This window comes from Castellaniella sp. FW104-7C03 (assembly GCF_040276085.1).
Classification (GTDB): Bacteria; Pseudomonadota; Gammaproteobacteria; order Burkholderiales; family Burkholderiaceae_B; genus Castellaniella.
The window spans coordinates 56,012-168,399 of record NZ_JBELOK010000004.1 but is presented as its reverse complement, the minus strand read 5'-3'; the positions used below and the strand labels follow the sequence as shown (position 1 = coordinate 168,399).

The following is a 112,388-nucleotide window of genomic DNA, read 5'->3' as shown; positions in this document are numbered from 1 at the left end:
TGCGGATGCAGTGGAGTACCTGTACGTGCTCAGTGGCAGCGTCGAAGTACTGCGTCATACGCAAGAGGGCCAGGAGCGTGTGTTCTCGATTTTTCGCGGTGGCCAGATGCTGGCCGAAACCGCGATGTTCATGAGTCATGGCCGCTATCCCATGGAGGCACGCTCACGCGAGGACGCCGTGGTGCTGCATCTGAAGCGTACCGGCCTGCAAGAGGTTGTCCGTTGTTGGCCCGAGCTGGCCTTGCGCCTGCTGGCGCGCCTGAGCGATCGGGTTTATCGAGGTGTGAACGAAGTAGAGTGGTATAGCGACAGCACGGCGGCCCAGCGCCTGGCGGATTACCTGTTGCGCCTGCCCACTGATCACGCCGGCACCGCCCATTTGCCGCTTACCCAGCGACAACTGTCAGCCCATCTGGGAGTGCGTCCCGAAACCCTCAGCCGCTTGCTGGCAGACTGGGTGGCACAAGGATATTTATCCGGCGCACGGCGCAACTGGGTCTTGTGCGACACCACGTTTTTGCAGTCGCTGGCGCAAGCCAGCCGTCGCCAGTTTTAAGGGGCCTTTGCCCAATACCCTTGTTGCGGGCTGCGCCGTGCTGCGCGTTCTTTTAACAAGCCGTACACTTTGAGATTGTTTGCCGAAATAACCCGTAAGGATCCGATCATGTCCAAGCCTTTGCGCTCATCCAATATCACCCAGGGAGTGGCCCGCGCACCAAACCGTTCGATGTACTACGCCCTGGGCTATACAGAAGACGACTTCAACAAGCCCATGATCGGCATTGCCAACGGGCAAAGCACCATTACCCCCTGTAATAGCGGCCTGCAGCCGCTGGCCGATGCCGCTGCGGCAGCTGTCAAAGAAGCCGGTGGCAATCCGCAGATGTTTGGTACGCCCACCATCTCCGATGGCATGGCCATGGGTACCGAAGGCATGAAATACTCGCTCGTGTCGCGCGAAGTCATTGCCGACTGTGTCGAAACCTGCGTGCAGGGCCAATGGATGGACGGCGTGCTGGTGATCGGTGGCTGCGACAAAAACATGCCGGGCGGCATGATGGGCATGCTGCGCGCCAATGTGCCCTCCATCTATGTGTATGGCGGCACCATTTTGCCGGGCACCTACAACGGCAAAGATCTCAATATCGTCAGTGTCTTCGAGGCCGTTGGCGAGCACGCCGCCGGGCGCATGTCCGAAGAAGACCTGCGCAACATCGAAACCCATGCCATCCCCTGCAGCGGTTCGTGCGGTGGCATGTATACCGCCAATACCATGAGCTCGGCCTTCGAAGTCATGGGCATGAGCCTGCCGTATTCGTCCACCATGGCCAACGTGCACAAAGAAAAGCTCGATTCAGCTGCCGAGTCTGCCCGGGTGTTGCTCAAGGCGGTAGAGCTGGATCTCAAACCGCGCGATATCGTCACCCGCAAATCCATCGAAAACGCCGTGGCGGTGATCATGGCCACGGGCGGCTCCACCAACGCGGTGCTGCATATTCTGGCTATTGCCCACGCCGCCGAAGTCGAATGGACCATCGACGACTTCGAACGCGTGCGCCGCCGCGTACCGGTGATCTGCGATCTCAAGCCCAGTGGCAAAGCCCTGGTGGTTGATTTCCACAAAGCCGGTGGCGTGCCGCAGGTCATGAAACTCCTGCTGAATGCCGGCTTGCTGCATGGCGATTGCATCACCATCACTGGCAAAACCATTGCCGAGACTCTGGCCGATATCCCTGATGTGCCTCGCGCAGATCAAGACGTCATCCATACCCTGGATAAAGCCTTGTATGCCGAAGGCCACCTGGCCATCCTTAAAGGCAATCTGGCCGAACTCGGTGCAGTGGCCAAGATCACCGGCCTTAAAAACCCGGCCATCACCGGCCCGGCCCGTGTTTTCGACGACGAACAATCCGCCATGGACGCCATCCTGGCAGGCAAGATCCATGCCGGCGACGTCATGATCCTGCGCTATCTGGGCCCCAAGGGCGGCCCGGGCATGCCCGAAATGCTGGCACCCACCAGTGCCCTGGTGGGCGAGGGCCTGGGAGATTCCGTTGGCCTCATTACCGACGGCCGGTTCTCGGGTGGTACCTGGGGCATGGTGGTGGGGCATGTGGCTCCCGAGGCTGCCGTGGGTGGCACCATTGCGCTGGTCGAAGAAAACGACTCCGTCACCATCGACGCACATAAACAGCTGTTGCAGGTTAACGTGTCCGACGAAGTCCTGGCCAAGCGTCGTGCTGCCTGGAAAGCACCAGCCCCCCGTTACACACGTGGGGTGCAGGCCAAGTTTGCTTTCAACTGCTCTGACGCCAGCACGGGTGCTGTGCTGGATCGCTTCGACGACCGCTAAGGCTACCCGCTAGGGCCCATGCCGCTGGGGTGGGCCATTTCGCTGTATCGTATGGGGCTGCATTTCCTTTGGGTGATGCAGCCCCATCTGTTTTTCTGGAGACTTGTCTTGTTAACCCCCGAACAACGTGCCCTGCAACTGCAGATTCGCCTGGGCCTGGGTATGCGCGAAGATTTTGACGCCGCCACCGAGATTGAGCTCAGGGTCGAGTTTTTGTCGCAACTTCTGCTTTCCGTGGGCGCCCATGCCCTGGTGCTGGGTATCAGTGGTGGGGTGGATTCCCTGACGGCTGGTTGTTTGTCCCAGCGTGCGGTGCAGCGTGCCCGCAAACAGGGCCTGGATGTACAGTTTGTGGCCATGCGTCTGCCCTACGGTACGCAACTTGACGAAGCCGATGCCCAGGTTGGTTTGCAGGTGATCCAGCCCGATGTCCAGCAAACCGTCGATGTCCGGCCGGCGGCCGATGCCATGCTGGCGGCTGTGCAAGCCGCAGGCCAGGGGTTTCGCGATGCCGCCCAGCAAGATTTTTTACACGGCAATATCAAGGCGCGCCAGCGCATGGTGGCCCAGTATGCGGTGGCCGGTGCGCGAGGCGGCCTGGTGGTGGGTACCGACCACGCCGCCGAGGCACTGATGGGGTTTTTTACCAAGTTTGGCGATGGCGCGGCCGATGTGACGCCCCTGGCGGGTTTGAACAAGCGCCGTGTGCGTGCGCTGGCCACTCAGATGGGCGCACCCCATGCCCTGGTGTACAAGGTGCCCACCGCCGACCTCGAGCAGCTCAGCCCCCTGAAGCCTGATGAAGAGGCCTTTGGCGTCAGCTACGATGAGATCGACGATTTCCTCGAAGGCAAAGACGTGCCTGCCCAGACGTTTGAGATCATTGTCTCGGCCTGGCGGCGCAGCGCGCATAAGCGTGCCTTGCCACTTACGCCATAAGCCCCGCCACAATTTCGTAGGCGCGCAGGCGCGCCGCGTGATCGTGCATATTGCAGGTAACCATCAACTCGTCGGCGCCGGTGCGGGCAATAAATGCAGCGGTTTGTGCGGCCACGGTGTCGGGCCCGCCCAGTGCTGCGCAAGACAGAACCTGTTGTAAAAGCTCGCGTGCCGCAAAAGGCAGATGATCAAAATAACCCTCTACCGGTGGTGGCAGGCGGCCTGGCCGCCCGGTGCGCAAATTGACAAACGATTGTTGCCACGAGCTGGCCAGATAGCGGGCGTCTTCATCCGTATCTGCCGCAAAGACATTGAACCCCAGCATCACATAAGGTTTGTCCAGATGCTCGGAGGGCTGGAAATGCTGGCGGTACACGCGGATGGCGTCCATCATCTGCGCTGGCGCAAAGTGCGAGGCAAACGCATAGGGCAGGCCCAGGGCCGCTGCCAGCTGTGCGCCAAACAGGCTGGAGCCCAGGATCCACACCGGGATCTCGCAGCCTTCGCCGGGAGTGGCCCGCACTGGGTTGGCCCCCTGAAAATATCCCATCAGCTCGACTACATCCTGTGGAAACGCATCCGACGAGGTATTGAGTGTCCGGCGCAGCGCGCGGGCCGTGGTTTGGTCCGACCCCGGGGCCCGGCCCAGGCCGAGGTCGATTCGCCCCGGATACAGCGTGGCCAGTGTGCCAAATTGCTCGGCAATGACCAGGGGTGAGTGGTTGGGCAGCATGATGCCGCCGGCACCCACCCGGATACGGCTGGTGGCGCCGGCCACGTGGCCGATCAGTACGGATGTGGCCGCGCTGGCAATGCCCGCCATGCCATGGTGTTCGGCCATCCAGTAGCGGTGATAGCCCCAGGTCTCGGCATGTTGGGCCAGATCCACGGTATGGGCAAAGGATTCAGCGGCGCTGCCGCCCTCGGTGATGGGTGCAAGATCAAGCACCGACAAAGGTACGGCAAGACTCATGGCTGGCGATCCGGGATGTTGATCATGGTTTGTTGCATCAGGGCCACCGGAGTTTTTTCTCCGGCATTCAGGGCAAACACATCCACCTGCACGATAGTGAGCGTGCGGCCTTTGCGGATGACCTTGCCGATGGCTTCAAGGGATTCTCCCTGGGCGGGCGCCAGCATATTGATCTTGAACTCTACCGACAGTGCCGTGTAGCCCTCGGGGGCTAGCGTCATGGCAGCAAAACCGCCCGCAGAGTCGGCAATGGCGGCGGTGGCACCCGCATGAAAAAATCCCATGTGCTGGGTGAGGCTTGGGGCGTACGGCAGGTGCACGTGCACCCTGCCTGGCGCTACGTCTCCCAGACGAGCCCCCAGGTGGTGCATCAGGCCGGCGCGATCAAACTGTGTCTGGATCCTTTGATGCAGCGCGCTGGCCGATGGGTTTGAAGGCGAAGAAGTCATGGAGGAGTGTCCTGTATAGTCATGGATCCGCAAATGTATGCTGAGGGGCAGGCTGCACCTGCCGCAAAGATTTTCAGTGTTCAACGATAAGCCATTTTTGCCCGCTCGCCAAAGTGCTTCAGTGAAGGCCCGCCATTCGTCTTCGGCCGCACCCGCTGTGCGCACATCACCGCGCCCATCAGCCGAAAATCCGCAGGCAAAAACCCAGGATAGCAAGCCTTCCCGCCCGACAGGCCATCTGTGGGCGGTATTGATGGCTGTGGTGTCCATCATCAGCGTACAACTGGGGGTATCCCTGTTTGTGCCGGTAATCGAAGTGTATGGGCCGCTGAGCTCTTCCAGCTTGCGCCTGGGTTGGGCGGCGCTGGCTTTGCTGGTGGTGGTGCGCCCGCCCTTGCACCGCATGACGGCCGTCCAATGGAAAGCGGCCGTGATCCTGGGGGCGGGCATGGCGGTGCTGACCCTGGCGTTTTTCATGGCCATCGAGCGCCTGCCCCAGCACCTGGCTGTGGCACTTGAGTTTTGCGGCCCACTGTTGGTTGCTGCCGTGGGTGCCCGTGGCCGGCGCGCCCTGGTGTGGCCTGTGTTGGCCGCCGCCGGCATCGTGCTGCTGGCCATTGGCGATGCCAGGCTGGGTGGCGTGGATGTGCTGGGCATTGGCTATGCACTGCTGGCCGCTACTGGTTGGGCTACTTACATTGTGATGATGAAGCGGGTAGGGCGCGTGTTTCCCGGCTTGCAAGGGTTGACGGTATCCCTGATGGTGGCCGCGCTGTTTTCACTGCCCTTTGCTGCGTCAGAAACTGGCAGCCTGGTGTTTCCGGCCCGGCAGCTACTGCTGACAGCCGGCCTGGCCATTCTGGTGCCGCTGGTGCCGTACATTCTTGAAATTCAGGCCTTGCGCCGCCTGTCGGCGGCCACCTTTGGCGTGCTGATGAGCCTGGAGCCCGCCATCGCCGCAGTGGCTGGTTGGCTTATTTTGGGGCAAAGCATGGATGGCCAGCAGATCCTGGGCGTGGGCCTGGTGGTGGCAGCCAGCATCGGTGTGGTGCGCGCTGCCAACGCGCCGCCTGCCTGATGCCTGGCTTGGTTGTGCCTTAGCACTCCACCACGTTGACCGCCAGCCCGCCGCGTGAGGTTTCTTTATATTGGGATTTCATGTCGGCGCCAGTTTGACGCATGGTTTCAATCACCATGTCCAGCGTCACATGGTGTGTACCGTTGCCATGCATGGCCAGCCGCGAAGCATTGATCGCCTTGTTGCCACCCATGGCATTGCGCTCGATGCAGGGGATCTGAACCAACCCGCCGACAGGATCGCAGGTAAGGCCCAGATTGTGCTCCATGCCGATCTCGGCAGCGTTTTCGATCTGGGCCACCGAACCCCCCATCACGGCGGTAAGCCCGCCTGCCGCCATCGAACACGCTACGCCCACCTCACCCTGGCAACCTACCTCGGCGCCCGAGATGGAAGCGTTTTCTTTGTACAAAAAGCCGATGGCGGCGGCAGTGAGTAAGAAATCCACCACGCCGTCTTCAGACCAGCCCGGGATAAATGTGCGGTAATAGCGCAACACGGCGGGCAGCAGGCCCGATGCCCCATTGGTGGGGGCCGTGACCACCCGGCCGCTGGCGGCGTTTTCCTCGTTGACAGCCATGGCATACAGATTGACCCAATCCATGGCAAACATCACATCGTCGGGATTGACTGGTGCGGGGGCACGCGTACTGCCCGGCTCGCGTGAGCGCGATTTGGACAGTAGTTCCTGATACAGCGCGGGTGCCCGGCGCTTTACCTTAAGCCCGCCCGGCAAAATGGCATCTGGCAGCGACCCCTGCAGCCCGCAGCCGCGGTCGATGGCATCGTCCATGACCCGCGCAATGCGCAGCACACCCGCCCGCACTTCGGTGGTGGGCCGCAAGGTGGCTTCGTTGGCCATCATCAGCTGTGCAATGGTGAGATTGTGCCGGGCACATTGCGCCATCAACTCATTGGCGTGCGCAAACGGGTAGGGCATGGGCTCGTGCTCGGGCACGGTTTCATCTGTTTCGATGCTGTCCAATGCGCGGATAAACCCGCCACCAATCGATACGTAGCGCTCATCCAGAAGCGGTGCCCCCTGTGCATCCAGAGCAATAAAACGCATCCCGTTGGGGTGCTCGGGCAGCGGCTGTACCCGCCCGGAGAACACGGTTTTAGGATCAAAGGCAATGCTGTGCTGATGCCAGAGCCTTAACTGCCCGGTTTGCGTAACCTGGTCCATCAGCCCGCTGATGGCGGCGGGATCCACGGTATCGGGAGCCTCACCCATCAAGCCCAGCATGATCCCCATGTCGGTGCGATGCCCCGCACCGGTTTCGGCCAGCGAGCCATACAAATGGATGGACAGCGTGGCCACCTGGCCCAAGACCTGGCGATCTTGCAGGTTGCGCGCAAAGTTGCGTGCGGCGCGCATCGGACCCACTGTATGCGAGCTGGACGGCCCGATGCCGATCTTGAAAATGTCAAACACAGATAAAGCCATGGTGCCCCCAAAAACCCTACAGTTGCCGGTGAGAAACGCCAGTTGATGGTATGTACACCTGAGAATAGGGATACCCACCCTGGCGCGGCTGGCTTGCAAATTGAGGCCATCTCGACACCCACCTTGGATGGCTTACGATTCTAGACATTTGTCATAATCTATCTTGCATAAATACGACATTTTCTATGTATAAATATTATCCTTAAGGGTAAATTTTAGTATCTAGGTAAATTTCATTTTGGTGTAGGTGATTTTATTTAGAATTATAACGACGCGGATTGGAATAAAATGAATAATAACGACATCAATAATGTGTTTGTCAATCCGACAGACAGCTCTCCCCCCATCTTGCTGCGAATGGGCTTTGTGTTGTTGCCGCAATTTGCCATGGGGGCACTGGCGGCTTTTGCAGATTTATTGGGGATGCTGGACTCCCAAACCGATGCCGATGGGCCCTGCGCCTGGGAAGTCGTGGCCGATACCCTGATCCCCGTGCGCTCCGCCAGTGGTGTGCAAGTAACACCCACCCATTTGCCCGGAGATCCAGCCCGTTTTGATTACATTGTGGTGGTGGGCGGCCCGCAGGCTCCTGCGGGTGGTTACTCGCCCGGCCTGATGTCCTGGTTGCGTCAGGCCGCCAAGGCGGGCTGCCATATTGTTGCCCTGGCCAACGGCGTGTTTGCCACGGCTCAGGCGGGCGTGATGGCGCAGCATCGCTTGTGTGTACCCGGCGGGCTATACCGGCAATTTTTGGCCGCCTATCCATCCTGGCCACTTGAGGCCCTGGTCACCGACAGACCCACGGTGTTCGACCGCCGCCGGATCAGCTGCGCGGGCGGCCCCGCCGTGGTGGACGTTGCCGCCCGCATTCTGGCGCGCCACCTGCCCACGGCGAATATTCAGCGTGCCTTGCGCGGCCTGCAGATCCAGACAGGAGAATCCCACAGCCAGGTACAGCCACCGCCTGCCGGGGTGCCCGCAGACAGCCCGCCCGCCGTGCGCCGCGCCATGCTGCTGATACAGCAATATGCCGGTCAGTCTCTTACGCTGGCCCAGCTGGCCAGCCACGTGGGTGTGTCGCCCCGCCAGCTGCAGCGCCTGTTTAGCCAGCACCTGCACACCAGCCCACAGGCGTGCGCCCGCGAGGCCCGCCTGCAGCAGGCCTGCTGGCTGCTGCGCGAAACCGACAAAAGCATTGCCACGGTTGCCTCCGATTGCGGGTTCTCGGACGCCGCCCACATGGGGCGCAGTTTCAAGGCCAGTTATGGTCGCAGCCCCGGTGCCTGGCGCCGCCAGGAGACAAAACCAAAAAACACCGTATAATGGCCATCCGTTTCCGGGTTGGCATTCAGCCATCCCGACCCTGCCCGGGTGGTGAAATTGGTAGACGCAGGGGACTCAAAATCCCCCGCCGCAAGGCGTGCCGGTTCGATTCCGGCCCCGGGCACCAGCTTAGGCTCTACCCCATAATCGGGGGATCAACATTCATCAGACGCGGTTAATCACACCGTTCGAGGCTGCGCAGCCCCCGGTTCTTGCGCCCCTCGGGGTCTTGACTCTGCCATAACTTCAGGAAGTGTTGGTTGACCATGCGCACCACATGAAAGCGGTCGGCTACGATCAGGGCGTTAGGAAAGTATTTGCGGGCGATGGCACGGTAGGTCTCGGACAGATCCATGACGATGACGCGCACGTTCTCCTTGCCTGGCAAGCGCTTGAGGTACCAGCGCGCTTTTCCGGATCGAAATGGAATGGCTTGTGATTACGTGCGGATGCTTCCCGTCCGCCTTGCACCATGCCACAGTCGACCAGAAAACGAGCGTTTGCTGTTTCCACTAGAAAACATGAGCCAGTGACCTTGCGTGCTGCACCCAGAAAACTCAACTTCATGAAATGCTCACTCTGGCTTATGTGATGAACAGGTGTTGCGACCCAACAGGCGATATCCTGGACAGTGGCCCGCCAAACCCGTAACCAAGGGCATGACACCAATCAGGCCCAGCCAGCGCCATGGTGTATCAAGCCAAAAAGGTAGGCTCAGCAGCACTAGGCCGATGAAGATACGTATTAGGCGATCGATATTTCCGATGTTAATTTGCATGGTTAATCTCCTTTTGTGTTTGGGCTGGGTTTTTGTAGATGCGGTAATGTTCTTCGGCCGAGAGCGGTGTTAAGGATGACTGTGCTGGTGCATCCCAACCACCGCCCAGTGCTTTGTACAGAGCGACCATTTGCACGGCTGCGTTCAGATGGGCGTGCGCCACTGTTTTTTCTGTTTCGTGATAAGTGCGCTGGACGACCAGCAGTTCGACCAGCGTCATGTCGCCCGCGGCGTAGCGCGCTCTGCTGCGTTCGTAGCTGGTACGCGATGCGTTCAACGCGGCAGTAAGACGCTCCAGGGTCGCAAGCCCTGCGTGGTAGTCGCTTAATGTCTGTTCGGCATCGCCCAAGGCAGCCAGTACGGCCTGCTCGTAGGCCAGTGCGGCTTGATGGGCAGCCGCCTCGCTGGCCCGGATCTCCGCGCGTACCCGACCGCCGTCGAACAGCCTCCAGGACACCAGTGGCAGGATGGAAAAGCGGGAACTGGATGCATCAAACCAGTTTCCTGTGCTAAGCGCCTGAAACCCGCCGCCGATGCCGATCGATAGCTTGGGGAACAATTCGGCTGTGGCAACACCGATATCGGCCGTGCTTGCCGCCAGGTGCCGCTCTGCAGCCAGAACGTCGGGACGTCGGCGCAGTATGTCGGCGCGCTCGCCTATAGGTAAGGTCCGCAACGTGAGTGAGCCCATTTGGCCCTTCAGTAGTGAAAGCTCGCGTTCTGGTGGAGAGCCCAGCAGTACGCCCAGGCCCAGCACGGCAGCGCGTTGACGCGCCTGGATGTCGGGCGTCAGTGCGTTGGCGGCGGCCCATTGTGCATAGGCGACGTCCACGTCAGCAAGCGGTGCATCCCCGTGGGCTTGTCGCAACCGGGTCAGTTCGAGTGTTTGCTGCAGCGTGTTCAGTGTGGATGCCTGCGCACGCAATTCGTGTTCAGTGCCAACTGCTGTAAACCAATCGCGTGCCACCTCGGCGACGATGCGTATGCGCACGCCCTGTGCCTCGGCTTGGGTGGCCTGCAGCCGTGCGTCCGCGCCTTCCAGAGCGCGTTGCCTGGCACCAAACAGATCAAGCTCCCAGGCTGCGTCAAAGCCTGCATCGTAAATAGTCTGCGTGGCGTCCACGCCGGGCATGGAGTCGATCGGCAGAGGTCCATTCTCGCTCTGCCGACGCCGGTTGATGCTGGCGCCGGCGCCGACAGCTGGTAGGCGCTCACCCGCAACCCGATCGCGCAGGGCGCGGGCTTCGTCGATCTTCGCTGCTGCCTGTTGCAGGTCTAAATTTTGTGCCAGGGCTGTGGCGATCAGACGATCCAGCACCGGATCGTTCAGCCCGGCCCACCAGTTGCTTAGATCTGCATGACTGGAGGCGTTCGCTAGCGGCAAGGACCATCCTTCACTACTATCAACCGACGGTGCCTGATAATCCGGGCCGACGGCAGCGCAGGCGGTCAGCAACAGGCAGCCTGCGGTCAGGGTGGCCAGGCGCAAGCGTCTCGGGATGCGATACGCAGCGATGTTATGTGCACGGTTGGTGGTCATAAAAGTCATTGCAAGCGTCCTCGGACGAATACGGTGGCCATCGTCAGAGTGACCAAGGCAATAAGTGCAAGCGGCCAAAGGCTTGCGAAGATATCTGCAGGCGGCATAGCCTTGAGAAAGCTGCCTTCAACAATGATGAGAAAGTGCGTCAAAGGAATGGCCTGAGCCAGCCATTGCAGAAACACCGGCATGTTCTCCACCGGCGTGGCAAATCCCGACATCAGCACCGCCGGGACACCGATGGCAAACGCGCCCAGGATCGCCTGCTGTTGAGTCATGCTGACCGCGGAAATCATCAGGCCGATGCCGACCACGGACAGGATGAACAGCACCAGGCTGATCAGCAGCAGAGCGAAGGAACCGGTAAAGGGAATGTCGAACAGGAACACGCCCGCGCTGATCATGAACAGGCCCAGTAGCGTGCCAATGGCCAGTGCCGGCAGCGACTTGGAGATGATGATTTCGGGTGTCGAGGTGGGTGACACCAGTAGCTGGTCGAAGGTGCCCAATTCGCGTTCGCGGGCAATCGACAGCGAAGTGATCATCAGCGCGCTGAACAGCGCCAGGATGCCGGTCAGACCTGGCACGATAAACCAGCAGTAGATCAGGTTCGGATTGAACCAGTGGCGTACCACCATCGGGGTCGGTGTTTGCGCGTCGGGCACGACCTGGGCGCCGACATCGGCTGCGATGGTGGACAGGTAGGCCACGGTGATCTGACCCGCGTTGCTGCGTCGGCCATCAACCAATACTTGTGCGATCCCGCTGTCGCCAGCCGCAATCCGGCGCGAAAAATCCACAGGGATGGCCAATGCTGCGATCACCTCGCCGCGATCGATCAGGGTATGCAGCTCTTGCCGATTATCGATGCAGTGCAGGCGGGTGATGAAGTCGGCGTTGTCCAGGCGTTGGATCAGTTCGTGCGACCATCGTCCCGAATCCTGGTTGTAGACCGCGATATCGACGTTTCGTACCTCCAGTGTGGCGGCAAAGGTGAAGATCAGCAATTGCAGAATGGGTGGCACGAACACCACCATGCGGCTACGCGGGTCTCGTAGCACGCTGAGCACTTCCTTGATGAACTGGGCGCGCAGGCGGGTGAATGAGAAGGCGGAGGTCAGCATGGCGTCACTCCAGATTCTTGTGTGTGACACGCTTGGCAAGCATGAAAAACACAATACCGATTGCTGCCATGGCAGCCAGGTTGGGAAGGAATACTGCCCAGATGTCTCCTGCCAGGAACACTGTTTTGAGCGAGTCGACGAAATATCGCGCTGGAACCAACAGTGTGATGGCTCGAATCCAGACGGGCATTGCGTCAATTTCGTACAGAAAACCGGACAACATAAAGGCCGGCAAGAACCCTGTGAACAGCGCGATCTGTGCTGCCAAGAATTGGTTGCGCGCCAACGATGAGATGAGCAGGCCCTGTCCCAGCGCCGGCACCATGAATACCGCCGATAACAGCAGTAATGCTGCCAGCGAACCGCGAAGCGGCACGTCGAAGATGAATACGGCAAGCGCAGTCGCGCCCAGTGTGGACAGCATGCCAAGCACGAAATAGGGCAGCAGTTTGCCGATCAGGATTTCGGCCACTGAGGCAGGTGTGGACAACACCGCTTCCATGGTGCCACGCTCCCACTCGCGGGCAACCACCAGCGCGGTGAGCATGGTGCCGATGATGGTCATCACGATGGCGATCGCGCCTGGTACCAGCGCGCGTCGGCTCTCCAGTTCTGGGTTGAACCAGTAGCGGGGTTCGAGTATGACAGCTTGAGGCGGTGCGCCGACATCGAGCCCGCTTCGCCAGGACTGCACGACGCCTCGTGAGTAGTTTTCGACATAATTGGCCGTGTTGGGGTACGAGCCATCGGTGATGATCTGTACGAGTGGTTCGCTGCCCATGAGAGTCAGGCGCTGTTCGAAGTCCTGAGGGATGACAACATAGCCGCGCAGTTCACCAGATACCAGCATGTCGGCCACTTCTCGGCGGTCATGAACGAAACGCGCATCGAGATAATCTGTAGCGGAAAACGCCGCTGCCAGCGCGTGGGCAGCGGCCCCTTCGGATTCCATCACCACACCGATGCGGACGTGTTTGGCGTCCAGGGATACCGCGTAGGCGAATAGCAAGAGCAGCACCACTGGCAACACAAAAGCAATCAGCAGTGTCGAAGGGTCGCGCAACGCCTGGAGGCTTTCTTTGTAGACCAAGGCTTGTAAGCGCTGGAGGTCGAATCGACGTACATTCGTTAATGGTTCCGAAGTTTTGTCTGTACGAGGTGTAACGCCACTCATGTGTTCACCTCATCGTTTTGTTCCGCAGTTTCTACCAGATGGATAAAGGCGTCTTCCATGGTCGGGTCTGGTTGGTCGGTGGTGGCGGCGCCTTGCTTGAGCGCATCGGGTGTATCCAGCGCAATCAAACGTGCGCGCGAGAGCATGGCGACGCGGTCACAGTATTCAGCTTCGTCCATGAAGTGGGTGGTGACCATGATGGTCACACCCTTGCGGGCCAGCCCGTTGATGTGGGTCCAGAACTCGCGGCGTGTGATCGGGTCGACTCCGGACGTGGGTTCGTCCAGAAACAGCACGGGAGGGTGGTGCATCAGTGAACAAGCCAGCGCCAATCGCTGCTTGAGCCCCAGGGGCAGGGCGTCGGGCGCGGTCGACAGCCAGTTGCCCAGATCGAAGGTGTCGATCATTTCTTCGATGCGTTCGCGTCGTGTCTGGCCTTCCAGTCCGTATACGCCGGCCGAGAATTCGAGGTTCTGGCGCACCGACAGTAAGCCGTAGAGAGAAAATTTTTGCGCCATATAACCAAGCTTGCTCTTGGCAGCTCCGGTGGCCCGGCGCAGGTCGTACCCCACTACCTGCGCTTCACCTTCAGTGGGTTTGAGCAGGCCGCACAGCATCTTGAATGTGGTGGATTTGCCCGCCCCGTTGGGACCCAGCAAGCCGAAGATTTCGCCTTTTTGCACCTCGAAGCTGACATTGTCGGTGGCAGTGAAGCTGCCAAAGCGTTTGGTCAGATGACGGCAAGAGACGGCAATGTCCGAACCCAGTTCAACAGGAGATAGACGCTCGGCCAGTGCCGATGTGCCGCCTGGCCCGCCACCCAGAAGATCGATGAAGGCATCCTCAAACCGGGCGGGTACGGGCGTCAATGGCGCCCGGATCTGATCGGCAAGAGTTTGAAGTTGTTCGGCTTGCGCGCCTGCACGCAATACTACGCGCACACCTGCCCCCTGGATGACGCCGTCGCTCACGCTGTCGAGATCAAGCGCCTTGGTCAGCACCGCCCGACGCTCGGTACCCACGTTCTCGAGACGAAAGCTGCGGCCTTCAAGCTGTGCGGTAAGTGTTTGTGGAGGGCCATCAAACAACAGCTGCCCTTGATTGAGCAACAGTACACTTTCGCAACGTTCGGCTTCGTCCAGATAGGCGGTGGACCAGACCACGGCCATGCCTTCGTCGGTCAGGGCCTGCACCATGCGCCATAAATCCTGGCGACTGACCGGATCGACGCCTACGCCGGGCTCGTCCAGCAGCAGCACCTTGGGCCGTGCCATGAGCGCACAGGCCAGCCCCAGCTTTTGTTTCATACCGCCGGATAGTTTGCCAGCCAGGCGCTCGGAGAACGGACCCAGCCGTGTGAAATCCAGCAGCTCGGCAAACAGTTTGGTGTTACGCTCGGCATCCATGCCGCGCAGCCGGGCGTACAGATGCATGTTTTCCATGACCGAGAGGTCTTCGTAAAGACCGAAACGTTGCGGCATATAGCCGCTGGCGACGTGAATGGCGTCGTTGTCTCGTACTACGTCGTATCCCGCTAGGGTGACCCGACCGGCGTTCGGTTCAAGCAGGCCGGTCAGGATACGCATCAAGGTCGTCTTGCCGGCACCATCGGGGCCGACCAGGCCGGTCAACCGTCCGTAGTGGATCGATGCGTTCAAGCGCTGCAGCGCCTGAATATTGCCGAAGTGCTTGTCGAGCCCTTCGATGATGACGGCGACGTCATCACTTTTCGATGTGGTTGTAGGGGCGGTGCCGGCTTGCATCTTATTTGCTTCCTATGCGCGCGTTAGTGTCGGCCTTGGTGTCCACCTCGATCGTCACGGGCATGCCTTGACGCAGTCCTTTATCGCTGTCGGCCGCATCGATGATGATGCGTAAGCGATACACCAGGTCAGTGCGCAGATCTGTGGTTTCCACCGTCTTGGGAGTGAACTCGGCGCGGGGCGAGATGAAACCGATCTGACCGCGATAAGTTTTGTCGGAGGAGTCACTGGTGACGCGCACCGTTGTGCCGGGCGCGATACGTCCGAGATCTGGTTCGGCGACGTAGGCGCGTACATAGACGGGTTTGTCCAGACTCAGGCTGTACACCGTGCTTTGGCTTGCCACCATGCTGCCGGTTTCGCGCACCCGTGCGATGATGGTGCCGTCGCTGGGCGCCACTAATTCGGTATCGGCCAAGGCGGTAGCGGCCTGATCACGAGCGGCTTGCGTGGCCGCCAGGTTTGCCTCGGCCGCAGCGATGTCTTCTGCACGAAAGCCTTCCGTGGCCAGCGACAGGGCCGCCGTAGCAGACGCGACGCCGGCGGCGGCCTGATCGCGCGCCGCTCGTGCGGCATCGACGATGCGTCGGCTACTGGCCCCCGATGCCACCAGGCTGCTTTGGCGTTTATAGTCGCGTTCGGCATTGACAGCAATGGCTTTAGCTTGTTTGAGTGCTTCTTGCGCCTGGGTGATTTCCTGGGGACGCAAACCGCTGCGCAGCTTGTCCAGCTCGGCCTGTGCGACCAGCACAGAAGCTTCCGCTGCCGCCAAGGCATCGCGATAAGGCTGATCGTCAAGCGTTGCAAGTCGTATCCCGTGGGTGACTGCATCGCCTTCATCAAACAGCATTTCGGCGATACGCCCGGGTTGACGGAATGCCAGTTGCACTTCGCGGATATCGACATTGCCGTATAAACGTAGCGGGCTTTCGTCTGTGTTGGTGCGCTGCAGCCATATAAAACCAGCTCCAAGTGCTATGGCCACGATGGCGAGCGCCATAATCGAAAGTTTGCCGGCCTTTTTCATTTGGTGTTTTCCATACGGCTGATGCCACGACGATAGATAGCGAACACATTGGGCGCGTCATGGCGGATGCGCGCAACGTCTCCCGCAATCAAAGACTGCATCACTAGTCCTTGGACGGTGCCAAGGAACAGGAGAGCGGCTGCCTTAACGTCCAACGCAGGGTCCAATTCGCCTTGAGCCTTGCCGGCTTCGAGCAGACGGCACAGCCGTTCTCCGTAATGTTGGCTCAGGGTTTGTGCCATCTGTTTTGGGAGGGTGTCTTCAGAACGCTGCAACTCACCAAAAAGCATCCTCGGTACCCCTGGATGCTTGGAGACGAAGTCAATGTGTGTCATGAATATGGCTTCAAGGGCTTCGATTGGGGACGAGGTGCTTTTCGCGGCTTTGTCGACACGTGCCAACAAGCGTTCCGTGACCCAAGACATGACCGCTTGCAGGATGGCATCTTTGTTGGGAAAGTGACGAAAAAGTGCGCCTTGGGTCAAGCCCATACGCTGTGCAATTGCCGTCGTAGTGATGTCGCTGGGGTTCTGTTTACCAGCCAGCTCCACCACTGCCTCTACCGTGGCAATACGGCGCTCATCGGCGGGAAGGTGTTTGGCGCGTTGATTCATTGCTTCCACTCAAAAGTAAGTAACCTATTACTATCCTAGCACGATGACGCTGCTTTGCAATAGGGGAAGTGTCAAAAGGAGATTGGATTTTGAATAGAGACGGCTTTTTTTCTATGGCTGTATCCTTTAAGCTTTTTCGGTCGCCCAAAGGATGATTAGCCGAGCATGCGTTATTGGTGGGTCAATCAGAATCAAACATACCGCCATGAAGTGCTAGGCGGTTATCTTTGGTCGCCCAAACGCAAAGCAAACCAAGCGCAGAACCCGTTCTATGACTTCATGCGTGAGGTCATGCCGGGCGATATCATCTTTTCTTTCAGCAGTACCAATATCCGCGCAATCGGGATTGCAGCTTCACATGCCTACGAAGCCCCGAAGCCCCTAGAGTTTGGCCAAGCTGGGGCTTACTGGGATAACATCGGTTGGCGTATTGATGTGAAATTCCATGAGCTTCGATTACCAACCAGGCCTGCTGATCACATGGCAGTGTTGGCACCGCTGCTGCCCAGGAAATACGCACCACTTCAACCCAACGGCGCCGGCCTGCAAAGCGTTTACCTGACACGCCTTCCAGAAACGTTTGCAGCAGTGCTTATCGATTTGCTAGGTGCTGAGGCACATAGTTTAGTGATGGGATATTCTCTTGCTGAAGAACAGCCAATGTATACGGCCACAGGAGTCGGGCTTGTGCAATGGGAGGAGCACGAACTAAGCCAGGTGCAGGCAGACGCGACACTGATTGAAACTGAGAGGGAAGCGATCGTTCTTGCGCGTCGCGGGCAAGGATTGTTCAAGCAGCGCGTCATGGCATTGGAGCATGCCTGCCGTATTACGGGTGTGGATCGTGAAGAGCACTTACGGGCCAGTCATTGCAAGCCCTGGCGTGACGCCAATAACGAAGAGCGACTGGACGGTGAAAATGGGTTGCTTTTGACGCCCAGCATGGACCATCTGTTTGACCGTGGATTTATTGGGTTTGACGGCAACGGTCAGACCATTGTGTCGCCTGTGGCCCATCAAGAGTCATTGGTTCGGATGGGATTGGATCCAAAGCACCTGCCCAATGTCGGATCTTTTTCCAGTGGGCAGCGCAAATATCTGGAATATCATCGCGAAAATGTACTGCTTGTGTCCAGGTTTCTGGATCATTTATAACAAATCCGACAGCACGCAAAACAGCGTCTTCTCACCGGGGTTGGCCCGGCGAGCGACCGCCACCCTGCGTCGGAGAAGAATGTTCAAGTTCGCTGCAGATTACGTCAGAAATAGGTCGCATGGTTGTTGAGTCCGTGCCACGGTTCCGAATGCAACCCGGGTGGTCGCCCTAGCAGCAGACATCCCCGCCGTCACCGCGACCGATATGGAATAGGCGTGTGTTCTGGTGGCAGTTCAAGAAAGAGAGGCGAATGCAATGAATCTTGTATCTAAACATCGGTCTGGGCCGGAGGCATTGGTGCTGGGCTTTATCGGCGCCGGCCGCTTGGCACGGGCTATGGCATTGGCCCTGCAGCAGGCTGGGCTGCCCGTGGCGCGGGTGGGCAGCCGCAGCGCGGAAGGTGCCCGAGCCACGGCCGCGATGCTGCAGGATTGCCTGCCTTGCGACCCGCAAGACGTGGCCGATCACTGCGATCTGGTCTTCATCACGACGCCGGATGCCGCAATCGCTCGGGTGGCCGAATCCCTGAGCTGGCACGCGGGCCAGGGGGTGGTGCATTGCAGCGGTGCGACGCCCGTGGCGGTGCTGCAGCCGGCCGCCGCCGCAGGCGCGTTGATCGGTGGTTTTCATCCCATGCAGGCCTTCGGTGCCGATCCGCAGGCGGCGGTGCGCAGCCTGCCGGGTTGCACTGTGGCAATCGAAGCGGCCGAACCGTTGCTAGATATCCGGCTGCATGAGCTGGCGCAGCGCTTGGGATGCGCAGACCTGACCTTGCCGCCGGGCGTGCGGGCGCGCTATCACGCTTCGGGCGGTTATGCCTCGCAGCATGTGCATGTGCTGCTGGCCGAGGCCGTGCGTCTGTGGCAGTCCTGGGGGGCGACGGAGCAGCAGGCGCTGGATGCCTTACTGCCTCTGCTGCGCGGGACGTTGGCGTCGCTGGCCCGCAGTGGGGTTGCGGACGGCATGCCGGGCCCGATCTCGCGCGGGGATGCCGGCACCGTGCGTCAGCACCGGCAGGCGCTGCAAGCGGTGGATCCGGATATGCTCGATCTGTATGACCGCCTGTGCGTGCGAGGTGTCGCCCTGGCCCGGACGACGGGCCGGCTGGACGCCGCCCAAGCCGAGCGGCTAGAACAGACGCTGGATGCGCCGCCCGATCAGAACGAATAACGGTTGCTCAATTTTCTGTCGGACGCGCGTTGCTTGTTGCTGTGGGCTTCGGAATCAACCTTGCAGCGTAATGACAAACCGCTGTGTCCTGGGATCTTGCGGATGCTTAAAGAGTTCCCGCGATGGGCCTGATTCGACAATAGTACCGTCTTCCAGAAACATGGTCTGGCGGGCGATCTGGGCGGCCAGCCGCAGATCATGGGTGGCCATCAGCATGGTCATGCCCTCTTCGGCGAGGTCGCCAAGCACGGCCACAACCTCGGCTGCGAGGCTTGGATCCAGGGCAGAGGTTGGTTCGTCGCATAGCAGCACGCGTGGCTCGGGTGCCAGGGCGCGGGCGATTGCCACGCGCTGTTGCTGGCCGCCCGACAGGCTGGCAGGCCAGGCGTCGGCCTTGTCGCGCAGGCCTACTTTGTTCAGCAGTTCGCAGGCGCGTGTATAGGCCTTTTCGCGCGGCCAGTGCTTGACGGTGATCAGGCCTTCCATCACGTTCTGGATGGCGGTCTGGTGGGGGAACAATTGAAAGTTCTGGAATACCATGCCGGTTTGCTGGCGGATGCGCTGCACAGCGGGCCGGTTGGGGTGCCGCCCTGCCTGGAATTCAATGCTTTCAGTGCCGATGGTGACCGTGCCTTCGTCGGGGGTCTCCAGCAGGTTCACACAGCGCAGCAGCGTGCTCTTGCCGCTGCCCGAGGGGCCGATTAGCGCCGTGACCTGACCTTCGTCGATCGTCACGCTGACGCCTTTTAAGACTTTGTGTCCGCCGAAGGATTTGCGGATGCCTTGCATCTGGATCATCGCTGGCCCTCGGAAAAAACCGCGTGCTGGCTGAAATGGCGTTCCAGCCTGGTTTGCGCACTGGACAGGAAAGAGCACAGCACCAGGTAGATCAGGGCGGCTTCCGTGTACAGGATCAGCGGTTCGTAGGTAACAGACGCAATGCGCTGTGCCGCCTGGAAGATTTCGGGCACGGTGATGACGGCTGCCAATGAGGTGTCCTTGACCAGCGAGATGAAGGAATTGGCCAGCGGCGGCACTGCCACCCGGGCTGCTTGCGGCAAGATCGTGCGCCGCAGTGCCTGGGCGCGGGTCATGCTCAGGGAATAAGCGGCATCCCATTGTCCACGGGGGATGGCCTCGATGGCCCCGCGGATGACTTCTGCGTTGTAGGCGCCGACGTTGAGCGAGAACCCGATCAGGGCGGCGGGCAGCGGATCGAGAACAAAACCGAGGCTGGGCAGACCATAGAAAATGACAAACAGCTGCACCAGCAGGGGCGTGCCCCGAATCAGCCAGATATAGAAACGCACCAGGGCCACCAGCGGTGGAGGCCCAAACAGGCGCACGATGGCGGCCAGAAAAGCCAATGCCAACCCTATCAGGAAAGACAGGATTGCCAGTGGTACTGTGAATTGAATCCCTCCGACCAGCAGCGGCCAGAGGGAGTTTGCCATCAGATGCAGCCAGTCTGGCACGGTCGGGTGCTCCTTGCAGATCGTGTCGCAGTATAAATCACCAAGCTTACTTCACCCGGGAGGACAGATCGGTGCCGAAGTAGCGTTCTGAGATGGTCTTGTAGGTGCCGTCTGCGCGGATGGCGTCCAGAGCCTTGTTGACAGCGGCTTTCAGGGCCGGCTGGTCCTTGCGCATCAGCACACCCGATTGGCTGAATTCGGCGCTGGTGTCCGTGGCCACAACCCGAACCTTGGCGGCTGGTTGCTGCTTCTTGAAGTCTAGAAAGGACAGCTCGTCATTGATGGTGGCGTCCACCCGTCCGGAGGTTAGCAGCGCGATAGCGTCGTTGAAGCCTTGCACCGGCACGACTTCAGCCCCGTATTTCTGTGCCAGCTTGCCGAAGTTGCTGGTGATGGTGTTGGCCGAGCGCTTGCCTTTCAGATCCTTGAAGTTGTGGATCGAGGTGTTGTCGTCGCGGACGATGAGTGCGGCGGCCGAGGAAATATACGGCTTGGAAAAATCGTACTTGGCCTGGCGTTCTGCCGTGATGCCCACCTGGTTGATGACAACATCGTAGCGGTTGACGTTCAGCCCGGCGATCAGGCCGTCCCATTTGCCTTCAACAAACTCTGCCTTGACGCCCAGTTGCTTGGCGATGGCACGACCGATGTCCACGTCGAAGCCCACCAGCGCGTTGTCTTTCTGATTGTGAAACGAAAACGGCGCGTAGGTGCCTTCGGTGCCGATGCGGATAACGCCGGCCTTTTGGATGGCGGCCAGATCATTGGTGGCAGCCTGGGTGGTGGGCGCCATTGTCAGCAAGGGCAGGGCGGCAGCCAGGATAAGCACGGAAAGTTTTTTCATGAGCAGGCCTTTGTAGTAGAAACCCCGCCGCCCGGAAGGGAGAGCCCAGGCGGTGGGGTTTAGTTGGTACCGTTATATCAACAGCATTTATTATGGTTTTTAATTCTATCCAGACTGTGTGGCAGCTGCAAAGTTTTTCAGATCTTAAGCATATGGCAAGCGGTTATTTGATCTTATGATTTCGCGCGCGCCAGGATGTACTGCAGCACCATTTTGTCGCGTTGCGCGGCAAGATCCTGGTTGCTGGTGTTTGCAAGTACTTGCTTCATCCCGGCTTCAAGCGTGTCGACGGCTGCGGGTGTCAGGTCTGGTGAGCCGAGGTCGTTCCACCAATCTTCTACGTGGCTGCCCAGGTGGTCGCAGAATGCACGGATCCCGCCCGCACCGCCACCCAGGTGAAACAGGGTTGTCGGGCCAAACGCCGCCCATCTCAGGCCTGGGCCAAAGGCAACTGCCTTGTCAATATCTTCGACGCTGGCAACACCCTCTTGTGCAAGGTGGATTGCCTCGCGCCAGATGGCCGCCTGGAGCCGGTTGGCAATGTGGCCGGGTACCTCTTTGTGCAACTGCACGCAGACTTTTCCGATGGATTGGTAGAAATCGACAGCGCGCTGCAGTACGCCCGTGTCCGTTTGAGTGTTCTCCATCACCTCCACCAGCGGTATCAGGTGGGGAGGGTTAAATGGATGCGCCAGAATAAGCCGGCCGGGATGCTGGAAACCAGTTTGTAATTCGCTTAAGCGAAGTCCGGAGGTTGACGTCCCGATAATGACATCTGGTTTCAGTCTGGGTTCGATGGCTGCATAGAGAGCATGCTTGAGCGCCAGCCGTTCGGGGATGCTTTCCTGGATAAAATCAGCGTCCCTGACCGCTTCTGCTGGATCCGCGACCAGCGTTATCCGCGACATATCACCCGCGTGGTGCCAGCCCAATGCAGTCAGTGTCGTCGAGGCGCCCTCGACGAACTTTGAAAGCCTCTGAGGTGTGTCAGGAGAGGGATCATAAACACTCACGTTTCGGCCCGTTGCTGCAAAAAGCGCCGCCCAGCTCAGGCCGATGGTGCCTGCACCCAGTATCGTGATGTTCGGATAGTTCATGATGTCATTGTCCCTGTACAGTCCTTTGTATACGGCAATGGTACTTTACGCCGGTCTTGGCTCAAGGCCCTGAACGTAACGAAGATCACTCCACGCGATCAGGCCTTGCTGACCGCAGTGTCGGAAGGAAGGGTAGGCTTCCTCTACACAATGCCATTGAGCGATTACTGTGCCGCCTTGATGTTTTTGCTGCACCGAATGGCTGTGTTTTCATGACAAATCTGTCATCAGAATGTCACTCTGCGGACAGAAGGCGAATCCTAAGATGCAAAGGCATGACGCACCAGTGATACCGCTGGATCCGTCGCGCCAACTATCTTCAGGAGTTTCAATGAAATTGAACAATCAACAGCATGCCTCATCTGTCCGTTTTCGTTGGTTCCCTTATCACTTGGGCCTTGCCATTGCACTCTCCACGACGGTTGCGTGCGTGCAGGCGGCGACGTCCTCTGAGTTTTTTCCACAGCCTGTTTACACCACGCTCACCAAAGCCAACGGTGTCGAAGAAATGGCAACCTCAAAAACCATCGAGGGCCTGCCCACTGCCCACTACGATGCCATTTTGGCCGATGGCAAATGGCTGATGGTGAGCAGCAAAGATCAGCCAGAAGCCTATTTATTGGACGCGCAGAGCGGCAAGAAGCTTGCCACTTATAAAATCGGCAAAGTACCCCAAGGTGTCGCCATCAGTCCTGACGGGCGTTGGGGCATGGCTGTCGCTGCCGGCGAGGGGACCGTCTCGATTATCGATCTGAAAACCAGGAAGCTGGTCAGGACGATCATCGTGGGCAAAACACCTCATAACATCCGGTTCACTCGCGATAGCCGGATTGCGTATGTCACCTTGCAAGGTGGAAGCGGCGTGGCGGTCGTGGATATGGCTTCACTGAAGAAAATCGGTGAAATCGCCGTGCCGGGCATTAAAGGGCCTCACAATCTCGACCTTTCAGCAGACGAGAAAACACTGTGGGTGCGTGATTTTGTCGGTAAAGTTGCTGCGGTGGATATCGCCTCACGCAAAGTAGAAGCGGTGATTCCGGTGGGGTTGGGCCATGGTGGCATCGACGTCACGCCAGATGGCAGGTATGTCGTCGCGGGTGCAATCGCAGACCACGTCGTCGATGTCATCGATCCCAAGACCAAGAAGGTCATCAAGCGTATTGATGTGGGGCAGGGGCCGCATGGTGTTCGGGCCAGCGCAGACGGGCGCTGGATCTACGCATCGGTTACTGGTACCAACAGGATTGCCGTTATCGATGTCGGCACGCTGACGGTTGCCAAGCAAGCAGCCATTACGGGCCAAGTACCGTTCTGGATCTCCGTTGTGGGCAACGACTAATCATTTTGAATCGTAGGGCGACGGTGCCTTGTAACGCAGCCCCGTCACTGAAACGGGATCCTTATGCGAAACACACCTCCTCGTATCATTCCACGCCGTCAGGCACTCCACAAACTGGCGTTGGCCACGGGCACGGCCGCAGCGCTTCCGCTGACGGCGCTATTGGGTAATTCCCGCTCATTTGCAGCAGAGGTCTCGGGAAAAGCCAGTAAAACTGTGGTCAGGTATCAGGATTATCCTGACGGTGCGTCTTTCTGTGCAAACTGTGCCAACTTCATCCCCGGGCCAACGGGCGACTCGCCCGGCACCTGCCTGGTCGTCGCAGGTGCTATCAGCCCAAAGGGATGGTGTCTTGCATATGCCGCTGGCTAGAGAGTACGGCCTGGATCCACAAACCTGGGCTTATGGGCCTGGGCTTATAAAATAGCGCTTTCTCGATAGAGACTTGCTTATGGCCATCCTCGTGATTGAAGACGATATGAAAACGGGCAATTATCTGCAAAAAGGCCTGACCGAGGCAGGTCACCATGTGGATCTGGCTCGTAACGGCATCGATGGCCTGCACCTCGTCCGCGAGCAGTATTACGAACTTCTGATCCTCGATGTGATGCTGCTGGGGAAAGACGGTTGGCAGGTCATGGAGGAGGTGCGGCAGTCTTCGGACGTGCCTGTGATCTTCCTCACGGCACGCGACCTGGTCGAGGATCGCATCCATGGATTGAGGCTTGGTGCGGATGACTACCTGGTGAAGCCGTTTTCGTTTACCGAGTTGGTTCTACGCGTACAGACACTGCTTCGTCGTCGTGTGAACCGTGAACCCGACACCTTGAAGCTGGCCGACCTGGAGCTGGATCCGGTTCGGCGTAAAGTTGTTCGAGGGGGCATCACGATTGCACTGACGAACAAAGAATTCATGCTTCTGCACCTGCTTTTGTGCCGACAGGGAGAAGCCCTGCCACGCACGATCATTGCTTCCCAGGTTTGGGATATGAATTTCGACAGCGACACCAATGTGGTGGATGTTGCGATCAAGCGCCTGCGTGCCAAAGTGGATGCGCCCTTCGAGCAAAAACTGATACAGACGGTTCGCAGCATCGGCTATATGCTTGCCGAGCATCCATGAAGTGTCGTGCACCACAATCTCTGACGGCACGCGCGGCCATTGGTTTTGCGATCATCTCTTGCATTGTTGTCTCCGCACTTGGCTTTTATTTGTACGCATCGGCAAAGCAGGCGTTGGAAACACGGGCAGATTACAGCCTGATCGGCAGGATCGAGCGCTTTCGTACCCTGCTGCAGGATCTATATAACGTACGGCAGATGGAAGAACGTCCTGAGCTTTTCGAGAGCATGTTGGGCAACGAGCAGGATGTGCGCATCTTTCAGCGCGTGGGGGAGAAGCCGTTCATCTACGTCAATCCCGACCACATGGCCGTGCCTCCCCTGGTGCCCGTTCCCGTGGATCAGAACGTAGGCATTGAGGCGTTGCACGTCGGGATACGTGCTGACGGGGTTGGTGTACGTTGGGTTTCGGCGCTTGCCGAAGTTGGGGGCCGGGCGGGCACTGTCAAAATCACGGCCGCCTATGTATTGACTCAAGAATCACGCATGCTGGCAGCCTACAGGCTGCGTGTGATGGGGGCCATCGTACTTACCGCGCTATTTACTTCTTTGCTTGGGTTTTTACTGTTGAGGCGTGGCTTAAGCCCACTGCGAGTGATGACGAATCGTGCGCGGCAGGTGTCACCCACCAACCTCACCGTACGCTTGCCGGAAGAAAACATCCCTTCCGAGCTTCGCCAGCTTGCACATTCGTACAACGCCATGCTGGATCGTGTGCAAGCGGGCTATGAGCACCTCTCCCAGTTTTCGTCCGACCTCGCCCATGAGATACGTACTCCGGTGAATACCTTGATGGGGCAAACCCAGGTGGCGCTGGCGCAACCCCGGGGCGTCGCCGACTACGAAGCATTGCTCATATCCAACCTTGAAGAGCTGACGCGCATCGCGCACATTGTGGAAAATATCCTTTTCCTCTCGCGCGCGGATCACACCGCCGTCACGTCTCGCTGTCGGCCCATCGTGCTTTCCCAAGAGCTGGAAAAAATCGCCGAATATTTTGAAGGTCTGGCTGATGAGCGGAGTATGTCATTCCTGATCGAGGCCAGCGGCATTGGCCATGCAGATCCTGTGATGTTCCAGCGTGCTGTCAACAACCTTGTCATCAATGCCATCCGCTATGGAGTGGCTGGCACCCTCATCAGCTTGACGGCACGCTCCGGCCCGGAAGGATTTTCAGTCGCGGTCGAGAATCATTGTTCTCCTGTCAGCCAGGAGGAAGCTGACCGCATGTTCAGGCGCTTTTATCGCGGGGATGCCTCTCGCAGCCTTCCGGCAGAATCCAACGGCCTGGGCCTTGCCATCGTTGTCGCCATCATGGACATCCATGGCGGCCGCGCGCGAGCTGAAGCGCACGGCGACGGAAGCATCACATTTCGTCTGGATTTTCCGGTGAAAGGAGTGGAATGACGGGTGGACGGTAGGGGTGTGCGAGATCTCGCGGAGATAACCTCGCCCGGATTCACCTCTGCCAAGTTCTCCATTTTCGTGGAAGCCTGGATGATATGTGGCCTCTCAGGCTTTAAATACGTATCACAAACTTGAACTTGTGTTCAATCAATATCTTGCACGCGTTCATACAATCAGTCACCAATCCAAGTCTGTCGGGCCGACACCCCTAAACGGCCACGCAAACGGACGGTCGACGGAGACAGACCTCACCCCACGCCTTCCCCGCCATCTTTCCGATGCTTCGGCCGGCCTACGGCTGCCCGCTCGACTTGGCAAAGAACCCTTTGTAAAGACGGAGAGGATCATCGTGACTGTTCAAAATGTTGTTTGGCCGTTAGCGCTGCTGGGCATTGCCGCCGTAGCGCTAATTTTTATTTTTGTCATCAGCCAGGCCCGCAGGGTGGCCAATGCACAAGAAACCCGGCAGGCCGCCCATACGGCCCACGTGATCCAGGCCTGGTTCTTTGGCACTCTGGTGGTGGGGTTTGTTTTAGGCACTTGGCTTACCTTGCGGCATTTTCCCATCCCGCAACAACATCAGGCCCTGCAGGCAGATCAAGTCGTCGATGTAGAGGGCTTCATGTGGGGATGGACTATGCAGCCCACCAAAGTGCAGATCGGCCAGGTGGTCGAGTTTCGTGTCACCAGCAAAGATGTCAATCATGATTTCGCCATTTATGGCCCCGATGGCAACATCGTGGCGCAAACCCAGGCGATGCCGGGGTTTACCAACAAGCTTCTGTACCAGTTTGAGAAGGCAGGTGCATATACAGTGCAGTGCCTTGAGTATTGCGGTGTCGGACACGGCTTCATGAAAACCACGATTACCGTCGATGCGGCAGGAGAACACTGATCATGGCAACGCTTACCTTGTATCCAACCGATGAAACGCTCGATACACCCTCGCGCCTGAGCTTCAACCTGTACATGATCACGTCGATCATCGCTATTTTGTTGTTCATGCTGCTGGGGCTGACCATGCGCCTCAATGAAGCGCAGTGGATCAGTCTCTCTGCGCCGCTGTTTTACCAACTGCTGTCCATGCATGGCACCGGCATGATAGGCATTGCATCCCTGGCCACCACTGCGGTGATGTGGTATTTCCTACGTAAGTATGTCACCTTGCATTTGTGGGTGTTCTTCACCAACTACGCCCTCTTTGTGGCGGGTGCCCTATGCATCGTGCTATCCATTTTTGTTGGTGGCTACGGCGCACTCTGGACCTTCCTTTACCCACTGCCCGCCAAAAGCATGGGCCTGTGGTCAAGCGGTGCGTCCGAGCTTTATGTGGTGGGTTATATCCTCATCGGCTTTGGCTCTCTGTTGTTTTACCTTGATGCTGCGGCAGGCATCGTGCACCATTACGGAGGGCTGGGCAAGGCGATGGGCTGGCAATGGCTGTTTGGTGGCACCGTCGACCCCAACCATCCTAAAGCGGTGATTGCCAGCGCAGGTGTCATTATCGCCAACTCATTGGGCATCATCGCAGGTGAAGTTGCCCTGTTCATGACATTGGTCAACCTGATTTACCCGGATGTGGTGCTCAATGCCTTGTTGGCTAAAAACCTGATCTATTGGTTTGGCCATATGTATGCCAATGCCACCATCTATATGGGCGTCATTGCTGTTTACGAGCTTCTGCCACGCTACACCGGCAAGCCTTATGTGGTGTCGCGCCCCTTTATCTGGGCATGGCTGGTGACGGCGCTATACGTCATTGTCGTGTTCCCGCACCATCTGTTCATGGATTTTGCACAGCCGCGCTGGGTGGCTGTCATGGGGCAGATTGCCTCGTGGGTTGGCGGGTTTCCGGTGTTTGTCATCACCGTGTATGGCGCGTTGGTTAACTTGTACCGCTCCAATATCCGCTGGAGCATGCCCTCGATGCTGCTGATTCTGGCCATGTTTGGCTGGGCGGCCGGTGTGGTGCCCGCCATCATGGACGGTACGATCCGCGTCAATGCCGTGATGCACAACACTTTGTGGGTACCTGGGCACTTTCATTTCTACATGTTGCTTGGCATGCTGCCCATGGTGTTGGCACTCATGTATCACGAGATTGGCCGCCTTGGGCAGGCGCCTGTCCGGTCTGCGGCCGATCAACTCGGCTTTCCGCTCTTTTTCGTGGGCGCCCTGATCTTTGTGCTGGCTTTTCTGTATGGCGGGCAATCGGGCGTTGCCCGGCGGATGGCCGAACACTGGGCCAGCTGGACAGCCAGCGACGGAGTGGGTGCCATCGGGGCCAGCCTGGTTGTGATATCGATTCTCTACTTCGCGAGCCGTATCACTCTGGGTTTGCTCAGGAAACCAACCGCCTGATGGGGGCGTCATGTCTGTCCTGAGAACCTGTGGGGCCAGTGTAGCGATCATCGCATTGGGGGTGGGTCTGCTGGCCACCACCACCCATGGGTTTCAAACCTATACCACCGAGAGTGCGCTCCGCCTGAGCGTGGGTCAGGCCCCGCGCCCGGTACCTGGTGTCCGCTTGCAGGCTGCCAACCACGAGACGCTCGGTCTGACAGATTTTCGTGGTGCGTGGCTGGTGGTGGGGTTCATGTACACACGCTGCACAACAGTATGTTCGGTGCAGGGGAGTGGCTTTGCCCTGCTGCACACGTTGCTGCAACGTCGTATCGAGTCCCGCCAGGTGCGTCTGCTTAGTATCAGCTTCGACCCACAACGCGACTCCCCGGAGGCCCTGAGGCACTACCAGCAGCGCTATGGTGGCGCTCTGGATGGCTGGTTTGCTGCACGGCCGTCCAACGCCACCGATTTGCAAACCTTGTTGCAAACCTTTGGCGTCCAGGCAATCCCCAACGGCCTTGGTGGTTACGAGCACAATGCGGCCTTCAACCTGGTCAACCCTCAGGGGCAGCTGGTTGCCATCCTGAACTGGGATGACCCCCAAGCGGTCGCCCGCTATGTTCAGGCTCATGTGCCGCCTGTGCAGTCTTAGGAGAGGCCGGGATATGCCGCTGCTGCATGACAGATACCCGTGCGTTGCTTCTTGCGTGCTCATGATGGCAGGGCACAAGAAAGCGGGGCGCCTGCTGCTTGGCCTTGTGGTCTGGATCGGCCTTGGGGTGCCGGCCTGCCGTCGCTGGCTTGAGGCCGACATGGCCTTGCATATGCTGGTGCAACTGCCTTTGCTGGCCTGGGTGGGCTGGCAACTGGGCCAGGCGCTTCCGGGCAAGGTCAGCCGCTGCCTGGCACCCTGGAACTTCCAAGGCATCAGCGGCCTGCTGCTGGCCAGCCTGATGATGACTGTCTGGATGTTGCCTGTTGCGCTTGATGCCGCCATTAACCAGCCATTGGGTATCCTGGCCAAATTTCTTGGTGTGCCCTTGCTGCTGGGCCTGCCGTGTGCGCTCAGCTGGCCACAGGCAGGGTTCATCGTGCGGGGGGTGTTTCTGGTGGAGTGGATTGCCACCCTATTTCGTACCGGCTGGTTGTATCTGGCCGCGCCTGTGCGCCTATGCACCAGCTATCTTCTGGATGCACAACAAATCACCGGCCAGGGGCTGTTGGCGGGTGCAAGCCTGATATTGGTTTTGCTTGTCTTGCGCCTGATTGCCGGCCCGCTCAGGACGCCGACAGGTTCTGGTACGCGCGCAGGCCTGGTTCGTCGAGAACCGTAAAATCGCGCCCCTGCACCGAAATCAGTTCGCGTTCGATGAGGTCGTGCAAGATACGCGAAAAATGCTGGGGTGTGAGGTTGAGCCTGGACGCCACAACCCCCTTTGGGACAGATAATCGAAACGAAGTGCCCTGGTGCGCTTGGGCTTCGCGCAGCAAGTAGCCGATGAGGCGTTGGTGCCCGGTATGCACGGTATAGGCGCTGACGTCACCCATCAGCATGTAGTAGTGCTGCGCCAGGCTGCGCACCAGTTGCTCGGCCAGTGCTGCGCTGGCCGCCATTTGTGTCATCAGGACGTGTGCCGGCACATAGAGCAAGTCGGTATCGCATAAAGCTTCTGCCGACACCACGTAGGGGCGTCCCAGCGTCGCCAGCGCTTCGCCAAAGCTGTCGTCGGCACCAACAATACGCATGACGCGTTCGAGCCCCGACGCAGACTCGCAGCACAGTTTGACGCGGCCTAGCACCACAATATGTACACCATTGCACGGCTCGCCACGACGCACGATCACGGCATCGCGTTTTGCATGTACGACATGTGCGTGCTGCGCCACACTCTGCTGCACGGCCGCCGGCACATCACGAAAATAAGGGATGTGGGAAACGATATCGCTGACAGACGCGTGAGGGCTGGTGTAATCGTGGGTCATGGCAGAACATTAGCACGCCGCACACACGCTCAGGGCTTTTCCGTTTTGCTCGCGGGTGTGTTCTACCAGATATTCCAGGAACACCCGCGAACGTTGTGGGATGAACTTGCGACTGGGTAGGGCGGCATACATGGCCAGCCGGCCGGTCACCCACGGATTCAAGACCCGGACCAGGGTGCCGTTGGTTAGGTAGGGGGCTGCGATATCCAGTGCGATCGACGTGATGCCTGCCCCGTCGACTGCGGCGCGAAGCAATGTATCGGTGTGGTTTGCGATAAGCACCGGATCGATATTGGGCTCGATGACTTGATCAGGGCTTGATTCCTGCCACATGCGCCAGGCACGCAGTGGCCCGTCGATACGCTTGAGACGCAGGCAATCGTGGTTTACCAGGTCCTTGGGGGTTGCCGGCATCCCCTTGCGCGCCACATAGGTCGGTGAGGCGACCAGGATGACATCGGACGCAATGATTTTTCGAGCGACGATATCCGCATCAAAATTGACATCGGTTCCCAGCAAGGTGATGTCGTAGTCTTCGATGGACGGGGCTCTGTGCGTCTCTACTTCCACATCAACCACGATATCAGGGTAACGCTGGTGAAATGCCGACAGCAGAGGGGCAATCACATAGCTGGCCAGTACAGGTTGTGCGTGTACGCGCAATCGGCCTGGCAGCTTGTTGGTGTGCTCGCTGGCAAGAGCGTCGGCCTCGTCGATATCTTGCAAAATATGCCGTACGCGGGCCAGATACGCCTGGCCGGCTTCTGTCAGGGATACCTGCCTGGTGGTGCGCTGGAAAAGACGCGTGCCAAGGTGCGTTTCAAGCTCGGCCACCATACGCGTTACCGCTGGCGGCGAGATGTCCATCGCGCGGGCTGCTGCTGCAAAGCCACCCTCGTCGGCCACCTTTTCAAAAACCCGCATGGAAATCAAATGGTCCATAGTGTTCTCCCTTATATGGGCAACCTTATTATTGCTTAATTCAGAATAGTTAATTCTGAATTTTTGTATTTATTCATTTATCAGGAAGTTTTAAAGTTACCACATCGACGAGCTAACGCAATAAATCACTTGCCGAAGCCATTCAAAGGTATTTCGTTTGATACACATAACTTATTGATGTAGAGGAACTTATCATGACACGCACTCAAATTTCTGCAATTGCCCTTGCCTTCTCGACCGTGTTTGCCGGCCAAGCCATGGCTGCCGACAACGCTCCCGTCACCCGCGACCAGGTCAAGGCCGAACTGGCACAGGCCATCAGCACCGGTAACTATGCAGTGGGTGAAGGCGCATACAAGCTGAATGAACTTTACCCCGATAATTACCCCGCACAACATGTTGCTGAAAAGACCCGCGCACAAGTTGAAGCTGAACTTGCAGAAGCCATCCGCACCGGCAATATTATGGTTGGTCAAAGTGGCGAACGCTTGAACCAGCTGTTCCCGGAAAACTATCCTGCACAACATGTTGCCAGCAAGAGCCGCACGCAAGTTCAGGCAGAACTCTCCGAAGCGATTCGTACCGGTAACATTATGGTTGGTCAAAGTGGCCAACGCCTGAACCAACTCTTCCCGGATAACTATCCTGCGTAAGGCGGCAGGCGAACACCGGAAGCAGCCCTGTGCTGGATGAATCAAAGCCGCCATTGGCGGTCAGCACAGCAGCGACTTCCAGGCATCAGATGCATCAAAAGAGGCGCCCTCGCGGCGCCTCACTCATAAGGGGCTGACATGGGACTTCTCGTAGACGGAAAATGGCATGACCAGTGGTACGACACCGCCAGTACAGGCGGGCGTTTCGTACGCAGTGATGCACAGTTTCGCAACTGGGTGACGCCTGATGGCAGCGCTGGCCCGACTGGCACGGGTGGCTTCAGGGCTGAACCCGGCCGTTATCATTTATATGTGTCGCTGGCGTGCCCCTGGGCGCATCGCACTTTGATTTTTCGTGCGCTTAAAGGCTTGCAGAAAATGATTGGCGTGTCGGTTGTCAATCCGTACATGGGAGACCACGGCTGGACGTTTGAGCCCGCTCCGGGTGTCGTGGCTGATCCCGTGGGGCAAGCACACTACTTATATGAGGTTTATCAGCGCGCCCAGGAGGGTTACAGTGGGAGGGTGACTGTCCCGGTGTTGTGGGATTTGCAGCGCAACACCATCGTCAATAACGAATCCTCTGAAATTATTCGCATGTTCAATTCTGCGTTTGATGGTGTCTGTGCCACCGAAGGCGATTACGCCCCGGCAGAGTTGCTGCCGCAAATCGATGCTATCAATGCGCACATCTATGATGCCGTCAACAATGGCGTCTACAAGGTGGGTTTTGCGACAGACCAGAAGGTGTACGAGCAGGAAGTCCAAAAGCTGTTTGCTTGCCTGGATGAGCTTGAAACCAGGTTGGGGCAGCAGCGCTATCTGGTGGGTGATCGCGTCACCGAGGCTGACTGGCGCCTGTTTACCACGCTGATTCGCTTTGACTCGGTGTACCACGGCCACTTCAAGTGCAACCTGAAGCGCCTGTCTGATTACGAAAATCTATGGCGCTACACCCGGATGCTCTACCAGTGGGCAGGTGTGGCCGGGACGGTTGATTTCGATCACATCAAGCAGCACTACTACCGTAGCCATCCCACCATCAACCCTAATGGCATCGTGCCTAGCGGCCCCATTCTGGATCTGGATCGCGTACCGGATCGCTGCTGATTGCTACCCTGGCCAGCGGCAAACTGCGCCTGGCTGATCTGGCCGAATTCAACCCGCGATATGATCAGGATAGTCGGGGGGCGCGCGTCGCTGCCCGTCTGGCTTGGCAGCTCTTGCTGCCTCCTCAGAACCCCAGTCCAATTGCAATCCCTGCAGCCAGCACGCCAAAGCCCACTACGCTGGCCATCAATGCAGCCAGCTCTTTGGGTTTGAACGCCTTGGCCACCATCGCCAGCGAGGGCAGGCTGACGGGCGGTAGAGTCATCAGCAGGGCTGCGGCGGGGCCGGCGGCCACGCCCAGGGACAGCATGGCTTGCACCATGGGTACTTCGCCTGCGGTGGGGATCACAAACAGCATGCCGACAACGGCCGCGCCCACGATCCACAAGAGGCTGTTGTCCACGCTGATGTCGATCACCGGAAACAGCCAGGCGCGGGCGGCGCCCAGCAGCAGCACCAGAATCAGGTACTCGGGCAGCAGACGCAGTGCCATGCCGGTAAACAACCGTACCCAGCGTTGCAGAATGGCTCCGGCGCGCATCGATGGTTCGGGCTCGTCTGGCGCAACAGCCAGGGCGTCTTCCATCTGTGGCCGATCCGCCCCTTGGTTGATGCGGTTAAGCAGCCATCCAAGGCCCAGTACCATGGCCAGCCCCAGTACCAGGCGTAAGCCGGCCCAATGCCAGCCCAGCACAAAACCCATGAATACCAGGGTAGCGGGGTTCAGCATGGTGTTGCCCAACCACCAGGCAACCGTGCTGCCAGGGCCTGCCTGGCAACGGCGCATCCCAGCCACCACAGGGGCCGAGCAGCAGGTGCACATCATGCTGGGGATGGCCAGCAGGCCACCGGCCACAACACTGCCCATGCCCAGGCCACCCAGGCAGCGGCGTATCCACTGCGAGGGCAACAGGGCTTGCAGGGCTGACCCCAACAACAAGCCCAGCAACATGGCTTGCCAGATGGCTTTGCCGTAGCGGATGGCGTAGTCCAGGGCCGCTTGCCAAGAGGCCGCGGGCACAGCGCCATCAGCACCTGCCAGGATGGAGGCGCCGATCGAATGGGTTTCGGCTGCGACAAAGCTGCGGTCGTAGTAGGGCGACCACTTCACAAAATATAAGCCGATCACGGCGATCAGGATAAAAACAACAACGCCCCAGGCGGGGTGTGGGGCGCGCAGAAAGGAAGTGTGGGTATGGCTCATGATGGGGCAGCATTTTACACCGCTAGTCCCAGGCTGTATGCGAGCCGATACGCCAGACACCATGGCCTGGGTGTCTGGTGTTTGTGTGTGCCGGCTTACAGCAGGTAAGTGCGTACAAGCATGTATATGCCCACGGTAAAAAGCAAACCGGCAAAAATCTGGTGCAGTACGCCACGCCGGCTGGCCAGCCGGCCAGCCACGCTGGCGCCGGCCCAGCCGCCGGCAATGCCGCCGGCAATAAACAGACCCGCCACCGACCAGTCGATCAGGCCTGACCAAGCGTAGTGAAGCCCGGTGGTCAGGCCAAAGCTGCCCACACCAAATAAGGAAGTACCGATGGCATCGATCATGGGCATGCGTGCCGAAAAAATGAGGCCGGGCACGACCAGAAAGCCGCCGCCCACGCCAAAGAAGCCTGCCACAGCGCCGGTGCCCAAGCCTGTGCCCGATAACCGCAGGGCCATCCAGCGCCCTGGTGGCTCGGTGTCTCCAGCGGCCCCTTGGACACGTGGCTTAAACATCATCATTGCTACAATCAGCACCAGTACGGCAAACAAGCCCACCAGTTGCTGGCCATTGACCATCTGACCGATCTCGGCCCCTACTGAAGCCCCTACAATGCCCAGCGCCGAAAAAATAATGGCGGGTTTCCAGCGCACGTGGCCGGCTCGGGCGTACGGGATCAAGTTGGCGTAGGCGTTAAGCGACACCGCCAGTGCGCTCGTGCCAATGGCCAGATGCACATCCCCCATTCCCACCACATACAGCAGAAGGGGGACGGCCAGGGTAGAGCCTCCTCCGCCAGTGAGTGCCAGCGAAAATCCCACCAGCCCTCCGCAGGCGATGGACAAGGCCAGGGTGAGCCATTCCATGGTGAACCTAAGCAGGTCGCCCGCAGACCAGGTTGGCGGGTACGGCAATGTCCATCATTTTTGGGTTAGGCAGGTTGAGGCTGTTCATGATTTTGATGTATTCATCACGTGTTTTGTTGGCCACGCGTGGGTTGTAGCGCTTTTCTTCGCCAATCGACGAGGCGGTCCAGCCTTTGTAATCGTGGGCAGGGTACACGGTGGTGTGGTCGGGCAGGGCAAACAGCTTTTGGGTGATCGAATCCCACGAGGCGCCAGGGTCGCCGTTCTGGAAATCAGTGCGGCCGCTGCCGCGAATCAGCAGGACATCGCCCGTAAACACGGCACGGGGGGTGTCGGGGTCAAGAACAAAGCTGAAGGATTCGTTGGTATGGCCCGGGGTGTACAGCGCCTTAAGCTTGACGCCATCAATGTCCAGCAGATCACCGTCTTTGACGTGCGCGGAAACACATTCGGCTTTTGTAAATTCGCCCATCAACGTGACGCATCCCGTGAGTTCGCGCAGATCGCCAAGGCCTGTGATGTGATCGGCATGGGTATGGGTATCGATGGCCTTCACCAGGCGCAAATTGAGCTGCTGGATGGCAAGGATGTATTGCTCGGTTTGTTCTTTGACGGGGTCGATGAGGACAGCTTCACGCCCGGCGGCGCTGGCCAGAAGATAGGTATATGTGCCGGACGTGACGTCGAAAAATTGACGGAACAGCATAATTACGCACTCCTATATTACGCGAAGATATAAATATATTTCTTATATAAATATAGTATCGCATCGGAGCAAAACCCGCTACGCAGTTTGTGCTGCCATGCCTGCACTTGGGTCTGAGGCCGGAGTGGTGATTTCCTGCTGAATATCGAAGAATTAAGATCGTTTTATGCTGTTGTTACAGTTTGGTGAGACTACGTCGCAACTGGTAGCCATCATAAAAGGCGTCACGGGTAACATGTAAGCACACTTCAAGGAGCTAAAAACCATGAGAATCACTCGCGCTTTGATGGTCGCTGCCTTTTCGGCTGCATCGGCTGTGATGCTGGCAGGTTGTTCGGTTGCGAACAATCAGGAAACAATGGGAGAGTATATCGATGGGTCTGCGGTAACTGCGCAGGTTAAGGCCAAGCTGGCCGAAGATCCCATGACTTCCGCTACGGCTATTAGCGTCAAAACCATGGACGGCGGTGTTGTTCAGCTGTCTGGCTTTGTCAAAGACCAGAACGAAAAAGATCGTGCGGGAGCGATTGCCAGTAGAGTCAAAGGCGTCACTTCAGTGCATAATAACCTCATCGTGAAGCCCTGATCTTCCGCCTGCTTTTGGGGCGCAAAAGATTATTGCGCCGCTGCCTGTGACGCCTTTGCGGGCGTCACTGTTTTTTTGGAGCTCCTATGTCCGTTCGTCTTGCGATTATTTATTACTCTACGTATGGCACCAATTACCAGATGGCGTCGATTGCAGCCGAAGCAGCGCGTGCAGCAGGCGCGGAGGTCCGCTTGATAAAAGCACCCGAAACCGCACCTGCTGCGGTAGTGGCCGGCCAAGAAGCCTGGAAAGCCCAGGCCGACAAAACCGCCGATGTGCCCGCCGCCACGGCTGCCGATATGGAATGGGCCAATGCATATCTGTTTTCGTGCCCCACGCGTTTTGGTGTGATGGCCAGCCAGATGCGTGCCTTTATTGATACCCTTGGTGGTCTATGGGCCAAAGGCGGCCTGGCCAATAAGGCCATATCGGCAATGTCCTCGGCGCAAAACGATCACGGTGGCCAGGAGGCTACTATTTTGTCGTTTTACGCCACTGTTTGCCATTGGGGCAGTATTGTCGTGGCCCCCGGGTTTACAGACCCCTCTATTTTCAAGGTAGGCGGTAACCCTTACGGCTATAGCCACACACAGGGCAAGCCGTTTACTGATGACGTCAAGGCGGCCATTGGCCACCAGGCGCGCCGTCTCGTGCAGTTTGCAGAAAAGCTGGCTTGATACAGCCGGCTTGTAAATAAAACAAGGGCCTCTTGCGAGGCCCTTGTTTTTACTGCTGTTACCAGAAACTTTACTTGGCGGCGCTATCGTCTTCGATCTTGGCGTCTTTCATCAGGCCTTTCTGATAACCGGACAGCGCTTGTTGGCGCATCATTTCTTCGAGCTGGGGCTTGGCTTCTTCAAATGAGGGGAAGGCCACCGGACGGACATCCTCTACCTGGATGATATGCCAGCCAAACTGGGTTTTCACCGGTTCACTGCTGATGTCGCCTTTTTTCATGCTTTCAACTGCTTGGGCAAACTCGGGAACATAGTTGCTGGTGGGCCCCCAGCCAAGTTCGCCGCCGTTTTTACCACTGCCCGTGTCGATCGAATCCTTTTTGGCCGCAGCTTCAAAGGTAACCTTTTTAGCTTTGATGGATTTGATGAGGGCCTTGGCCTGGGCTTCTTCTTTTACCAGGATGTGGCGCAGCTTGTACTCTTTGTGGTCCGCTTGTTCGGCCTTGATGCTGTCGTACTCTTTTTGCAGATCAGCTTCGGTTACCGGATTGTCTTTCAGGTACTTGGCCATCAGGGCACGGACCAAAATGCTTTGGCTGGCCAGTTCAGTTTCCTGCTTCACGGCGGGGTCTTTATCCAGACCAGCCTTTTTGGCGGCTTGCACGGCCACCAGGCGGTTGATCATCTCTTGTTTTACCTGATCACGCAGTTGGGGTGAATCCTTGGCGCCTTGAGTAACCAGCAGGCTCACAAATTGGTCAAATTTTTCTTGAGAGATCCCCTGCCCGTTGACGGTGACGAGGTCTTTGGCATAGACGGGTAAAGCCAGCGAGCAAGCCAGCGCGACAACAGCGATACGTTTCATGAAAGTCCTTCTTTGGGGGTGGTGCCGGCCTCGATGGCCAGCGCATGAATCGGATGAGGCATCAGATCCCGCACGCAATCATACACAAGCCGATGGCGCGCAAGGGTTCCGAGCCCCTCAAATTGTTTGGACATGATTTGCACGCGAAAGTGCCGTGCGCCGTTTTTGGCGCCCGCGTGGCCCGCATGCAGATGGGATTCGTCGGTCAGATTCAGCACCTGTGGTGCTAATGCCTGCAGCCGCTGATGCAGTAGCTGCGGGAGATCTGTGTCTGCCGCAGGTAGAGGCAGGGTGGGGCTCATGTGGGGTCGTTGCTGTTGGTCGGGGCCTGGGCGTTACCCGAGGCGTGATCGGCCTGAATGTGGCGGCCCAGCCAGACAGACTGCACCACCACAAACAGCAGCAGCAGGATCATCAGGCCAAACACCTTGAAATTGACCCACTGTGCTTCGGTAAAACGGCCCGAGAACGCCACGTATAGATTAAGCGCGCCCGAAGCAATGAAGAATACAGCCCAGCTGTCGTTCAGGCGGCTCCAGGCAGCCTCGGGCAGGGCAACTTTATCGCCCATCAAACGGCGCATCAGATTGCGTCCCATAAACAGGCGTGCACCCAGCAAAATACCGGCAAACAGCCAATACAGCACCGTGGGTTTCCATTTGATGAAGGTGTCGTCGTGAAACAGCAGCGTGGCGCCGCCAAAGATGACGATCACCGACAGATTGATCCAGTGTGTGGGTTCGATGGCGCGGTGTGTGAGCCGCAGCCATAGGATCTGGCCGATGGCTGCGGCCATGGCGGCCCCGGTGGCCACGTAGATGTCGGCAAACTTGAATGCGACAAAAAACAGGATCAGCGGGAAAAGGTCGAAGAGAAATTTTTTCATTCGGCCGGGATGAACTTGAGAGAAAGAGAGTTGATGCAATAACGCCGGCCTGTGGGCGGCGGGCCGTCCGGAAACACGTGCCCCAAGTGTGCACCGCAGTTGGCGCACAAAGTTTCAGTGCGCACCATGCCGTGGCTGGTGTCGCGTTCTTCGAGGATGCAGTCGGGGCTGACGGGCTCGAAATAGCTGGGCCAGCCGCAGCCTGCGTCGAATTTGGTGTCGGACACAAACAGTGGGGTGTTGCAGCACACGCACACATAGGTGCCGGCTTGTTGGTTGTCCCAGTAGCGGCCGGTAAAGGGGCGTTCAGTGTGCTTGAGGCGGGTGACGGCAAACTCATCTGCCGAGAGCTGCTGGCGCCAATGGGCGTCGGTGTGTGTATCTTTATCCACAAAAACAGCCATGTACGTTTAAACCTGTAAGCTGCTTATAGTAAACGAGTTTTTCAAGCTTGTCCCCCGCAGTCACGCCAGGTTGCATTTTGATTGTCAGGGTTTGCATGGGCTGTATTGAGCAGCAAATTGCGGCAGCCTGCGATAATATGACCGCCGATCATAATTCATGCCGAAATTGGCCGGTTTTGTAATCTTCAATTGCACGGCAACAAAAAATTACCGGGGCAGTATGCCGCTTGTGTCGGACGCCGCCCAACTTCCACGGAGACAAGCATGACATTTGCACGTTCCTTTCGCCTCACCCTGGGCGCAGCGGCCCTGCTGGCAGCCTTGCCACTGGCCGTGTCAGCACAAATCAAGGTAGGGGTTACCGTGTCGGCCACCGGGCCGGCGGCGTCCTTGGGCATCCCCGAGCGAGACACAGTGGCGTTACTGCCTACCAAAATTGGTGGCGAGTCTGTGGAATACATCGTGCTGGACGACGCCACGGATACCACCCAGGCGGTGAAAAACATCCGCAAGTTCACGGCTGAGGACCACGTGGATGTGGTGCTGGGCACCTCCGTGACACCTGCTTCCCTGGCCATGTCGGATGTGGCTGCCGAAACCGGTACGCCCATGATCAGCGTGGCCGCCAACGCCAAGCTGGTACAGCCCGTAGACGGCCCGCGCAAATGGGTCTTCAAGACGCCCCAAAACGATGCCCTGATGGCGGGGGCCCTGGCCGATGCCATGGTCAAGCAAAACATCAAAACCCTTGGCTTCATCGGCTTTAGCGATGCCTACGGTGATGGCTGGCTGCAGGAAATGAAAGTCGCCGCGCAAGCCAAGGGCATCAAAGTGGTGGCTGCCGAGCGTTTCGCCCGGCCCGATACCAGTGTCACAGGGCAGGTGCTCAAATTGTTGTCGGCCAAGCCTGATGGCATCCTGATTGCCGCGTCCGGCACGCCGGTGGCACTACCCCAGCGCGAGCTGGTCGAGCGTGGCTACAAGGGCCAGATCTATCAAACACACGGTGCGGCCAATAACGATGTGTTGCGCGTGTGCGCCAAGGCCTGCGAAGGCATGATCCTGCCGGCCGGCCCCCTGCTGGTGGCGGCCCAGTTGCCTGACAGCAATCCGGTCAAGAAAAGCGCACTGGTGTATGTCAAAGCCTACGAGGCCAAATACGGTGTGGGGTCTACCAACACCTTTGGCGGACATATGTGGGATGCGGGCCAGTTGATTCAGGATGCGATCCCGCGTGCCCTGAAAACCGGTGCCAAGCCCGGGACGCCAGAGTTCCGTTCAGCGTTGCGTGACGCCCTCGAGCAAGTCAAAGAGCTGCCGGCGTCTCAGGGGATTTTCACCATGAGCCCCACCGAACATGCTGGCCTGGATGCGCGTGGCCGGGTGATGGTCAAGGTGGTTGATGGCAAGTGGACATACCAGCCGAATCTCTAAACCTGTCATGGATTTAACCATTGCCCTGATTCTCCTGCAGGACGGCATCCTGAACGGCGCCATTTATGCCCTTTTGGGGCTGGCGCTGGTTCTGGTGTTCCTGGTCACCCGGGTTATTTTTATTCCCCAGGGTGAGTTCGTCACCTTTGGTGCCTTGTCACTGGCGTTTCTGGCCAATGGCAAGGTGCCTGGCACAGCCTATTTGCTGGTGCTGCTGGGGGGGCTGGTATTGCTGGTCGAGGCATTCTCGGCCTGGCGATCCGGGCAATGGCGTGGGTTGGGTCGCACCGTGCTTTGGGCACTGGTGCTGCCGCTGGTTCTGTTGTGGATGTCGCCCTGGGTGGCGGGGCCGGATGTGCCGCTGTTGGTGCGGGTGTTGTTTGCATTGGCGCTGGTCATCCCCATGGGGCCGATGATTTACCGCCTGGTATATCAGCCCGTAGAGCAGGCCAGCGTACTGGTACTGCTTATCATCTCAGTGGCCGTGCATTTTGCACTGACTGGCCTGGGCCTGATCTTTTTTGGCGCCGAAGGCTGGCGTACGCCGGCACTGCTTGAGGGCAGCATCCAGATCGGCCCGGTGCAATGGACAGCACAGACCTTTGCTGTGCTGGCGCTTTGTGCTGCGCTGATTGCCGCGCTGTGGCTGTTTTTTGGCCGTACCCTGTATGGCCGCGCCTTGCGTGCCACCGCCGTCAACCGGCGCGGGGCCCGGTTGGTGGGCATCAGCACGCGCATGGCGGGCAGCCTGACATTCACCTTGGCGGCTGCCATCGGGGCCTTGTCGGGCATGCTGATTGCCGCCATTACCACCATTTACTATGACACCGGCTTCCTGATTGGGCTCAAGGGGTTTGTCGCCGCTATTTTTGGCGGGCTGGTCAGTTATCCCATCGCGGCTGCGGGGGCCCTGTTTGTGGGTGTGCTTGAGGCCTTTTCCTCATTTTGGGCCAGCCCCTTTAAAGAGGCGATCGTGTTTACGCTGATTATCCCGGTGCTGCTGTGGCGCTCGTTTGGCAGTGTTCAGCTCGACGAGGAGGACTGAGCCATGTCGCGACGCTGGATACAGGCCCTGGCGCTAGCTGTGCTGTTATGCCTGCCCTGGCTGCCAGGAGTGCCGCCGTTCTGGATCACCCAGATGAACTACATCGGGCTTTATAGCCTGGTGGTACTGGGGCTGGTGCTAATGACGGGTGTGGGCGGCATGACATCGTTTGGCCAGTCTGCCTTTGTGGGCCTGGGGGCCTACAGCACAGCCTGGCTGTCTACGGCAATGGGTGTATCGCCCTGGCTGGGCCTGTTGGCCGGCCTGTTGCTTACCTGCCTGGTGGCCTATGGCCTGGGAGCCATCACGCTGCGCTTGTCGGGCCATTACCTGCCGCTGTGCACGCTGGCCTGGTGCCTGGCGTTGTATTACCTGTATGGCAATCTGGATTTTCTCGGCCGCTACGACGGTATCGCAGGCATCCCGGCGCTGTCGATTGCCGGCTGGTCGCTGGGCAGTACCCAGTCGATGTACCTGCTGATCTGGCTTGTGCTGCTGCTGGCCTTATGGGCCACTCATAATTTGCTGGATTCCCGGGCAGGGCGGGCCATCCGCGCTTTGCGCAGTGGCTCCATGGCCGAGTCCTTTGGTGTGGATCTGGCACATTACAAGGTGGTGGTGTTTGTCTATGCTGCCTTGCTGGGCAGTGTGTCGGGCTGGCTGTATGCACATATGCAACGTGCCGTCAGCCCCAGCCCGTTTGGTCTGGGTTATGGCATCGAATACCTGTTCATGGCGGTGGTGGGTGGCGCAGGCAGCGTGTGGGGGGCTGTGGCCGGTGCGGCCAGCATTCTCATCATCAAAGACCAGCTGCAAAACGTGTTGCCAGCCCTGGTGGGCACCAGCGTCAACCTCGAGCTGCTTGCATTTGGGGTGCTGATGATCCTGGTGCTGCAATTTGCCCGCGACGGCATATGGCCGGTGATTGCCCGCCTGGGCCGCTGGCTGGGACGCCATCAGGCAACTGCAGTCAAGCCTGCGCCCTGGTACCTGGATGCCGCCCCGTTGCCACAGCGATCATTGCCGGAAGCAGGACAACGGGTGCTCGAAGTCGAGCAGGTACGCAAAGAGTTTGGCGGCCTGGTGGCGGTCAACGATATCAGCTTTAATCTCAATGCCGGCGAGATCATGGGGCTGATCGGGCCCAACGGGGCTGGTAAAAGTACCACTTTCAATCTCATCAGCGGGGTGTTGCCTCTCAGTGGCGGCCACGTGCGTTTTATGGGCCAGCCCATCGACGGCCTGCCTGCGCACGAGATTGCCCGTCGTGGTCTGGTGCGCAGCTTCCAGCATGTCCAGTTGTTGTCGGATATGTCCGTGCTCGATAACGTGGCACTGGGCGCCCACTTGCGCAGCCGGGCAGGCGTCGCCAAGGCTGCATTGCGATTGGATCGTGCCAGCGAGGCCTCGTTGCTGCGCGAGGCTGCTCAACAGCTGCAGCGCGTGGGCTTGGGGGATGTCATGGATCACGCGGCGGGCAGTCTGCCATTGGGCCGTCAGCGCATTGTTGAGATCGCGCGTGCCCTGTGTGGTGATCCCGCCTTGCTGTTGCTCGACGAGCCCGCGGCTGGCTTGCGTTATCAAGAAAAACAGGCACTGTCGGCAGTGCTTAAGCAATTGAGCCAGGAGGGCATGAGCCTGCTGCTGGTAGAACACGACATGGATTTTGTGATGAATCTGACCGATCACCTGCTGGTGATGGATTTTGGCACCCGGCTGGCCGAAGGTGTGCCGTCCGAGATTCAGCGCAATCCGGCGGTGTTGGAGGCCTATCTGGGCGGCTTGGATGAAACCTGGGGGGCGCCTGCCGGCTCAGACCCAGCCACGGCAGCCGCTACCCTGGCAGCTCCGGACACGTCGAGTGGCTTGCCCAAGGCGCCTGCTGCGGGGGTACGCCCATGACCCCCTTAACGGATCAGACAACCTTGAACCATCCGGATGCTTCAATTTTGCAGGTCACCGGCCTGACGGTGCAGTATGGCAAAGTGGCGGCACTGGATCCCACCGACCTGCAAGTGGGCAAGGGCCAGATTGTCACGGTGATTGGCGCCAATGGGGCGGGAAAATCCACCTTGCTCAACGCCCTGATGGGAGCGTTGCCTCCAAAAGGCCAGAGCCATGGATCGATTCTGTTTCAGGGCCAGGCTGTTCAGGGCTGGGATATCGAGCAAAGGGTTGGCTTGGGGCTGACGCTTGTGCCCGAGCGCCGTGAGCTGTTTGCCAGCATGTCTGTGCACGATAACCTGCTGCTGGGCGGGTTTCGCCTGCATCGGGCTGGTGTGCGGGGCTGGCGCGACACGCTGGATGATGTGTATGCCCTGTTTCCGCGCTTGCACGAGCGCGCCGGGCAGGCGGCCGGCACCTTGTCGGGCGGAGAGCGCCAGATGCTGGCCTTGGGACGGGCACTGATGGCCCGACCGTCGCTATTGATGCTGGATGAGCCCAGCCTGGGGTTGGCGCCTCGGGTGGTGCGTGAGATCTTCCAGACCATCTCACAGCTGCGCAGTACCGGGGTATCCATTTTGCTGGTCGAGCAAAACGCACGTGCAGCCTTGCATGTGGCCGACTACGGCTATGTGCTGGAAACTGGTGCGGTGGTGCTTCAGGGGGATGCCGCGTCGCTGGCCAATCATCCTCAGGTGCTCGAAAGCTATCTCGGCCTCAGTGGCACGCGCCAGCGCACTTAAGCTGGCTTCACTTTTGCCTCCGCTTCTGCGGTAAAACACGCCTGGATACCCATCCATAAGTCGCCGTGGATCGCGCATTTGTGGGCGTTCGAAGCGCTGCCTTCCGTAACGGCAGGCAGGGTTCTGTCGCATTGACACATTCTCGGTGCCAACGATACGCTCAAACAACATACTCATAATCCACGGAGGCAATCCATGAAGATGAACAAGTTGTTGCTGTGCCTGGCGATTTCTGCGGCGATCCCGCAGTTTGCAGGTGCAGCAGAGCCCCTGCGCATCGGGATCCTGAATGATCAGTCTGGCCTGTATTCGGATTTTGGCGGGGTTACCTCCGTAACTGCTGCCAAGATGGCTGTGCAAGACTTTGGCGGAGAAGTCCTGGGCCGCAAAATCGAGGTTCTGTCTGCCGATCATCAAAATAAAACCGACGTTGGCACTTCCATTGCGCGCAAGTGGTTCGATCTTGATCACGTCGAAATGATCGGTGATCTCACCAATTCGGCCGTGGCCTTGGCTGTCCAGGGGCTGGCACAAGAAAAAGGCAAGATCACCATCGCCTCCGGGCCGTTCTCAGCAGCACTCACTGGCAAAGCATGCTCGCCCACTGGTTTTCACTGGGCGTTTGATACCTATGCTTCTTCTGTTGGTACGGCCACCGGCCTGGTCAAAGAAGGCGCCAAGTCCTGGTTCATCCTGGCAGCCGACTACGCCTATGGCAAGCAGTTGGCCGCCGATCTCACCAAAGTAGTAGATAAAAACGGCGGTAAGGTTGTTGGCGAAGTCTTCCACCCTGTGGGGGGCTCCGATTTTGCGTCTTTCCTACTGCAGGCCCAGTCGTCCAAGGCGCAAGCCGTGGCCCTCGCTAACGCAGGCGCTGATACCAGCAACAGCATCAAGCAGGCCGCCGAGTTTGGTCTCACCAAGGCCGGCCAAAAATTGGTTGCACTGGGCATTGTGATCAGTGACGTCAACGCACTGGGTCTCGAAAAAGCCCAGGGTCTGGTGGCTACCACGCCGTTCTACTGGGATCGCGATGATGCCAGCCGCAAGTTCTCGGCACGTTTCGAGAAACTCACAGACCGCAAGCCAGGGATGGTTCAGGCCAGCGTGTATTCGTCCACCATGCATTACCTCAAGGCAGTCAAGGCAGCCGGCACTACCGATGGCAAGGCAGTGGCCGAGAAAATGCGCAAGCTTCCAGTGGATGATTTCTTCGCCCACAACGGTGTTGTTCGCAAAGACGGCTGGATGGCCCACGACATGTACCTGATTCAGGTCAAGACACCGGCTGAGTCCAAAGGGCCCTGGGATTACTACAAGGTGCTGCGTACCTTGCCCGCTGATCTGGTTTCGGTGCCTTTGTCCGCAAGCAGCTGCCCGCTGGTCAAGGGCTGATACCAGCATTTAAGTTTCAGCTGGTAAAAACAACAAATAGGGCTTCTCTTGGAGAAGCCCTATTTGTTTGTGGCAGGTAAGACGCTGCGCTAGCTTGCTTTGGCGGCCCGCTTGACTTGCTGGTGGTGCAGCCATTCGCCGATGATGCCCCGGCGGAATGTCAGTACGCACACCACAAAGATCAGGCCAATCACGATTGTGACGGACTCGCCCAATACACGGAACCACACGATGCCGGTTTCGTTCATCAAGAAACGGCCGATGTCACCGACCTTGTTTTCGAGTGCCACGACGATGATGGCGCCCAGCACGGGGCCGGTGAGGGTGCCCATCCCGCCAATCAGTGTCATGAGAATCACCATCCCTGACATCTGCCAGGTGGCATCGGACAGCGTGGCTGATACAAACACAACCGATTTGGTGGCGCCAGCCAGGCCGGACAAGGCTGCGGACAGCACAAAGGCCAGCAGTTTGAAGCGGTCGACGTGATAGCCCAGGGAGATCATCCGTGGCTCGTTTTCGCGGATGGCCTCAAGCGCGTGGCCAAACGGAGAGTTGACCGTACGCCAGATGAGCGCATAGCCCAGCACAAAGATGGCCATCACCACGTAATACAGGTTGATATCCTGGCCGAGGTCGAGGCCAAACAGTGTGCCGCGTGGAATACCCTGGAGACCGTCTTCGCCGCCGGTAAAGGGCGCTTGCAGGAAATAGAAGAACAGCATCTGCGCCAGTGCGAGGGTGATCATGGCAAAGTAGATGCCACTGCGGCGGATGGACAGCAGTCCAAAGCCCAGGCCCAGCACGGCGGCGCTGAGCGTGCCAAACAGCAGCCCGCTAAGCGTTGACCAGCCCCAGACCGACAGGGCTTGACCGCAGGCATAGCCCGCCAGTCCCAGGAACGCGGCATGGCCAAACGAAAGCAGCCCGGTGTAACCCAGCAGCAGGTTGAAGGCGCAGGCAAACAGGGCGTAGCACATGACCTTCATAATGAAGATCGGGTATGCGCCCAGTGTGGGAAGGGCTGCAATCAGGATGATTGCAGCCAGATAGCCAATCAGTTGTCGATTCATGATTCTTTCCCGAACAGCCCTGCGGGACGCAGCAGCAACACAATCACCATGATGATGAACACCACTGTGCTGGAGGCCTCGGGCCAGAACACTTTGGTGAAGCCTTCGATGATGCCCAGGCCCAGACCAGTGACGATGGATCCCAGGATGGAACCCATGCCGCCAATAACCACCACCGCAAACACCACAATGATGAGGTTGGAGCCCATCAGTGGTGACACTTGAAGAATGGGGGCGGCCAGCACGCCGGCAAAGGCGGCCAGACCCACGCCCAGGCCGAAGGTGAGCGAGATCATGAGTGGCACGTTGACGCCGAATGCCTCGACCAGTTTGGCGTTTTCAGTGCCGGCGCGCAGCAGTGCTCCCAGGTGGGTTTTTTCGATGAGCCCCCAGGTAAGCAGGCAGGCCAGGATGGAGGCCACCACAACCCAGGCACGGTAAATGGGCAGGTACATAAAGCCCAGATTGACACCGCCTTTCAGGAGTTCTGGCGTGGAATAGGGTTGCCCGGAGACCCCGTAGATGCTGCGGAACATCCCTTCGATGACCAGTGCGAGGCCAAATGTGAGCAGCAAACCGTAGAGTGGATCGAGCTTGTAGAGACGCCTGAGCAGCAGGCGTTCGAGGATGATGCCAAACGCTCCCACCAATATGGGCGCGACAAAGAGCATGACCCAGTAGTTCAGGCCAAGGTATTCGAGGCCCAGCCAGGCGACGAATGCACCCAGCATGTAGAGCGCACCATGGGTGAAATTGATGATGTTGAGCAGGCCAAAGATAATGGCCAGCCCAAGCGATAGCACGGCATAAAAAGAGCCGTTAACCAGACCGAGCAATAGTTGCCCAAGCAAGGCCTGGATAGGGACACCGAAGAGTTCTGTCATAACGCTGCGTCAAAGGCTGTGGCGGGGGATAAAACAACCGGAGCAGGTTGCACCAGGGCCCCGCGATGGATGGATACGGGGCCCTGGTGCTGCAACCTGAATCAGCCCTTGATCAGGGGGCAGGTGGAAGCGGACTCGGGGCCGTAGACGGACTCGGCCGGGAGTTCACGGACGATGTTGTAGTAATCCCAGGGCGCCTTGGATTGGTCGGGGCGCTTGACCTGTGCCAGGTACATGCTGTGCATCATCAGGCCATCTTTGCGAATGTAGCCATTTTTGGTGAACATGTCGTTGATTTTATGCGACTTCAGGTACTCCATGATTTTGTCGCCGTCGTCGGTGCCAGTGGCCTTGACCGCCTTGAGGTAATTGAGGGCGGCAGAGTAATCACCTGCTTGCAGAAAGGACGGTGCCCGATTGTGCTGGTCAAAGAACTTCTTGGCCCAGGCACGGGAGTCGTCGGATTGGTTCCAGTACCAGGGGGTGGTGAGGTACAACCCGGCTGTGTTGTCCAGGCCCAGTGAGTTGATGTCGTTGATGAACACCAGCAGGCCGGCAAGTTTCATGGTTTCGGTGATGCCGAATTCTTTGGCAGCCTTCACCGAGTTGATGAAGTCGCCTCCCGCGTTGGCCAGGCCCAGCACTTGTGCGCCGGATGATTGGGCTTGCAGAAGGAAGGAGGAGAAGTCTGTGGTGGACAGTGGTGCGCGGACTTCGCCAACCACCGTGCCGCCATTGGCTTTGACCACCTTGGCCGTATCTTGCTCGAGGGAGTGCCCAAAGGCGTAGTCGGCCGTCAGGAAGAACCAGGATTTTCCGCCTTCGCGGATCACGGCAGACCCCGTGCCGTTGGCCAGGGCGGTGGTGTTATACGCATAGTGCACCGTGTAGGGCGTGCATTTGTCGTTGGTCAGGAGAGATGAGCCCGGGCCAATGGCAATGAAGGGCTTTTTCTTTTCGGCAGCAACACCGGCCATGGCCAAGGCCGTGGCGGAGTTGGTACCGCCGACCAGCATGTCGAGGTTTTGAGTGTCGAACCAGTCGCGGGCGCGGGCAGAGGCGATGTCCGCCTTGTTCTGGTGATCTGCCGCGAGGAGCTCGATTTTTTTGCCGTTGATTTCGCCACCCATGTCGGCAATGGCCATGCGGATGGCGTCAGCGCCCCCATTGCCGTCGACGTCGCCGTAAACTCCGGACATATCAGTGATAAAGCCAATACGAATGACGTCGTCAGAAATCCCTGCAGCGTGTGCGGACAGACCGAACCCCAGACCGGCAACGGCCAGTGCAGCAGATAGGGTGCGTAGTTTCATGAGGTGTCTCCTGATAGAGAGCCGGGCCAGCCGGCAAGTGGGTTTTGATCGGATGGGGTTAAACGCCGAGCAGGCTGTCGAGGGTTTCTTGCTTTTCTTGCAACTGGCTGGCAGGAAAGGACTCGACAATCTGGCCGTGTTCCATGATGTAGAAGTGATCGGCCAGGGGGGCGGCAAAGCGGAAGTTTTGCTCGACCATGACAATGGTGTATCCCTTGGATTTAAGTGTGATGATCATCCGGGATAATGCCTGGACAATGACGGGTGCCAGGCCTTCGGAGATCTCGTCGAGCAGCAGCAGGTTGGCACCGGTACGCAGGATGCGGGCCACGGCCAGCATTTGCTGCTCGCCGCCGGATAGCCGCGTGCCGGGTGAGTTTCGGCGTTCGAGCAGGTTGGGAAACATGTCGTAGATTTCGGCCAGCGACATGCCCCCGCCCAGCGTGTCGCCCACTGTGGGCGGCAAAAGCAGGTTCTCTTCGCAGGAAAGTGACGCGAAGATGCCGCGTTCTTCGGGGCAGTAGCCGATACCCAGGTGCGCCACCCGATAGGTGGGCATCTGGATGGATTCGGTGCCCTGGATGCGAATGGAGCCCGTGCGCTTGCTGGTAAGCCCCAGCATGGCGCGCAGCGTGGTGGTGCGGCCGGCGCCGTTGCGGCCCAGCAAGGTAACCACCTGGCCGGGTTCGACGCGCATATTGACCCCATGCAGGACGTGGGACTCTCCGTACCAGGCGTGCAGATCGGAGATTTCGAGGGCAGGCGCGCTGTTCATGCTTGGGCTCCTTCGAGTTCGCCCTGGGAAGTGCCCATATAGGCCTCCATGACGGCGGGATTGTTTGATACGGCGGCATAATCGCCTTCGGCCAGCACGGCGCCGCGCGCCAGCACGGTGATGCGGTCGGCAATGGACGAGACGACTTTCATGTTGTGTTCGACCATCAGGATGGTGCGACCGGCGCTGACCTGTTTGATGAGCTGCGTGACGCGATTGACGTCTTCGTGGCCCATCCCTTGGGTGGGCTCGTCGAGCAACATGAGGCTGGGCTCCATGGCCAGCGTGGTGGCGATCTCGAGGGCGCGTTTGCGGCCATAAGGCAGGTTGACGGTAAGTTCTTGTGCGAAATCGGCCAGATCGACTTCTGCGAGGAGTTCCAGGGCGCGGTTGTCTAGTGGTTTCAGGCTGGATCCGCTGCGCCAGAAATGAAAGGACAGACCGGTGTTGCGTTGCAGCGCGATGCGTACGTTTTCGAGCACCGACAATTGCGGAAACACTGCGGAGATCTGGAATGAACGGATGATCCCCTTGCGGGCGATGTCGGCCGGCTGGTCTCCGGTGATTTCTTTGCCTTCGAAGAAGATCTTGCCCTGAGAGGGCTTCAGGAACTTGGTGAGCAGATTGAAACAGGTGGTTTTGCCTGCACCATTGGGGCCAATAAGTGCATGAATGTGGCCACGTTGTACCTGTAGGTTGACGTCATCGACCGCCGTGAACCCCAAAAAGGTTTTGGTGAGGTTGCGGGTTTCCAGAATGATGGATTGATCTGTGCCCATAGTGCCGAAAGTATCCTGTCGCAGTGCAGCGCCAATGAGCGCAATGGCGTAAGTATGAAACGGATCTGACGGCCCCTCCATAGGGGTTTGTCACAGTTTATTAATGGTAAATACTAATGATGCGATGCAGCAAAAAATCAGGAAGAGCGGGTTTTGTCGGGGTATTCGCACAGATCAGCCAGCGGGCACTGGGGGCACTTGGGCTTGCGGGCCACGCATACGTATCGTCCATGCAAAATCAACCAGTGGTGGGCATCCAGCAGATACGCTTTGGGTACTCGTCGCAGCAAGGCCTGTTCGACAGCCAGTACGGTTTTCCCGGGGGCGATGCCGGTACGGTTGGAGACCCTGAAAATATGGGTATCCACCGCCATGGCGATCTGCCCGAACGCCGTATTCAGCACCACATTGGCCGTTTTGCGGCCCACGCCTGGCAAGGCTTCCAGGGCTTCGCGCTGGTCGGGCACCTGGCCCTCGTGTCGCTCCAGCAGCAGCTCGCAAGTACGGATTACGTTGCGGGCCTTGGTTTTGTACAGGCCAATGGTGCAAATCGCCTCGGTAAGGCCGGCTTCGCCCAGTGCCAGGATGCCCTCCGGCGTGCCGTGCGTCGGAAAAAACTGGCGGGTAGCAAGATTCACCGACTTGTCTGTGGCTTGCGCTGAAAGCATCACGGCAATCAGCAACTGAAAGGGTGTGGCGTATTCGAGTTCGGTCTTGGGATGGGGGTTGGCCTCCCGCAAGCGCCGAAAGCATTCTTCGATGGCCGCGCGTTTCATGAGCGGCGAGCCCGTGCGCGCGCCAGTGCCTGGGCGATGCGGTCTTGTTTGTCGTGTTCGGTGGCGTCTGGCACCAGAGCCGGCTTGTTCGCCAGGGTGCGGGCAGCCAGCCCCCGGGTTTCTGCGTGTCGTGCCTGTAGCCGGGTGTTGCGTGCCTGATAGTGCTGGCGGGCGGCCTGGGCGTCTGCGGGGGTCCAGCTGCGTTCGGCGGGCATCATGGTGATGCAATCAACCGGGCAGGGGGCTACGCACAGCTCGCACCCTGTACAGTCAGTTTCGATGATGGTGTGCATGCACTGGTTGGCACCCAGGATGGCATCAACCGGGCACGCCTGGATACACAGAGTGCAGCCAATGCAGTGTTCTTCGTCAATCAGAGCGACCCGAAATGGCTGGTGTGTGCCGCACGCGGGATCCAGTGGCTGGGCAGGTTTGCCCAACAGGTTTGCCAGGGCCTGGATGGTATCGGGCCCGCCGGGTGGGCAGCGGTTGAGATTGGCGCGGCCTTCGGCCATTGCCTGTGCGTAGGGCCGGCAGCCGTCAAAGCCGCACTGGCCGCACTGCGTTTGTGGCAGTACGGCATCCAGTGCATCAGTGAGTGAAGACATGAAAAAAGCGGAACCCCTGCGGGGGATCAGGCGTGTGTGCGGATGAATGCCGAGATTTTAGGACAGATCTGGTTGCGCCAGCGGCGTCCGGCGAAAATCCCGTAATGACCGCAACCCTGGGCAGTGTGAATCTCGCGCTTGGAGGGAGCCAGGTTGGCGCACAATTGATGGGCAGCATGGGTTTGACCAGACCCCGAAATATCGTCGAGCTCGCCTTCGATGGTGAGCAGGGCGGTTTTCCGGATGGCACCGGGATCGACTGTGGTGCCGTCGATTTCCCAGGTGCCCTGTGGCAGGCGAAACTCCTGGAACACCACGCGGATGGTATCCAGGTAAAAGCGTGCGGGCATGTCCAGCACCGCGTTGTATTCGTCGTAGAAGCGGCGATGCGCCTCGGCGTCGCTGTCATCGCCGCGCAGCAGATGCAGGTAAAACTCGTAGTGGGATTTCAGGTGGCGATCGGGATTCATGGCCACAAAGCCGGCATGCTGCAAGAAGCCGGGATACACCAGACGGCCCGCACCTACGTAGCGGGCAGGCACGCGATGGATCAGGTTGTCTTCGAACCAGGCGTATGGTTTGGTGGTGGCCAGGCGATTAACCTGAGTAGGCGATTTGCGGGTATCGATGGGGCCGCCCATCATGACCATGCTGCGTGGTTGACAGGACTCGTCGGCCTGCGCCAGCAAAGAGACGGCCGCCAGTACCGGGACGGTGGGCTGGCAGACAGAGATGACGTGTGTGTCAGGGCCCAGGTGGCGTAAAAAGGACTGGATGTAGTGAACGTAGTCGTCCAGGCCAAATGTGCCTTTTTCCGACGGCACCATGCGGGCATCCACCCAGTCGGTGACATAGACGTCGTGTTCGGGCAACAGGGCGCGCACGGTGTCGCGCAGCAAAGTGGCGTGGTGCCCGGACAACGGCGCCACCAACAGCACACAGGGATCCTGGCGTTGCGTGTCTCGCCGAAAGTGAATCAGGCGGCAAAAGGGCTGTGCCAGGGCAACGTCCTCGTGGACGGCGACGGTTTGCTCGCCAATGACGGTAGTGTCCAGTTGCCATTGGGGCTTTTCGTACTCTTTGCCCATTCGGTGGGCCAGCTCGTAGGTGGCCGCAAACTGCCGGGAGAGCGGCGTGTAGGCCAGCGGACTGTAAGGGTTGGAAAACAGCTGGGAGCCGGTTTCGGTAAAAGCAGTGAAAGGCGCGAGGAATGAGCGCTGGAGTTCGTGGAGGTCGTACAGCATAGATGGGTGCGTTCCGGAGGTCAGGGCCGGCGCAGTTCGTGCGTCGTCGTATCGGTAGTCCAGATCCAAGGTACCGGTAAACGTTACGGTGCGCTACCGGATTTACCCGATATTGGTCGTACGGAAGCGATATTGTGGGATTTTGCAGACAACCGCCGCGCCTGGCGGTGGGGCGGCCATGGGGTGGCCGAATAGCTGGAAGTGTTTATTTAAGGTTTTAAAGGCTTTTGCAGAGGTGTGAGGGATGGTTGAAGCGGCTACGGGCGTTCGAGGTACTTGAGCTTGTCGGCGATGCCGTTCCAGTCGTCCGCACCATCCAGTGCCGGAATCGAACGGTTGATGGGGCCAAAAGTGGGGGCGAGCTCGGCGTTGAGCGGGATGTAGTCGACCTGGTCCTGAGGAACGTCTTCTTCGGCAAAAATGGCATTGGCCGGGCACTCGGGCACGCAAACAGCGCAGTCGATGCACTCTTCGGGATCGATCACCAGGAAATTGGGCCCCTCGCGAAAACAGTCGACTGGACAGACATCGACGCAGTCGGTGTATTTACATTTGATACAGTTTTCGGTGACAACGTGGGTCATGTGGGTACTCCGTCAGGCAAACAAGGCCACTAAAGGCCAAACAGGATTTTACCGAATTTATCCGGGAGAACCCCAAGAGCCTGATATGAGGGTAGGGATGGCGGGTGCCAGGGTGGATTCTTATGCAAAATCCGGCTGCCACGGCACCGGCGAGTCAAGTAGTATAGAGGACTGCTATAGCCTGCTGTCGTTTGTCCATGAGTACTCCGTCTGATGTTTTCCCGGTAGATCCCTTTGATGCCAGCTGGCTGAGCCAGGCGGCAGAGGGGCTGGATGCCGGCGGCCGGCAAGTGCTGCAAGACGCCGTCGACTGGGTGCGTGAACCTTTGCACAACGCCGTGGCCAGCACTGGCGAGCCCCTGTCTGCGCATTGTGCCGCGGTGGTCTTGGTTCTTCGAGACTTGGGCTCGGATGCTCCTACGCGGGCAGCCGCACTGCTGGCGGTCCAGCCGGTGCCCGCGAGCGATCTCTCCCGCTCGGATCCCCTGCGCAAGGCGTTTGGGCCAGAAATCGCCACGCTGGTGCAGGGTGCGCGTGCGCTGCTGCACCTGGGCGAGATTACCGGCAAGGTGGGATCAGAATCCGGGGCCGAACAAAAAGAGATGCAGCGCAAGATGTTGCTGGCCATGGCCGCCGATCTTCGCATTGTGTTGATGCGTCTGGCGTCGCGCCTGCAATCCTTGCGCTGGTATGCCGCCACGCACACGCCCTGTCCGGTGCAGTTTGCCCACGAAACCATGTCTTTGTATACGCCGCTGGCCAACCGGTTGGGTATTTGGCAGCTTAAATGGGAGATGGAAGATCTCGCGTTTCGTTTCTTGCAGCCCGATACCTACAAGGCAATTGCCCGGCAGCTTGAAGAAAAACGCACCGAGCGTAAGCAGTTCATCGACGAGGTGGTTCAGCGGCTGCAGGCGGCACTGGAGGATGCACATATTCAGGCCGACATCAGCGGACGCCCCAAGCATATTTACAGCATCTGGAACAAAATGCGCAACAAGCATCTGGAGTTTCACCAGCTGTTTGATTTGCGGGCTCTGCGCGTGATTGTGTCTGACGAACGCACCTGCTATGCAGTGCTGGCACTGGTGCACGCGCTCTGGACGCCAGTACCCGAAGAATTTGACGATTACATCTCCCGGCCCAAGCCCAATGGCTATCGCTCCTTGCACACCGTGGTGGCCGATCAGCAGGGGCGCGTCTTCGAGATTCAGATCCGCACCCAAGAGATGCACCAGTTTGCTGAGTTTGGGATGGCCGCCCACTGGCGCTACAAAGAAGCCGGTGCGCGTGGTGGGCAGGTGGCCGCTGCGGGCGATTATGATCAAAAAATTGCCTGGATGCGTCAACTGCTGGCCTGGCAGGAAGAAGGTGGGTCAGCACCTGCTCCGCAGGCACCCCAGGCCGAGCGCCGTCTTTATGTCATGACGCCCCAGGCGCGCGTACTCGAGCTTCCCGAGGGCGCCACACCGGTAGACTTCGCTTATCTGCTGCACACCGATCTGGGACATCGATGCCGGGGCGCGCGCGTGGATGGCCAGATGGTGCCCTTGTCCACACCGCTCAAAACCGGGCAAACCGTCGAGATTCTGGCGGCCAAGTCGGGCGGCCCTTCACGCGACTGGCTCAATCCGCAACTGGGCTTTTTGGCCAGCCCCAGGGCACGCGCGAAAGTGCGGGCCTGGTTCAATGCCGTCGAGCTCCAGCAGCGCATTGCACAAGGGCAGGTACTGGTCGAAAAAGAACTCCAGCGCCTGGGTAAAACTGCCGTCAATCAAGAGCAGCTGGCCCAGCAACTGGGCTTTGCCCGGGCGGATGATCTCTATGTCGCTGCCGCCAAAGAAGAATTCAGCCTGCGTCAGATTGATTACGTGTTTCGTGACCCTGATGCTGTGCCGGTGGCCACTGATGAAGCGCGCGTCTATGCCAGTGATGCGGGCAGCGTGTCGCGCACCGGTAAAAGCGGGGTGCTGGTGGTGGGGGTGGATTCTCTGCTGACGCAGCTGGCGCGCTGCTGTCGTCCGGCACCGCCTGATGCCATCGAAGGATTTGTCACGCGTGGCCGGGGTGTGTCCATTCATCGCCGCGACTGTGCCTCCTGGGCGGCCTTGGCCCGCAAGTCACCCGAGCGCTGCATCGATGTCGCATGGGGTGATACCGGCCAGGCGCTGTATCCGGTAGACCTCAGCATCCATGCTCAGGATCGGCCCAACCTCTTGCGCGATCTTTCCGAGGTGTTTGCGCGGTTGCGCCTGCGTGTCGTGCGCGTTACCACGCACAGCCGCCGGTCATTGGCCCATATGGTCTTTACCATCGAGGTGCGTGATGGCCAGCAAATCCGTCAGGCCCTGGACGCTGTCAACGAGCTCTCGGGCGTACAGGCCAGTCGCCAGTAGCCTTTACCACACGGCAAAGGTAGTTGCCCGCCTGACAGACGCCACTGCTGGTCTGCGCTGTTAAAATGCCTGTTTGGCCATCAGTCCTACCCATCCGGGCATTGCCCAGCGCAGTTGTTTTGGGTGCTTTGATGGCATGGCAGCCCGCAATCGGGCACCTTTGAAGCGAGTCTGGATTTGAAACCCTATCATTTTCCGGATGCCCAAGGGCATTTCGGCCAGTTTGGCGGTTCTTTCGTGTCCGAAACCCTGGTGCATGCCCTCGACGCATTGCGCGAGGCGTATTTCCATTACCGCGAAGACCCAGAGTTCCTGCACGAGTTCGCCGACGAGCTCGAACACTTTGTCGGGCGCCCCAGTCCCGTGTATCACGCTCGCCGGTGGTCCAAGCAGTTGGGTGGGGCCCAGATCTGGTTCAAACGCGAAGACCTCAATCACACGGGTGCGCACAAGATTAACAACTGCATTGGGCAAGCCCTGCTGGCGCGCCGTATGGGCAAGCCGCGTGTCATCGCCGAAACCGGGGCCGGCCAGCATGGTGTGGCTACCGCTACGGTAGCCGCCCGCTATGGGCTTGAGTGCGTGGTGTACATGGGCAGCGAAGACGTCCGCCGCCAGGCCTCCAATGTCTATCGCATGAAACTGCTGGGTGCCCAGGTGGTGCCGGTAGAGTCAGGCTCGCGCACGCTCAAGGATGCGCTCAATGAAGCCATGCGCGACTGGGTCACCAATGTCGAAAACACCTTCTACATTATCGGTACCGTGGCCGGGCCGCATCCTTATCCGCAGATGGTACGGGATTTTCAAACCATTATCGGGCGCGAATGTCTCGAGCAAATGCCCCGCGATGCCGGGCGTCAGCCCGATTACATTGTTGCCGCCGTGGGCGGTGGCTCCAATGCCATTGGCATTTTTCACCCTTACATCGACCACGATGCAGTAAAGCTGGTGGGGGTCGAAGCAGCCGGTGAAGGCCTGGATAGCGGCCATCATGCTGCATCGCTAAGTCGTGGGGTGGTGGGCGTGCTGCATGGCAATCGCACGTATCTGCTCCAAGATGCCAACGGCCAGATCACCGAAACGCATTCCATCTCGGCCGGCCTCGATTACCCCGGTGTCGGGCCCGAGCATGCCTGGCTTAAAGAATCCGGTCGCGCCCAGTATGTGGGGATCACCGACCAAGAAGCACTGGCGGCCTTCCACGATTGCTGTCGCACCGAAGGCATCATGCCTGCGCTCGAGTCTGCCCACGCCATTGCCTACGCAGTCAAGCTGGCCCCCCAGCTGCCCAAAGATCAGATCATTCTGGTCAATTTGTCAGGGCGCGGAGACAAAGACATGCACACTGTGGCCGAAACCAGCGGCATTACGCTTTAGGAGCCTCTGTTGACTGCATCCAATTCCCGTTTGGCCGATACTTTTGCCGGGCTGTCCGGACGTACCGCCCTGATTCCCTACATTACGGCGGGCGATCCGCTTGCCGGCTCTACGCGCGATCTTATGCATGCCCTCGTGGCAGCAGGGGCCAGCGTCATAGAACTTGGTGTTCCGTTCTCCGATCCCATGGCGGATGGCCCCGTCATCCAGAAGGCCGGTGATCGCGCCATTGCCGCAGGCGTCAGTCTGGCGGTTGTGCTCGATCTTGTCTCCCAGTTTCGGCAACAAGACGCCCGCACACCCGTGGTGCTGATGGGCTATGGCAATCCCATCGAGTCCATGGGCCAGGACGTTTTTGTTCAGGCTGCCCAGGCCGCCGGGGTGGATGGTGTGCTGGTAGTCGATTACACCCCCGAAGAATCCGCCGGGTTTGCCGCCCGGCTGGCTGCAGCGTCCATCGATCCCATCTATCTGCTGGCGCCCACCTCCACTCAAGCGCGCATGAAACAGCTGGCACAACTTGCACGTGGCTATGTGTACTATGTGTCCTTAAAGGGGGTTACAGGTGCGGGCAATCTCGATACCGATGATGTTGCCCGGCATCTGGCCTTGATCCGTCAACATATCCAGATCCCGGTTGGGGTGGGATTTGGCATCCGGGATGCCGCCAGCGCTGCGCGTTTGGCAGAGCATGCTGATGCGGTGGTGATCGGCAGCAAGCTGATCCAGGTTCTCGAAGAAGCCTCCCATCAGGCGGGCCCTCAGGCCGCCGTTCAGGCTGCAGCCCAGTGGCTGGCGAGTGTTCGCCAAGCCCTTGATACTGTTAAAAAAGGTTAACCATGAGCTGGTTCGAAAAAATTCTGCCCCCGCGTATCAACCGTAACAGCGACGCAGCGGCCAACAAGCGGGTTCCTGAGGGCCTGTGGGTCAAGTGTCCGTCGTGCGAGTCAGTCCTCTACAAAGAAGACCTCCTCGCCACGCTTAATGTTTGCCCCAAATGCAGCCATCACATGCGTATTGGTGCCCGTGCCCGTATCGACGCGCTGCTTGATGCCGACGGCCGGGTTGAGATCGGTTCACAGACGCGTCCGATGGATCCCCTCAAATTCAAGGATTCGCGCAAGTATCCCGAGCGTGTCTCCGAAGCCATCAAGCAAACGGGCGAGTCCGAAGCGCTGGTGGTAATGAGCGGTACCATTCTGTCGGTGCCCGCCGTGCTGGCCAGCTTCGAATTCTCCTTTATGGGGGGGTCGATGGGGTCTGTGGTAGGCGAGCGTTTCGCTCGTGGCGTACAAGAAGCCATCGACCGCCATATGCCGTTTGTCTGCGTGGCCGCATCGGGTGGCGCGCGCATGCAAGAGTCTCTGTTTTCCTTGATGCAGATGGCCAAAACCACTGCGATGTTGCATCAGCTTGCCGAGGCCGGGTTGCCGTTTATCAGCATTCTCACCGATCCCACCATGGGTGGCGTTTCGGCATCCTTCGCCTTTATGGGTGATGTCGTGATTGCCGAGCCCAATGCCCTGATCGGCTTTGCGGGGCCGCGCGTCATCGAGCAGACCGTTCGCGAAAAGCTCCCCGAGGGGTTCCAGCGTGCCGAGTTCCTGCTGTCCAAGGGTGCTATCGATCAAGTCATCGACCGCCGCGAAATGCAGGCAGAGCTTGCGCATCTGCTGGCCCTGTTTACGCGTCAGCCCATCGAGGTGGTCTCCAAAGCAGCCTGAGCCGTCCAGCGCCGCAGGGGCTCCGTGCCCCCTTCGGCTGATTTGCCCATAAAAAATCCCCGGGATCCTTTTAACAGGATCCCGGGGATTTTTATCCAAGGTTTAGTGCGAGGTTTCTACCTGCTGCAGGGGTTCATCCTGCACCTTGTGTACCGATTTGCGAGGACGGCCGACCGGTTTCGAGGCTGCCGCGGGTGCCGAAGAGACTGCTTCTGCACGGGTCTCGATGAGCTGCATGCCGGCAGCCTCGAGAGATGCGCTGATGGTGGTAGGCAGCACAATCGCTTGCGAAGCTGTGGCGGCCGCAGTTTGAGGAGGCGATACCTCGTTGCCGGATGACTGCGTTGTGGCCACGGGTGTAACTTCGGTAGCTGCCTCGGTTTCAGTGCTTGCCTCGGCAACTGTTTCGACGACTTCGGCCACCAAGGGCGTGGTCTCGACAGGTGCCTCGACGGCAGTAGCACTTACCGCAGGGGTACTGGCTGGCGTGACATCCTCGGGCTGACCCTCGGATACCGGCGCTTGCGCCTGTTGTGCATCAGACTCGAAAGAGGTGCTTGCCGGTGTCGCTGTGTCAAGCGGCTGGCTGCTGGCCTGGGCTGACGCGTCGACGGTCGCTACCTGGAACTCGGAAGCTTGCTCGTTTTCCTGCGCTTGAGACTCGGCATCCAGTGCCTCGGGATCAAAGCGCGGGGTTTCGTGTGTCTGCAACGATACTGCATCAGAGGCCTCGATGGCTTCGGTGGTTGCAGCGATTTCAGTGCTGTCACCGGCGGTGCGGCGACCCCGACGTCCACGACGGCGGCGGCGTTTACGCTCTGGATCTGACGTTTCGATCTCGGTGTCACCCTCGATGTCCACAGCGGGGCCGGCAACCGGAGAAGCGGCCTCGGCGAGCAGGGATTCGGTTTCTGTAACCGGAGCGAAGGTTTCAGAAGCTGCCTCAGGCATCGGTGTATCGACGACTGCTTGCTCTGCCACCACAGCGCTTGTTGTTGTCACGGTTTCGGCCATACTGGCTTCTGCAGCGGTTTCGGTACGGCTGCGTCCGCGACCCCGACGGTTGCGGCTGCGACGAGGTTCGGTGGTGTCCTGGCTGGCTTCCGGTGTATCGGACGCAACCTTGGCGATGCGCTCTTCCTGGGTGCGTTCGCGGCGCTGGGGAGATCGCCCTTCGGCAATGGTGCGCTCTTTGCGCTCGGTGTCAGGTTTATCGCTGCGGTGCTGGCGCTCGCCGCGGTGATTGCTGCGGCTGTCGGTGCGGCCTTCGCCGCGTCGACCATGACGTCCGCCATTGCTGCGGCGGGGCTTGTCGTCCTCTTGTGGCGCGGCAAGCGGAGCAGCGGTTTCTGCTGCTGAGGTGCTGCCTGTAAACCAGGACACGATACGCTTGAGCAGGCCGCCCCCTGAGACTGCAGTGTTGACCGCAGCGGCAGTGGGTGCCTGTACCTTGGCAGGCTTTTCGATGTGAAGCGGTGCGGGTTCTGCCGGCTGGATGCCTTTGACCAGGGCTTCCGGGCGGGATTTGGCCTCTTGTGCCTTGTTGGCCTGCCACACCAGCTGTTCTTCAGGCTCTTGGACGAGCTGGAAGCTGGTTTTGGTTTCGTCCAGACGCGGGTCGTCGTGGCGCAGACGCTCGATGTGGTGGTGCGGTGTTTCGAGCGACTTGTTTGGAATCAGCACCAGGTTGACCTTAAGCCGGGATTCGATCTGGCTGATGTCGTGACGCTTCTCGTTGAGCAGGAAGGTGGCCACATCAACAGGCACCTGCGCGTGCAGCGCTGCGGTGCCTTCTTTCATGGCTTCTTCTTGCAATAGTCGCAGTACGTGCAGTGCGCTGGATTCGGCATCCCGAATGACGCCGGTACCGGTACACCGCGGGCAGGTGACGTGCGAACCCTCGTTGAGGGCAGGGCGCAGGCGCTGGCGGGAAAGCTCCATCAGGCCAAAGCGCGAGATCTTGCCCATCTGAACCCGTGCCCGATCGAAATGCAGGGCATCGCGCAGTCGTTGCTCGACGGCGCGTTGGTTCTTGTTTTCTTCCATGTCGATGAAATCGATCACGATGAGTCCGCCGAGGTCGCGCAGGCGCAATTGGCGGGCTACTTCGTCAGCGGCTTCAACGTTGGTGCGCAGCGCAGTTTCTTCGATGTCTGAGCCGCGTGTCGAGCGTGCGGAGTTGACATCGACAGCCACCAGCGCTTCGGTGTGATCGATCACGATAGCGCCACCCGAGGGCAGTGTCACCGTGCGGGAGTAGGCGGTTTCGATCTGGTGTTCGATCTGGAAGCGGGAGAACAATGGGACATCGTCGTGGTAGCGTTTGACGCGATTGACGTTGTCGGGCATGACCACGCTCATGAATGCCGTGGCCTGATCGTGGATATCGTCCGTATCGATCAGGATTTCGCCGATTTCGGGCGAAAAATAATCGCGGATGGCCCGGATGACCAGGCTGGATTCAAGATAGATGAGGATAGGCGCCTTGTTTTCGCGCGCGGCACCGTCGATGGCTGTCCAGAGTTGCAGGAGGTAATTGAGGTCCCATTGCAGCTCTTCGACGCTGCGGCCGATGCCGGCCGTGCGGGCAATCATGCTCATGCCCGAGGGGATCTCGAGCTGGTCCATGGTGTCACGGAGCTCTTGGCGATCTTCGCCCTCGACGCGTCGGGACACGCCACCCCCACGGGGATTGTTGGGCATCAATACCAGATAGCGGCCGGCCAGAGAAATGAATGTGGTGAGCGCGGCACCCTTGTTGCCGCGTTCTTCTTTCTCGACCTGAATGATGAGTTCCTGGCCTTCGGTGAGGGCATCCTGGATGCGCGCATTGCGTACATCGGTGCCTTCCTTGAAATAGGCGCGAGCGACTTCCTTGAACGGCAGAAAGCCGTGGCGCTCTTCGCCGTAGTTTACGAAGCAGGCTTCGAGGCCGGGTTCGATGCGGGTAATGACCCCTTTGTAAATATTGCCTTTGCGCTGTTCGCGGCCGGCAGTTTCAATGTCTAGATCGATTAGTTTCTGACCATCGACAATGGCGACGCGTAGTTCTTCTTGGTGCGTCGCATTGAACAACATGCGTTTCATGAGTGGGTTTCTCCGTTGTCAGGGCGCGCCAAATTTGGCGCACGACCACGGGTACTCGGTATGCAACGCGGCAGTCTGCGGTGGAGGTGGCTGCGGGCGAATTCAGGCCGCGCCAGTCTCCGGATCGGGGGGCACGGCGCACCGATAGGTGCAAAGTTCTTTCAGCAGGGAGGTCAGGGGCACAGTCGTGGTTGACAAAAAGTTGCTGGGAACGGCGGATGCCAGAAATAGGGCATCCGGTGCGGAAGAGCGAGCAGAAATCTACAGCGTCGCACGCGGTTGTTGATCGGCTTTGGGGCTTGCACATGCAGCGAGCCAAAAGCCAGGACGGAACCGGCGACCAAGCACCCGGAGACCGAAATCAAGGCAGTACAATAAAATCCCTGCTGCCAGGCGGAGCGCATCCATTGCGTCTCTACGTCGGGCGGTTTTCGGCCTCTTTAGGCTGTCGTGATTATATGCTGCTTTTCCCTATGCGCAAAATAGATATGTCGTCCAGCCGCTTGCCAGCCGTACGCCAGGTAGTGGTTGACGAGCAATCTGCAGGGCAGCGTCTCGATAATTTTTTGCTGCGGCTTAACAAGGGTGTTCCTAAAAGCCATCTGTATAAAGCCATTCGCGATGGTCAGGTACGCGTCAACAAGGGCCGATGCCGCGCAGACACGCGTCTGGAACTCGGCGATCTGGTGCGTATCCCGCCTATCCGGCGCCCTGATCCCCTGGCTCGGCCTGCGGCCCCTCCGGCCGTGTTTCCCGTGCTCTACGAGGACGAACATCTGCTGGTGATCGACAAACCGGCCGGAGTAGCCGTTCATGGCGGCAGCGGAATATCGTTTGGCATAATCGAGCAGCTGCGCGCCGGTCGCCCCGAAGATCGCATGCTCGAGCTTGCACACCGGCTGGATCGTGAGACCTCCGGCGTGTTGATGGTGGCGCGCTCACGCAAAGCTTTGGTGGCGTTGCACGAGATGATGCGCCAAAGCGAGGGCCGCAAGCATTACCTGGCTCTGGTGGTGGGCGACTGGGTCAACGACCGCCAGCATATCCGTCTGCCCTTGCTCAAGTACCTCACGCCCGGCGGTGAGCGTCGGGTGAGGGTGGATGCCCTGGGCAAGCCGTCGCACACAATCATTACCCTCAAGCGCCGATATGGCGGGGCATGGTCTTTGCTGGGTGCCGAGCTCCGTACCGGACGCACCCATCAGATCCGGGTGCATCTGGCTTCGCAAGGCCATCCGATCGCGGGCGACGAGAAATACGGGCCGGATGCCGTGCGGGCGGCTTTGGCCGCACAGGGGTTTCGCCGCATGTTTTTGCATGCCCATCGCCTCGAGATCCCGCATCCTGTGACCGGTGTACCTCTGGTTATCGAATCACCCCTTCCACCTGCCTGTCAGGCGGTGCTGGATTCTCTCGACAAAAATTACTCATGAACGCTTCCAGAGCGCCTTACCAGGCGGTTATTTTCGATTGGGATGGCACTTTGCTGGATTCCACTCACCATATTGTGGGTGCCCTGATCGGCGCATGTCAGGATCTTGGTCTCAAGGTTCCCAGCCCTGAAGAGGCCGGTTGGGTGATTGGCTTGTCGTTGCAGGCGGCCTTGTACCAACTGGCACCCGAACTTCCCGCCAGTGAGGCAGATACATTTGCCGAGCACTATAAAACGCACTATCGGCGGTTGATGCACGAGTTGCACCTTTTTCAGGGCCAGGCACAGTTGCTGCAAGAGCTTCATGGCCATGGCGTGGTACTGGGGGTGGCCACCGGCAAAAGTCGCCGCGGGCTGGATACGTCGATCCAGTCGCTTGGTCTGCAAGGGGTGTTTCAGGCTACGCGCACTGTGGATGAGGCGCGCGGCAAACCAGATCCCGATATGCTCGAGCAGTTGCTGGCAGAGCTGGATCTGGCCCAGGATGCCGTGCTGATGGTGGGCGATACCACGCATGATGTCCTGATGGCCAAAGCCGCCGGTATCGACAGCCTGGCGGTGTCATATGGCGCGCACCGGGCCTCTTTGCTGCAAACCTCCCAGCCCACCGCATTGGTGCATTCGGTGGCCGAGATGCAGGCCTGGGTCAGGTCCTGCGTGCGGATTTAACTGGCCAGAAACAGAAACAGCGTGGGTTTTTTGTCGAAATCCGGGATGGGCTGCTTGCGCCATTGCGCCACGCTGTGTGTCTGGATGGACTCGTCCGGGCACGTGAGGGCGCTGGCCACGCATACCTGGGTAGAGTCGCGCAGGATGTTTAGCAAAGCTTGAAACATCACTTCGTTGCGGTACGGTGTTTCGATCAGGATTTGAGTCTGCTGCTGCTTGTGTGAGGCCGACTCCCAGGCCTTGAGCTGTGCGTCGCGTTCGGGTGCTTTTACGGGGGCATAGCCATGAAACGCAAATCGCTGGCCCTCCAGGCCACTGGCCATCAGTCCTAGCATGATTGACGAAGGCCCCGTCCAGGGCACTACCCGTATATTGTGCTGGTGAGCCTGCTTGACCACCCGTGCGCCAGGGTCCGCCACAGCGGGGCAGCCTGCCTCGGATACCAGGCCGATATCCTGGCCGGCCGGTACCTGCTTTAGCCAGGCGCGGATCTCGGCCTCGGTGGTGCCGGCGCGGAGGGTTTCAATCTGGATGTCCTGTATTGCCAGGGGGGTGTCGATCAGCTTCAGAAAGGCGCGTGCCGTCTTGGCGTTTTCTGCGATGAAATACCGTAGCTGGCGGGTGATTTCCTGTGCTGCCCGGGGCAGCCAGGTATCGGGTGCGGTATGGCCCAGGCCAACCGGGATCAGGTGCAATGTTGTCATGGTTGATATTCAGCCGTTGCCAAGAGGGTCGAGTCCAAACTCACGCAGCATGCGGCACACCGCGATCAGGGGCAAGCCGATCAGTGCGGAAGGGTCGTCGCTGCGCATGTAGGCCATCAATGCAATGCCCAGTGCTTCCGCCTTTGCGCTGCCGGCAGTATCGTAGGGCTGCTCTGCCAGCAGATAGTGTTCGATCTGCTGGTCAGTGAGCGGCAAAAACCCGCATTGGGTCGTGACGAAATCCTGTTGCATGCGTCGGGCGTCCATGACGCACACAGCGGTGTGAAACAGTACTTCACGGTTGCTGAACCAGCGCAGCTGGGCCTGTGCGGCCTGATGGGTACCGGGTTTGCCAACTGCCTGGCCGTCGCAGTAGGCAACCTGGTCTGATCCAATCACCAGTGCGTCGGGCCAGCTTTGCAATACCCGGGCTGCCTTCTCTTTGGCCAGGCGCTGCGCCAGTGCCAGCGGTGATTCACCTGCACGCACTTGCTCGTCAACGTCGGGTGAGACGCACTGGAAGGGCAGTTTCAGTCTTTGCAGCAACTCGCGCCGGTAAGGTGAGCTGGAAGCTAGAATCAGGGTCATGGTGGGTGTGTGTTGAGCAGGCCCGGGCAGTGTACCGCTAAACAAAGGGCTGGTCGGCGGGGTAACTGTAGTGTCCAAATTGACTTGCCGGGTAAATGCCAAGTAGAATCTAGAGTTTTCCTGGAAGTCAGAATTCGTGGTTATTGATGCCTTGGATTTCGCTTTTGCCAGCCGGGTGCTTCAAGGCACTTTGCAGGCATCCAAACTGACACGTCTTTGCCAGGATTTGCCCGTGCCGCAGGATACCGAGATTCGCTGGCGTTTGGCGGGTCGCCGCGATCAGGTAACTGGTCAGCTGTGGCTTGATATCCAGGCAGAAGGGCAGGTCAGGGTGATGTGTCAGCGATGCCTGTCGCCGTTTTTGCTTGCCTTGCAAGTGGATAATACGGTGGGTCTGGTGCGTAATCAGGCACAGCTTGATGCCATGGATGAGCTCGAAGCCAGTGGCGAAGGCACCGACACCGAATACGTGGTGGCCGATCAGCATCTGGATGTATTGGGTCTCCTCGAGGACGAACTGATCCTGGTGCTGCCATATGCGCCACGGCATCAGGATTGCCCTCAAACCGGAGTGCCCGAGACAACACCGGTGCAGGCCAAGCCTTCACCCTTCGCTGTTCTGGAACAGCTCAGGAAACATTAACATCTCGTTCAACTTGCGGGCTCGTGCGTACTTTAAAATGACCGATCCCGAACACAGGAGTCATCATGGCTGTCCAGCAAAACAAAAAGAGTTCGTCCAAGCGCGGTATGCATCGCTCGCACGATTTCCTCACCAGCCCCACAACGGCCATCGAGCCCACCACTGGTGAAACCCATTTGCGTCACCACATCAGCCCCAATGGTGTGTATCGTGGCCGCAAGGTTCTGAAAACCAAGAACGACGAGTAATCCCGGCGCCCAAGATCTATCGCGCTGATGCCTGATTATTCACTTACCGTCGCCATCGATTGCATGGGCGGCGATCACGGCTTGCCCGTTACCGTACCGGCCGTCTTGGCTTTTGCCAAGAGGTTTCCCGATACCCGCTGCCTGCTTGTAGGAGACGAAGCTCGTATTCGCCCCCTGCTGGGCGAGGGCGTCGGGCGCGAGGGCCAAATCGAAATCCTGCATGCCTCCGAAGTCGTCACCATGGACGACTCCGTCGAGGTGGCTTTGCGCCGCAAAAAAGATTCCTCCATGCGGCTGGCTGCACAGGCAGTCAAGGATGGTCGTGCAGATGCTGCGGTGTCCGCGGGCAACACGGGTGCCTGGATGGCGATTTCCCGTTATGTCCTCAAAACGCTGGATGGCATTGATCGTCCGGCCATTGCCACAGCGCTGCCCAATCAAAAGGGCGGAGCAACCACCGTGCTGGATCTCGGTGCCAACGTGGATTGCTCGGCAGAGCACCTGCTGCAGTTTGGCCTGATGGGGTCTGCCCTGGTGTCCGCCGTCGATCATCAGGCACAGCCCTCGGTTGGCCTGCTGAACATCGGCGAAGAACTCATCAAGGGCAACGAAGTTGTCAAACAGGCAGCCGATCTTCTGCGCGGCAGTGGCCTTAATTTTTATGGCAACGTCGAGGGCGATGATATCTTCAAGGGTACCGTCGATGTCGTGGTCTGTGATGGTTTTGTCGGTAATGTCGTGCTCAAGTCCGCCGAAGGTCTGGCCAGGATGATCAGCACCATGATGCGTGAAGAGTTTCGTCGTACGCCATTAACCATGCTGGCAGGCGGGATCGCGATGCCGGTTCTGCGGCGTTTCCGTGCCCGGGTCGACAATCGTCGTTACAATGGCGCAGCGTTGCTGGGCCTGCGCGGTATTGTGATTAAAAGCCACGGATCAGCCGATGTGTATGCTTATGGTCAAGCCTTGCAAAGGGCCCGTGATGCGGTTCTTAATGGTCTGCTTCAGGGCACCATTCAGCGGCTTGATGCCTTGCGCAGCAGAATGCCTTCGCCTTCGGTAGGCGATACGCCTGCAGCAGTCTAGTCTCTTTTTCGGGATCAATATGCCTTACGCCAGGATTACCGGAACGGGCGGCTATTTGCCCCCTCGTGTCGTCACCAATGACGATTTGGCGGCCGATTTGGCCACTCGTGGTGTCGAAACCTCCAACGACTGGATTGTCGAACGCACGGGCATCCGTCAGCGTCATATCGCAGCGCCCGGCACCAAAACCAGCGAGCTCGCCACACATGCGGCACGTGCAGCCCTCGAAAACGCGGGTTTGCAAGCAGACGATATCGATCTGATCATCGTTGCCACGTCTACTCCCGATTTTATTTTTCCCAGTACCGCCTGCCTGGTGCAGGCCAATTTGGGCGTGGGTGGTGCGGCTGCCTTCGACGTGCAAGCTGTCTGTAGCGGATTTGTTTATGCAATGGCCACGGCTGATGCAATGGTGCGTGCCGGTCGTGCGCGCCATGCGCTGATCATTGGTGCCGAAGTCTTTTCCAGCATCCTCGATTGGTCTGATCGCCGCACCTGCGTGCTGTTTGGGGATGGCGCGGGCGCCATGGTGCTAAGCGCCGCCGATGAGCCAGGTATCTTGGCGGCGCGGCTGAACGCTGATGGCCGTCAGCAGCATATTCTGTGCGCCGCCGGCAATGTCTCTGATGGTAAAGTTACCGGAGATCCCTTCCTGCGCATGGATGGTCAGGCGGTGTTCAAACTGGCGGTCAACTCGCTGGTTCGGTCGGCCCACGAAGTCTGTGATGAAGCCGGTATCAATCTCTCCGAGATCGACTGGATGGTGCCGCACCAGGCCAATATCCGGATTCTCAACTTCATCAGTCGCAAGCTTGGGCTGCCCGAAGAAAAACTCATTGTCACGCTGGATCTCCATGCCAATACCTCGGCAGCCAGTGTGCCGCTGGCCTTCGATGTGGCCTGGCGTGATGGCCGGATGAAGCCCGGTCAGCTGGTACTGTTGCAGGGGGTTGGTGGTGGCTTTACCTGGGGCTCTGTCCTCGTTCGTCTGTAAGGCATCAGTCACATGAAAATCGCATTTGTATTTCCGGGGCAGGGCTCCCAAACGGTAGGCATGATGGATGCCTGGTCAGAGGATGCGGGTGTTCAGGAAACCCTGCAGCAAGGCAATCAGGCCCTGGATGAGAACCTCACCGCCCTGATTGCACAGGGCCCGGCCGACGCGCTCAATCTCACCACCAACACGCAGCCGGCCATGTTGCTGTGCTCCGTGGCCATGTACCGTGCCTGGCAGCAGGCGGGTGGCATCGTGCCGGCCGTCGTGGCTGGCCACAGCCTTGGCGAATACTCCGCCCTGGTGGCTGCCGGAGCCCTGTCGCTGGCGGATGCCGTGCGTACCGTACGTGTGCGGGCCCAGGCCATGCAGTCTGCGGTGCCAGTGGGCCAGGGTGGCATGGCCGCCATTTTGGGCCTGGATGACGAGGCCGTGCGCAAGGCTTGCGAACAGGCTTCCGGAGACGAAATCGTCGAGGCCGTCAATTACAATGCGCCTGCTCAAGTGGTCATTGCCGGCCATACCGCAGCAGTCGAGCGCGCCTGCGAGCTTGCCCGTGCGGCAGGTGCCAAGCGTGCGGTCACGCTGGCTGTGTCTGCGCCGTTTCATTCCCGCTTGCTCAAGCCCGCTGCGGCCGTGCTGGCCGATACACTGGCCGGGGTGGCGGTGCAGTCGCCCTCTATTCCTGTCATCAATAATGTCGATGTGGCTCAGGCCACCACGCCCGAGGCCATTCGCGACGCCCTGGTGCGTCAGGCATGGCATCCGGTGCGCTGGGTTGAAACCATCCAGGCCATGAAACACGCTGGTGTTACGCATATCGTAGAATGCGGCCCCGGCAAGGTGCTTGCGGGCCTGGTCAAACGCATCGACCGCGATCTCACCACCTTCAACATCACCGATCCTGCGTCGCTTAAACAGACGCTTGGGTCTCTGGGAGGCTGATATGTCCGAAGCTACTTTGCAAGGCAAAATTGCCCTGGTTACCGGGGCATCGCGAGGCATTGGCCGCGCGATTGCCCAAGAGCTTGCAGATGCAGGCGCTACAGTCATCGGAACCGCCACTTCACCTGCGGGTGCAGAGTCCATCACCGAAGCCTTCGCCCCCCAGGGTGGGCGGGGTGTGGTGCTTAATGTGGATGATGCCCCTGCTTGCGACGCTTTGCTGGCCGAGCTTGCCGCTCAGGGCGGGCCCCATATTCTGGTCAATAACGCCGGCATCACCCGAGATGGGTTGATTTTGCGCATGAAGGACGAAGATTGGGCGGCTGTGCTGAACACCAATTTGTCGGCTGTGTTTCGCTTGTCGCGAGGCGTTGCCAAAATCATGATGAAAGCCCGTTGGGGCCGTATCGTCAATATCACATCGGTGGTTGGCTATAGCGGTAATCCGGGGCAAGCCAATTACGCGGCAGCCAAAGCAGGTGTGGCCGGGATGTCCCGGGCCCTGGCTCAAGAGCTTGGCAGCCGCGGCATTACTGTCAATTGCGTTGCGCCCGGGTTTATCGATACCGACATGACTCGTGCGCTTAACGAAACCCAAACAGCCGCCATCTTGCAGCAAATTCCGCTGGGCAGGCTGGGGTCCGCCGCCGAGGTCGCCAATGCAGTTGGCTATCTGGTCAGTCCTCAGGCTGGCTACGTAACAGGCACGACCTTGCACGTCAATGGTGGTATGTACATGTAGGGTTACAAGAACGGATGCTCGCCGTCTAAGGTAAAATCCGTTCAAACTCAGTAGGCAGGCCTCGGTGTTTAATCCGGCCAGGCAGTCATTTTCTGGCCCCGAACTGTCATTTTTTTATTACCCCGCAGCCCAGCTGTCCTCGTTTGGCTATAATTCGCGGGATTTTTCCTAACTGGAGATATGCATGGAAAGCATCGAACAGCGCGTCAAGAAGATCGTCGCTGAACAGCTCGGCGTCAACGAAGCCGAGATCAAAAACGAATCTTCCTTCCTTGACGACCTCGGTGCCGACTCGCTCGATATGGTCGAGCTCGTGATGGCCCTCGAAGACGAATTCGAAACCGAAATCCCCGACGAGGAAGCCGAGAAAATCACGACGGTGCAGCAGGCGGTCGATTACATCACCTCGCATAGCAAGCAATAATCTTATTCAAACCCTGTGCACGCCAAAAGGCGGTGTCAGGGCCACAAGCAGTTCGTGACGGGTGATCATCGGGCAGGCGGGACTGCATGTCCGACCTGATGATCTGCCATGAGCTGCTTTTTCTTTTCAGGAGCCGTATGTGAAACGACGAATCGTCATCACCGGGTTGGGCATCGTGTCGCCGGTGGGCAATGATGTCGATACTGCCTGGGACAACATTATCCAGGGTCGTTCCGGCATCGGGCGCGTTACCCGATTCGACGCCTCCGTACTAAACAGCCAGATTGCGGGCGAAGTCAAAGGCTTTGAAGTCACCGATTACATGGGTGTCAAAGAAGCCAAGCAAATGGACAGCTTCATCCATTATGGCGTGGCTGCTGGCATTCAGGCCTGGCGTGATTCCGGCCTCGAGATCAATAACGAAAACGCCGATCGCATCGGCACCATTATTGGCTCGGGGATCGGTGGTCTGCCACGGATCGAAGAAACCCAGATCGAATACCTGCAGCGTGGTGCTCGGCGTATCTCGCCATTTTTTGTACCGGCATCCCTGATCAACCTCATTTCGGGGCAACTATCGATCATGCTGGGCCTCAAAGGCCCCAGCTACGCAGTTGTCTCGGCTTGTACAACCGGTTTGCACTCCATCGGTGATGCGGCCCGCCTGATCGAATACGGCGATGCCGACGTGATGGTGGCGGGAGGCGCCGAAAGCTCGGTGTCGCCTTTGGGCATGGGTGGCTTTGCTGCCATGCGTGCCTTGTCCACGCGCAACGATGATCCCGCCACGGCCTCTCGCCCCTGGGACCGCGACCGCGACGGTTTTGTGCTGGGTGAAGGCGCCGGTGTGGTGGTTCTCGAAGAACTCGAGCACGCCAAGAAACGGGGCGCCCGCATTTATGGCGAGTTTCTCGGTTTTGGCATGAGCTCGGATGCCCACCACATCACCAGCCCCGACCAAGACGGTCCGCGACGCGGGATCCTGCATGCGCTGCGCAACAGTCACGTAAACGCCGACGAGATCAGCTATGTCAATGCGCATGGCACCTCCACACCGCTGGGTGACAAAAACGAAACCGAAGCGCTCAAGCTGGCGTTTGGCGATCATGCCCGCAAGCTGGTCGTCAACTCCACCAAATCCATGACAGGCCATTTGCTGGGGGCTGCGGGCGGTATCGAGGCGGTATTCACAACCTTGGCTGTGTATAACCAGATTTCACCTCCCACGATCAACCTGTTTAACCAGGATCCCGAATGCGACCTGGATTATTGCGCCAATCAAGCCCGCGATCTCAAGATCGATGTGGCGCTGTCCAACTCGTTCGGGTTTGGCGGCACCAACGGATCAATGATCGTGAGGCGCTTCTGATTAGGGCTCCGGCATGAGCGAGCGCGAGGTCGACCTCGCGCTGGTCGAGCGCGTTCGCCGCGGCGACCGGCATGCCTTTGATTTGCTGGTAATCAAGTATCAGCGCAAGATCATGCGCCTGCTTTCGCGCATGATTGCCGAACCCGCCGAGATCGAGGACGTTGCCCAGGAGGCCTTTATCAAGGCCTACCGGGCCTTGCCCCAGTTTCGCGGTGACAGTGCGTTCTACACCTGGCTGTACCGCATTGCGATCAATACCGCCCGCAACTGGCAGGCCTCGCGCGCCCGGCGTCCATCTACGGTATCCGTGCTCGAAAACGAAGACGGTGAAACTTTTGAGCAAATTGACAGCCTAAGTGATCACAGTACCCCTGAATCGCTGATGGCCAGTCGCCAGATTGCCCAAACGGTCAACGAGGCAATCGAGGCCTTGCCGGATGATTTGCGCACAGCCATTGTTTTGCGGGAAATCGAAGGGATGAGTTATGAAGATATCGCCAGCACCATGCAGTGCCCTATTGGCACGGTTCGTTCGCGTATTTTTCGGGCCCGCGAGGCGATTGCCAGCCGTTTGCGGCCGGTTATGGATCAGGATGCCGAACGCCGCTGGTAAGGAGCCCTCATGAATAATGATCAACGCGAACACGTCCAGGATCAAGATTGGGAAGCCTCAGTTTCCAGCTGGGTGGATGGCGAATCCGACATCCGTGCCGAAGATCTTGATACCCCCTATGGCCGTCAGGTGTGGGATACCTATCACCTCATTGGCGATGTCATGCGCAGCCAGGATTTGGCCCTGCAGCCCTCCGAGCGCTTCTATGCGCGGGTGTCTGCGGCATTGGATGCCGAGCCCCTGATCGTTGCTCCGGCGCCTCTGGGGCGGCGCCACGCCTGGCGCGTGGGGGTGTCCGGCCTGGCAGTGGCAGCAGCGGTGGCATCGGTCGTCTGGATAGCGCAACCGCTGTTGTCCGGACAAGACCCAGCCCCCGCAGCACCCGTATTGGCACAGGCCTCCGATGTGCCGCCGGCGGATGCCGGTTTGGCAGATTACATGGCGGCGCATCAGGCAATGGCCGGAGCAGGCCCCGTGCGTCAGGTTTCTTACGACGGCATGGGGTCGCGTTAATGTGGGCAGGAGGCTGCTTTGGCAGAATCGCCCAGTTGGGTGAAGGGCTGCTGATCGGGCTGGCACTGGTTGCAGGGACGCAGGCAGCCGAGCCAGGGCCGGATCTGCAGTCGTTTTTGCAGCAGGTGCAAGAAGCGGCCCGTTCTCAGGATTATTCCGGTGTGTATGTGTACCAGCAAGGGTCGATCCTGCAGTCATCCCGTCTGGTTCACCTGATGGATGGCACGGGCGAGCACGAACGCCTTGAAACACTGGATGGCTCACCTCGCGAGTGCCTGCGTCAAAACGGTATCGAGCAATGCCTGCATCCGGGCAGCAAGCTGGTCGTCAGTCATCCGGTTCGCAGCGAGCACTTCCCGGGGCTGCTGCTGAATGACGCTGATGGGATCAGCCAGCACTACGAGTGGCTGCCCTCAGGCAAGCCATATCGGATCGCTGGCCGTGATTGCAAGGTGTCCGATATCCGTGCCCGCGATGCCTTGCGCTACAGCTATCGCATCTGCACCGACAACAAAACGCATTTGCTGCTCAGGTTTCAGACCCTGGACGCCGCCGGCCATCTCGTTGATCAAGTGTCCTTCAGCAGCCTGAAAATAGGCAAGGATGTAGATCCGCACGACATTTCTTCCAACTGGGATACGCGATCCTGGCATTTGATCGCCGAGTCCAGTGAGCCAGTCAGCCTGGAGTCGCTGGGCTGGCGCTTTGTGCTGCCTGCGGGTTTCCAGCCGGTGGCTGAGCTCTCCAGGCAAATTGGGCTCGATCATGTGGTGAATCAGTTGGTGGTCTCAGACGGCTTGGCCGCAATTTCAATATTTATTGAAACCTTTGACCCAAAACGAGATCAAAACATTCAACAGGGAGACCTGCATCAAGGGGCGGTCAATATTTACCGGATGCGTTTGGCATCCTATTGGCTGACTGCCGTGGGTGAAGCTCCCGCCGATACTGTGAGGGAATTCGCCCGTAATGCACAGTACCTCCCGCAGGCTGCTCACTGAATACATTCTTCCAAGGAGAATTTCTCATGGTTTTTAATTTGCCCAAGGTCGCTGGCGTCAAGCGGATGGCTGCCGGTGTCGCCGCCGGCGCCCTGTTGCTGACCACGCTGCCTATGGCCGCGGTTCAGGCTGAACCTGCCGTCTCGTCTACTATTTCGGCACTGCCTGATTTCACACAGGTTGTCGCAGAAACCGAAAACTCCGTGGTCAATATCCGCACAACCGAAGCTGTTCCGGTGCGCCGTTCGCCCGTTGGCCCTGGCGGCGACCCATCCGATCTGTTCCGCTGGTTCTTTGGGCCCGACTTCATGCCCCCCGGATTTGGCCCCCAAGGGCCCCAGGGCCAAGGCCCACAGGTACAGCCGCACGACAAGTCGCAGCAGCCTGGCCCCAAAGAGCGCACAGTGCCTCGCGGGATTGGGTCCGGGTTTATTCTGTCCAGCGATGGTTATATCCTCACCAACAACCATGTGGTGGATAATTCCAACGGCATTTTTGTCACCATGACCAGTGGCAAAGAATACAAGGCCAAAGTGATCGGCACGGATGCTCGTACCGATATTGCCCTGCTCAAGGTCGATGCCACGGGTCTCAAACCACTGACCATCGGCGATTCTGACAAGCTGAGGAAAGGTCAGTGGGTACTGGCCATTGGCTCGCCCTTTGGGCTGGATTCCACTGTCACTGCAGGTATCGTCAGTGCCATTAACCGTGATACCGGCGATTATCTGCCCTTTATCCAGACGGACGTTGCGGTAAACCCCGGTAACTCCGGCGGTCCGCTGATCAATCTGCAAGGACAGGTGGTAGGGATCAACTCCCAGATCATTTCCCGCAGTGGTGGCTTCATGGGTATCTCCCTGGCTATCCCAATCGATGAAGTCATGCGCGTGGTGGATCAGCTCAAGGCACATGGGAAGGTCACACGAGGCCGTATTGGGGTGCAGATCACCGAGGTGCAGGACGATGTCGCCAAGGCGCTGGGCCTGGGTACTGCCCATGGTGCGTTGGTCAGCAGTGTCGATCCTGACGGCCCTGCCGCCAAGGCCGGCGTGCATGCTGGTGACGTGATCACGAGTTTCAACGGACACGAGATCAAGCATATGACGGATCTTCCCCGACTGGTGGGGGCGACCAAGCCGGATACCGATGCCACCATCCAGGTATGGCGCAAGGGTAAATCCCTGGATCTCAAAACCCAGGTTGGCGAGCTCGATACCAAAGTGGCCACGGCCTCCGAGCCTTCTGCGCCCGCCAAGGACAGTAGTGATCGTCTGGGCCTGGTGGTAAAGGCGCTGCCGGCTGAAGCCAAGTCTGATCAGGGCGTGCTGGTTGCCCAGGCAGAAGGTGCTGCTGCCGAGTCTGGTATCGAACCGGGTGATATCATCTTGCGTGTCAATAACACGGATATCACCAGCCCGGCACAATACGAGAAAGTCGTCAAAGAGCTGGATAAATCCAATCCAGTGGTGTTGCTGGTCAGCCGCGATCAGCAATCCCAGTGGGTGATTGTCAAGCTGCGCTGATCCGCGTGTCGGGAAAAAGCTAAAATACAGCTCGAACGGAAGGGGGCGCCTTGCGGCGCCCCCTTTTTTTGCTGGACAGCCTGTCTGCCACGCCCCCTCAGTATTTTTTAACTCCTGCCTGCTGTCTATGGACCACATCCGCAATTTTTCCATCATCGCGCACATTGATCACGGCAAATCCACGCTGGCGGATCGCCTGATTCATCGTTGCGGAGGGTTGCAGGATCGCGAGATGGCGGCCCAGGTGCTCGACTCCATGGACATCGAGCGCGAACGCGGTATCACTATCAAGGCCCAAACTGCTGCTTTGAGCTATACCGCTGCCAACGGCAAAACCTATGCGCTTAATCTCATCGATACCCCGGGGCACGTCGACTTCTCCTACGAGGTCAGCCGGTCTTTGTCTGCCTGTGAAGGCGCCTTGCTGGTGGTTGATTCCACGCAAGGGGTCGAAGCGCAAACCGTCGCCAACTGCTACACCGCCATCGAGCTCGGTGTCGAGGTGGTGCCGGTGCTCAATAAAATGGATCTCCCATCCGCAGATCCTGATGCCGCTGCGGCCGAGATCGAGGATGTCATCGGCATTGATGCTACCGATGCGATTCAGGCCAGTGCCAAGACGGGCCTGGGGATCGACGAAATCCTCGAAGCCATCGTGGCCCGTGTGCCACCGCCCCAAGGGGATGTGAATGCGCCCCTGCAGGCCCTGATCATCGACTCCTGGTTTGACAACTACGTGGGTGTGGTGATGCTGGTGAGGGTCGTCAATGGTGTTTTGCGACCCAAAGACAAATTGCTGTTGATGGCAACCGGCGCCAGCCACCTGTGCGAGCAACTGGGTGTGTTTACGCCCAAGGCACAGCCGTGTGATGCCCTGTCTGCCGGCGAGGTCGGTTTCGTCATTGCCGGCATCAAAGAGCTCGAGCACGCCAAAGTGGGCGATACCGTTACGCTGGCACAAAGGCCGGCGGCCAAGCCGCTGCCTGGTTTCAAAGAGGTCAAACCCCAGGTGTTCGCAGGGGTCTACCCGATCGAATCCAGCGAATACGATCAACTGCGCGACTCCCTCGAAAAACTCAAGCTGAACGACTCCTCCCTGATGTTCGAGCCCGAAGTCTCACAGGCGCTGGGGTTTGGGTTCCGCTGCGGGTTTCTGGGCCTGCTGCATATGGATATCGTGCAAGAGCGCCTTGAGCGAGAATTCGATATGGATATCATCACCACGGCGCCGTCCGTGGTGTATGAGGTCCTGCATCGCGATGGTACCTTGCTGATGGTGGACAGCCCTGCGCGAATGCCTGAGGTGGGCAATATTCAGGAAATTCGTGAACCCATCATGACGGTGACGCTGTTTATGCCTCAAGAGTACGTGGGGCCGGTGATGTCACTGTGTACGGCCAAGCGCGGGATACAGCTCAACATGAGCTATCACGGCCGGCAGGTACACCTCAGCTACGAGATCCCGCTGGCTGAAATCGTGCTGGATTTCTTCGACCGCCTGAAATCCGTCTCGCGCGGGTATGCGTCAATGGACTACGAGTTCAAGGAATACCGGGTGGCAGATGTTGTGCGGGTTGATCTCCTGATCAATGGCGACCGTGTAGACGCATTGTCGATGATTGTGCACCGTGCCAACGCCCGCCATCGCGGCCGTGATGTTGTCACGCGCATGCGCGGCCTGATCCCGCGCCAGATGTTCGATATCGCCATTCAGGCGGCTATCGGCGCTGAGGTCGTGGCCCGCGAAAACGTCAAGGCCTTGCGTAAAAATGTGCTGGCCAAGTGCTATGGCGGTGATATCTCCCGCAAGAAGAAACTGCTCGAAAAACAAAAAGCCGGCAAAAAGCGCATGAAGCAGGTGGGTAATGTAGAAATCCCTCAAGAGGCCTTCCTGGCTGTCTTGCAGGTGGACGATAAATAAGGATTAGCATGAGCTGGGATTTTGCCCTGTTGTTGTTCTGCGCCCTGGTACTCACCGGGGTGGTCTGGTTGTGGGATCGCGTCAGCCTGCGCAAGCGGCGGCGTGCGCGTGCCGAAGCGGCCATGCAGGCGTGCAGTCATAACGCTGCAGGTTTGGATGACGCCGCGCTCAAATCCGAGTGCCAGCAAGCCTACGACCGCGCCTTTCAGGCGCCTTGGTGGGTCGAGTACTGCGTCAGTTTTTTCCCGGTCATTCTGTTTGTGTTTGTGTTGCGGTCATTTGTAGTTGAGCCCTTCCGGATTCCCTCCGGGTCGATGTTGCCGACACTTGAAAACGGCGACCTCATCCTGGTAAACAAATTTCAGTACGGGATCCGTCTCCCGGTGATCGACAAGAAGGTCATCGAGATTGGTGCACCGCATCGTGGCGATGTGGTGGTGTTCCGCTACCCGGTTGATCCCTCGGTGGATTACATCAAACGCGTGGTGGGCGAGCCCGGAGACGTCATCGAGTATCGCAATAAAACTTTGTCGGTAAATGGTCAGGTGGTGCAGCGCGAACGCGCTGGTGATTACTACGAGCCCGACCGCGCCGTCTATGTCGGGCAGTATCGCGAACAGCTTGGGCCGGTATCCCATCATATTTTGCTTAATGTCCACGCTGCGCAAGATTTTGGTCCCATTACGCGGTTTCCCGATTTCCAGAATTGCGACTATCAAGGCGATGGCGTGCGGTGTACCGTGCCCGCAGGGCATTACTTCATGATGGGCGACAATCGGGACAACAGCCTGGACAGCCGCTATTGGGGCTTTGTCCCGGACCAGAACATTGTTGGTCGGGCATTCTTTATCTGGATGAACTTCAGTTCACCCAGCCGCATAGGCGGGTTTCAGTAATGACTGCGCTAGATACCCTGCAAACAGCACTGGATTATCGCTACCGCGACCAGGCGCTCCTCGAGCAAGCCCTGACACATCGCAGTCATGGTGTGCCGCACAACGAGCGGCTCGAGTTTCTGGGTGATTCCATCCTTAATTTTGTTGTGTCCACCCTTTTGTTTACCGAGCACGCCGAAATGGACGAGGGTGATTTGTCCCGCGTGCGAGCCAATCTGGTCAAACAGTCGGCTTTGGCCGAGATTGCACAAAGGCTGGCGTTGTCCAATTATTTGCGCCTGGGCGAGGGTGAGCTCAAGAGTGGCGGTTTCCGGCGGCCCTCAATTCTGGCCGATGCCGTCGAAGCCATCTTTGGCGCACTGTACCTGGATGGTGGCTATTCCGAAGTCAGCCGCGTCATCGAGCATCTGTACCGGCCGGTGCTGTCGCATATCGATGTCCGCACTTTTGGCAAAGATCCCAAAACCTTGCTGCAAGAAATCATGCAGGGGCGCGGCCTGGATTTGCCACACTACGAAGTCGTTTCCACGCGGGGTGCTGCACATAATCAGACCTTTGATGTGATGTGTGCCGCCGCGCAGCTGGATATCCGCGTGCAAGCCTCGGGCAGCAGCCGGCGCGCGGCCGAGCAAGCCGCCGCCAGCCTTGTGATAGCCCAGATACAGGCATTGGCACCCGCTCACAAAAGTGCGCGCAAGCATCATCGCAAGCCCGCGCAGCTATCGCTGCCAGTGGCAGTGGCCCAGGAGAAAAAATGAGCAGTCCTTCCATACAGCCCTCACGCTGCGGCTTTGTGGCGCTGGTGGGGCGGCCCAATGTGGGCAAGTCCACCCTTAGTAACGCCCTGATTGGTGCCAAGCTGTCCATCGTGTCGCGCAAAGCGCAAACCACACGGCACCGTATCCATGGTGTGCTTACACAAGAAGCCGACCAATTTGTGTTTGTGGATACGCCTGGCTTTCAGACCCGTCATGGCGGCGCCATGAACCGCATGATGAATCGTGTGGTGACCCAGGCGCTGGCCGAAGTCGATGTCGTGGTTCATGTGGTCGAGGCAGGAAAATGGTCGGCGGGTGATGCGGCCATTGTGCCGTTGTTGCCTTCTCAGCGGCCGGTTGTCCTGGTGGTCAATAAAATCGACACCCTCAAGGACAAAAATGCTTTGTTTGCATACGTCACCAAGCTGACGCAAGCGTTTCCTTATGCGGCTGTGGTGCCGGTCAGTGCCATGAAGTCTGTCCAGCTGGATGTGCTGTTGCGAGAGCTGGCACAGTACCTGCCGGAGGCCGAGCATCTCTTTGAGGCCGATACCTTCACCGATCGGCCGGTGCGCTTTCTGGCGGCAGAGCTCATTCGAGAAAAAATCTTCCGGCTGGTGGGAGACGAACTTCCCTACGGTTGCACCGTCGTTATCGAGCAATGGGAAGAAAACGATACAGGTGTCCGCATTGCCGCCTGCGTCGTTATCGAGCGCGAAGGTCACCGGCCGATTCTGCTGGGTGCGGGCGGCCAGCACATGAAACGCATTGCCTCAGAGGCCCGCCAGGACATGGTTAATCTGCTCGAAAAGCAGGTGCATCTGGACGTCTACATCAAGGTACGCAAGGGCTGGTCTGGACGCGAGGCAACCCTGCGAGAGCTAGGCTATGACTAAACGCAGTCTGCGCATCCAGGATGCGCAAGGCTACGTCCTGCATGCCAGCCCCTGGCGCGAAACTTCCCTGATTGCTCAATGTTTTACCCGCGATCACGGCTGTGTGGCCGTGGTGGCCAAAGGGGCCAAACGCCCGTATTCGGCGCTACGGCCGGTGCTGGTGTCTTTTCAGCCCCTGATGCTGTCCTGGTCGGGGGCATCTGATATCCATACTCTGATAAGGGCAGAAGCCGGCCCTGTGCGCCTGCTCAATGGCAGGGGCATGATGTCCGGCTGGTATCTGAATGAACTCATCCTGCGCCTGCTGGCCCGCGAGGACCCGCATCCAGGCGTATATGACGCCTACGAGGCAGCGCTCACGGCCTTGTCATTGACTGGATCCGGACGGTCTCATGCTGCCGTATTGCGCCGTTTTGAGTGGTTGCTGCTGGAGCATGCCGGTTATGGGGTAGATCAGCCTTTACCGGACTTTGACGACCAAGACACAGAGCCTGCCTTGCGGCAGGCTCTGAGGGAACGCCTGGATCAATTGCTGGAGAGCCCGCTGCGTACGCGCCAGGTGTTGATGGACTTGCAGCGGTATTAGTGCTTATTCGCGGTTGCCACCAAAGATGCCCAGCAACATCAGCAGGTTGGTGAAGATGTTGTAGAGATCAAGGTAAACCGCCAGCGTGGCCGTAACATAATTGGTTTCGCCGCCTTGCACCACGCGCTGGAGGTCAACCAGCAAGAAAGCCGAGAAGATACCGATGGCCAGCACCGACAAGGTGAGCATCAGTGCGGGGATCTGCAGGAACATATTGGCGACCATCGCCACCAGCAGCAGCACCACACCCACAAACAAAAACTTTTGCATGTGCGTGAAGTCGCGTTTGGTGGTTGAGGCTACGGTGGCCATCACGCCAAACACGGCAGCGGTGCCACCAAAGGCCAGCATGATCAGCTGCGAACCGTTGGCCAGACCCATGACGTGGCCCAGCAGACGCGAGAGCATCAGGCCCATGAAGAACGTAAAGCCCAGCAGCAGCACGACGCCCAAAGATGAGTTTTTATTACGTTCGATCAGGAACATCAGGCCAAATGCACCCAGCAGGAACACAATGGTGCTGGTGCCTGGGTTGCCGGCCATGGTTTGATCCATGCCAAACTGCAGGCCAAATGCTGCGCCCAGCACGGTGGGGATCAGTGACAGGGCCAGAAGCCAATAAGTGTTACGCAACACGCGGTTGCGTGCAGTAGCCGACACATCGTACGTGCCGGTGCGAGGTAGTGTGTGGCGGAAGTCGGACATCTTAAGTTCCTGTGGGTGAGAGCGTACTGATGTTATAGCACATCAATACTCTAATCTTACAACAAGCTGAACATTCAGCGGTGGCCGTTTGGGTTCGGCAATTTGCCTTTGGTCAGCACGGTGAACCATCATGGGATGGTCGGATGGTGGTTGGACAGTCAAAGACGCAGAGAGTTCAGTTTTGAACCTGAATAGTTATGAACCTCAAGGCGCGGGCAACTGATGCCCCCGGACATCATGGCCTGCCTCCCGGTAGCTGGCCCAGCGCTGGCGGGCAGCCTGCATGTCGGCTTCGTGCCCTGAGACAATTTCGAGGATACGGGTAAATCGGTGTGCCTCCGGAGGGCAGTCGATATCCAGGTTCAGTAGCCAATCGGTAGAGGAGCTGCCCGCCAGGGCTGGGGCATCCGGCACCAGCCACACGCGGGCTTCTTGGGCGAGAGGGTCGTCAATCCGGGTGTGAGGAATAAAGCTGGCAGGCTCAAAGCTCCAGAGCAGGGCGTCAAAGCGCTTCAGCCGCCTGGCATCGGTACAGTAAACCAGCAGCAAATGGCCTGCCTGCATATGGCGGGCAACGGTTCGACAGGCGGCGCGCAAGCGATGTTGCGCGCCGTAAGCGAAATCAATACGGCTCACTGGCACTGGCCCAGCAGATAGTGGGTGAGCAAAGAGACTGGCCGCCCGGTGGCTCCTTTTTGCTTGCCTTCCAGCCAGGCGGTGCCGGCAATATCCAGGTGCGCCCAACGATAGTTGCCGGTAAACCGCGAGAGAAAGCAGGCAGCTGTGATGGAACCTGCTGGCCGGCCGCCAATATTGGCCATATCGGCAAAATTGGATTTCAGCAGATCCTGGTAGGCATCATCCAGTGGCAGGTGCCAGGCGGGGTCGAGGGCCTGGCGTCCCGCGGCCAGCAAATCGGCTGCCAGCGCGTCATCCCGGGTAAACAGGCCACTATTGACATGGCCCAGCGCAATCACGCAGGCACCCGTGAGGGTAGCGACATCGATGACGGCTGCCGGCTTGAATCGCTCGGCATATGTGAGCGCGTCGCAGAGGATCAGGCGGCCTTCCGCGTCGGTGTTCAGCACCTCGATGGTTTGGCCCGACATGCTGGTGATGATGTCGCCCGGTTTGACAGCTGAGCCGCTGGGCAGGTTTTCGCAGCTGGGGATGACGCCGATGACTTCGCGGGGGAGGTCGAGTTGGGCGACCGCGCGCAGGGTGCCCAGTACGCTGGCGGCCCCGCACATGTCGAATTTCATTTCGTCCATGGCTGGGCCGGGCTTCAGGGAAATCCCCCCAGCATCAAACGTGATGCCTTTGCCAACCAGCACAATGGGTGGCGCCTTGCGAGCGGCTGCCTGGCTGGGAGTGTGGCGCAATACGATGAAAGCAGGTGGCTGGGCAGACCCGCGGGCCACCGACAAAAATGAGCCCATGTTCAAGGCCTCGATTTTTTTCTGGTCGAGGACCTCCGCCTTGAGCGTCTTGAACTGTTTGGCGAGATCGCGGGCGGTTTGGCCCAGGTAGCTGGGGGTGCAGACGTTGGGTGGCAGATCGCCCAGCAGGCGGGCCAGATTGATGCCGGATCCGATGGCTGCGCCCTGCGCCATGCCTTCTTTGGCATGGGTGGTCTGGTTGCGGGCCACGTGCAGGGTGAGGCTTCTGAGCTTGATGGCCGGCTTTGCGTGGCTGAAGGTTTCGTCGTAACGATACACCGCCGTGCAAAATGCACTGGCACACAGGCGTGCCAATGTGGTGGGGCTGGCATCGGGACATTTAAGCGAGCACAGCGTAGAGAAGGCAGTGCTGACATTGGCCTTGACGCAATAATGGGCAAATGCCAGGTGTGCCTGGTGCAGGGTGGCAGCATTCAGGGTGTCCTGGGCGCCGAGTCCGAGTAAAATGACCCGGCTGGCGGCAATGCCTGCCGGCGCGTGCAGGCACAAGACACTGCCGGGGCTGGCATCAAACTCGGACTGCACCACCGAGCGGATGGCGCCTTTGCTGGCCTGATCAAGAATATCTGCAGCAGGGCTGAGAATGCCATCTTTAAATACCCCAACGGCCAGGGCCTGAGTTTTTACAGAGGGCAGGGAGGTCGAGGTGCTTGTGCTAAATTCCATTCGTTTTTCCTTTACTCCAGCGGCGTGTATCCGGCGTCGGGTGAAGCTTCCCACCCAATCCAACGGCTCATTATTCCGCATTTTCCCATGACATTGTTCAAGCGCGCTGTTTTTGCCGAGATTACCAGCCATGCCGGTATTGTGTTTTCCACGTTGCTGGTGGTCTGGCTCAGTGTGCTGATCGTCCGGCTGCTGGGTGATGCCGCCGCTGGCGATATCGGCGCCAATGTCGTGCTTGGGCTGGCTGCGTTTTCCAGTATTACGGCCTTGCCCGTGATTTTATCGGTGGCCCTGTTTGTGGCGGTGCTCACCACTGTCACGCGCAGCTACCGTGAATCCGAAATGCCGGTCTGGTTTGCCAGCGGCCTGTCACTTACCGATTGGCTGCGCCCCATCATGTGGTTTGCAGTGCCTGTGGCCCTGGTGGTGGCTGCGCTCACGCTGTCTGCGTCGCCCTGGGCCTATGGCCAGATTTCCGAGTACCGTCAGCGCTTCGAGCAGCGCTCTGATCTTTCCAAGGTTACTGCCGGTCAATTCATCGAAACCGATGACGGGAAGCGTGTGTTTTTTGCCGAGTCACCCACGCGCTCGGGCGATGAGCTGGGCCGGGTGATGGCACGCGTCATCGAGCCCGATTGGCTCAGCATAGTTACCGCTGACAGCGCTGCCATCCGCACAGAAGCCAATGGCGACCGCTTTCTTGTACTGGGGCCTGGCCATCGCTACGATCTCAAGCCCGGAACCCCCGAGTTACGGCTGCTGGACTTCGATAAATACGGGGTGCGCATCGAAAGCCGTACAGACCCGGGTGCCCTGGAAGCAGCCAAACAAAGAGCGTTGCAGGAAATCAAGGCGCGGCCCACGATTGATCTGTTCCTGCGCCCCGACAACGAGGCATTGTCGCAGTTGATGTGGCGTCTGGCGCTACCCATTGCGGTGCTTAACCTTGCCCTGATTGCCTTGCCGCTGGGGGCAGTCAACCCGCGGCTGGGGCGCTCCGGCGATCTCCTTTTGGCGGGCTTGCTGGCCTTGCTCTACATGAATCTCATCAACCTGTCGCGCGGCTGGATTATCAATGGGGTTCTACCGTTTTGGCTGGGTGTCTGGCTGGTGCATGCTTTGTTTCTGTCTCTGGGGCTGGGTCTGTTATGGCGTCGGATCCGGATCCCAAAGCCCCGACGGCAGGGGGTGCGACCGCGGGCGTGACAGTGCCCGGCCTGGCCTTGCGTCGCGCAGGCGCAGGGCTGTCCGGGTTGGCTTGTGCAGAGGCATAGGGCCCTGGCGTGCGCAGGATCCGGTTGTCGCCCTGCAATAGGCCGGCATTCAGCTGAAGGGCTTGTTTAAGGTATTCCCACAGTGCCGTGACGCGCCGGGTTTTGCGCAAATCTTCGTGGCAGTACATCCAGAAACTGCGATTGACCACAATATCTGCGGGCAGCACCGGGATCAGCGCGGTATCGCGGGCCGCCAGAAAGCAGGGCAGCACTGCCAGGGCATGCCCTGCCAGGGTGGCCTGATACTGTGCCAGGACACTGGTGCTGCGAAACACCACATTGGCGGTTGGCACCAGTTCGTCCAGATAGCGCAGGCGGTCGCTGAACAGCAACTCATCCACATATCCAATAAACAGGTGCCGGGCGAGATCTTGCGGGCGGTGGATAGCGGGGTGCTGGTCGAGATACTGTCTGGTGCCGTACAGCCGTAGGGTGTAATCGGCCAGCTTGGTGCATAAATAGGGCCCCCGCTGCGGGCGCTCCAGGGCAATCGCAATGTCGGCCTCCCGCTTGGACAGGCTGATGTCCCGGGGAACCGGCAGAATGTCCAGCGTCATGCCCGGATGCCGGCGTTGAAAATCCACCATCAGGGGTGTCAGGATGGTGCTTCCAAAGCCCTCGGTAGAGCCAATGCGCAGGTGGCCGCTCAGCCCCTGAGCGGAGCCGGACAGCGCCTCTTGGGCCGCCAGCAGTGAGCTTTCAACCTGCTCTGCATAGGCAAAGAATTTCAGACCTTCTTCGGTCAGTGCAAAGCCGCTGGCACGCGACTTCTCGAACAAGGTAAGGCCGAGGTCGTTTTCCAGCCCGCGAATCCGGCGCGTCACGGTGCTGTGGCGCACCCCCAGCCGATGTGCGGCGGCGCTGGCTCTTTGTGTCCGTGCCACTTCCAGAAAATCGCGGATGGCATCCCAATTGGTGATAGATTTCATTGTGCAAATATCGTCAAGCAATGTGCAAATATTTTCCTAGCAATAACTTTTTTACACAACTACACTGAACCGAGAAACAGCGCGGGTGGTGCGATGCTGCTTGCCCGGACGCTGAACAACAGAATTCATCTGATTCACCAGGAGACATTTCATGAGCGATATTCCACGCGTCCCGCTGCTGATCGATGGCAAGCTGGTTCAATCCGAAACCACGCAATGGCGGGACGTCATCGATCCGGCTACCCAAGAAGTGGTGGCCCGGGTGCCATTTGCCACGCCCGCCGAGGTCGAGCGCGCGGTTGCCAATTCCAAAGAAGCTTTCAAGACCTGGCGTCATATCAGTCAGGCCAAACGCCGTCAGATCATGACAGACTTGGCCCGTTTGCTACGCGAAAACACCACTAAAATTGCCGAGGTCCTCTCGCGTGAGCATGGCAAGACCGTGCCTGATGCCGAAGGCGAAGTCGCCCGTGGCCTCGAAGGGGTCGAGCACGCTGTGTCGGCCAACGTGTTGCAACTGGGCGATTACGCCGAAAACGCTGCCACGGGTATCGATGTCTATAACGTGTTGCAACCCCTGGGTGTTTGCGCCGGTATCACGGCCTTCAATTTCCCGGTGATGCTGCCTTGCTGGATGTTCCCGATTGCCGTCACCATGGGCAACACCTTTGTCTACAAGCCCTCCGAGCAAGATCCCACGGCGTCGCTCATGGTGGCCCAGCTGGCCCTCGAGGCCGGCCTGCCTCCCGGTGTGCTCAACGTGGTGCATGGCGGCCCTGACGTGGCCAATGCCTTGTGCGACCACCCGGATATCAAGGCAGTATCCTTTATTGGCTCTACGCGCGTAGGCACCGAAATCTACCGCCGATCGTCCAATTCCGGCAAACGCTGCCAGGCCATGATGGGCGCCAAAAACCATAGCGTCATCATGCCGGACGCTGATCGCGAAGCTGCCCTTAATTCGATGCTGGGCGCCGCCTTTGGCGCAGCCGGCGAGCGCTGCATGGCTATTTCGGTGCTGGTGCTGGTGGGCGAGGCCCAAAAGTGGCTGCCTGATTTTGTCGATCGTGCCAAAAAGCTCAAGGTCAATATCGGTATGGATCGTGCCGCTGATCTTGGTCCGCTGATTTCACCGGCAGCCAAGCAACGTGTCGAGGGACTTATCCAGAAAGGGGTGGACGAAGGCGCTGATCTGGTGCTGGATGGCCGCGGGATCAAAGTATCCGGCTACGAAAAAGGCAACTTTGTGGGCCCCACCATTTTCAGCAAGGTCAAGGCCGGCATGACTATCTACGAAGAAGAAATTTTCGGGCCGGTGCTGTCAGTGGTGTTGGTGGATACACTCGAGGAAGCCGTCGAGTTCATCAATGCCAATCCCAACGGCAATGGCACCTCCATCTTTACACAGGATGGTGGCCATGCGCGCTACTTCCAGAGCAACGTGGATGTCGGCCAGGTGGGCATCAATATTCCCATCCCTGTGCCAGTGGCCTGGTTCAGCTTTACGGGCTCCCGGGCCTCCAAGCTGGGTGATCTGGGCCCCAATGGCCGGCAGTCCATTTATTTCTGGACGCAAACCAAAACCATCACGGCACGTTGGCATGCGCATCCCCAAGACATCAACACCACCATCGCCATGAAATAATCTGGCTTGATCGGTATGCTTGCCGGGCCTGTGTATTGCTTGGATACACAGGCCTGTTTTATTGGGTTTGCTTGGCCCTGGGTGTACCAAACAGTCGATAAGTGGTTATTTTTTTACCTAAGCATATAATAAAAAATAATAAAGACAATGTTTTATATTCCATATAATGGCGCTTCAGATAAGGCCATGACATGAATCTTCAACAGTTCCGTTTTGTCCGGGAAACCATCCGTCGCAACTTCAATCTCACTGAAGCGGCGCGTACGCTGTATACCTCGCAGCCCGGGGTTTCCAAGTCCATCATCGAGTTCGAGGATGAACTGGGCATCAAGATCTTCGAGCGTCATGGCAAACGCCTCAAAGGTCTCACCAAGCCTGGCGTTGCGGTGGCTGCCGTCATCGATCGCATCATGCGCGAAGTAGACAATTTAAAAAAGGTCAGCGACGAGTTTGCCCAGCGCGATGAAGGTGCCCTGGTAATTGCCTGCACTCACACCCAGGCTCGTTATCTGCTGCCCAAGGTGATTCCGGCGTTTCGCAAGCGGTTTCCCAAGGTGCACGTGTCTTTGGCCGAGGGTAACCCTGAGCATCTGGCCAGGCTAGTGCTGCACGAGCAGGCCGACCTCGCCATCGCTACTGAAACCCTGGCGGACACGCCGGGCCTGGTGGCCTTGCCAGTGTATTCCTGGGAGCATACCCTGGTGGTGCCGCCTGATCACCCACTCACCAGCCTCACCTCCAGCGCTGCCCGGCACCTCACGCTCGAGCATCTGGCGCAATACCCTATCGTCACGTACGATCGGGCGTTCTCAGGGCGTCGAGCCATCGATGCCGCGTTCGAAGAAGCGGGTATCGTTCCCGATATCGTGCTCGAGGCCATTGATGCGGATGTCGTCAAAACATACGCCGATATTGGTCTTGGCATTGGCATCATTGCGGGTATGGCATTCGACCCCCGGCGCGACAAGAGCCTGGTGGGGATGCCGGCAGGCCATCTGTTTGGCCAGCACACCACCAGTGTGGCCATCAAACGGGGTGTTTTCCTGCGCGATTACGTCTATGTACTGCTCGAGATGCTTGCACCAGAGCTCACCCGCGATCGGGTTTCAGATGTGATTGCGCCCGTAACCGTCGCTGTTCGCCAGGTCGCCTGATTATCTTCTTTGGCCGCAAGCCGCTGCCGATGCTGGTGGCGGTCTATACCCCCAGGTAGGCGCGCTTAAGCTCGGGATCTTCCAGCAGTTGGGCTGCCGGGCCTTCCTGCACAATCCGGCCTGTTTCCAGCACATAGGCACGGTCTGCGCCCGCCAGGGCCAGATGGATATCCTGTTCTACCAGCAAGATGGTGACCCCCTGTGCACGGATGGCAGCCAAGCTGTCCATCAGTTGGTCCACAATGATGGGGGCCAGCCCCAGGCTCATTTCATCCACCATCAGCAGGCGTGGTTGTGCCATCAGGGCACGTGCCATGGCACACATCTGCTGCTCGCCCCCTGACATGCTGCCTGCCAGTTGCTTGCGGCGCTCGGCCATGCGAGGAAATTGCTGATAAACCTGGTCGAGGTCGTGCTGGATGTCTGCCTTGTTGCTTCTGCGATAGGCGCCCATCAGCAGGTTGTCCTGAACCGACATGCGCGGAAACAGCTGGCGGCCTTCGGGCACCTGCACAATCCCATGGCGGAAGATCTGGTCGGGTGTGCTGCCCTGAACAGGCGTGTCGTGCCAAAGGATCTGGCCGGCGGCACTGGGCAGCAGGCCCGACAGGACGCGCAGCAAGGTGGTTTTGCCTGCGCCATTGCTGCCTACCAAAGCCAGAAACTCGGCCTCCCGTACCTCGAGTGTGATGTCCTGGAGCACCTGAACTAGTCCGTATCCGGCACTGAGGCCCTGGATACGCAGGAGTGGAGTGGCTGCCGTATTCATGTGCGTTTTTTTCCCAGATAGGCTTCAACCACCCGTGTGTCGCTCAGGACGCTATCGGGCGGGCCATCGGCAATTTTTTCGCCATGGTGCAGAACCATGATCCGGTCTGATAGGTTGCGAATGGCTTTGATGACGTGTTCGATGACGATAATGCTGATCCCCGTGTCGCGAACCTTACGGATGATGTCGATCACTTCGTCGATTTCAACCAGGTTCAGGCCCGCCATGACTTCGTCACAGAGCAGGACGCGGGGTTGCATGGCCAGCGCCTTGGCCAGCTCCAGCCGCTTGCGGTCGGGGCCGCCAAGATCTTCGGCACGATGGTCGATGTGTTTGCCCAGGCCGACAAACTGCAGGCATTCGCGGGCGCTTTCTCTGGCCCGTGCCAGGTGGGATTCTCCCTGGCCTCTGCCAAACAGTGCGCCCACGGCCACGTTATCCAGTACCGATAGCCCTGGAAACGGTTGCATGATCTGAAACGTGCGGCCGATGCCTAGCCGCGCCCGGCGAAAGGCCGCCAGGCGGTCGATGCGCCGGCCATCAAACCAGACTTCGCCTTCCGTGGGTTCCAGTGTGCCGCTCAGCAGGCTGATCAGCGTGGTCTTGCCCGCACCATTAGGGCCGATGAATCCCAGGATCTCTCTGGGAGACAAGGTGAAGCTGACGTCGTGCACCGCGACCAGACCCGAGAAACGGCGCGTCAGTTGCCGGGCTTCAAGAATCGGGCTCATATGCGGTTTGTCCGGATGTTGTCGACAAAATAGCGCCAGCCCAGCTTGTGAAAGCGTTGCACCACATCGGCCAGGCCACGCGGCATCAGTACCACGGCCACCACGATCACAATCCCAAAGAAGAGCCCCGCGATGCTGGTGATCTCGCTGGAGAGCAACTCAGAGATGGCGGACAGGATAAACGAGCCGACGATTGGGCCCAGGATGGTGCCGGGGCCTCCAAAAACGGCCATGATGATCATCTTGACGTTAAGCGTGATGTCAAAGGCGCTGGCCGGATCCAGAAACGTAATCCAGTAGGCCTGGATCCCGCCCGCCAGCGCGCTGAATATGCCGGCCAGCACAAAGGCCAGCACCTTGTAGCGTGTTGTGTCCACACCCATCACCACCGCGCCTTCCTCGTTTTCGCGGATGGCGATCAGGCCAAAGCCAAAGCGGCTGCGAGTCAGCCACCACACGGTCAGCGTGGCGGCGACCAGCAGGATCAGGGACAGCTCGTAGAACATACGGTCATCATTGAGCGGCGGCAGCACCAGCCCGATGTTTTGCCCGGCCAGCGGCACATTGGACACAATCGCAGCCATGATCTGGGCCAGTGCCAGTGTGGCGATGGCAAAGTAGTGGCCTTTAAGACGCAGCACCGGGATGCCCAGAAGCACCGCAAAGGCGACTGCCAGCACCACGCCAAAGACCATGCCTGCTGCAAACGGCAATTGCCATTGCACCATGGCAATGCCCACGCCGTACGCACCCAGCCCGAAAAACACCGAATTGCCAAAGGAGGGGTAGCCGGTATAGCCACCGATGATGTTCCAGCCTTGTGCCAGCACCGCCAGCAGCAGGGTGCTGATGCCAAACTGTACCAGTGTGTCGGAGCCGTACCAGGGCAGGGCGGCCAGTGCAATCAGTACCAGCATGATCAGGGGGAGGCGAAGTGTTTTCATGCTGTCTTCCCCAACAGGCCGGTGGGGCGAACAATCAGCACCATTACCAGCACTCCGAAACTGGCCACATCGGCATAAGTGGCGCCGATATACAGCGCGGTCAGGGATTCAATCAGCCCCAGGATCAGCCCGCCGGCAATCACGCCCAGCGGTGTATCCAGGCCACCGATGATGGCGATTGCAAACGACTTTGCGGTCAAGGTGGCGCCGATATATGGGTTGATCTGTGAAACCGTACCGTACAGGCCGCCCGCTGCCCCCGCGAGGGCCAACCCCAGGCCAAACGTCACGGCATACAGGTGCCGGGGTTCAACCCCATACAGCCGGGCTGCCGACAAATTTTGGGCGGTCGCCCGGATCGCCAGGCCCAGCCGCGTCTTGAGCAGGAAATACCACATCAGCAGCGTCAGGACGATAGCCATGACACAGGCACCCAGACGCACAAGCGGGATCGTGATGCCTGAAATGGTGATGTTCTGCCCGGAGTAAACCGGGTTGATGGTGCGAAAATCGGCTGAAAACACCAATTGGGCCAGGTAGGTGAGAACCACCTCCATGCCAAACGTGATCAACAAGGTGTTGAACATGGGGGATCGGACGATGAGATTGAGGATCCCCCGCTGGATGCCGTAGCCCACTCCAAACATCACCAGCGCCGTCAGTGGCAGGCCCAGAAATGGGTCGAGGTGCAGCCACTGGAAGCTGTACCAGGAGATATAGGCGCCCAGCATAATGAAGGCGCCGTGGGATAAATTGACAATATTCAGCACTCCCCATACAAGGGCAAGGCCGAGCGCCACAATGGCGTACAGCCCGCCCTGCAGGATGCCGTTGATCAGGACTTGCAGCAGTAGGTCCAAGGTGTCGGCTCCGGCGTCCTGGAAGGATTAACGCTTTGCCCAGTCTGGCATCGGGTATTGTGGCTGCTTGAGAAACTTCTCGCCGTCAAATACTGCAACAGGCTTGCCGTTTTGTACCTGGATGACGGTTTGATCAAGGTGGATCTGACCGTTGTCGGCAAACTTGATGTGTCCGTACAGGCTTTGGAAGTTGCTGGCGGCCAGCGCGTCGCGCACGGCTTTCGGATCCAGGGAATTGGCTTTTTCAATTGCCTTTACCAGCGCCTCCACATCCGCAACCCCCGAGGCAGCGTGATAGTCGGGTTCGTAGCGATATTGGGCACCCCATGCTTTTGCAAACTGTGCGGCATCGCCGAACCAGTCGTCTTTCAGGGTGGGGCTGGGCAACCAGGCCGTCATGCCAAAGGCGTATTCAGCATCTTTGCCCAGTGCCTTACGGAAATCGTCACTGGGTACGCCCACCGTAAATGAATAAAACTTGGGCGAGACATCCAGGCTCTTGGCCTGCCGGATGAAGTTCAGGATTTCTGTCTCGTGGCCTGCCACCAGCACGGCATCTGCCTGCTTGGACTTGATTTGTGACAGCAAGGTATTGAAATTGCTGGCATTCGAGCTGTAGCGTTCGTCCAGTACCGTGTCTGCACCAGAGGCCTTGAGCAGGGGACGGGTGCCGTTTGCCACCGAGACATCAAAAGAGTCATCTGCGTACAGCAAGGCCACCTTGGTGGGCTGGGGCTTCAGCTGCTTGAACACCTTGATGGTGCTGCTGAAGTAATTGCTGGCTGGTGCCAGCGTGCCAAACACGTATTTGAAATGACGCGCAAAGATCTGATCGGAGGCACCGCCACCCTGTACCATCGGGATCTGGTATTTCTCTGATACAGCGGAGTCTGCCAGGGCAAAGTTGCTGGCGAAGGGGCCAAGCAAAAAGTTGACCTTGTCTTGCGATACAAGCTGGGTATATTGACGCACGCTCAGATTCACATCCGATTGGTTGTCGTAGATTTTCAGGGCCAGCGTGTACTTTTTACCGTTAACCGTCACACCGCCCTTGCGGTTGATCTGGTCAACTGCCAGCTTGTAGGCATCGTTATAGTAGCGGCCTGTATTGGCCACAGGCCCGGTCAGCTGTACAGATGCACCCAGCAAAATTTCGTTGCCAGCTGCCTGGCTGGCTGTGCCGGTTAAACCTAACGCCAGCGCAACGGCTGCACACGATAACGTGTGCCGAAAAATCTTTTTCATGACATCGTCTCCTGTCGGTTTTATGGCCGCTATTCTGCGCGTGTCCTGGTAACAGGTATCTGAACAGGGGCTGACAGTGGACTGAATCTTGCCTCGCAGCGCGTGTCCTCAAAAACCAATTGCGTTTATAAATAAGAATGATTATTATTTGAGTTATCCAAATATGGATGATGGCACTCACTTCCGGGTAGCCATGTTCTTGCTTCAGGGATCATGTCATGGATCAGTCTCAAGTCAAGGCTTTGGTGGTGGGTGCAGACCGTCTGGGCAATATTCCGGATCTGCTTCGAGACCACAATATTGCTGTTCGTCATCACATCAGTGGTCGCGATCCCGCACACCAAAAGAAGTCGGCTTCTTTGCCTTCAGGTACAGATCTGGTGATTTTGCTGACTGACTTTTTGGGCCATAACGTCATGAAGACGTTTCGCGCGGCTGCGCAACGGGCAGGTGTCCGGGTACTGGCATGCCGCCGGTCGGTGTGCAGCATGCAGCAGGCATTGGATCAGTCGGGCTACTGCAAGACGTGTCCCTTGCGCGCGCAGCCGGGTACGGCGCGTGCGCCGCTGCACCTGAATTGAATCAGGCCACCGCAAGGGTGGCCTGGCATATAGCAGGTAGTTTTCTGGTTTAGCGCTGTGCGGTTTCTGGCAGATTTTGCAGGCGGCGCGCGCCGTTGTAGCGCTTGCGCCAGTAGGCGATGTCCATGCTTTCGACACGGATGGACGCCCCGCTGCGCGGTGCGTGCACAAACTTGTGATCGCCCAGGTAGATGCCTACATGTGAAAACCGATGCCCCAGGGTATTGAAGAAAACAAGGTCTCCGCGGCGAAGCTCGCTGCGGTTGACGGAGATGCCTTCTTGCGCCTGGCTGCGAGCAGTGCGGGGCAGTTTCAGGCCCAGTGATTTTTCGGCCGCATAAGCCACCAGCCCGCTGCAGTCAAAGCCTTCGCCGGGCGCGTCGCCCCCATAACGGTATTTCACCCCGAGAAATTTCATCGCGGTGCTGGCCAGTGTCTTGGGAGATGGGGTGGTGGTAGACCCCGATTGTGGGTAGTTGATTGCCAGGTTGTCCTGGCTGTGGAGCCATGCGCCGAGGGGGTCTGACTGCGTGCTGAGCAGATAGCTGTCGCGCAGCAGATGGTTGGAATTGGCTTGGGCTGTTTGTTGGAGCTGTGTGGCGCAACCGGCCAGCACAGCAAGCCCTGCACAAAATGCCAACTTGGTGAAGCGGGAGATCCAGGGGCTAGAAAATATGGAAGATCGGGAATGAGGCGGCGGCATGGGCGGATGGATTCTTGCTGCGGTGTACGGCATAAAAGCCAGGTATCACCGGGGTTAAAAAAGTGCCCGCCCTGCGGGCGATCCACCGATTCTAATAGATGGTGACGTCAGGGTAAAGCTGTTCTTCTGACCAGACTGTGTTTCCTGTCAGTATCCCTGTTAGATATCCAGGAACATTGCCGGCCCAGCCAGCCGGGCATCCAGCCAGCCCCGCAGTGCATTCGAGACGCGCAGGGCAGGCGCCGTGTGCATGTCGTGCAGGCTTAGCCGGGCCTCGCTGACATGGCTATCGTTTAGCAGCGATTGGCGCATTACTCCCGGCAGCAGCCCTTCGGTAACAGGGGGGGTCAGCCAGCGTCCTTGCGAGTCCTGGACATATATCGTACTGCGGCTGCCTTCACACAGGTGGCCGGATTGGTTGACAAAGATGAGGTCGAAGCAGCTTGGGTGCTGTTGCAGCCAGTGTTGTCCCGCCTGGTACCACGGCCGAAACGTTGTCTTGTGGCGCAACCAAGAGTTGGAGGCGTCCAGACAATGCACGGCCGGATCCGCAGTGGAAGATGGAGCGTTACCCTGAGACAGGACGTCGCAGGCCAGGGCAATGGTCACCGGGCTGGGGGTTTCCGGTAATTCAGCGGCTGTCAGCTGTACTTCTCCGTTTTGCGCAAGCAGCAGGCGCACTCGCCACGACTGGCCCACCGCAGTGGCGTCTGGGACGTTTGGTGCGGGGTGCTGCCGGCTTGCATCGGACAGGGTTTTCTGGATGCACGCCAGTACCTTGGCATCCAGTGCCTGCGCGTCGGCTTTGTACCCCAGGCTGGCCGCCGACGCCAACAGGCGTGAGCGGTGCAAGGGCCACAGGGCAATACGGCCCGCATGCAACCGCATGGTTTCGATGAGCTCAGGTGTGCTGTTTGGTGTTAGATGCAAAACATCAGGCATGAAGAATCCTCGCTTTCCAGAGGCATTCCTGCCATTCTTCCTGGGCGTCCGAATCCGCCACAATTCCGCCCCCAACGCCAAATTGTGCCTGATCCTCCCGGATTTCCAGTGTTCGGATGGCCACATTCAGGGAAAAATCCCCGTTGGGTGCCAGCCAGCCCACACTGCCACAGTAGATGCCCCGCTTACGTTGCTCCAGCTGGCGAATGGCCTGCATCGCGGCAATTTTTGGGGCGCCGGTGACTGATCCACACGGAAACAGTGCGTGAATCACATCTGCCAGCGTAGCTTGCGGGGCTTCTGCCTGGATGGTGGAGGTCATGGTCCAGACAGACGGGTAGCCTTCAAGCTGACACAGCTTGCTTACCTTCACGCTGCCGGGCGTCGCAATGCGTCCCAGATCATTGCGCAGCAAATCCACGATCATGATGTTTTCTGCGCGATTCTTGGCGCTGTGCAAGAGCTCATTTGCCAGGGCCTGATCGCGCACCGGATCCGGGTCGCGTGGCGCAGTGCCTTTCATGGGGCGTGTCACCAGGCGGTCCCCGTGTCTGGCGACAAACAGTTCGGGCGAAAGTGAAACGATCCAGCGCGATTCGTCCTGGATGCAGGCTGCGTAGGCCACTGGATGCCGATCCAGCAATTGTCGATAGATCTCGTCTGGTGTCCTGTGGAGAGGGCAGTCCAGTGTCAGGGCCAATGTGTAGTTCACCTGATAGTAGTCCCCGCGCGCAATACCGTCCCGAATGGTGTCCACTGCCTGCTGGTGGGCGGCCTGGGAGATCGTGGGAGTCGTGCGCAAGGCCGTATCGGGATTATCTGGTGTGACAGGTGTATCCGCGGCCGGTGGCAGGTCTGGCTTGGCGGGTGGTTCGTCACTGTGCTCGCTGGCTCGTGCAAAAATCAGGGCAGTCAGGCGAGGGGTATCGCTTGTCGTGTCTTTGTCCGGGCGTGCCGAGGAAGCATCCAGCCATTCGCCCAGCTCGTAGTCCAGTAACAGGGCCACCCAGTAGCCCTGCTGACGGGCTTGTTCGATGGCCGCCCAGGCAGCGGGCAGATCCGCCGGCCGGTGCACGGCAATCCGGCCTTGCAACTGATGTAAGGCCAGGCGCCAGCCGGTGAGACGGTTTTCAAACACACACACTGGGGTGTTGTTGCAGGGCGCTGCCAGATCTTTGGGTGTTGTCATGCCGGATGTGCGTTGCGCTGTAGAAACTCGGCCAAAATCTGCCCGGTGTGGGTGGTTGTGTCGGCCAGTGCCTCGGGGCTGCCCTGTGCAACAACCTGCCCGCCCTGATCCCCCCCCTCGGGGCCCAGGTCGATGATCCAGTCGGCTTCGGCAATGATGTCCAGGTTGTGCTCGATCACCACCACCGAGTGGCCTGCTTCAACCAGGCGATGCAGCACGCGGATCAATTTTTCCACATCGGCGGTAGACAGGCCGACGGTGGGCTCGTCAAGGACATACAGGGTGTGCGGGGCCCGGGATGCGCGGCCGGTGTGCAGCAGGCCTTCATCCAGGTGGGCTTTGGTGAGTTCCGTGACCAGCTTGATGCGCTGGGCTTCACCGCCCGAGAGTGTGGGAGATGGCTGCCCCAGCGTGAGATAACCCAACCCTACATCCTGCATCAGCCGCAGGGCTCGCGATATCTTGCGGTGTGCCGCAAAATGGCCGATGGCGTCATCCACTTCCATCCGTAGAACATCCCCTGCGCTGCGGCTGTTCCATTGGACGTCCAGGGTTTCCTGGCTGAATCGTGCGCCGTGGCAGGCTTCGCAGGGTACCTTGACGTCTGGCAAAAAGCTCATCTCGATGGTGCGCATGCCTTGGCCTTCGCACTCGGGGCAACGGCCATCGCCGGTATTGAATGAAAACCGCGAGCGTGTCCAGCCACGCAGCTTGGATTCGCGCGTGCTGGCGTATAACGTGCGGATGTCGTCCCAAAAGCCCACATAGGTGGCGGGGCAGGAGCGGGGTGTCTTGCCGATGGGCGTCTGATCGACTTCGAGGACGCGATCGATGGCGTCCCAGCCATGGATATCCCGGCAGCCCTGCCAGGGTACGGACAGGCGGCTGTTGATGCGGCGGCTGAGGTTGTCCAGAAGCACTTCGCGAGCCAGTGTCGATTTGCCCGAGCCGGATACCCCCGTAACGACGGTCAGACGGCCCAGGGGCACGCGGGCGCTGGCGTGCTGCAGGTTGTGCAGGCTGGCCTCGATGATCTCGATGGCCGGCGTCTCCGCATCGACAGGGCGCCGCACGCCCATGGGATGTTGCAGCGGATGGCGCAGGTACCGGCCCGTGAGTGAAGCCGGGTTGTGTGCAATGTCTTCGACAGTGCCCTGGGCCACGACCATGCCTCCGCGCACCCCCGCACCTGGGCCGATGTCGATCACGTGCTCGGCCCGACGAATGGTTTCTTCGTCGTGCTCAACCACCACCAGCGTGTTGCCGTTGCCTTCCAGCCGACCTAGGGCCTCCAGCAAGATGCGGTTATCCCGCGGGTGCAGGCCGATGGTGGGTTCGTCCAGCACGTAGCACACGCCCTGCAGGTTGGAGCCCAGCTGGGCCGCCAGGCGAATCCGCTGAGCCTCACCACCCGAGAGAGTGGGGGCGGCCCGATCCAGTGCCAGATAGCCCAGGCCCACATCCATCATGAAGTTCAGCCGGCCGCGGATTTCGCTGAGAATATCGCGCGCGATTTCGGCCTCGCGCCCCTGGGTGCCCAGACTGGAAAAGAATCGCCGGGCGTCACTGACCGGCAAGGCGGCCAGTTGTGCAATGGAGCGGTCATGCCAGCGAAAGGCCAGTGCCACCGGATTGAGGCGCTGGCCATGGCAGGCAGGGCATTCGGTGGCTGTATCGTCTGCAGGGGCTTCCAGCCAGGCGGATTCTTCGCCCGTTTGTTCTTCGGTAAACCCGGCCAGCATCTGCCCGGTGCCGAAACATTCCGGGCACCAGCCATGGCGGGAGTTATATGAAAACAGCCGTGGATCGGGCTCGGGGAAACTGGTGCCGCAACTGGGGCACGCACGTTTAATGGAGAACGTCAGTTGTCGGGGGTTGGCTGCCAACCCTGCTGCCCGGCGCTCAGCCAGCGTATTGGGCTCCGGCGCAGTCAGGCCGGCCAGCACCCGGAAGGTGCCGTGTCCCAATGTCAGTGCCGCCTGCACCGCCTCGCGCAGACTGCTCTCGTCGCGCACATCCACGATCAGGTCGCGAACCGGAAGCTCGATGGTGTGCTCCTGGTAGCGATCCAGTCGTGGCCAGGGGCTGACCGGTATGAATTGGCCATCCACCCGCAAGTGCGAGTAACCATGTGAGGCCGCCCATTTGGCCAGATCGGTGTAATACCCTTTGCGGGCCACCACCAGCGGCGCCAGCAGACCCAGATGCTCGCCGGCGTGGTCGCGGAGTAGTTGCGCGACAATTTGCCCGGGTGTCTGCGGGGCCACCGGCACATGGCAATCCGGGCACATCTGCGTCCCTAATCGCACATACAGCAGGCGCAGAAAATGGTGGATCTCCGTCATGGTGGCAACTGTGGACTTGCGCCCGCCACGGCTGGTGCGCTGCTCGATAGCCACGGTGGGCGGGATGCCATAGATGGCATCAACGTCCGGTTTGCCTGCGGGCTGGACAATGGCCCTGGCATATGCGTTAAGCGATTCGAGGTAACGGCGCTGGCCTTCGTTGAAAAGGATGTCAAAGGCCAATGTGGATTTGCCCGAGCCCGATACACCAGTAATCACGGTAAAGGCCTGGCGGGGGATGTGAACGTCGATCCCCTTTAGATTGTGCTCGCGCGCATTGACAATGTGGATGTCCGGGCTGGCGGGGTCTTGCCGTCGTGCGGGTGAGGGCTCGGCCAGGGAGAGGCGGGGGGCATCCAGCTGACGCATGTAATCCGCCAGGGCTTGCCCGGTGTAAGAATCGGCGTGCTGCATCAGCGCCTCTGGTGTGCCTTCAGCCAGTAGCTGCCCGCCCTGATCGCCCCCTTCGGGGCCCAGGTCGATCACCCAGTCGGCCGCGCGGATCACGTCCAGGTTGTGTTCGATGATCAGCAAGGAGTGGCCGGCGGCCAGCAGTTTGCGAAATGCGCGCATCAGGCGGGCGATGTCATCGAAGTGCAAGCCGGTGGTGGGCTCATCAAACAGCAGCAGGCTGCCCTTGAGCATGCCTTGCGGTGCCCGGGATTTCGCCGCCGTGGCCAGATGACCGGCCAGCTTCAGGCGTTGGGCTTCACCCCCCGAAAGCGTGGGTACCGGTTGGCCCAGGCGGACGTACTCCAGCCCGACATCAGCCAGAGGGGCCAGCCCCCACTGCACATCTCGCAAACCCTTGAAAAACAGCAGCGCTTCGCTCACTGTCATGTCCAGCACTTCGTCGATGGATGCAGTGCGGCCCAGGTGCTCAAGACGCACCTCAAGAATCTGTGGACGGAAGCGCCGGCCATTGCAGTCGGGGCAGCGCAAATACACGTCAGACAGAAACTGCATCTCGACGTGTTCAAAACCTGTGCCGCCGCAACCGGGGCAACGGCCATCGCCCGTGTTGAAGCTGAAGGTACCGGGGGTGTAGCCACGTTCGCGGGCCATCTCTGTGCCTGCAAACAGTTTGCGGATGGCGTCAAATGCGCCGACATAGCTGGCTGGATTGGAGCGGGCCGTGCGGCCGATCGGTGTCTGGTCGACCATCACCACGTCAGCGATCTGCTCGGCGCCCAGCAGTGCATCGTAAGCCCCGGGGGCTTCGGTGGGGCGGCCCAGCCGCTTGAGCAGTGCTGGGTAAAGCACTTGTTGCACCAGCGTGGACTTGCCTGACCCCGAAACCCCGGTGAGGCATACCAGGCGGCCCAGCGGGATGGCAATATCCAGGTGTTTGAGGTTATGGGCCTGTACGCCTTGCAGCAACAGGCGCGGGGTGTTGTTGGCTACGGGCATGGGGCGCGGAGCTTCGATGCGCAGCCGCCCGCTGAAGTAATCTCCCGTCAGGGTGTGGGATTCACACAGCTGCGTCGGTGTGCCGTCAAAGACGATCTCCCCGCCGCGCTCGCCCGGGCCTGGCCCGATGTCCAGAATCCTGTCTGCGGCCACCATCACTTGCGGATCGTGTTCGACCACCACCAGCGTGTTGCCGTGATCACGTAAGCGCTGCATCACCTGCACAATGCGGTGAATATCACGAGGGTGCAGGCCGATGGAGGGTTCGTCGAGCACAAACAGCGTGTTCACCAACGAGGTGCCCAAGGCCGTCGTCAGGTTGATGCGCTGCACCTCGCCGCCCGATAGCGTACGGCTTTGCCGGTCGAGGGAGAGATAACCCAGGCCGACATCGCATAGAAACTTCAGCCGGGTGCGTACTTCATCCAGAAGTTCGGCCAGTGGTTCGTCCAGCAGCTGGCCGAGCTCGATATGTTCAAACCAGTCGCGTACGCGCTCGATGGGCAGCCCCATCAGGTCGTGGATGCCCAGGCCGGGCAAGCCAGCCAGCTGTTGCGCAGACCAATGGGCGTGCACCGGACTGAACCGCGAGTATCCCGGGATGGTCTCAGTGCTTTGGCCCAGCCGCCACAAGGTGGCGTCTGGCTTCAGCCGCGAGCCCTGGCAGCTGGGGCAGGGCGTATAACTGCGATATTTGGATAGCAGTACCCGCACGTGCATGCGATAGGCTTTGGTTTCAAGCCAATCGAAAAAGCGCTGGATCCCGTACCACTGGTGTTTCCATGCAGAGCGGCCGCCTTTCCAGTCGGGGGTGCCGTGGATCACCCAGGATTTTTCTGCAGCGGTAAGGTTCCGCCAGGGTGTGTCCAGCCGGATGCCGGCCTTCTGGGCATAGTGTTCCATCTCCTGCTGGCATTCTTTATAGCTGGCCGTTTGCCAGGGCTTGACGGCCCCGTCTTTCAGGGTGTGGGTTTCATCGGGGATGACCAGGCCGTAATCGATGCCCATCACGCGGCCAAAGCCCTTGCATGCTTCGCAGGCGCCCAGTGGCGAGTTAAACGAAAACGTGCTGGGCAAAGGATTGCTGTACTCGATGTCGCATTGTGCGCAATGCAGCCCGGCACTAAATCGCCAGGCTTCTTCGTGGTCGTCAAACAGCGCATGGATGGTCAGGCGGCCGTTTCCCTGGTGCAGAGCGGTTTCCAGTGCTTCATCCACGCGTTCGGGCTCTGCGTTGCCCAGGCGGAAGCGGTCTTGAATCACCTGCAGGCGGCGGGACAGGCTGGCGGATTTGGGTGTTGCCTGGCCCGCTTCAGCCGTCTGGTCTGCCGCGGCCTGGTATACCCGGGTGTAGCCCTGCTGCTCAAGAAAACCACGTACCTCGTCTTCGGTAAAGTTGCCGGGCACATTAACTGGGAAAGTAACCACCAGACGAGGATCCGCGGCGGCACACAGGGCGTCCAGCTGCGCCCGTATGCTGCCGGGGTTATCGCGCCGCACGGCCTGCGAGCACCGGACGCAGTGCACGTGTCCGGCACGTGCGAACAGCAGTTTCAGGTGGTCATTCAGCTCGGTCATCGTGCCTACGGTGCTGCGCGAGTTGCGCACCGGGTTCACCTGATCGATGGCAATGGCCGGCAGAATGCCTTCGATGCGATCAACCTGTGGCTTGTCCATACGGTCCAGAAACTGCCGCGCATAGGGCGAGAAAGTTTCCACGTATCGGCGTTGCCCCTCTGCATACAGAGTGTCAAAGGCCAGAGATGATTTGCCGGAACCCGAGACCCCGGTGATGACCAGGAGTTCGCCGGTGCGAATGGTGACGTCCAGATTTTTCAGGTTGTTCTGACGGGCGCCAAAAATGCGGATGGGTGCGTTCATTGCGCCATGATAATCCGGCCATGGCACGCATGGGCGGGATACCCCTGATCCGCTAAAACAGGTCTTGCCGGACGCGCAGTTCTGATGCCGGCAGGATGGATTTGTTACCAGATGACGCCCGTCCATCGCCGGCACATGCAAGGTTGAGATGAAGTTTGCTAAAATAGCGTGTTTTGCATTTAGGCTTGCCTTACACCCAGGAGAACTCCATGGCAGAAATCAAACGCACGCGGCGCAATACGCTCGAACGCCGCTGCCTTGGTAAAGCGTTCAAGCGTCTTTTCGTTCGCTCGCCCAAGGGCATCTTCAAGATGCTCGAGAAGGTCAAGCGCGTCTAACTTACGCTTGGCATGCCGTATTGTTTACATACAATTCGGCATCGGGGAAACCACGGACATCCGCGTTCGTGGTTTTTTTTTGCCGGTATCATGAGGCCAAGAAGACAAGAGGAGTTCACCGGCATGGCTGGCTGGCGTCATTTGTTTTCCGTGGTCACTCCCACCTTCAACCGGGCTCACACGCTGGGCCGTGTGTACCGATCGCTCCAAGAGCAGTCATTTCAGGATTTTGAATGGGTGGTGGTTGACGACGGATCTACCGACCAAACTCGTACACTGGTACGGAGTTGGCAACAGGAAGCCAGTTTCCCCATACGTTACGTTTGGCAACCTAATCAACATAAAAAAACAGCTTTCAATCATGGTGTACGAGAAGCCCGTGGCGAATGGCTGGTGGCTATCGACAGCGATGACGAGCTTGACCCCAATGCGCTCTATCAGATGGCGCTGGTGTGGGACCAGATCGCGCCTGGGCTGCGATCTCAGTACGTGGCCATTACGGGCCTGTGTGCGTATGACGACGGCCGCGTTGTGGGAGACATGTACCCGCAGGATGTGATGGATGTCACCTCGCTGGACATGACTTTTCGCCATCATGTGCGTGGCGAAAAATTTGGCTGCCTGCGCACGGATGTGTTGCGGCAATTTCCGTTTCCCGAAGACATTCCTGGGTTTGTCCCCGAAAGCCTGGTGTGGCGTGCCATTGCGCGTGCGGGCTATCTTACCCGCTTCGTCAATCAGGTATTCAGGGTGTATCACGATAGCGCAGACAGCCTGTCGCGCCAGGGGCGGGCGGCAGATGGCAGCCGGCATGCGCTGGGGCTTTGGTTGCTGGCCTACGATACCGTGCAGTGCTGCCTGCCATGGCTACGTTATCAGCCGGGCTCATTTTTGGCGGCAGGAGCCCGCTATACGCGGTTTTCCCTGCACCTGCGTACGCGCGGTGTGGCCCGGCCGCAGGGCCGACGCCTGACACATCCCATATCGTGGCTGCTGGTGGTGCTGATGTGGCCCATAGGGGCTATTCTGTTTGTGCGTGACAAGCTGCGAGAATCCGTCGCCGGTGAAAAACACCCCCTCACCACCTGATCAGTCGTCCTCGTCGTCTGGCAATTGTGGCTCGGACAACTGAAACGGCAGCAACTCCGCGAGATTATCCGACCAACCTGTTTCTTCACCGCTGGCATCTACCTTGATGTAGCGGTTGCCGGTGATGTTGGATAGCTGAATCGCCCATAAAAACTCACAATCCAGCGATTGCCCGTCGCTGAGATCGAGCCCGCCGCAATTGCCGGCAAAACGGGTGCCTGGCCCGCCCACCTGGACATGCGCCAGTTCTTTGGAGGCTTCTTCCGGGCTTAAGGGGATGGCAAACAGGGCCCACTCGAAGCCCTCGTCGGGCTCGGCCACGATCTCGGCAATCACCGGTTTGCCCATGTAGGCACACAGGGCATCTGCCGTGCGGCCCAGTAAGTTGGTTTCGTCAGAATTGAAGGCAAGCATGGAAGCCATGGTGGTTCTCGTGAGGAACAAAGTGCAGATTTCTCCGATTGTACCGGGCGGCCTACAATCAGGGCTTTGTGCGGCCAAATCCCTTGGCTGCAAGCTTTCACGGTGATGCCATGGCGCAGTATGTGTATTCCATGAATCGGGTGGGCAAGATTGTGCCCCCCAAGCGGCAGATTCTCCGCGATATTTCCTTGTCTTTTTTTCCAGGGGCCAAGATTGGCGTCCTGGGTCTTAATGGGTCGGGCAAATCCACCCTGCTGAAAATCATGGCAGGGGTGGATACCGACATCGAAGGCGAAGCCATCCCGATGGCGGGCCTGCAAATCGGTTATCTGCCTCAAGAACCTCAACTGGATCCCGGGCACACGGTGCGTCAGGCGGTTGAAGCGGGTTTGGGCAAGGTATTCCAGGCCCGTCAGCGGCTCGACGAAGTGTATGCAGCCTATGCAGAGCCCGACGCCGATTTCGATGCCCTTGCGGCCGAGCAGGCGGACCTCGAAGCGGTGATTGCGGCGGCAGCCACCAGTGGCAGCGATGATATCGAAACCCAGATGGAGATCGCGGCCGATGCCCTGCGTCTGCCGCCCTGGGACGCCTCGGTGGCCACCTTGTCTGGCGGTGAGAAGCGCCGGGTGGCCTTGTGCCGCCTATTGCTGTCCAAACCCGACATGCTGTTGCTGGACGAGCCCACCAACCACCTGGATGCCGAGTCCGTCGAGTGGCTCGAGGTATTTCTCAGGCAGTTTCCGGGAACGGTGGTGGGTGTTACCCACGATCGCTATTTTCTGGATAACGCGGCCGAGTGGATTCTCGAGCTTGACCGTGGGTATGGGATTCCCTGGAAAGGCAATTACAGTTCCTGGCTCGAGCAAAAGGAAGATCGTCTCAAGCACGAAGAAGCGGCAGAGTCTGCCCGCCAGCGCACCATCCGCAAAGAGCTCGAGTGGGTGCGTCAGAACCCCAGGGGCCGCCAGGCCAAGGCCAAAGCCCGTTTGGCTCGCTTTGAAGAGCTCTCTTCGCACGAATACCAAAAGCGCAACGAAACCCAGGAAATCTTTATTCCGGTGGCCGAGCGCCTGGGTAACGAGGTGATCGAATTTCGTCACGTGTCCAAATCGTTTGGTGATCGCCTGCTGATCGATGATCTCAGCTTCAAGGTACCCGCGGGTGCCATTGTGGGCATTATTGGTCCCAATGGCGCCGGCAAGTCTACGCTGTTCCGGATGCTGGCCGGCCAGCAGGCACCGGATTCCGGTGAAGTCGTGTTGGGTAAAACCGTGCAGCTGGCCTATGTCGATCAGTCGCGCGACTCCCTGCCCGATGATAAAACGGTGTTCGACAGCATCTCGGATGGTGCCGATCTGCTTACCGTGGGGCGCTTCGAGATGCCGGCGCGTGCGTATCTGGGGCGCTTCAACTTCAAGGGGGCCGATCAGAACAAGCAGGTTGGCAAATTGTCTGGTGGTGAAAGAGGGCGGTTGCATCTGGCCAAGACCCTGATTGCCGGTGGCAACGTGTTGCTGCTCGATGAGCCTTCCAACGACCTCGACGTAGAAACGTTGCGGGCGCTCGAGGACGCCTTGCTTGAGTTTGCCGGTTGCGTGATGGTGATCAGCCACGATCGCTGGTTTCTGGATCGTATCGCCACCCATATCCTGGCTTTTGAGGGAGACTCCAAGGTTGTGTTCTTTGACGGCAACTACCAGGAGTACGAAGCAGATAAGCGCCAGCGTCTGGGCGATGATGCCGCGCGTCCGCGGCGCATTCGGTACAAGGCCCTCAAATGAGCAAATCCGTGTCCGGGCACCTGCAATGTCAGGATGCTCTGTTATCTGCGCAATCCAGCGTGCTGCTGATTGTGGACATGCAAGAGAAGCTGCTGCCTGCCATTCATGACACAGAAAACTTGCGCCAACGGGTAGCCCGCCTGGCGCAGGCGGCTCGCCTGCTTGCGGTGCCTGTCTGGGCAACCGAGCACTGGCCTGAAAAAATCGGAGCCACTCACCCGGAACTTTCCCGCCATGTCGATCACATCGTGGCCAAAACGCACTTCAATGCGTGTCGGGAAGTTGCGTTTCTGCAGGATTGGCCCGCTGACAGACCCCGAGTGTTGCTGGCAGGCACAGAAGCACATATCTGCGTGTTACAAACCGGCCTGGGCCTGGCGCGTGCCGGATACCAGCCGGTATTGCTGGTCGATGCGGTGGGCTCCCGGCGAACCCTCGACCACGACACGGCGTGCCAGCGCTGGCAACAGTATGGGCTTGAGATCGCCACCGTCGAAATGACGCTGTACGAATGGCTGGAGACCCCCGCGCATCCCGCTTTCAAGGCGGTGTTGTCGCTGGTCAAATAAACCTTGGCATACGGTGAGCCCGCCTGCTGACGAAACATCTGTAGCGTTGACTCACACCTGTCGGGTGGGCCCTGGGGTATAACACCTACGGGTAATCAACAGTAGGAGAACCTCTATGACCATTCGTACCCTCGGAAAACTCGGTGCAGTTGTGGCCCTGGCCGCAGCCATGGCGGGCTGTTCCTCCTGGGACAGCATGACCCATCGCCAAAAATCCACCGTAACTGGCGCCGGTATTGGTGGTGTCGCGGGGGCTGTGATTACCGGTGGTGGCATTCTAGGCACTGTGGGTGGTGCAGCAATTGGCGGTATTATCGGCGATCAGGTCGGTAAAAACTAACCATACATCTGGTGTCTGCTTTCACTGCAAGCACCAGGCAGGTGACGCCAAAGAGCTCCGGTCGGGGCTCTTTATTTTTGCCCTTGACTTCCGGTGCAATCTCGACTTAAATTCAAACGATCGTTTGAATTAATATCAAAACTGCCGTACCGGGTGTCTGTCGCCTGGCCGGCGACCATCCGGAGACCTGGAGATGCCCGATTACAAAGCTCCTCTGCGCGAATTGCGATTTGTGCGTGATGAGGTTCTAGACTACCCTGCCCACTATCAATCCTTGCCAGGTTGCGAAGACGCCAGCCCGGATATGGTTAAAGCCATTCTCGAAGAAGGCGCCAAATTCTGTGAAGAGGTGCTGGCGCCTTTGAATCAGGTGGGTGATCGCCAAGGGTGCACGTGGTCGGCTGACGGTGTCAAAACCCCCGATGGCTTCAAGCACGCCTATCAGCAGTATGTTGAGGGTGGCTGGCCAGCTTTGTCGCACGATCCGGCCCATGGCGGCCAGGGCCTGCCCGAATCCCTTGGCATGGCCATCAGCGAGCTGATGGGCGAAGCCAACTGGGCATGGGGCATGTACCCGGGCTTGTCGCATGGCGCCATGAACACGCTACAGGCGCACGGTACGGCCGAGCAACAAAAGACCTATCTTGAGCCACTGGTCTCGGGGCAATGGACGGGCACGATGTGCCTGACAGAATCCCATTGCGGAACTGATCTGGGCATGCTGCGCACCCGGGCTGAACCCCAGGCTGATGGTCGCTACCGCATTACCGGCACGAAGATTTTCATTTCAGCCGGCGAACACGACATGGCCGAAAATATCGTCCATATCGTGTTGGCCCGCCTGCCGGATGCACCTGCGGGCACCAAGGGCATTTCGCTGTTTATCGTCCCCAAGTTCTTACCCGATACCGATGGTCAGCCAGGTACCCGCAATGCGGTCAGCTGCGGTGCCATCGAGCACAAGATGGGGATTCACGGCAACGCCACATGTGTGATGAATTTCGACGGTGCCACCGGGTTTCTGATCGGACCGGCCAACAAGGGCCTGAACTGCATGTTTACGTTCATGAACACGGCTCGCCTGGGCACGGCCATCCAGGGGTTGGCCCACGCAGAGGTGGCGTTTCAGGGAGCCCATCGCTATGCCCAGGATCGCTTGCAGATGCGCGCCCTGAGCGGTGCAAAGTTTCCCGATCAGCCCGCTGATCCGATCATCGTCCACCCGGACGTGCGCCGCATGCTGCTGACCATAAAAGCGTTTGCAGAAGGCAACCGTGCCTTGCTGTATTACGCCGCGCAGCAAGTGGATATTGCCCACTACAGTCCGGATGCCGAGCAACGCGAGTTGGCCGAAAAACTGCTGAGCTTTCTCACACCGATCGCCAAGGCCTTCATGACCGAAACCGGTTTTGAAGCGGCCAACCTGGGCGTCCAGGTGTTTGGCGGCCATGGTTATATTGCCGAGCACGGGATGGAGCAAAACGTGCGTGACAGCCGTATCTCGATGCTGTACGAAGGCACCACCGGGATTCAGGCGCTTGACCTGCTGGGGCGTAAAGTGCTGCTTACACAGGGTGAAACCCTGCGTGCGTTTACCAAGGTTGTGCACAAATTTTGCAAGGCCAATAGTGGCAACCGTGCGATCTCCGAATTCGTCAAGCCCCTGGCCGAGCTGAACAAAGAGTGGGGCAGCCTGACCATGAAAATCGGCATGTCGGCCATGACCAACCGCGAAGCAGTGGGGGCGGCATCGGTGGATTACCTGATGTACTCGGGCTATGTCACCTTGGCTTATTTTTGGGCCGATATGGCGCGTGTTGCTGCCGAAAAACTCAAGGCCGGCGAAGGTGACAAGGCGTTTTATCAGGCCAAGCTGCACACGGCACGGTTTTACTTCGAGCGGATCCTGCCGCGCACGCTGGCGCACGCCCAGGCCATGAAGGCAGGGCCAGGTGTTCTGATGGATCTGGCTGCCGAGGATTTTGCCCTAGGCTATTGATCAATCAGGCCCGGGGCTTCCCGGGCCTGGTCTGGCAGTACACTTGCGGCTTTGTGCCTGAGTCGCCCGCATGTTTCTCACTCTGCTGAACATTGTCTTGCCTGTGTTTGCCGTAACCGCAGTGGGTTACGTCTTCGGGCGGCGGCAGGCACGCGCGCCCGACATGACGTTTGTGAATTACGCCAATGTCATGGTGTTTTGTCCGTCCCTGGTGTTTTCGGCATTGCTCGACAACCCGGTGAATCTCCTTCAGGGCTGGCCTCTGGTGGCTGCGGGGATCCTGATCATTCTGGTGCCTGGGATCTTGCTGGCACTGGTGCCCCAGGCGGGTGAATCCCGTGCGGCGTTTCTGGTGCCGGGGATGTTTCGCAATACGGGCAATATTGGCATCCCCCTGATGATGCTGGCCTATGGCAGGGATTTGCTCGGCGATATCGTCGTGCTGTTTGTCCTGTCCAATCTACTGCATTTCTCTTTGGGGCTGTTTTTGTTGTCCCGTGGCAGCAATCGGTGGCTTTGGCTGAAAAACCCCAATGTATGGGCCGCATTTTTTGGTGTCTTGTTGGCGCCTTATCGTCAGTGGATCCCGTCCTTTGTGATGACTACTGTCGAGCTGATCGGCCAGATTGCCATCCCTTTGATGCTGTTTGGGCTTGGGGTGCGCCTGGCTCAGGATCGGATTGATCAGCTTGGCCTGGCCTTGCGCATCAACCTGCTGTATTTGCTGGCTGGAGCCCTGACGCTGCCCCTGGTGCTGTGGCTGCTGCCACTGACCCCCGAGTGGTCGCGGATGGTGGCCCTGTCGGTGATGCTGCCACCTGCAGTACTCAACTATCTTTTGTGCGAACAGTACCGTGTTCAGCCCAGAACAGTGGCCAGCGTGGTGCTGCTGGGCAATCTGATCTCGGTCGCCACGATCCCTCTGGTGGTGTGGGCCACGCTGATCTGGCTTTAATTGGCTGAGAGTGGCCTGGCAAGCACAAGGCCCGCGCGGAGGCGGGCCTTGCGGTTGGTATAAGCTGCCTTAGCTGCGGGCGTCTGCCTGAGGCATTTCGATCTTGACTTCGAGGACGTCCAGGGAGTCCTGGCGGTCGAGGTTGACCTTGATGTCGTCAGGGTTGATTTGTACGTATTTTGAAATAACCGCAATCAGTTCTTGCTGCATTTGCTGCATGAAATCAGGGCTGCGGTCGCTGCTGCGCTCGTTGATAAGAATGAGCTGCAGGCGGTTCTTGGCGATACTGGCAGAGGTCTTTTTTTGGCCGCGCAGGAAATCGAAAATCGACATGCTTATTTACCCCTGAAAAGCCGCTTGAACAGACCAGGTTTTTCGTAGTCGACAAAACGCAATGGCTTGTCTTCGCCCAGATAGCGCGCGACGACGTCCTGATAGGCCTGGGCCACGTCGGATTCGTTTTTGTGGATGGCGGGCACGCCTTCGTTGGAGGCTTGCAGCACGATCTCGGACTCGGGGATGACGCCGATCAGGCGGATCCGCAGGATGTCTTCGATGTCGCCCAGCGACAGCATTTCGCCGTCGGCCACGCGCTTGGCGTTGTAGCGGGTAAGCAGCAAGTGCTCTTTGATGGGCTCTTCGCCTTTCTCGGCGCGCCGGGATTTTGCCGAGAGAATCCCCAGGATGCGGTCGGAGTCGCGCACCGAAGAGACCTCGGGGTTGGTAACCACCAATGCGTCATCTGCAAAATACGAGGCCATCACTGCCCCGGTTTCGATACCGGCGGGAGAATCGCAGACAATGTATTCGAAATCCATGGCCTGGAGATCGTCGAGCACTTTTTCGACGCCCTCGCGGGTAAGCGCGTCTTTGTCTCGCGTTTGTGAGGCCGGGAGGATATACAGCGTATCAACTTGCTTGTCGCGAATCAGTGCCTGGTTCAGTGTGGCTTCACCCTGGATGACATTGACGAAGTCGTAGACGACCCGGCGTTCGCAGCCCATGATGAGATCCAGGTTACGCAAGCCGACGTCGAAGTCGATAACCACGGTTTTGTGTCCCCGCATGGCGAGGCCGGCGGAGAAGCTGGCACTGGAAGTGGTTTTACCCACACCGCCCTTGCCGGAAGTGACTACAACGATGCGCGCCATGGTGTCGGTATTCCCCTGTGTTCAAAATTCATGACATCGTAAAGCAAAATGTCGTTGAGGTTGTGTCGTGGCCGCCAGTGAGAGGTATCACCGTGTGACCAAAGATGCATCAGAGTGTACGGATGCGCAATGTATCGCCATCCAGTGCCACTTGTGCCGCCTGATTATGCAATGAGTCGGGCAGCCGTGTCTCGACCACCCGGTAAACCCCGGCGATGGCCAGCAGCTCGGGATCGAGTTGTGTGGTGAGAATCATGGCGTCGGTCCGGCCTTGTGCCCCTGCGATCGCCTTGCCGCGTAGCGGCCCGTACACATGGATATGGCCGTCGGCAATGACTTCCGCGCCCTGGCTGACCACCCCCATGACGATGAGGTCGCCCCCTCGTGCGTAAATACGCTGACCTGAACGCAAGGGGTGGCGGATCACCATGGTGGGCGCAGCAACAGATGGTGTGTTTGCCGGTTCGGGGCTGGGGGCGATGTCCGCCGGGTTGGCTGCCTTGGCCTGTGTCGGTGTGGCCTCAGCCTCGGGTGTGGGGGGTGATTCTGTTGTGTTACCAGTGGCTGAACTTGCCCGGCTGGCGGAAGCGTCCAGGAGCGGCAGGCCCGCTTTCAGGGCCGAGGCGGCGATGTCGTCGCTGCCCTGAACCCCGATGGGATAGAGCTGGTGCTTGCGCATGGCTGACACCAGGGCTTTCCAGTCGGGTGCCTGATCCAGACCCTGGGCATCCAGGATGATGGCTTCGTTTTCGTAGAAACCGGCGCTTTGCTGCATGCGCTGCTGAAGCGCTTGCAGCAAAGCCTTGGTGTCGGGCGTGTGCAGCACTGCACGCAAGGTGTAGAGCGTGGCACTTTTGAAGTCGAGGGCTTCAGAACGATTGGCCATGGGCGTTTATACCCAGGTGTCGCGCAGGGTGACTGCACGATTGATGACCGGATGCTCGGGTGAGGAGTCGTGGCGGTCGGCCACAAAGTAACCCAGGCGCTCGAATTGCCAGCTGGTACCGGCTTCTGTGTTGGTGCCGGGCTCCAGCCAGCCGTGCACGACGCGGCAGGACTCCGGGTTGAGTGCTTGCAGGAAGTCCTGGTCGCCGCGATCGGGATGGGCGTCGCGAAACAGGCGGTCGTACAGGCGGATTTCGGCCG

At 59.0% G+C, this 112,388-nt stretch carries 111 protein-coding genes, 1 tRNA gene and 3 pseudogenes (2 of these 115 running past the window's edge); 60 read left to right on the top strand and 55 right to left on the bottom strand.

Annotated elements, in window-relative coordinates; all coding sequences use genetic code 11:
• The 3 genes from ABS758_RS06335 to nadE form a co-directional block, all read left to right on the top strand.
• A protein-coding gene (locus ABS758_RS06335; protein WP_350381885.1) for a Crp/Fnr family transcriptional regulator crosses the window boundary here: on the top strand, positions 1–556 show its 3' portion. It extends 179 nt beyond the left edge of the window; 556 of the gene's 735 nt are visible here — the last part of the coding sequence; its start codon lies beyond the left edge, outside the window; it ends in the stop codon at positions 554–556.
• 108 nt (positions 557–664) lie between these two features.
• The gene (gene ilvD / locus ABS758_RS06330) at positions 665–2,353 is read left to right on the top strand and encodes a dihydroxy-acid dehydratase (protein ID WP_350381886.1); all 1,689 of its coding nucleotides are present in this window, start codon (positions 665–667) and stop codon (positions 2,351–2,353) included.
• A gap of 75 nt (positions 2,354–2,428) precedes the next feature.
• Positions 2,429–3,292, top strand: a complete 864-nt coding sequence (gene nadE / locus ABS758_RS06325; RefSeq protein WP_492304498.1) for an NAD(+) synthase — start codon at positions 2,429–2,431, stop codon at positions 3,290–3,292.
• Here the strand turns inward: nadE and ABS758_RS06320 are convergent.
• On the bottom strand, positions 3,282–4,265 hold the full coding sequence (locus ABS758_RS06320; protein WP_350381887.1) for an LLM class flavin-dependent oxidoreductase: 984 nt from the start codon (positions 4,263–4,265) through the stop codon (positions 3,282–3,284). The genes nadE and ABS758_RS06320 overlap by 11 nt on opposite strands.
• Positions 4,262–4,714 carry a PaaI family thioesterase gene (locus ABS758_RS06315; protein WP_350381888.1) on the bottom strand — a complete coding sequence of 151 codons (453 nt, stop codon included), beginning with the start codon at positions 4,712–4,714 and terminating at the stop codon, positions 4,262–4,264. The genes ABS758_RS06320 and ABS758_RS06315 overlap by 4 nt, the downstream gene beginning before the upstream one ends.
• Positions 4,715–4,790: 76 nt before the next feature.
• Between ABS758_RS06315 and ABS758_RS06310 the strand changes: the two genes are divergently transcribed.
• A complete protein-coding gene (locus ABS758_RS06310; protein ID WP_350381889.1) occupies positions 4,791–5,792 on the top strand; it encodes an EamA family transporter in 1,002 nt (333 codons plus the stop codon).
• A 19-nt stretch (positions 5,793–5,811) separates the two neighbouring features.
• Here ABS758_RS06310 and ABS758_RS06305 read toward each other — a convergent pair whose 3' ends face one another.
• A complete protein-coding gene (locus tag ABS758_RS06305) occupies positions 5,812–7,239 on the bottom strand; it encodes an L-serine ammonia-lyase (protein WP_350381890.1) in 1,428 nt (475 codons plus the stop codon).
• Between the two features lie 288 nt (positions 7,240–7,527).
• Between ABS758_RS06305 and ABS758_RS06300 the strand changes: the two genes are divergently transcribed.
• Positions 7,528–8,562 (top strand): GlxA family transcriptional regulator, encoded by a 1,035-nt coding sequence (locus tag ABS758_RS06300; protein ID WP_350381891.1) that lies wholly within the window; start codon positions 7,528–7,530, stop codon positions 8,560–8,562.
• Positions 8,563–8,604: 42 nt separating this feature from the next.
• Positions 8,605–8,689 (top strand) — tRNA-Leu (locus ABS758_RS06295).
• 48 nt (positions 8,690–8,737) lie between these two features.
• On the opposite strand, the gene ABS758_RS06290 is transcribed toward ABS758_RS06295, so the two are convergent.
• From ABS758_RS06290 to ABS758_RS06250, 9 genes and pseudogenes are all read right to left on the bottom strand, one after another.
• The gene (locus ABS758_RS06290; protein WP_417276403.1) at positions 8,738–8,950 is read right to left on the bottom strand and encodes a transposase; all 213 of its coding nucleotides are present in this window, start codon (positions 8,948–8,950) and stop codon (positions 8,738–8,740) included.
• Positions 8,951–8,976: 26 nt separating this feature from the next.
• Positions 8,977–9,129: pseudogene (locus tag ABS758_RS06285) on the bottom strand (MBL fold metallo-hydrolase); the annotation flags it as partial.
• A gap of 7 nt (positions 9,130–9,136) precedes the next feature.
• Positions 9,137–9,340, bottom strand: coding sequence for a YgaP family membrane protein (locus ABS758_RS06280; RefSeq protein ID WP_350381892.1), 204 nt, complete (start codon positions 9,338–9,340; stop codon positions 9,137–9,139).
• Positions 9,330–10,880 carry an efflux transporter outer membrane subunit gene (locus tag ABS758_RS06275; RefSeq protein WP_492304497.1) on the bottom strand — a complete coding sequence of 517 codons (1,551 nt, stop codon included), beginning with the start codon at positions 10,878–10,880 and terminating at the stop codon, positions 9,330–9,332. Before ABS758_RS06275 ends, ABS758_RS06280 begins: the two co-directional genes overlap by 11 nt.
• Positions 10,881–10,885: 5 nt before the next feature.
• The gene (locus tag ABS758_RS06270) at positions 10,886–12,004 is read right to left on the bottom strand and encodes an ABC transporter permease (protein WP_350381894.1); all 1,119 of its coding nucleotides are present in this window, start codon (positions 12,002–12,004) and stop codon (positions 10,886–10,888) included.
• A gap of 4 nt (positions 12,005–12,008) precedes the next feature.
• Complete coding sequence (locus ABS758_RS06265) at positions 12,009–13,178, bottom strand: ABC transporter permease (RefSeq protein WP_350381895.1); 1,170 nt, start codon at positions 13,176–13,178, stop codon at positions 12,009–12,011.
• On the bottom strand, positions 13,175–14,941 hold the full coding sequence (locus tag ABS758_RS06260; protein WP_350381896.1) for an ATP-binding cassette domain-containing protein: 1,767 nt from the start codon (positions 14,939–14,941) through the stop codon (positions 13,175–13,177). The genes ABS758_RS06265 and ABS758_RS06260 overlap by 4 nt, the downstream gene beginning before the upstream one ends.
• 1 nt (position 14,942) lies before the next feature.
• A complete protein-coding gene (gene hlyD / locus ABS758_RS06255) occupies positions 14,943–15,968 on the bottom strand; it encodes a secretion protein HlyD (RefSeq protein WP_350381897.1) in 1,026 nt (341 codons plus the stop codon).
• Positions 15,965–16,582, bottom strand: a complete 618-nt coding sequence (locus ABS758_RS06250) for a TetR/AcrR family transcriptional regulator (protein ID WP_350381898.1) — start codon at positions 16,580–16,582, stop codon at positions 15,965–15,967. The genes hlyD and ABS758_RS06250 overlap by 4 nt, the downstream gene beginning before the upstream one ends.
• A gap of 165 nt (positions 16,583–16,747) precedes the next feature.
• On the opposite strand from ABS758_RS06250, the gene ABS758_RS06245 reads away from it, so the two are divergent.
• Positions 16,748–17,737 (top strand): HNH endonuclease, encoded by a 990-nt coding sequence (locus ABS758_RS06245; RefSeq protein WP_350381899.1) that lies wholly within the window; start codon positions 16,748–16,750, stop codon positions 17,735–17,737.
• A gap of 256 nt (positions 17,738–17,993) precedes the next feature.
• Positions 17,994–18,908 carry a Rossmann-like and DUF2520 domain-containing protein gene (locus ABS758_RS06240; RefSeq protein ID WP_350381900.1) on the top strand — a complete coding sequence of 305 codons (915 nt, stop codon included), beginning with the start codon at positions 17,994–17,996 and terminating at the stop codon, positions 18,906–18,908.
• A 54-nt stretch (positions 18,909–18,962) separates the two neighbouring features.
• On the opposite strand, the gene ABS758_RS06235 is transcribed toward ABS758_RS06240, so the two are convergent.
• The 4 genes from ABS758_RS06235 to ABS758_RS06220 form a co-directional block, all read right to left on the bottom strand.
• The gene (locus ABS758_RS06235; protein WP_350381901.1) at positions 18,963–19,706 is read right to left on the bottom strand and encodes an amino acid ABC transporter ATP-binding protein; all 744 of its coding nucleotides are present in this window, start codon (positions 19,704–19,706) and stop codon (positions 18,963–18,965) included.
• Positions 19,703–20,383, bottom strand: a complete 681-nt coding sequence (locus tag ABS758_RS06230) for an amino acid ABC transporter permease (protein ID WP_350381902.1) — start codon at positions 20,381–20,383, stop codon at positions 19,703–19,705. The genes ABS758_RS06235 and ABS758_RS06230 overlap by 4 nt, the downstream gene beginning before the upstream one ends.
• Before the next feature lie 46 nt (positions 20,384–20,429).
• Complete coding sequence (locus ABS758_RS06225) at positions 20,430–21,227, bottom strand: amino acid ABC transporter substrate-binding protein (protein WP_350381903.1); 798 nt, start codon at positions 21,225–21,227, stop codon at positions 20,430–20,432.
• 173 nt (positions 21,228–21,400) lie between these two features.
• The gene (locus ABS758_RS06220; RefSeq protein WP_350381904.1) at positions 21,401–22,324 is read right to left on the bottom strand and encodes a 3-hydroxyacyl-CoA dehydrogenase family protein; all 924 of its coding nucleotides are present in this window, start codon (positions 22,322–22,324) and stop codon (positions 21,401–21,403) included.
• Positions 22,325–22,655: 331 nt separating this feature from the next.
• On the opposite strand from ABS758_RS06220, the gene ABS758_RS06215 reads away from it, so the two are divergent.
• The 8 genes from ABS758_RS06215 (at position 22,656) to ABS758_RS06180 (ending at position 29,872) form a co-directional block, all read left to right on the top strand.
• Positions 22,656–23,663, top strand: coding sequence for a YncE family protein (locus tag ABS758_RS06215; protein ID WP_350381905.1), 1,008 nt, complete (start codon positions 22,656–22,658; stop codon positions 23,661–23,663).
• 63 nt (positions 23,664–23,726) lie between these two features.
• Complete coding sequence (locus ABS758_RS06210) at positions 23,727–24,035, top strand: high-potential iron-sulfur protein (protein WP_350381906.1); 309 nt, start codon at positions 23,727–23,729, stop codon at positions 24,033–24,035.
• Between the two features lie 79 nt (positions 24,036–24,114).
• Entirely contained in the window at positions 24,115–24,786 is a 672-nt protein-coding gene (locus ABS758_RS06205) for a heavy metal response regulator transcription factor (protein WP_350381907.1), read from the top strand.
• Complete coding sequence (locus ABS758_RS06200; protein ID WP_350381909.1) at positions 24,783–26,192, top strand: heavy metal sensor histidine kinase; 1,410 nt, start codon at positions 24,783–24,785, stop codon at positions 26,190–26,192. Before ABS758_RS06205 ends, ABS758_RS06200 begins: the two co-directional genes overlap by 4 nt.
• Positions 26,193–26,541: 349 nt before the next feature.
• Positions 26,542–27,087: a cupredoxin domain-containing protein gene (locus tag ABS758_RS06195; RefSeq protein WP_350381910.1), complete on the top strand. Its 546-nt coding sequence runs from the start codon at positions 26,542–26,544 to the stop codon at positions 27,085–27,087.
• A gap of 2 nt (positions 27,088–27,089) precedes the next feature.
• Entirely contained in the window at positions 27,090–28,553 is a 1,464-nt protein-coding gene (locus ABS758_RS06190) for a cbb3-type cytochrome c oxidase subunit I (protein ID WP_350381911.1), read from the top strand.
• A gap of 10 nt (positions 28,554–28,563) precedes the next feature.
• Entirely contained in the window at positions 28,564–29,190 is a 627-nt protein-coding gene (locus tag ABS758_RS06185; protein WP_350381912.1) for an SCO family protein, read from the top strand.
• A gap of 13 nt (positions 29,191–29,203) precedes the next feature.
• Positions 29,204–29,872, top strand: a complete 669-nt coding sequence (locus tag ABS758_RS06180; RefSeq protein ID WP_350381913.1) for a hypothetical protein — start codon at positions 29,204–29,206, stop codon at positions 29,870–29,872.
• On the opposite strand, the gene ABS758_RS06175 is transcribed toward ABS758_RS06180, so the two are convergent.
• Both ABS758_RS06175 and ABS758_RS06170 read right to left on the bottom strand, forming a co-directional pair.
• Positions 29,817–30,521 carry a Crp/Fnr family transcriptional regulator gene (locus ABS758_RS06175; protein ID WP_350381914.1) on the bottom strand — a complete coding sequence of 235 codons (705 nt, stop codon included), beginning with the start codon at positions 30,519–30,521 and terminating at the stop codon, positions 29,817–29,819. The genes ABS758_RS06180 and ABS758_RS06175 overlap by 56 nt on opposite strands.
• Before the next feature lie 9 nt (positions 30,522–30,530).
• Entirely contained in the window at positions 30,531–31,463 is a 933-nt protein-coding gene (locus ABS758_RS06170) for a LysR family transcriptional regulator (RefSeq protein ID WP_350381915.1), read from the bottom strand.
• Positions 31,464–31,657: 194 nt separating this feature from the next.
• Here ABS758_RS06170 and ABS758_RS06165 point away from each other — a divergent pair, with 194 nt between their 5' ends.
• The 3 genes and pseudogenes from ABS758_RS06165 to ABS758_RS06155 all read left to right on the top strand — a co-directional run.
• Positions 31,658–32,116 (top strand): DUF4148 domain-containing protein, encoded by a 459-nt coding sequence (locus ABS758_RS06165; RefSeq protein ID WP_350381916.1) that lies wholly within the window; start codon positions 31,658–31,660, stop codon positions 32,114–32,116.
• Positions 32,117–32,254: 138 nt separating this feature from the next.
• Positions 32,255–33,226, top strand: a complete 972-nt coding sequence (locus ABS758_RS06160; protein WP_350381917.1) for a glutathione S-transferase family protein — start codon at positions 32,255–32,257, stop codon at positions 33,224–33,226.
• Positions 33,227–33,234: 8 nt separating this feature from the next.
• Positions 33,235–33,342 (top strand): annotated as a pseudogene (locus ABS758_RS06155) (arginase family protein); the annotation flags it as partial.
• 8 nt (positions 33,343–33,350) lie between these two features.
• Here ABS758_RS06155 and ABS758_RS06150 read toward each other — a convergent pair.
• From ABS758_RS06150 to ABS758_RS06140, 3 genes are all read right to left on the bottom strand, one after another.
• The gene (locus tag ABS758_RS06150) at positions 33,351–34,430 is read right to left on the bottom strand and encodes a permease (protein WP_350381919.1); all 1,080 of its coding nucleotides are present in this window, start codon (positions 34,428–34,430) and stop codon (positions 33,351–33,353) included.
• Between the two features lie 95 nt (positions 34,431–34,525).
• Complete coding sequence (locus tag ABS758_RS06145) at positions 34,526–35,302, bottom strand: sulfite exporter TauE/SafE family protein (protein ID WP_350381921.1); 777 nt, start codon at positions 35,300–35,302, stop codon at positions 34,526–34,528.
• 7 nt (positions 35,303–35,309) lie between these two features.
• Entirely contained in the window at positions 35,310–36,008 is a 699-nt protein-coding gene (locus ABS758_RS06140; protein WP_350381922.1) for an MBL fold metallo-hydrolase, read from the bottom strand.
• Positions 36,009–36,273: 265 nt separating this feature from the next.
• Here ABS758_RS06140 and ABS758_RS06135 point away from each other — a divergent pair, with 265 nt between their 5' ends.
• Together ABS758_RS06135 and wrbA are read left to right on the top strand one after the other, a co-directional pair.
• Positions 36,274–36,594, top strand: coding sequence for a BON domain-containing protein (locus ABS758_RS06135; RefSeq protein ID WP_350381923.1), 321 nt, complete (start codon positions 36,274–36,276; stop codon positions 36,592–36,594).
• Positions 36,595–36,680: 86 nt separating this feature from the next.
• Positions 36,681–37,271, top strand: coding sequence for an NAD(P)H:quinone oxidoreductase (gene wrbA / locus ABS758_RS06130; RefSeq protein WP_350381925.1), 591 nt, complete (start codon positions 36,681–36,683; stop codon positions 37,269–37,271).
• A 70-nt stretch (positions 37,272–37,341) separates the two neighbouring features.
• Here wrbA and ABS758_RS06125 read toward each other — a convergent pair whose 3' ends face one another.
• From ABS758_RS06125 to msrB, 4 genes are read right to left on the bottom strand one after another with little or no spacing between them, the layout of a single operon-like run.
• A complete protein-coding gene (locus tag ABS758_RS06125; protein WP_350381926.1) occupies positions 37,342–38,136 on the bottom strand; it encodes a peptidylprolyl isomerase in 795 nt (264 codons plus the stop codon).
• Complete coding sequence (locus tag ABS758_RS06120; RefSeq protein WP_350381928.1) at positions 38,133–38,438, bottom strand: BolA family protein; 306 nt, start codon at positions 38,436–38,438, stop codon at positions 38,133–38,135. The genes ABS758_RS06125 and ABS758_RS06120 overlap by 4 nt, the downstream gene beginning before the upstream one ends.
• The gene (locus ABS758_RS06115) at positions 38,435–39,022 is read right to left on the bottom strand and encodes a septation protein A (RefSeq protein WP_350381929.1); all 588 of its coding nucleotides are present in this window, start codon (positions 39,020–39,022) and stop codon (positions 38,435–38,437) included. Before ABS758_RS06115 ends, ABS758_RS06120 begins: the two co-directional genes overlap by 4 nt.
• Complete coding sequence (gene msrB / locus ABS758_RS06110; protein ID WP_417252333.1) at positions 39,019–39,426, bottom strand: peptide-methionine (R)-S-oxide reductase MsrB; 408 nt, start codon at positions 39,424–39,426, stop codon at positions 39,019–39,021. Before msrB ends, ABS758_RS06115 begins: the two co-directional genes overlap by 4 nt.
• A gap of 264 nt (positions 39,427–39,690) precedes the next feature.
• Here msrB and ABS758_RS06105 point away from each other — a divergent pair, with 264 nt between their 5' ends.
• From ABS758_RS06105 to ABS758_RS06085, 5 genes are all read left to right on the top strand, one after another.
• Positions 39,691–40,860 carry an ABC transporter substrate-binding protein gene (locus ABS758_RS06105; protein ID WP_350381930.1) on the top strand — a complete coding sequence of 390 codons (1,170 nt, stop codon included), beginning with the start codon at positions 39,691–39,693 and terminating at the stop codon, positions 40,858–40,860.
• A 7-nt stretch (positions 40,861–40,867) separates the two neighbouring features.
• A complete protein-coding gene (locus tag ABS758_RS06100; RefSeq protein ID WP_350381931.1) occupies positions 40,868–41,905 on the top strand; it encodes a branched-chain amino acid ABC transporter permease in 1,038 nt (345 codons plus the stop codon).
• A gap of 3 nt (positions 41,906–41,908) precedes the next feature.
• Positions 41,909–43,807, top strand: coding sequence for a branched-chain amino acid ABC transporter ATP-binding protein/permease (locus ABS758_RS06095; protein ID WP_350381933.1), 1,899 nt, complete (start codon positions 41,909–41,911; stop codon positions 43,805–43,807).
• Positions 43,804–44,592 carry an ABC transporter ATP-binding protein gene (locus tag ABS758_RS06090; RefSeq protein WP_350381934.1) on the top strand — a complete coding sequence of 263 codons (789 nt, stop codon included), beginning with the start codon at positions 43,804–43,806 and terminating at the stop codon, positions 44,590–44,592. Before ABS758_RS06095 ends, ABS758_RS06090 begins: the two co-directional genes overlap by 4 nt.
• A 195-nt stretch (positions 44,593–44,787) precedes the next feature.
• Complete coding sequence (locus tag ABS758_RS06085) at positions 44,788–45,987, top strand: ABC transporter substrate-binding protein (protein WP_350381935.1); 1,200 nt, start codon at positions 44,788–44,790, stop codon at positions 45,985–45,987.
• An 89-nt stretch (positions 45,988–46,076) separates the two neighbouring features.
• Here ABS758_RS06085 and ABS758_RS06080 read toward each other — a convergent pair whose 3' ends face one another.
• From ABS758_RS06080 to fdxA, 9 genes are all read right to left on the bottom strand, one after another.
• The gene (locus ABS758_RS06080) at positions 46,077–47,060 is read right to left on the bottom strand and encodes a branched-chain amino acid ABC transporter permease (protein ID WP_350381936.1); all 984 of its coding nucleotides are present in this window, start codon (positions 47,058–47,060) and stop codon (positions 46,077–46,079) included.
• Entirely contained in the window at positions 47,057–47,944 is an 888-nt protein-coding gene (locus ABS758_RS06075; protein WP_350381937.1) for a branched-chain amino acid ABC transporter permease, read from the bottom strand. Before ABS758_RS06075 ends, ABS758_RS06080 begins: the two co-directional genes overlap by 4 nt.
• 101 nt (positions 47,945–48,045) lie before the next feature.
• Positions 48,046–49,257, bottom strand: a complete 1,212-nt coding sequence (locus ABS758_RS06070; protein ID WP_350381938.1) for an ABC transporter substrate-binding protein — start codon at positions 49,255–49,257, stop codon at positions 48,046–48,048.
• A gap of 58 nt (positions 49,258–49,315) precedes the next feature.
• Positions 49,316–50,032, bottom strand: a complete 717-nt coding sequence (locus ABS758_RS06065) for an ABC transporter ATP-binding protein (protein WP_350381939.1) — start codon at positions 50,030–50,032, stop codon at positions 49,316–49,318.
• Positions 50,029–50,811, bottom strand: a complete 783-nt coding sequence (locus ABS758_RS06060; RefSeq protein WP_350381941.1) for an ABC transporter ATP-binding protein — start codon at positions 50,809–50,811, stop codon at positions 50,029–50,031. The genes ABS758_RS06065 and ABS758_RS06060 overlap by 4 nt, the downstream gene beginning before the upstream one ends.
• Positions 50,812–50,948: 137 nt before the next feature.
• Positions 50,949–51,587: an endonuclease III gene (nth, locus tag ABS758_RS06055; RefSeq protein ID WP_350381943.1), complete on the bottom strand. Its 639-nt coding sequence runs from the start codon at positions 51,585–51,587 to the stop codon at positions 50,949–50,951.
• Entirely contained in the window at positions 51,584–52,195 is a 612-nt protein-coding gene (locus ABS758_RS06050) for an RnfABCDGE type electron transport complex subunit B (RefSeq protein WP_350381945.1), read from the bottom strand. The genes nth and ABS758_RS06050 overlap by 4 nt, the downstream gene beginning before the upstream one ends.
• A gap of 26 nt (positions 52,196–52,221) precedes the next feature.
• The gene (locus ABS758_RS06045; protein WP_350381947.1) at positions 52,222–53,439 is read right to left on the bottom strand and encodes a polyhydroxyalkanoate depolymerase; all 1,218 of its coding nucleotides are present in this window, start codon (positions 53,437–53,439) and stop codon (positions 52,222–52,224) included.
• 257 nt (positions 53,440–53,696) lie between these two features.
• Entirely contained in the window at positions 53,697–54,023 is a 327-nt protein-coding gene (gene fdxA, locus ABS758_RS06040; RefSeq protein ID WP_350381948.1) for a ferredoxin FdxA, read from the bottom strand.
• A 197-nt stretch (positions 54,024–54,220) separates the two neighbouring features.
• Here fdxA and ABS758_RS06035 point away from each other — a divergent pair, with 197 nt between their 5' ends.
• From ABS758_RS06035 to accD, 4 genes are all read left to right on the top strand, one after another.
• Positions 54,221–56,419 (top strand): RelA/SpoT family protein, encoded by a 2,199-nt coding sequence (locus tag ABS758_RS06035; protein ID WP_350381950.1) that lies wholly within the window; start codon positions 54,221–54,223, stop codon positions 56,417–56,419.
• Positions 56,420–56,596: 177 nt separating this feature from the next.
• Positions 56,597–57,796, top strand: coding sequence for a tryptophan synthase subunit beta (trpB, locus tag ABS758_RS06030; protein WP_350381951.1), 1,200 nt, complete (start codon positions 56,597–56,599; stop codon positions 57,794–57,796).
• A gap of 9 nt (positions 57,797–57,805) precedes the next feature.
• Complete coding sequence (gene trpA / locus ABS758_RS06025; RefSeq protein WP_350381953.1) at positions 57,806–58,633, top strand: tryptophan synthase subunit alpha; 828 nt, start codon at positions 57,806–57,808, stop codon at positions 58,631–58,633.
• A gap of 2 nt (positions 58,634–58,635) precedes the next feature.
• Positions 58,636–59,520 carry an acetyl-CoA carboxylase, carboxyltransferase subunit beta gene (accD, locus tag ABS758_RS06020; protein ID WP_350381954.1) on the top strand — a complete coding sequence of 295 codons (885 nt, stop codon included), beginning with the start codon at positions 58,636–58,638 and terminating at the stop codon, positions 59,518–59,520.
• A 102-nt stretch (positions 59,521–59,622) separates the two neighbouring features.
• Here accD and ABS758_RS06015 read toward each other — a convergent pair whose 3' ends face one another.
• The gene (locus tag ABS758_RS06015; RefSeq protein WP_350381956.1) at positions 59,623–62,607 is read right to left on the bottom strand and encodes an Rne/Rng family ribonuclease; all 2,985 of its coding nucleotides are present in this window, start codon (positions 62,605–62,607) and stop codon (positions 59,623–59,625) included.
• 473 nt (positions 62,608–63,080) lie between these two features.
• On the opposite strand from ABS758_RS06015, the gene ABS758_RS06010 reads away from it, so the two are divergent.
• The gene (locus ABS758_RS06010; protein WP_350389059.1) at positions 63,081–64,040 is read left to right on the top strand and encodes an RluA family pseudouridine synthase; all 960 of its coding nucleotides are present in this window, start codon (positions 63,081–63,083) and stop codon (positions 64,038–64,040) included.
• Complete coding sequence (locus ABS758_RS06005; RefSeq protein ID WP_350381960.1) at positions 64,037–64,708, top strand: HAD family hydrolase; 672 nt, start codon at positions 64,037–64,039, stop codon at positions 64,706–64,708. The genes ABS758_RS06010 and ABS758_RS06005 overlap by 4 nt, the downstream gene beginning before the upstream one ends.
• Here ABS758_RS06005 and ABS758_RS06000 read toward each other — a convergent pair.
• Both ABS758_RS06000 and ABS758_RS05995 read right to left on the bottom strand, forming a co-directional pair.
• Entirely contained in the window at positions 64,705–65,412 is a 708-nt protein-coding gene (locus ABS758_RS06000; protein WP_350381961.1) for an SAM-dependent methyltransferase, read from the bottom strand. The genes ABS758_RS06005 and ABS758_RS06000 overlap by 4 nt on opposite strands.
• A 9-nt stretch (positions 65,413–65,421) precedes the next feature.
• Positions 65,422–66,000: a Maf family nucleotide pyrophosphatase gene (locus tag ABS758_RS05995; protein ID WP_350381963.1), complete on the bottom strand. Its 579-nt coding sequence runs from the start codon at positions 65,998–66,000 to the stop codon at positions 65,422–65,424.
• 151 nt (positions 66,001–66,151) lie between these two features.
• Here ABS758_RS05995 and ABS758_RS05990 point away from each other — a divergent pair, with 151 nt between their 5' ends.
• From ABS758_RS05990 to recO, 17 genes are all read left to right on the top strand, one after another.
• Positions 66,152–66,643 (top strand): YceD family protein, encoded by a 492-nt coding sequence (locus ABS758_RS05990; protein WP_350381964.1) that lies wholly within the window; start codon positions 66,152–66,154, stop codon positions 66,641–66,643.
• Between the two features lie 65 nt (positions 66,644–66,708).
• Positions 66,709–66,891 (top strand): 50S ribosomal protein L32, encoded by a 183-nt coding sequence (gene rpmF, locus ABS758_RS05985; RefSeq protein ID WP_350381965.1) that lies wholly within the window; start codon positions 66,709–66,711, stop codon positions 66,889–66,891.
• Positions 66,892–66,918: 27 nt separating this feature from the next.
• Positions 66,919–67,977, top strand: coding sequence for a phosphate acyltransferase PlsX (plsX, locus tag ABS758_RS05980; RefSeq protein ID WP_350381967.1), 1,059 nt, complete (start codon positions 66,919–66,921; stop codon positions 67,975–67,977).
• Positions 67,978–67,996: 19 nt separating this feature from the next.
• On the top strand, positions 67,997–68,971 hold the full coding sequence (locus ABS758_RS05975; protein WP_350381969.1) for a beta-ketoacyl-ACP synthase III: 975 nt from the start codon (positions 67,997–67,999) through the stop codon (positions 68,969–68,971).
• A gap of 12 nt (positions 68,972–68,983) precedes the next feature.
• Positions 68,984–69,916 carry an ACP S-malonyltransferase gene (gene fabD / locus ABS758_RS05970; protein ID WP_350381970.1) on the top strand — a complete coding sequence of 311 codons (933 nt, stop codon included), beginning with the start codon at positions 68,984–68,986 and terminating at the stop codon, positions 69,914–69,916.
• A gap of 1 nt (position 69,917) precedes the next feature.
• The gene (gene fabG, locus ABS758_RS05965) at positions 69,918–70,658 is read left to right on the top strand and encodes a 3-oxoacyl-ACP reductase FabG (RefSeq protein WP_350381972.1); all 741 of its coding nucleotides are present in this window, start codon (positions 69,918–69,920) and stop codon (positions 70,656–70,658) included.
• A 184-nt stretch (positions 70,659–70,842) separates the two neighbouring features.
• Positions 70,843–71,082, top strand: coding sequence for an acyl carrier protein (gene acpP / locus ABS758_RS05960; protein ID WP_043680887.1), 240 nt, complete (start codon positions 70,843–70,845; stop codon positions 71,080–71,082).
• A 139-nt stretch (positions 71,083–71,221) separates the two neighbouring features.
• Positions 71,222–72,451, top strand: coding sequence for a beta-ketoacyl-ACP synthase II (gene fabF, locus ABS758_RS05955; RefSeq protein ID WP_350381973.1), 1,230 nt, complete (start codon positions 71,222–71,224; stop codon positions 72,449–72,451).
• Positions 72,452–72,464: 13 nt separating this feature from the next.
• Positions 72,465–73,064 carry an RNA polymerase sigma factor RpoE gene (rpoE, locus tag ABS758_RS05950; protein WP_350381975.1) on the top strand — a complete coding sequence of 200 codons (600 nt, stop codon included), beginning with the start codon at positions 72,465–72,467 and terminating at the stop codon, positions 73,062–73,064.
• A 9-nt stretch (positions 73,065–73,073) separates the two neighbouring features.
• Entirely contained in the window at positions 73,074–73,577 is a 504-nt protein-coding gene (locus tag ABS758_RS05945; protein WP_350381977.1) for a sigma-E factor negative regulatory protein, read from the top strand.
• Complete coding sequence (locus ABS758_RS05940; RefSeq protein WP_350381978.1) at positions 73,577–74,578, top strand: MucB/RseB C-terminal domain-containing protein; 1,002 nt, start codon at positions 73,577–73,579, stop codon at positions 74,576–74,578. Before ABS758_RS05945 ends, ABS758_RS05940 begins: the two co-directional genes overlap by 1 nt.
• A gap of 26 nt (positions 74,579–74,604) precedes the next feature.
• Positions 74,605–76,104 (top strand): DegQ family serine endoprotease, encoded by a 1,500-nt coding sequence (locus ABS758_RS05935; RefSeq protein WP_417252326.1) that lies wholly within the window; start codon positions 74,605–74,607, stop codon positions 76,102–76,104.
• Between the two features lie 127 nt (positions 76,105–76,231).
• The gene (gene lepA, locus ABS758_RS05930; protein ID WP_350381979.1) at positions 76,232–78,025 is read left to right on the top strand and encodes a translation elongation factor 4; all 1,794 of its coding nucleotides are present in this window, start codon (positions 76,232–76,234) and stop codon (positions 78,023–78,025) included.
• Between the two features lie 8 nt (positions 78,026–78,033).
• Positions 78,034–78,921, top strand: a complete 888-nt coding sequence (lepB, locus tag ABS758_RS05925; RefSeq protein WP_350381980.1) for a signal peptidase I — start codon at positions 78,034–78,036, stop codon at positions 78,919–78,921.
• Positions 78,921–79,679, top strand: a complete 759-nt coding sequence (rnc, locus tag ABS758_RS05920; RefSeq protein WP_350381982.1) for a ribonuclease III — start codon at positions 78,921–78,923, stop codon at positions 79,677–79,679. Before lepB ends, rnc begins: the two co-directional genes overlap by 1 nt.
• The gene (gene era / locus ABS758_RS05915) at positions 79,676–80,575 is read left to right on the top strand and encodes a GTPase Era (protein ID WP_350381983.1); all 900 of its coding nucleotides are present in this window, start codon (positions 79,676–79,678) and stop codon (positions 80,573–80,575) included. The genes rnc and era overlap by 4 nt, the downstream gene beginning before the upstream one ends.
• Positions 80,568–81,161, top strand: coding sequence for a DNA repair protein RecO (gene recO / locus ABS758_RS05910; RefSeq protein WP_350381985.1), 594 nt, complete (start codon positions 80,568–80,570; stop codon positions 81,159–81,161). Before era ends, recO begins: the two co-directional genes overlap by 8 nt.
• A 3-nt stretch (positions 81,162–81,164) precedes the next feature.
• Here the strand turns inward: recO and ABS758_RS05905 are convergent, their stop codons facing one another.
• From ABS758_RS05905 to ABS758_RS05895, 3 genes are all read right to left on the bottom strand, one after another.
• Positions 81,165–81,866 carry a Bax inhibitor-1/YccA family protein gene (locus ABS758_RS05905; RefSeq protein WP_350381987.1) on the bottom strand — a complete coding sequence of 234 codons (702 nt, stop codon included), beginning with the start codon at positions 81,864–81,866 and terminating at the stop codon, positions 81,165–81,167.
• 204 nt (positions 81,867–82,070) lie between these two features.
• Positions 82,071–82,502, bottom strand: a complete 432-nt coding sequence (locus ABS758_RS05900) for a DNA polymerase III subunit chi (RefSeq protein WP_350381989.1) — start codon at positions 82,500–82,502, stop codon at positions 82,071–82,073.
• Positions 82,499–83,992 carry a leucyl aminopeptidase gene (locus ABS758_RS05895; RefSeq protein ID WP_350381991.1) on the bottom strand — a complete coding sequence of 498 codons (1,494 nt, stop codon included), beginning with the start codon at positions 83,990–83,992 and terminating at the stop codon, positions 82,499–82,501. Before ABS758_RS05895 ends, ABS758_RS05900 begins: the two co-directional genes overlap by 4 nt.
• A gap of 87 nt (positions 83,993–84,079) precedes the next feature.
• Between ABS758_RS05895 and lptF the strand changes: the two genes are divergently transcribed.
• Positions 84,080–85,198, top strand: a complete 1,119-nt coding sequence (lptF, locus tag ABS758_RS05890) for an LPS export ABC transporter permease LptF (RefSeq protein WP_350381992.1) — start codon at positions 84,080–84,082, stop codon at positions 85,196–85,198.
• A gap of 79 nt (positions 85,199–85,277) precedes the next feature.
• On the opposite strand, the pseudogene ABS758_RS05885 reads toward lptF, so the two are convergent.
• Positions 85,278–86,186, bottom strand: a pseudogene (locus tag ABS758_RS05885) (LysR family transcriptional regulator); the annotation flags it as partial.
• 160 nt (positions 86,187–86,346) lie between these two features.
• On the opposite strand from ABS758_RS05885, the gene ABS758_RS05880 reads away from it, so the two are divergent.
• Positions 86,347–87,840, top strand: a complete 1,494-nt coding sequence (locus ABS758_RS05880; protein WP_350381994.1) for a CoA-acylating methylmalonate-semialdehyde dehydrogenase — start codon at positions 86,347–86,349, stop codon at positions 87,838–87,840.
• 191 nt (positions 87,841–88,031) lie between these two features.
• Positions 88,032–88,994 (top strand): CysB family HTH-type transcriptional regulator, encoded by a 963-nt coding sequence (locus tag ABS758_RS05875; protein WP_350381995.1) that lies wholly within the window; start codon positions 88,032–88,034, stop codon positions 88,992–88,994.
• Positions 88,995–89,037: 43 nt separating this feature from the next.
• Here the strand turns inward: ABS758_RS05875 and ABS758_RS05870 are convergent, their stop codons facing one another.
• From ABS758_RS05870 to ABS758_RS05850, 5 genes are read right to left on the bottom strand one after another with little or no spacing between them, the layout of a single operon-like run.
• On the bottom strand, positions 89,038–89,763 hold the full coding sequence (locus tag ABS758_RS05870) for an ABC transporter ATP-binding protein (RefSeq protein WP_350381997.1): 726 nt from the start codon (positions 89,761–89,763) through the stop codon (positions 89,038–89,040).
• Positions 89,760–90,494 (bottom strand): ABC transporter ATP-binding protein, encoded by a 735-nt coding sequence (locus ABS758_RS05865; protein ID WP_350381999.1) that lies wholly within the window; start codon positions 90,492–90,494, stop codon positions 89,760–89,762. The genes ABS758_RS05870 and ABS758_RS05865 overlap by 4 nt, the downstream gene beginning before the upstream one ends.
• Positions 90,491–91,438: a branched-chain amino acid ABC transporter permease gene (locus tag ABS758_RS05860; protein WP_350382000.1), complete on the bottom strand. Its 948-nt coding sequence runs from the start codon at positions 91,436–91,438 to the stop codon at positions 90,491–90,493. The genes ABS758_RS05865 and ABS758_RS05860 overlap by 4 nt, the downstream gene beginning before the upstream one ends.
• Positions 91,435–92,298: a branched-chain amino acid ABC transporter permease gene (locus ABS758_RS05855; protein WP_350382002.1), complete on the bottom strand. Its 864-nt coding sequence runs from the start codon at positions 92,296–92,298 to the stop codon at positions 91,435–91,437. The genes ABS758_RS05860 and ABS758_RS05855 overlap by 4 nt, the downstream gene beginning before the upstream one ends.
• Positions 92,299–92,325: 27 nt before the next feature.
• Entirely contained in the window at positions 92,326–93,543 is a 1,218-nt protein-coding gene (locus ABS758_RS05850) for an amino acid ABC transporter substrate-binding protein (protein WP_350382004.1), read from the bottom strand.
• Positions 93,544–93,761: 218 nt separating this feature from the next.
• Between ABS758_RS05850 and ABS758_RS05845 the strand changes: the two genes are divergently transcribed.
• Positions 93,762–94,124 carry a DUF2325 domain-containing protein gene (locus ABS758_RS05845; protein ID WP_350382005.1) on the top strand — a complete coding sequence of 121 codons (363 nt, stop codon included), beginning with the start codon at positions 93,762–93,764 and terminating at the stop codon, positions 94,122–94,124.
• 49 nt (positions 94,125–94,173) lie between these two features.
• Here ABS758_RS05845 and ABS758_RS05840 read toward each other — a convergent pair whose 3' ends face one another.
• The 4 genes from ABS758_RS05840 to uvrA form a co-directional block, all read right to left on the bottom strand.
• A complete protein-coding gene (locus ABS758_RS05840) occupies positions 94,174–94,827 on the bottom strand; it encodes a C40 family peptidase (RefSeq protein ID WP_492304495.1) in 654 nt (217 codons plus the stop codon).
• A gap of 159 nt (positions 94,828–94,986) precedes the next feature.
• Positions 94,987–95,769, bottom strand: a complete 783-nt coding sequence (locus ABS758_RS05835) for an aminotransferase class IV (RefSeq protein ID WP_350382006.1) — start codon at positions 95,767–95,769, stop codon at positions 94,987–94,989.
• Positions 95,762–96,958 carry an aminodeoxychorismate synthase component I gene (pabB, locus tag ABS758_RS05830; protein WP_350382008.1) on the bottom strand — a complete coding sequence of 399 codons (1,197 nt, stop codon included), beginning with the start codon at positions 96,956–96,958 and terminating at the stop codon, positions 95,762–95,764. Before pabB ends, ABS758_RS05835 begins: the two co-directional genes overlap by 8 nt.
• Positions 96,955–102,594: an excinuclease ABC subunit UvrA gene (uvrA, locus tag ABS758_RS05825; protein ID WP_350382010.1), complete on the bottom strand. Its 5,640-nt coding sequence runs from the start codon at positions 102,592–102,594 to the stop codon at positions 96,955–96,957. Before uvrA ends, pabB begins: the two co-directional genes overlap by 4 nt.
• Before the next feature lie 209 nt (positions 102,595–102,803).
• Between uvrA and ABS758_RS05820 the strand changes: the two genes are divergently transcribed.
• Positions 102,804–102,932: a hypothetical protein gene (locus tag ABS758_RS05820; RefSeq protein ID WP_257215248.1), complete on the top strand. Its 129-nt coding sequence runs from the start codon at positions 102,804–102,806 to the stop codon at positions 102,930–102,932.
• Between the two features lie 123 nt (positions 102,933–103,055).
• Positions 103,056–104,021, top strand: coding sequence for a glycosyltransferase family 2 protein (locus tag ABS758_RS05815; RefSeq protein ID WP_350382011.1), 966 nt, complete (start codon positions 103,056–103,058; stop codon positions 104,019–104,021).
• On the opposite strand, the gene ABS758_RS05810 is transcribed toward ABS758_RS05815, so the two are convergent.
• Positions 104,022–104,444, bottom strand: a complete 423-nt coding sequence (locus ABS758_RS05810) for a hypothetical protein (RefSeq protein ID WP_350382012.1) — start codon at positions 104,442–104,444, stop codon at positions 104,022–104,024.
• Positions 104,445–104,554: 110 nt separating this feature from the next.
• Here ABS758_RS05810 and ettA point away from each other — a divergent pair, with 110 nt between their 5' ends.
• The 5 genes from ettA (at position 104,555) to ABS758_RS05785 (ending at position 110,091) form a co-directional block, all read left to right on the top strand.
• Positions 104,555–106,228 carry an energy-dependent translational throttle protein EttA gene (gene ettA, locus ABS758_RS05805; RefSeq protein ID WP_350382037.1) on the top strand — a complete coding sequence of 558 codons (1,674 nt, stop codon included), beginning with the start codon at positions 104,555–104,557 and terminating at the stop codon, positions 106,226–106,228.
• A complete protein-coding gene (locus ABS758_RS05800; RefSeq protein WP_350382013.1) occupies positions 106,225–106,797 on the top strand; it encodes an isochorismatase family protein in 573 nt (190 codons plus the stop codon). Before ettA ends, ABS758_RS05800 begins: the two co-directional genes overlap by 4 nt.
• Positions 106,798–106,912: 115 nt before the next feature.
• Positions 106,913–107,137: a YMGG-like glycine zipper-containing protein gene (locus tag ABS758_RS05795; protein WP_350382015.1), complete on the top strand. Its 225-nt coding sequence runs from the start codon at positions 106,913–106,915 to the stop codon at positions 107,135–107,137.
• Positions 107,138–107,330: 193 nt separating this feature from the next.
• On the top strand, positions 107,331–109,136 hold the full coding sequence (locus ABS758_RS05790) for an acyl-CoA dehydrogenase C-terminal domain-containing protein (RefSeq protein WP_350382017.1): 1,806 nt from the start codon (positions 107,331–107,333) through the stop codon (positions 109,134–109,136).
• 70 nt (positions 109,137–109,206) lie between these two features.
• On the top strand, positions 109,207–110,091 hold the full coding sequence (locus tag ABS758_RS05785; protein ID WP_350382018.1) for an AEC family transporter: 885 nt from the start codon (positions 109,207–109,209) through the stop codon (positions 110,089–110,091).
• Between the two features lie 69 nt (positions 110,092–110,160).
• Here ABS758_RS05785 and minE read toward each other — a convergent pair whose 3' ends face one another.
• From minE to ABS758_RS05765, 4 genes are all read right to left on the bottom strand, one after another.
• Positions 110,161–110,424: a cell division topological specificity factor MinE gene (gene minE, locus ABS758_RS05780; RefSeq protein ID WP_350383819.1), complete on the bottom strand. Its 264-nt coding sequence runs from the start codon at positions 110,422–110,424 to the stop codon at positions 110,161–110,163.
• 2 nt (positions 110,425–110,426) lie between these two features.
• Positions 110,427–111,242, bottom strand: coding sequence for a septum site-determining protein MinD (gene minD, locus ABS758_RS05775; RefSeq protein WP_350383816.1), 816 nt, complete (start codon positions 111,240–111,242; stop codon positions 110,427–110,429).
• 109 nt (positions 111,243–111,351) lie between these two features.
• Complete coding sequence (minC, locus tag ABS758_RS05770) at positions 111,352–112,128, bottom strand: septum site-determining protein MinC (protein WP_350383814.1); 777 nt, start codon at positions 112,126–112,128, stop codon at positions 111,352–111,354.
• Positions 112,129–112,134: 6 nt separating this feature from the next.
• Positions 112,135–112,388, bottom strand: the 3' end of a protein-coding gene (locus ABS758_RS05765; RefSeq protein ID WP_350383811.1) for a glutamine--tRNA ligase/YqeY domain fusion protein. It continues 1,498 nt past the right edge of the window; only the last 254 of its 1,752 coding nucleotides appear in the window; its start codon lies beyond the right edge, outside the window; the stop codon is at positions 112,135–112,137.

Excerpts from the sequence above, each read along its gene's own strand:
- ilvD (WP_350381886.1), top strand. The coding sequence starts at position 665 with ATGTCCAAGCCTTTGCGCTCATCCAATATCACCCAGGGAGTGGCCCGC.
- nadE (WP_492304498.1), top strand. The coding sequence starts at position 2,429 with ATGCAGCCCCATCTGTTTTTCTGGAGACTTGTCTTGTTAACCCCCGAA.
- ABS758_RS06320 (WP_350381887.1), bottom strand. The coding sequence starts at position 4,265 with ATGAGTCTTGCCGTACCTTTGTCGGTGCTTGATCTTGCACCCATCACC.
- ABS758_RS06315 (WP_350381888.1), bottom strand. The coding sequence starts at position 4,714 with ATGACTTCTTCGCCTTCAAACCCATCGGCCAGCGCGCTGCATCAAAGG.
- ABS758_RS06305 (WP_350381890.1), bottom strand. The coding sequence starts at position 7,239 with ATGGCTTTATCTGTGTTTGACATTTTCAAGATCGGCATCGGGCCGTCC.
- ABS758_RS06300 (WP_350381891.1), top strand. The coding sequence starts at position 7,528 with ATGAATAATAACGACATCAATAATGTGTTTGTCAATCCGACAGACAGC.
- ABS758_RS06280 (WP_350381892.1), bottom strand. The coding sequence starts at position 9,340 with ATGCAAATTAACATCGGAAATATCGATCGCCTAATACGTATCTTCATC.
- ABS758_RS06275 (WP_492304497.1), bottom strand. The coding sequence starts at position 10,880 with ATGACCACCAACCGTGCACATAACATCGCTGCGTATCGCATCCCGAGA.
- ABS758_RS06270 (WP_350381894.1), bottom strand. The coding sequence starts at position 12,004 with ATGCTGACCTCCGCCTTCTCATTCACCCGCCTGCGCGCCCAGTTCATC.
- ABS758_RS06265 (WP_350381895.1), bottom strand. The coding sequence starts at position 13,178 with ATGAGTGGCGTTACACCTCGTACAGACAAAACTTCGGAACCATTAACG.
- ABS758_RS06260 (WP_350381896.1), bottom strand. The coding sequence starts at position 14,941 with ATGCAAGCCGGCACCGCCCCTACAACCACATCGAAAAGTGATGACGTC.
- hlyD (WP_350381897.1), bottom strand. The coding sequence starts at position 15,968 with ATGAAAAAGGCCGGCAAACTTTCGATTATGGCGCTCGCCATCGTGGCC.
- ABS758_RS06250 (WP_350381898.1), bottom strand. The coding sequence starts at position 16,582 with ATGAATCAACGCGCCAAACACCTTCCCGCCGATGAGCGCCGTATTGCC.
- ABS758_RS06245 (WP_350381899.1), top strand. The coding sequence starts at position 16,748 with ATGCGTTATTGGTGGGTCAATCAGAATCAAACATACCGCCATGAAGTG.
- ABS758_RS06240 (WP_350381900.1), top strand. The coding sequence starts at position 17,994 with ATGAATCTTGTATCTAAACATCGGTCTGGGCCGGAGGCATTGGTGCTG.
- ABS758_RS06235 (WP_350381901.1), bottom strand. The coding sequence starts at position 19,706 with ATGATCCAGATGCAAGGCATCCGCAAATCCTTCGGCGGACACAAAGTC.
- ABS758_RS06225 (WP_350381903.1), bottom strand. The coding sequence starts at position 21,227 with ATGAAAAAACTTTCCGTGCTTATCCTGGCTGCCGCCCTGCCCTTGCTG.
- ABS758_RS06220 (WP_350381904.1), bottom strand. The coding sequence starts at position 22,324 with ATGAACTATCCGAACATCACGATACTGGGTGCAGGCACCATCGGCCTG.
- ABS758_RS06215 (WP_350381905.1), top strand. The coding sequence starts at position 22,656 with ATGAAATTGAACAATCAACAGCATGCCTCATCTGTCCGTTTTCGTTGG.
- ABS758_RS06210 (WP_350381906.1), top strand. The coding sequence starts at position 23,727 with ATGCGAAACACACCTCCTCGTATCATTCCACGCCGTCAGGCACTCCAC.
- ABS758_RS06205 (WP_350381907.1), top strand. The coding sequence starts at position 24,115 with ATGGCCATCCTCGTGATTGAAGACGATATGAAAACGGGCAATTATCTG.
- ABS758_RS06200 (WP_350381909.1), top strand. The coding sequence starts at position 24,783 with ATGAAGTGTCGTGCACCACAATCTCTGACGGCACGCGCGGCCATTGGT.
- ABS758_RS06190 (WP_350381911.1), top strand. The coding sequence starts at position 27,090 with ATGGCAACGCTTACCTTGTATCCAACCGATGAAACGCTCGATACACCC.
- ABS758_RS06185 (WP_350381912.1), top strand. The coding sequence starts at position 28,564 with ATGTCTGTCCTGAGAACCTGTGGGGCCAGTGTAGCGATCATCGCATTG.
- ABS758_RS06180 (WP_350381913.1), top strand. The coding sequence starts at position 29,204 with ATGCCGCTGCTGCATGACAGATACCCGTGCGTTGCTTCTTGCGTGCTC.
- ABS758_RS06175 (WP_350381914.1), bottom strand. The coding sequence starts at position 30,521 with ATGACCCACGATTACACCAGCCCTCACGCGTCTGTCAGCGATATCGTT.
- ABS758_RS06170 (WP_350381915.1), bottom strand. The coding sequence starts at position 31,463 with ATGGACCATTTGATTTCCATGCGGGTTTTTGAAAAGGTGGCCGACGAG.
- ABS758_RS06165 (WP_350381916.1), top strand. The coding sequence starts at position 31,658 with ATGACACGCACTCAAATTTCTGCAATTGCCCTTGCCTTCTCGACCGTG.
- ABS758_RS06160 (WP_350381917.1), top strand. The coding sequence starts at position 32,255 with ATGGGACTTCTCGTAGACGGAAAATGGCATGACCAGTGGTACGACACC.
- ABS758_RS06150 (WP_350381919.1), bottom strand. The coding sequence starts at position 34,430 with ATGAGCCATACCCACACTTCCTTTCTGCGCGCCCCACACCCCGCCTGG.
- ABS758_RS06145 (WP_350381921.1), bottom strand. The coding sequence starts at position 35,302 with ATGGAATGGCTCACCCTGGCCTTGTCCATCGCCTGCGGAGGGCTGGTG.
- ABS758_RS06140 (WP_350381922.1), bottom strand. The coding sequence starts at position 36,008 with ATGCTGTTCCGTCAATTTTTCGACGTCACGTCCGGCACATATACCTAT.
- ABS758_RS06135 (WP_350381923.1), top strand. The coding sequence starts at position 36,274 with ATGAGAATCACTCGCGCTTTGATGGTCGCTGCCTTTTCGGCTGCATCG.
- wrbA (WP_350381925.1), top strand. The coding sequence starts at position 36,681 with ATGTCCGTTCGTCTTGCGATTATTTATTACTCTACGTATGGCACCAAT.
- ABS758_RS06125 (WP_350381926.1), bottom strand. The coding sequence starts at position 38,136 with ATGAAACGTATCGCTGTTGTCGCGCTGGCTTGCTCGCTGGCTTTACCC.
- ABS758_RS06120 (WP_350381928.1), bottom strand. The coding sequence starts at position 38,438 with ATGAGCCCCACCCTGCCTCTACCTGCGGCAGACACAGATCTCCCGCAG.
- ABS758_RS06115 (WP_350381929.1), bottom strand. The coding sequence starts at position 39,022 with ATGAAAAAATTTCTCTTCGACCTTTTCCCGCTGATCCTGTTTTTTGTC.
- msrB (WP_417252333.1), bottom strand. The coding sequence starts at position 39,426 with ATGGCTGTTTTTGTGGATAAAGATACACACACCGACGCCCATTGGCGC.
- ABS758_RS06105 (WP_350381930.1), top strand. The coding sequence starts at position 39,691 with ATGACATTTGCACGTTCCTTTCGCCTCACCCTGGGCGCAGCGGCCCTG.
- ABS758_RS06100 (WP_350381931.1), top strand. The coding sequence starts at position 40,868 with ATGGATTTAACCATTGCCCTGATTCTCCTGCAGGACGGCATCCTGAAC.
- ABS758_RS06095 (WP_350381933.1), top strand. The coding sequence starts at position 41,909 with ATGTCGCGACGCTGGATACAGGCCCTGGCGCTAGCTGTGCTGTTATGC.
- ABS758_RS06090 (WP_350381934.1), top strand. The coding sequence starts at position 43,804 with ATGACCCCCTTAACGGATCAGACAACCTTGAACCATCCGGATGCTTCA.
- ABS758_RS06085 (WP_350381935.1), top strand. The coding sequence starts at position 44,788 with ATGAAGATGAACAAGTTGTTGCTGTGCCTGGCGATTTCTGCGGCGATC.
- ABS758_RS06080 (WP_350381936.1), bottom strand. The coding sequence starts at position 47,060 with ATGAATCGACAACTGATTGGCTATCTGGCTGCAATCATCCTGATTGCA.
- ABS758_RS06075 (WP_350381937.1), bottom strand. The coding sequence starts at position 47,944 with ATGACAGAACTCTTCGGTGTCCCTATCCAGGCCTTGCTTGGGCAACTA.
- ABS758_RS06070 (WP_350381938.1), bottom strand. The coding sequence starts at position 49,257 with ATGAAACTACGCACCCTATCTGCTGCACTGGCCGTTGCCGGTCTGGGG.
- ABS758_RS06065 (WP_350381939.1), bottom strand. The coding sequence starts at position 50,032 with ATGAACAGCGCGCCTGCCCTCGAAATCTCCGATCTGCACGCCTGGTAC.
- ABS758_RS06060 (WP_350381941.1), bottom strand. The coding sequence starts at position 50,811 with ATGGGCACAGATCAATCCATCATTCTGGAAACCCGCAACCTCACCAAA.
- nth (WP_350381943.1), bottom strand. The coding sequence starts at position 51,587 with ATGAAACGCGCGGCCATCGAAGAATGCTTTCGGCGCTTGCGGGAGGCC.
- ABS758_RS06050 (WP_350381945.1), bottom strand. The coding sequence starts at position 52,195 with ATGTCTTCACTCACTGATGCACTGGATGCCGTACTGCCACAAACGCAG.
- ABS758_RS06045 (WP_350381947.1), bottom strand. The coding sequence starts at position 53,439 with ATGCTGTACGACCTCCACGAACTCCAGCGCTCATTCCTCGCGCCTTTC.
- fdxA (WP_350381948.1), bottom strand. The coding sequence starts at position 54,023 with ATGACCCACGTTGTCACCGAAAACTGTATCAAATGTAAATACACCGAC.
- ABS758_RS06035 (WP_350381950.1), top strand. The coding sequence starts at position 54,221 with ATGAGTACTCCGTCTGATGTTTTCCCGGTAGATCCCTTTGATGCCAGC.
- accD (WP_350381954.1), top strand. The coding sequence starts at position 58,636 with ATGAGCTGGTTCGAAAAAATTCTGCCCCCGCGTATCAACCGTAACAGC.
- ABS758_RS06015 (WP_350381956.1), bottom strand. The coding sequence starts at position 62,607 with ATGAAACGCATGTTGTTCAATGCGACGCACCAAGAAGAACTACGCGTC.
- ABS758_RS06010 (WP_350389059.1), top strand. The coding sequence starts at position 63,081 with ATGCGCAAAATAGATATGTCGTCCAGCCGCTTGCCAGCCGTACGCCAG.
- ABS758_RS06005 (WP_350381960.1), top strand. The coding sequence starts at position 64,037 with ATGAACGCTTCCAGAGCGCCTTACCAGGCGGTTATTTTCGATTGGGAT.
- ABS758_RS06000 (WP_350381961.1), bottom strand. The coding sequence starts at position 65,412 with ATGACAACATTGCACCTGATCCCGGTTGGCCTGGGCCATACCGCACCC.
- ABS758_RS05995 (WP_350381963.1), bottom strand. The coding sequence starts at position 66,000 with ATGACCCTGATTCTAGCTTCCAGCTCACCTTACCGGCGCGAGTTGCTG.
- rpmF (WP_350381965.1), top strand. The coding sequence starts at position 66,709 with ATGGCTGTCCAGCAAAACAAAAAGAGTTCGTCCAAGCGCGGTATGCAT.
- plsX (WP_350381967.1), top strand. The coding sequence starts at position 66,919 with ATGCCTGATTATTCACTTACCGTCGCCATCGATTGCATGGGCGGCGAT.
- ABS758_RS05975 (WP_350381969.1), top strand. The coding sequence starts at position 67,997 with ATGCCTTACGCCAGGATTACCGGAACGGGCGGCTATTTGCCCCCTCGT.
- fabD (WP_350381970.1), top strand. The coding sequence starts at position 68,984 with ATGAAAATCGCATTTGTATTTCCGGGGCAGGGCTCCCAAACGGTAGGC.
- fabG (WP_350381972.1), top strand. The coding sequence starts at position 69,918 with ATGTCCGAAGCTACTTTGCAAGGCAAAATTGCCCTGGTTACCGGGGCA.
- acpP (WP_043680887.1), top strand. The coding sequence starts at position 70,843 with ATGGAAAGCATCGAACAGCGCGTCAAGAAGATCGTCGCTGAACAGCTC.
- rpoE (WP_350381975.1), top strand. The coding sequence starts at position 72,465 with ATGAGCGAGCGCGAGGTCGACCTCGCGCTGGTCGAGCGCGTTCGCCGC.
- ABS758_RS05945 (WP_350381977.1), top strand. The coding sequence starts at position 73,074 with ATGAATAATGATCAACGCGAACACGTCCAGGATCAAGATTGGGAAGCC.
- ABS758_RS05940 (WP_350381978.1), top strand. The coding sequence starts at position 73,577 with ATGTGGGCAGGAGGCTGCTTTGGCAGAATCGCCCAGTTGGGTGAAGGG.
- ABS758_RS05935 (WP_417252326.1), top strand. The coding sequence starts at position 74,605 with ATGGTTTTTAATTTGCCCAAGGTCGCTGGCGTCAAGCGGATGGCTGCC.
- lepA (WP_350381979.1), top strand. The coding sequence starts at position 76,232 with ATGGACCACATCCGCAATTTTTCCATCATCGCGCACATTGATCACGGC.
- lepB (WP_350381980.1), top strand. The coding sequence starts at position 78,034 with ATGAGCTGGGATTTTGCCCTGTTGTTGTTCTGCGCCCTGGTACTCACC.
- rnc (WP_350381982.1), top strand. The coding sequence starts at position 78,921 with ATGACTGCGCTAGATACCCTGCAAACAGCACTGGATTATCGCTACCGC.
- era (WP_350381983.1), top strand. The coding sequence starts at position 79,676 with ATGAGCAGTCCTTCCATACAGCCCTCACGCTGCGGCTTTGTGGCGCTG.
- recO (WP_350381985.1), top strand. The coding sequence starts at position 80,568 with ATGACTAAACGCAGTCTGCGCATCCAGGATGCGCAAGGCTACGTCCTG.
- ABS758_RS05905 (WP_350381987.1), bottom strand. The coding sequence starts at position 81,866 with ATGTCCGACTTCCGCCACACACTACCTCGCACCGGCACGTACGATGTG.
- ABS758_RS05895 (WP_350381991.1), bottom strand. The coding sequence starts at position 83,992 with ATGGAATTTAGCACAAGCACCTCGACCTCCCTGCCCTCTGTAAAAACT.
- lptF (WP_350381992.1), top strand. The coding sequence starts at position 84,080 with ATGACATTGTTCAAGCGCGCTGTTTTTGCCGAGATTACCAGCCATGCC.
- ABS758_RS05880 (WP_350381994.1), top strand. The coding sequence starts at position 86,347 with ATGAGCGATATTCCACGCGTCCCGCTGCTGATCGATGGCAAGCTGGTT.
- ABS758_RS05875 (WP_350381995.1), top strand. The coding sequence starts at position 88,032 with ATGAATCTTCAACAGTTCCGTTTTGTCCGGGAAACCATCCGTCGCAAC.
- ABS758_RS05870 (WP_350381997.1), bottom strand. The coding sequence starts at position 89,763 with ATGAATACGGCAGCCACTCCACTCCTGCGTATCCAGGGCCTCAGTGCC.
- ABS758_RS05865 (WP_350381999.1), bottom strand. The coding sequence starts at position 90,494 with ATGAGCCCGATTCTTGAAGCCCGGCAACTGACGCGCCGTTTCTCGGGT.
- ABS758_RS05860 (WP_350382000.1), bottom strand. The coding sequence starts at position 91,438 with ATGAAAACACTTCGCCTCCCCCTGATCATGCTGGTACTGATTGCACTG.
- ABS758_RS05850 (WP_350382004.1), bottom strand. The coding sequence starts at position 93,543 with ATGAAAAAGATTTTTCGGCACACGTTATCGTGTGCAGCCGTTGCGCTG.
- ABS758_RS05845 (WP_350382005.1), top strand. The coding sequence starts at position 93,762 with ATGGATCAGTCTCAAGTCAAGGCTTTGGTGGTGGGTGCAGACCGTCTG.
- ABS758_RS05840 (WP_492304495.1), bottom strand. The coding sequence starts at position 94,827 with ATGCCGCCGCCTCATTCCCGATCTTCCATATTTTCTAGCCCCTGGATC.
- ABS758_RS05835 (WP_350382006.1), bottom strand. The coding sequence starts at position 95,769 with ATGCCTGATGTTTTGCATCTAACACCAAACAGCACACCTGAGCTCATC.
- pabB (WP_350382008.1), bottom strand. The coding sequence starts at position 96,958 with ATGACAACACCCAAAGATCTGGCAGCGCCCTGCAACAACACCCCAGTG.
- uvrA (WP_350382010.1), bottom strand. The coding sequence starts at position 102,594 with ATGAACGCACCCATCCGCATTTTTGGCGCCCGTCAGAACAACCTGAAA.
- ABS758_RS05820 (WP_257215248.1), top strand. The coding sequence starts at position 102,804 with ATGGCAGAAATCAAACGCACGCGGCGCAATACGCTCGAACGCCGCTGC.
- ABS758_RS05815 (WP_350382011.1), top strand. The coding sequence starts at position 103,056 with ATGGCTGGCTGGCGTCATTTGTTTTCCGTGGTCACTCCCACCTTCAAC.
- ABS758_RS05810 (WP_350382012.1), bottom strand. The coding sequence starts at position 104,444 with ATGGCTTCCATGCTTGCCTTCAATTCTGACGAAACCAACTTACTGGGC.
- ettA (WP_350382037.1), top strand. The coding sequence starts at position 104,555 with ATGGCGCAGTATGTGTATTCCATGAATCGGGTGGGCAAGATTGTGCCC.
- ABS758_RS05800 (WP_350382013.1), top strand. The coding sequence starts at position 106,225 with ATGAGCAAATCCGTGTCCGGGCACCTGCAATGTCAGGATGCTCTGTTA.
- ABS758_RS05795 (WP_350382015.1), top strand. The coding sequence starts at position 106,913 with ATGACCATTCGTACCCTCGGAAAACTCGGTGCAGTTGTGGCCCTGGCC.
- ABS758_RS05790 (WP_350382017.1), top strand. The coding sequence starts at position 107,331 with ATGCCCGATTACAAAGCTCCTCTGCGCGAATTGCGATTTGTGCGTGAT.
- ABS758_RS05785 (WP_350382018.1), top strand. The coding sequence starts at position 109,207 with ATGTTTCTCACTCTGCTGAACATTGTCTTGCCTGTGTTTGCCGTAACC.
- minE (WP_350383819.1), bottom strand. The coding sequence starts at position 110,424 with ATGTCGATTTTCGATTTCCTGCGCGGCCAAAAAAAGACCTCTGCCAGT.
- minD (WP_350383816.1), bottom strand. The coding sequence starts at position 111,242 with ATGGCGCGCATCGTTGTAGTCACTTCCGGCAAGGGCGGTGTGGGTAAA.
- minC (WP_350383814.1), bottom strand. The coding sequence starts at position 112,128 with ATGGCCAATCGTTCTGAAGCCCTCGACTTCAAAAGTGCCACGCTCTAC.